Consider the following 84,240-nt stretch of genomic DNA (forward strand, 5'->3'; position numbering starts at 1 on the left):
ATTCCCATCCAAAAAATAATTCTTGGAATATCATCAGTCTTACTTTCATTATTACATTTAATCATATCACTCACCAATGAATCACAGTCTTGTAATGATCCTATCATTTACTGAAACTGAAGTTAATGGAAATCCTGATCCGGAAATACCGCCATCTGTGGGGGATACATAAAATCTATTTATCTAAAATCAGTGTTTGGTACTATTAGTATGTTCCAAACTCCTCATCAGCCAGAGTCTTCTTTAAAAACAAATCAGATTTGTATTTTATTTCAATCCATTGCTCACTACTCAGAACAATGTTATCTGTCGCTAAAAACAATGTGAATAGTATATTTTTCTCATGCGAAATAGATATTTCCATAAAAGGATCGCTGCACCCATAGATGTAGACATTTAAATATGGGTACTCAGTATTAATATCACCCACTTTTTCAAATACAAGACAGTCATTCATTTATTTTTCATGCCCCTAAATCCGATAAAGTTGCCGCTAATACTCCAACTTGCTGCCCGTCCGTCTGGTAAAGTATATGTAACCCATCCTTCTGGATATCGTCCGCCGGCACCACTGGTCATTGTCCCACCTTTTAGTATGCCCTGTATGGACTCTTCTGCAAGTTTATTCAATTGAGCATCTGAACGGTAAGATTTCCGCAGGTCCTCAGTCGACTCAAAACCAAAGTATTCAGGGTGTTTAGTCACAGCACGTCCTGCATTAGTGAGATTTTGCCCCTCCTTGAAGGGTTGGAGCGCAGAGTTTAAAAGATTATTGATTTTTGCTTGACTAGATATATTGTCTAGCACCTGCTGCTCAGCAGCCAAGTACTTGCTAAAGTTTGAAGAAGCCCTTGCCGCCTGACTGTCTGCAATATTCTTATTTATGATATCAGCGTAACTACTGCCTGATACATTGGAATTCAAACCTTTATTAACCCCGCCGCTGCCTATCAGCCCCCCCACAACACTGCCGACCGACTGCAACGCCATTGCGATATCATAGCTATTGGCAACCTGCTCCCAATTCTTCTGATCAGTTGGATGTGCCGCGTTATACGCATTCATAGAAGCCGTGATCGCGCTATCGCGCATGACACTTGCAGGATCCAGACCCTGCAGAATATTCGCCATATTCTGTGCGTCATTTGGGAAAATACTATTGTAAGTTCCCATCCAGTTTGGTCCGCTATTCCAGCCAGTCATGGCATCCCAGGCCGGTTGCAGTAGCGAAGAACATGCCGAACTGTTCTTATTCCCTTGGGAACACGCATCTAAAATGGCCAAATCTCGGGAAATATCTAACTCATTGATATCCGACAGCTGTTGTTCAAGGTCCGCCCTTTCGTCTTCACTCAGTGTGGTACTGGACAGTTGGGTTTGAATCAAATTCCGGCGTGCAACTTCATCATGCGTAAGATAGTTATAAGTTACTGAACTGTAAGAAACGTTCGCCCCATCCGACGCGCCATTGGTTCCTCCGACAACCCCCCCGATGGCTGCACCACTGATTAATGCCGCCCATTGCGTTATTGCTCCCCTCTCTGAGATCGTCAGCGTTGTGTGATTTTTGAGGTAATTATCTACACCCGTAGCAACTGCCTCACTGCTCAATCCTGTCAAGCCGCCAGCTAACGCACTCCCACTCCCCAGACTTGACTGCATTGCACCAATGGCCGCATGGATTGCCATTTTCTCCGGACTACCTTCGGCCCACCCCATAGCATTACCTAAGTCACCAGCGGCCTGATTCGCGACCCGGCCAAACACTGCCTCAAGTTCTTGTTGTCGTGCAAAGGTCTGAGGGTCAAAAATTTTATCAATATGATTATTTACACCATCAGTATTGCGGTTCAGGGTGCTTACATCCTGCGTCTGATGGATGCTGTCCCTAACAGTAATTGTTCCTGTTGCGACAGCTGACTGCGTCGTGCCAGAGTTACTTCCAGAAGTGATAGCCGGTAATGCAACAGGGGGCGTTATACCGTATATCTGCTTAGTCGAACCGTCACTATTCGTAATTTTATTCGTTGCAGCGCTGGCCGTCACACCCACACTGCTGGCCTTGTAATCTGCTTTGTTCTGAATATCCTTCCAGCCCAGCGTGCCAGTATTGAGGCTGTTACTCACTGCATCCGCCGTCGAGGCAATCACCGCGCCGTTCAGCTGCGTATGGTCACCGACGTAGATGTCATACCCCTGATTACCCGCAAACAGCCCGCTCTGATCACCCACGCTGGCATATTCGCTTTGAGTTTTAGACTTACTCATGCTCAGGGAGGCCGAACCATTCATGGTGCCGAAGGTAAAGCTGAAACCTCCGCTGACGCTCTGTTGTTTGCTGGAGTAGTCATCAATATCCTGCAGGCTGCTAATGGTCAGATTTCGCCCGACATCGGCGGTGATTTTGTCGCCCATCACCTGCGCACCACTCACCGTCGTGTCGTTGCCGCTGCTGAGCGTGACCGCATCCTGCCCGTTAATGCGCGTGTTGACATAATCGGTGGTATTCCCCTTCTCAGAGCCTTTCGCCATATAACCGCTGGCCTGCACACCGATGCCGGTTTCCTGACCGAATGAAATATGTGCACCGGCACTCCAGCCACTGGCGCTGTTGCTACCGGTTTGCTTGCTGTTATTGCTGGCAGCCTGGAGCAGTAAATCATTCTGCGCAGCCAGAGTGACCTTATTTCCCGTCACGCCACTGCCGGTGATACTGACATCCCCGGTCTGCCCGTTGGCACCGGTTGCGACAATCGCCACGTTACGTCCGCCGCTGACGGTGCTGCCGCTGACCTGGTTACTCACCTGTTCGGACGTGTTCTTGCTTTTACTGGCCCCGATATTTACCTGGAGAGTCACACTGGCACTGACATCCCCATTTTTTAACGCGGCGAGCTGACTGGCGACCTTATCATCCTGTGCGGCAGCCCACCCGTCTTGTACAGCTGCCATTCCATACAACGCTTTTAACCGGTTATCCCCGGAGTCACCCGACTGGCTGATATCTTTACCAATAGTTAGCAAAGCATCCGTCACCGGACTCGATAACGACAGCGTCACGCCGCTTTGCTTCTGCTCATAGATTTGTTTGCGGGTCAGCATGTCGTTGCCCGGGTCAATCGTGACCGAGCCGCCGACGATGTTGACGTCATTTTTAGCGATAACGTCCGAGCCACCGATGTGCGCCTGTTCACCGGCGATCAGATTCACGTTGCCGCCGGTGCTGCCGACCGCGCTGCTGCTTTGACTTTGCGTCGTGCCGTCCTGATTGATTTGCTGGCGGGACGATTTACTGCCGAACGTCACACCAAAGCCCCCGCCGCTGAACATCCCGCTGGTTTTGCTCTCACTCAGGCGATAACTGGAACTGGTGTCAGTGGCGGCAACGATATCGACATTGTTCCCCGCCTTCAGCGTCACATCCCCGTCACCGACCACCGACGAGCCTTTAACCGTCAGGTCCTGCCCGGCAACAATGGATACCTTGTCTCCACTGAGCTGCGAGGCTTTTTCCGTGGTGGAATAATCCTCTTTAACGGTGTGCGTGGTGGTGCTGGAGAAGAGATGTTTCTTGGTTTTGGTCTTTTCGTCGTAGCTGTATTCACTTTCCTGTGCGGTGGTGATATTGACGTCACGCCCGGCGTTCAGGGCCAGGTTACCGGTGGCCTGGACTTGCGCAGCTTGTGTCGAAATGTCACGTCCGGCGGCAATGGTCGTACTCCCGCCGCTCACCACCGCCGTCCCTTCCTGCCCGACATTTTCACGGATACTCACGCTTTTATTGCCGTGGGTTTCGCTGTAAGTGCTGGTCTGCTGGGCGTTCAGGTTGACGTCGCGACCCGCGCTGAGTGAGGCGTTGAGGTCGGCGGTCAGTTGCGCCGCCTGCGAGTTGAGGTCACGGCCTGCGCTGAGCGTCAGGTCACCGCCGCTGCTCACGATCGTGCGGGTGGCGTTGTTATCGTCTGCTTTATTTTTACCGCTGGTCTGATGGCTGCTTTTGTCCATCGCGTCCAGATTGATGTCGTTTACCGCCGCCAGCGTGGTGTCGCCTTTGGCTGTCACGGCACTGCCTGCAACCGTCAGGTTGTTACCCGCGCTGGCCTGCAAACTGCCGCCCGCGCTGACCTCACTGGCCTGGCTGCCGGTGGTCTGCGCGCTCGTTTTCGCCGTCGATTTACTGGTGCTCAGCGCATTGCCGGTGATGTTGATATCGTTGAGTGCGATCAGCTGCAAATCACTCCCAGCGCTGAGTCTGGCGCCGGTGTTATTGATGCTGTTACCGGCCGTCAGCGCAAGCCCGCCGGTGGCCGAAATACCGGCGACATCGCCGGTATGGGTATCACTGAACGTCAGCTGAGCCGTTTTGTTTTTGCTGGCGGTCGGCGCAGCGTTCCACTGCTGTGCCTGCGTGACGTTATTGATGTCACCGCTGACCGAAGCCAGTGCGACAGTTTGTCCGGCAATCGAGGAACCGATGTTATTGATATCCCCCAGCGCGCTCAGTTGCAGGCTGCCGTTGGATGCAATCAGCCCCGCGTTCAGGTTATCCAGTGAGCTGTTGCTTTTCGCCGCCAGTTGGGTTTGTGCCTGAAGCGTACTGCCGGCGTTGACGATATGACCCGCGTCGAGATTGACGGTATTCCCGGAAATCACGCTGCCGGTGACGGCATTCGTGTCATTTGCTGAGAGATACAGTTTTGGCGCAAGAACAGTCTGGCCATTGACGGTGGTTTTTTCCCACCAGACGATACTTTTGGTCAGCGCCGCGACCTGTTCAGGTGACAAACTGACGCCCAGTTGCAGGCCAAGACCGGCCTGTTGGTCGGCCGCGTTGTCGATCAGATACTGCATCTGCGCCAGGTCAGAACCGGTGCCGCCGACGTAGCGCTGGCCGGTCTGGCTCAGCACCGCGTTATCAACGTAGCGGGTATCAAATGCCGCATCGCCGAGGAATTTGTAGTCGTAGTCCGGCGTCAGGTTCAGCCGGTTCATAAAGTAGGCCGAGCCGATGAATTTGCTTTCATCGGTATAGGCCGGCGCGGTTTCAATGCGCGGACTGGAGGGCGTGCCCGGCTGAACGACGCGAGTCACCACCGTGCCCTGCGCAGGGACGGAACCTGCGGCAGTGACAAATGTGGCCCCGGTCGCTGACGTCGGCGCGAACGCCAGCGTTGATGAAGAGGACAAGGCTGGCAGTGAACCTGGTGAGCCCGCAGAAACAAAATTCAACCCACCGCCGCTTTGAACGCTCTGCTGATTAACCACTGAAACCGGGGATGTCGGGCGTGACAGATAGTCATTCAGGGCGTTAAACAGCGAGGGATCTGTTTTGCCAATGCTGCCAAGCTGCGGATTTGTGGTGATCAGATACGGGCTGGACGGATCCTGACTCGCCACAAACAGGCCGTTATTGCCGGTCGGCAGCGGGTAATCGGTCAGCGCCGCGCCCCGGTTGCCGATTTGCTGCAAAGCATTGCTGACGGAATCAGTCCACTGCACAGATCCGACAGTCAGGTTTTTACCGCCCGCCAGTTGCTGACTTTGCACACCGCCGACCTGTTGCAGGCCTGATGTGCCGCTTATTCCCGGCGTGCTGATGGTGTGTGATAAACCACCCGCGTTCGCCGTGGTCGTAGTGTTACTGATATTGTTGCTGAAACTGGCGTTGACCGCGCCGCCGGCCTGTATGACTGAGCGGAGGCCTTCTCCGGTAGTAATCGTTTCGTAAGTTGGGCCGTCTGTCAGTTTGTAGGTAAACTGATCCCCAAGATCCGTTTCATAATTGACCCCTCTTCTTTTCCCTTTCCTGATATCAGGAATAAGTGTCGCATCTTTTTGCAAAGTCCCCGTCGTTCCCGTGTATTGATAGGTCAGGTATTCACTCTCAATACTGTTTTCATAGGACTGATTGTTAAGATTATTTCCGGAAAGACTGATATTTGAGCCGGCAAGTATATTACTGGCGATGTTATCCAAAGTTCCGCCCGAAACATTCAGATCACGGTTCGCGGCTATACGTCCGGCACCACCATTAGCACTGGCAGTCACTGTCGAGCTTCCAACAAGGAATTTTCTGTCTGATGCTGCTTTCGTCGGGGCTAAACCAACGTAGGTATATTCTTCTTCAGCACCATTTCCCTTGCCATTGCTTCCTCCGGTATGCCGCATACCGGTTCCTGTATACACACCTATTTCGTCATCATCTAACAGGCCGAGTTTGATTTTCATTGTGGCCTGTCCCAGCGATGCCGGGCTATTTGCCGCCGCCTGATACGAACTCGACGTACTCAGCCCGTCACGCTGATTCAGCAGATGGCCGGTATTAATAGTGATATCACCGTTGGAGGTCTCGATATCCCCCGAGGTGTTGACCACTTCACTGTTGGCGTTACCCGCAGCGTCGCGCTGCATCCACAGGCTGTTGCCCGCCAGAATATCGCCATAGTTGTTATGGATGCTGTCGGCCAGCAACTGCATGTTGTTACCGGCATACAGCAGCGCACTGTTGGCCAGCTGACCCGCTGCGGACATCACGACGTTGCCTGCGCCACCGACAAAACCGCTGTTGTTCAGCACGCCGCGGCTGGCGAGGCGGATATCACCGCCGGACTGCACACTGCCGCTGCCATTGAGCGTGATGTTGTTCGCATCCACGCCCAACGTACCGCTGCCTCCGCGCAGCTGGCCGTTGTTGACGAAGTTACCCGCAGAGCTGAGCTGAATACCGTTGCCCTGCAAGGTGCCGAGTACGCTCAGATCGCCCTGCGTGCTCAGATTCAGGTTTTGCCCCGCCGCCAGCGTTCCGGTCTGGGTGAATCCCGACCCGAGTTGCAGCGTCATATCACCCAGAGCCAGCAGGCTGCCGGACTGGTTAAGTGACGGTGTCACCAGCGTCAGATTGCCGGCGCTGTAAAGTTTACCGCCCGCGTGATTGTCAGCGTTCTGTACGTTTAGCCCCAGCGTCTGGCTGCCCAGAACGGTGCCGGTGTTGTGCAGCACATCTCCGGTCAGTTGCAAACGGTCACCTTGAAGTTGCCCCTGATTGGTCACCTGCGACACGTTTACCGTACTGTCGCCCTGCCCGGTCAGCGTGCCGCTATTGTTCAGCGTTCCGCCGGACATCGTGAGCCCCTGCGCCTGCAAAAGACCCGTATTCGTCAGCGTGGGGGCAGACACCGTCAGGCGACCGCCGGTCAGCAAGGTGCCCTGATTATTCAGGTTATCGGAAAGCGTGAGATGGCTGGCGCCATCGCCCTGCAACTGCCCCTGATTGAGCAGCGACTGCGCGCCTAAATCCAACGTCCCTTGGCTGCGCAGCGTACCGCCGCTCAGGTTGGTAATGCCGTTTTGTACCGTGCCCTGCAGGCTTTGCTGGCCCTGTAGCTGTCCGCCGTTCGAGATGCTGCCGGTCGTCAGCGCCAGATTCCCGGCCTGAATATTACCGCTGTTAGTGATGTTCCCTGCGTTCAGCGTACTGGTGCCGCCGCTGAGTAATGTTCCGCCCTGCTGAATCTGTAGCTGACCGCTGAGCGTGGTCGCCAGTGCGCTGACGCCGCTGATCCCGCCGTTGCTGGTGAGCGATCCGCCTGTCAGGCTGAGATTATCCGCCGACCAGTTCCCCTGATTATTGAGGCTGGCGGCCTGCAAGACAGCGAGCCCGGTGGAGACAATTTTCCCCTGCGCCTGCGTATTCAGCGCGCCGGTCAGAATGAGACTGGCTTTTGTTGCGGTCTGGATGGCACCGTTGAGATCTAACTGGCTGGCGTGTAAATCCGCGCTGCCGGCCTGCCAGCTGCCGTTATTGGTGACGTGTCCGGCCGTGACAGTGAGCGCGCCCTGCGTCAGCATTTTGCCGGACGTGGCATTGGTGAGATCTTGCTGAAGTTGTGCCGTCAGGCTTTTCAGGCCAATCAGGTTGCCGCTGTTGTCGGCCGAACCGGCGGTCACGGCGAGCGTATCGCCCTGAATTTGTCCCTGATTGGTGGTATGAGAAGCGGTAACTATCGCGTTTTTATCGCTGAGCAGCTGACCGCTGTTTTCCAGCGTCGCGGCGTTCACCGTGGCATCGCCGGAGGAAAGCAGGCTACCTGTATTCGTCAGATCGCCCTGCATCTGCGCTTTCAGGCCATTTGTGCCCAGCGCTGTCCCGCCGTTGTTCAGAGTGTTACCGATCAGGTTCAGCTGGCTGCCCTGCAACCGGCCCTGATTTTGTGTCCCGGCAGCATTCACGGAGAGCGTGCCGCCTGAAATCACCTGCCCCTGCGCGCCGTTATTCAGCGTGCTGGCCGTCAGCGTGGTATCCCCGTTTCCCTGCACCAGACCGGTGTTGCTGATACCGCTGGCATTCACGCCAACGGTTTTCGCCGCCAGCGTGCCGTTGTTAATGAATGTCGGTGCATCTACGGTCAGGCCATTGCCCGCTGAGATCACCCCGTTGCTCTGGTTGGTCAGGCTGGTTTTGGCATGAATACCCAGATCGCCCGCGGAAATACTGCCCTGATTATCCAGCGTGTTGCCCTCCAGGTTCATCAGGTTCTGCGCGCTCAGGCTGCCCTGCTGATGCAGGGTTCCGGCATTAAGATGCAGGCCGTCGTCCGCCGTGATCGCGCCGCTGTTCGTCAGCGTGGTCGCGCTGACATCGACATGATCAGCGCCGAGCGTGGCGGTGCTGGTCAGGGTTCCCGCGCTGATCGTCAGCGCCCCCGGCGTCACCAGTTTGCCGCCCAGCTCTGCGCCTTCAGACGCACTGATCCCCAGCGCGTTTTTACCCTGTGTTTGCGAACCGTTGCCCGTGGTCAATTGTTGCGTGTTCAGCGCCATGCTGCCGTCGGCAGAAAGGAAACCGTTCAGGCTGGCGTTGCCTGCACTGAGATTCACGTCGCCCTGACTGGTTTGCACCGAACCCGTATGGCTGGTCAGTGTATCCGCCGTGAGATCTGCGCCCTGCGTGCCCGTGAGCGTTCCACCCAGATCCGCCTGCGCCGTTTTCAGCGTCAGTTTGCCGTCGGCCAGCAATGTGCCGGAGTCCCCGTTCACGACACCGTCACGGACATTCAGCGTCAGATCGCCATTTGTCCCGGTCAGCCCCTGATTATTGAGCTGATTCAGGGTAAAGGTCTGGTCACCGCCGGACTGCGCCGTGCCGTTGTTGTTGAAGGTGTCGCCGTTAAGCTGCTGCGTGCCCAGTGACTGTAAAAGGCCGTTGTTGGTCAGCGTGCCGAAGCTGAACTGCCCGTTACGGTTGGCGGCGAGCGTGCCTGCGTTGCTGAAATCCCCCGAAGTGAAGTTCAGGTCACGGCCGGCAATCAGGCTGCCCGACCACTGACCGCCATGTGCAATATTCGAAATGATGTCGTTCTGCGCAGACGTTTTGCCGCCCTGCGCGGCGTTGAGCTGGTCAGCGGTTATTGAGAGATTGCTGCCCGCACTGGTGACGCCGTCGAGCTGTTGCTGCTGCGCGGATAACTGCATATCACTGACCGACACCAGCGAACCGCTGCCGGTAACCTGCAATGCGCCGCCGCTGGCCTCCAGCGTGTTCCCGTCCAGCGCACCGGCGATCGTGGAAGCGTGGCCTGCCGTCAGGGATACATCTTTGTCGCTGTGGATACTGCCCGATGCGCCAACGGAAAGATCCGTGGCGTTAAGATCTATATTGCCTGCCGTTGAAATCTGGCCGTTAAGCGACTGCTTCCCGGCGGTGAGCTGAATATCACCCAGGCTGGTGATCAGCGCATTTTGTCTGGCGTTCAGGGAATCTGCACCGACTGAAAGACCGCTTTTACCGGTCAGCGCGCCGTTCACGGTCATCTGACCGCCGCTAAGGGTGAGCTGGTCACCGGCAAATAATGAACCCTGTTCACCGACCGTCAGCTGGTCTGCAACCTGCAATGCCAGTGCCTTCTGAGAACCGATAAGCCCCTGACTGTCGAGCGAGTTCGCGGTGATATTTTGTGTACCGCCGGACTGAATTTTACCCGTATTGCTCAGTTCGGTGGCGTGAAGAGTCTGGCTGCCCTGTGCCTGCATCAGGCCGTTATTAGTGAGTTTTTGCGTGGTGAAGTCCGTGTTGCCTGACGCCGCCAACGTCCCGTTATTGGTCAGTCCGCCGGCATTCAGCGCCAGATCGCCCCCCGCCGTCAGGCCACCGTTCCATACCCCGTTATTGCCGGCGCTGGCCTGTAAATTTCCTGCGGCATAAACCTGCGCGCCGCTGGCAGAGTTTAGCGAACCGCTGCCCAGTTGCAGGTTTTGTCCGGCACGCAGATTACCGCCCAGCATGGCGCTTTCGCTGGCCTGAATATCCGCGTCAGAACCGGACTGAATTTGCGAACCGGCGGCGGTGGTCAGCTGACCAAAATGTCCGGTGAGCTGGTTATCCCCTGAAAGGACGCCGCCGAGCTGCGCGCTGCCCGCATTCAGGGACAGACTGCCTTGGCTTGAGAGCGTGGAATTGGCTGTAGTCGTCAGTGAGCCAAAGTCCAGCTGACTGTCCTCATGGCCGGTAACATGACCCGCCATCTGCGCCTGAGCAGCGTTAATCGCCAGTGCGCCGGTAGCATCGATTGTACCGTCAGCCCCCTGACTCAGGATCTGTTTAGCCTGCAGTTGTAACGTCTTACCCGCACTGATAGCGCCGTTATTGCTCAGCTGGTCCGCCGTAATGTGATGCGTGCCTTTCGCCTGAATCGTTCCGTTGTTATCAAGCGAAACGCTTTGCAAGGTCTGATCGCCCTGCGCCTGCAATGTCCCGGTGTTGCTCAGATCCTGCGTGGTCACCGCCGTATTGCCGCCCGCATCAATAAGTCCGGCATTTTCAACGCTATTGCTGGTTAAACCGATATTGCCCTGGCTGGTGATCACCGCCGCGCTGCCTGTTTTTAAGGCACCCGTCGTCAAGGTCAGCCCGTCAGTACCGGTCAGAATGCCATCAGCGGTGAGCTGTCCGCTGTCAATATTCAGCTGGTCACCTGCCAGCAAACTACCCGTTTTACCCACGGTCATCGGACCGGCAATCTGAAAATTCAGCCCATGCTGTGAGCCGATCATCCCCTGGTTATTAAGGGTGCTGGCGTCGATTTGCTGTGTTCCGCCGGACTGCAATTTACCGGTATTGGTGAGTGCGGTCGCAATCAGGGTTTGTTTACCCTGCGCCTGAATCAGCCCGCCGTTGGTCAGTTTTTGGCTGGTGAACGCCGTGTCAGCCCCCGCCGCCAGTGTACCGCTATTGGTCATGTCGGCAGCATTCATACCAAGATTACCGCCCGCCGTCAGGCTGCCGCCCCACACGCCGTTGTTGCCAGCAGTAGCCTGAACATTGCCCACGGCATAAACCTGCGCTCCGCTGACGGAGTTCAGGCTGCTGCTGCCCAGCAGCAGATCCCGTCCGGCACGCAGATTACCGCCCAGCGTGGTCACGCCGCTGGCCTGAACATCCGCATCCGTGCCCGACTGGATTTGCGAACCGGCCAGCGTGGCTAACTGTCCGAAGCGTCCGGTGAGCTGGTTGTCACTCGAAACCAGCCCGCCGATCGTGGCACTCCCGGCATCCAGCGATAAATTGCCAGCGCTGGAGATTGTCGAACCGCCAGTCGTACTCAGGGAACTGGCGTGAATCTGCTGTCCCCCTTTCGCCTGTATCACACCGCCGTTGTCCAGCGTCGTCGCCTGAACCGACTGCGTCTGTGCCTGTAGTGTGCCGCTGTTGATCAGGTGCTGTGTTGTCAGATTCGCGTTACCGCTGGCGGCAATCAGCCCGTTATTAGTCAGGTCACCGGCGCTGAGACTGAGATCTTTACCCGCCGTCAGACTGCCCTGCCACTGGCCGCCGTTACCTGCTGCCACACTGACGTTCCCGGCGGCGGAGACCTTCGCCGCGCTGCCTGAGGTCAGTTGCCCTGCGGCCAGCGTCATATTCCCGCCGCTGGTCACCTGACTGCCCTGCGCCGCCAGCTGTCCCTGGCTGTTGAGGGCCATATCGCCGCCAGACTGCTGTGCGCCGTTCAGCGCAATCTCCTGCGCATTCGCCGTCAGTTTGCCGGTGGCTGTCGCATTGTTCAGCGTCAGTTTCCCGCTGGTATCAATTTGCATGTCGCCGGTGGACGCGTTCAGGTTACCCAGATTGACCCCGACGCCTTTGTCGCTGGAGACCAGATGGATACGGTTGGCATACATGCCGCCCAGCGCACCGGTGTCGATGGCCACCGACGGCACGCCTGCGCCAGAGAGCGACGCAGCGTTACCCTGCGCATCCACACGATTTGCCCCCAAAGTGACGTTCAGGTCTTTGGCATACAAACCGGCATTAATCTGTGCGGCGCGGGAAATCAGCGAAAATGAGTCGCTCTGGCGGGCGTCCAGCCCCTGACCTTCGACCGTGATCGCGCCCTGCGTGACATCGAGGGATTGCAGCGAACCGTCTGCCCCCAGCACCGGTTTGCCCGTGGTTAAGGTGGCGTTGGGGGTATTGAGAAATCCGCAGCCGTTACAGGTGATCCCGTACGGGTTAGCCACCATGACGTTCGCGGCTTTACCGGCGACTTCCATGTAGCCATTAAGCTGCGAAGGGTTCGATGACACCACTTCGTTAATGATGCCCTTTGCTTCCTGACCTGCGGTAAGATTGGGGTTGTTTTGGATCAGACCGCCGAGCTGAGTTTGCGTGAGTTTACCGGTGGCATTGTTGAGGATGAGGCCCTGCTGGCCGACGTTAAATTCGGTGTATTTATTGTGCGAAATCCCGGCCTGATTCGGGGTGGCAATGTTCACCACCGGCACGCCGTTCCCGGCCTGATCGGTGCGGGTGTTACCTTCCGCCACCGTGATACCCGCCGCGAATGCCGGGACCACCGGCTGCCAGACCAGCCAGCCCATCAGTCCGTACGCCAGCGCCTTACGCCATAAAGCAACAGGTTGTTCTTTCACCGCTTTCATCCCCGAATTCCTTCTCATCTTTACAGTGCAAAGCCCATACGGTAGTAGACCGTGACGCGGTCCGGCGACAATGAATCCGGATAGCTCAGCGGCCAGCCAACGGTAAACTGGCTGGAGAAATGTGCATTAGTGCTGGCAAGTCCGACCGCTGCGCCCCATAAGGTGCCGGCAGCGTCCGAATCGTGATTGCTGTGTTGCAGATATCCGCCGTCGAGCGCCGTGATACTGCTGATTTGCCCCAGCCCCGGTAACGTGAACAGCTGAGCGTCGAGTTCATTTCGCCAGTAGCCGCCGTTATCGCCGGAGAGATACTGTTCTTTGAAACCGCGAACCGAGCTTTCGCCGCCAATCGTCAGACGTTCGCTGCCATAGAGACGGTCGTCGCCCCACTGCCCGTAGGCGCTGGTCAGCCAGGTGATACGTTGCGTCACCGGGCGGTAGTAACTGGAAGAGAGCGTCCATTTTGAAAATTCAGCACGCGGCGTATCAGAAGATTTTCCCTCGTCACTTTCTCCCCCAAACCACGGCACACCGTGGCTGAAGGCAGGGTTCAGCGTGGCGTATCCGCCCCAGAGTTTCTGGCTGTGGTTGATGCCGGCGGTCCAGCTGGTCAGGCTGCGCGTGCTACTTTCAAGCGGCGCATCGTTGAGGTAATTACGGTTCAGGCGGTGGGTAAGTCCGAAGCTGGCGGCGGTTTTCATGTTGCCATTTCGGAACAGGGCACGTGAGAGCGTAAACCGGTGTGACTGGCTGTCGCCGCTGGATCGCCAGAGATAACCCTGTGATTCAATCGTGCTGAGATAATCGCTGTAGCTGTAGTTGTAATCGAATAACCAGTATCCGTAAGGCAGATTCACTCCGGCCTGCACGCTTTTGGCGTCATGATCACTCGCCCCGTCCGAGCTGCGGGCGGTGCTGACAAACCACTGGTCAGCCAGACCGAGCAGATTATTGCCGGTCACCGAGCCGTTAAGCTGCCCGGTACCGGTACTTTTTTGCCCCGAGTTATCAAAACCGATGCTGGCCTGAAGCGGAAACTCCGACGTGGACGTCAGGTTGACGATGGAATAACCCGGCTGACTGCCCGGCTGGATTTCAATCTGCACCGGCGTTTTGCGCAGCCGGTTTATCTGCTCCATCCCCTGCTCGATATCGCGCAGGTTAAGAATTTTTCCGGTAAGACCCGGAAACGCCATCGCCAGCATCGCACCGCGCTGATTCTCCATTTTGATGGCTTCGAGTTTCCCCTCCATCACCGTCAGGCTGAGTGTGCCTGACGACAAATCTTGTTCGGTAAGAAACGCACGGCTGGTAATAAAACCTTGCCCGATGTACCAGTCAGAAACCTGTTTCACCAGCGCATTAATCTGGCCGATACCGAGGCATTTTTGCAGATAAGGTTGAATCAGTTTTTGCTGCGCCCGGGCGGGCAGATGGTCTGCGCCGGGAAGCGTGATGGAATGGATTTCAAAACAGGGGCCGCCGGGCTGCGGTGATACTGGCGGCGCGGGCGTGACTGGCGTGCTGCGCTCCAGTTCCTGACGCTGCTGCTGGTTCTGCTGAAGAAGTTGCCGTTGCTGCTGTTCTATACTGTCGCGGTCGGCGGGGCTGAGCGATGCCGCGTTTGTCGCAAAAGGAATCAGTAACGCCAGCGCCGTTAAAAGGCTGACATTCCGGCGTCCGAAACGTCGTAAAAGAGTAACAAGACTTATGATTTCCATATCCGGGCAAGTTTCCTGAACATCACAGCTTCCCTTCCCGCCTCAAAAACCCGGCGTCAGAAAAGACTGTGGCTTTGAATTATGATTGAAGATTCAGCTCCTATCGGCATAGGGGGTGTTCTCCTTTAGCGGTTTTTGGAATACAAGTGTTTCTAAATGTATATTTAGGAATGACGGGGAAATATTAATAAATATGGTGAGTAAGGTTATTTGAAAGGAATACTAAACAGGCTAAATCAGAACGCAGCCTCAGGGTCTGCACTGAGGCTGCGTTCTTGTCATTAACTCTTCGCAGCCGCCACCGGTAACACCGATCCTTTAAACTTCTCTTTAATAAACTCTGCGACCTGCGGCGATTCGAGATCTTTCGCCAGTTGCTTAATCCGCGGGTCATTTTTAAGTTTTTCGGTCGTCACCAGAATATTCGCGTAAGGATTTCCCTTCGCTTTCTCCAGCCCCAGCGCGTCTTTTGCCGGGCTCAGCCCCGCTTCCAGCGCGAAGTTGCCATTAATGACCGCCAGATCGACATCCGGTAAGGAACGCGGAATTTGCGGGGATTCGACTTCCAGAATTTTCAGGTTTTTCGGGTTGGTGGCGATATCACGCGGTGTGGCCTGATTTTTCGCCGGATCGGTGAAGCCCGGTTTCAGCGTAATCAGCCCCTGACTTTGCAGTAAATACAGCGCACGGCTGAGATTGGTTTCGTTATTTGGTACGGCAACGGTGCCATTTTGCGGCACTTCCGCATAGCTTTTGTGACGGCTGGAATATACGCCGAGCGGCTCGATATGCACCGTCGCGGCGACTTCAAATTTCTCTTTCAGCGCCTTTTCCTGCGACAGCAAATACGGTACATGCTGGAAATAGTTAGCATCCACATCGCCGTGTGCCAGCAATTCATTCGGATTCACCCCGCTCGGGATTTCGATCACTTTGAGATTCAGACTCGGGTCGATTTTCTGCACGTACGCCAGAATTTCCGCATGAGGCACCGGATCCGCCTGCACGCGCAACGGCTCTGCCGCCCAGGCGGACAAGGAGGAAAGCAATGCTGCAACAGCCGTCAGACGACCGGCAATAGAAAGCGATTTAGAAACCGGCAAAGCAATATTTTTCAGCATAGACATTCCCTAAAATTAACTTTTTTAATTGAGGTGATGGTTTTAATTGAGGTGATAGTGCCCTGCGGATTAACCCGGACAAATCTATGCTGACATATTTACAGGCCGTTACTTATACGCATTTCTCCCATGGATATCTGGAAAATTGAGATATTCAAAAAGCAGACAAATAATAAAGACAGCGACACTTCACAAACATTATCGCTGCCTTTCCGGCATTACATCACCGCACGCTTCGCCCGTACACCAGCGATTCGGCGCTGATTTCTGAAATAGATTTCGCGCCGGTCAGCGTCATGGCGACGCGCATTTCTTTTTCGATCAGAGTCAGCAGGTTGATGACGCCCGCCTCCCCTGCCGCAGCCAGTGCGTAGACGAAGGCGCGGCCGAGCAACACGCTGTCGGCGCCGAGGGCTATCATGCGGACGACGTCCAGTCCGGTGCGGATGCCGGAATCGGCGAGAATAGTGATGTCGCCTTTTACGGCGTCGGCGATTGCGGGCAGCGCGTGCGCGGTGGAAAGCACGCCGTCGAGCTGGCGGCCGCCGTGGTTCGATACCACGATGCCATCTGCGCCAAACCGCACGGCGTCTTTGGCGTCTTCCGGGTCAAGAATGCCTTTGATGATCATCGGGCCTTTCCAGAATTCACGGATCCACTCCAGATCTTTCCACGATATCGACGGGTCAAAGTTGGTGCCCAGCCAGCCGATGTAATCTTCCAGCCCGGTCGGTTTGCCGAGATAGGCAGAAACGTTGCCGAGGTCATGCGGTTTGCCGTTTACGCCGACGTCCCACGCCCATTGCGGATGCAAAACGGCCTGCAACATGCGGCGCGCGGCGGCATTCGGGCCGCTCATGCCGGAATGGGCGTCACGATATCGTGCACCGGGCACCGGCATATCGACGGTAAAGACCAGCGTTTTCACGCCTGCCGCCTGGGCGCGTTCCAGCGCATTGCGCATAAATCCGCGATCTTTTAAGACGTAAAGCTGGAACCACATCGGGCGGTCGATGGCCGGTGCGACTTCTTCAATCGGGCAAACGGAAACGGTGGAAAGTGTGAACGGAATGCCTTTTTTGGCGGCCGCGCGCGCCGCCTGAACTTCACCGCGACGGGCGTACATACCGGTCAGGCCGACGGGTGCCAGCACTACCGGCATCGCCAGTTTTTCGCCAAACAGTTGCGTCTCAAGGCTGAGCTCGGACATGTTTTTTAGGATGCGCTGGCGGAGGGCAATATTGGCCAGATCAGAAGTGTTGCGGCGCAGGGTATGTTCGTTGTATGCGCCGCCGTCGATGTAGTGAAAGAGAAATGGCGGCAATTTGCTTTTTGCCGCCGCTCGGTAGTCCGTTGATGCAGAAATAATCATCTGGTTTTCTCGTTATCGTTGTCTTGCGCTCTCTGGCGCGTAGGGGTGCAAAAAGTGTAGTTCAAAACAGACAAGTCGATAGAAAACAATGACAACGAAAAATGAAAAACTATTTCACAATGCACATCGGCATACCGGAAACCGGTTCGGGGTGGATTTGCGCGTCAATATCAAAGACCTGTGCCAGCAGCGCAGGCGTCATTACGGCTTCCGGGGTGCCTTGTGCAACGATTTTTCCGGCCGCCATCATGACCAGATAATCGCAATAACGGCTGGCCTGATTGAGGTCATGCAGCACAGCGACCACCGTTTTGCCCTGCTGATTCTGGCGGCGAAGCAGCGCCATCAGCTCCACCTGATGGCTGATATCGAGATAGGTGGTCGGTTCGTCGAGCAGAACCAGCGGCGTATCCTGCGCCAGCACCATCGCCAGAAACACGCGCTGACGCTGTCCGCCGGAAAGCTCGCTGACTAATTTTTCGGCCAGATCACCAATATTCGTTTCCTGCATCGCGCGCGCGACACTCGCGTGATCCTGCTCCCCCAGCCTGCCCCATAAATTCAGCCACGGGCTCCGGCCATAGCCGACCAGTTCCCGCACGCGGATCCCTTCCGGCGCGATGTGCTGTTGCGGCAACAGCGCCAGTTTGCGGGCAAGCGCGCGGCCATGAAGTCGGGAAATATCGTCTCCTGCCAGCCGCAACGTGCCGGACTCCGGCGTCAGCAGGCGCGAAAAACATTTCAGCAGCGTCGATTTTCCGCAGCCGTTCGGGCCGATCAGCGCGGTGATTTTTCCGGCCGGAAGGGTCACCGACAATCCGTTCAGGATGGATTTATTGCCGTATCCGGCGTACAGATTTTCTGCACTCAGTTGCATAGTCAGCGGGTTCTCATCAGAAGCCAGAAGAAATACGGTGCGCCAATCACCGCCGTTAAAACGCCCGCAGGCAGCTCCAGCGGCGGATGCAGGGTGCGCGCCAGCACGTCGGCCAGCAGTAAAATCAGCGCCCCGACAAGCATTGACGCGGGGATCAAAATGCGGTGTCTTCCGCCGACCAGTTTGCGGGTCAGATGCGGTGCGACCAGCCCGATAAACCCGACCGGCCCGCAGGCGGCAACGCTGATGGCGGCCAGCGCGACGGCCAGCAATAACACCAGACGCTGTACGCGGGAAACGCGGATCCCCAGCGTCGAGGCACTTTCATCGCCAAGCGCCAGAACGTCCAGATCGCGGCAAAACCACAAGCTCAGCGGCAGCAATATCAGTAACCACGGCGCGACGATTTCGACGAAATTCCAGCCGCGTCCCCACAGACTTCCGGTCAGCCACAGCAATGCGCTGTTGATTTCCATAGGGCGCGAAAGCATCAGATAATCCGTCAGGCTGGCGTAAAACGCAGTTAGCGCGACGCCCGTCAGCGCCAGCTTCATAGGCGCGGAACGGCCGGACATCAGGCGCAGCAACATAAACGCGGCGGTTCCACCCAAAAAGGCCAGCGGCGGCAGCCACAGCACGGAAAGTGCGGGGAACAGCATCAGTGCGCCGACCGACATCAGCCCGGCGGCGTGATTAACGCCCAGTATGTCCGGCGACGCCAGTGGATTGCGGATAATGCCTTGCACCAGTACGCCGGAAATAGCCAGCGCCGCGCCGACCAGCACCGCCAGCATCGCGCGCGGCAGGCGATATTCGATCAGCGGAAAATGGTTGTCATCGGAGGGTGAGAAGGCCAGACGCATTTGTTCAAACGTCAGCGTATGCGTGCCGTAACGCAGCGAAATCACGAAGGTCAGCAGCAACAGGCTGGTCAGAACGGTGAATACCGTGAACTGCCGGGTCATGTGCGCGTCCTCACCAGCCAGACAAAGAACGGCGCGCCAATCAGCGCCAGCACCACGCCCGCCGGTAATTCACCTGGCCACGCCAGAAAACGCGCCAGCAAATCCGCCAGCAGCATCAGCGTTGCGCCAAAAATCATGCTCACCGGCAACATGCGGCGTAAATCATAACCAATCCAGTATCGTGAAATGTGCGGGACCAGCAGCCCGATAAACGCCAGAGGCCCGGCGACGCTGACGCAGGCACCCACCAGCAATAACACCATAAGATTGATAATCAGCCGCAGGCGCGGCAGGTTTACGCCGAGCGTCTGCGCGCTTTCATCACTCACCCGTAACAGGTTCAGGCGGCTGGCAAGCAGCAAAACCCAGGGCGCGATAATGAGGGTGAAAGGGAACAGATGCCAGAACTCCGGCCAGCGGGCGTGCGCGACGCCTCCGGCCAGCCAGTTGAGAATGCCGTATGCGTGATCTTCTGAGAGGATCAGCGTCGCTTTCGCCAACGCAGCGCACAACGCCGACACGGCCACACCGGCGAGGATCAACCGGCTGCGGTCACCCGCATGTAGCCATCCGCCGCCGGTCAGCATCACCATGCTCCAGCTGATGCCGCCGCCAGCGGCTGCCACCAGCGCAATGCTGAACCCGGCAAACAACTGTGGGCTAAGCGCGCTGACCACCACCATCGCCAGCGATGCTCCGGCGTTAATGCCAAACAGCGAGGGAGACGCCAGCGGGTTGCGGGTCAGGGTTTGCAGCAGGCACCCCGCCAGCGCAAGGCTGGCACCGAGCAACATCGCCACCAGACTGCGCGGTAACCGCAGGTTGAGCACCAGTGCCTGCGCCAGTGATGCGGGTGGGCCGGGAAGCAGCGCGCGCAGAGATTCCACCGCGCCGATCGGCACCGCTGAACGGCAAAAAAGGGTCAGCCAGAAGGTGACGCCCAATACGAGCAAAGGCAGCGTCCAGCGCCACCCCGTCGCGATCGTTTTCACCGCTATCATGGTGCGGTAGCAGATGCCTGATGATGCAGAATCTGCACCACGTCATGACCGATATGCTCAGCGGCAAACACCCCGCGCATTCTCGCCCAGACGTTAGGTTCAACTGCCGCGATCTGATTTTTCTGCGCGGCTTTCATCATTTGCCAGAGCGGATCTTTCTGCCACGCACGCACGATACTTTCCTGACGGTAGTGCGCGACAATCAGCCAGTCCGGGTTAATAGCCAGCAACTGCTCGAAACTGATGTTGGCCAGCGCCTGCTGATTCACCGGTTCCGGCACAATCAGCCCGAGCGATGTCAGCACGCTGCCGGTGTAGGAATCGCGCGTATGCAGGTTAAATTGCTGTTCGCGAGAGGTGCCAAACACCACCTGCGTGCCTTTTGGCAACTGGCGGGCAAACGCCTGCATCCGCTGATGATGTTCCGCCAGACGCTGCTGCATCAGCGCGTCTTTCCCTAACACTTTGCCGATGGTCGCCGCTGATTCCAGATTCTCACTGTAGGTTTCGTTGCGGGATTTCAGCATCAGCGTCGGTGCAATCCCTTTCAGCGCGGCGTAAATGCCGCCATGACGGCTGCTGTCGGCAATAATCAGATCCGGTTTCAGCGCGGCAATCGCCTCGAGGCTCGGCTGCGATCGCGTGCCGACAGATTTCCACGCGCTGATGCGCTGGCGCACTTCCGGCAAAATACGTTCCGCGTCGTTATCATCGGCCACACCCACCGGGCTGACATCTACCACGGCCAGCGCATCCACAAAAGACAGCTCCAAAACGACGACGCGTTCTGGCGCCGTATCGAGCGTAAAAGAGCCCTGCTGGTCAGTCACCGTCACGGCCTGCGCGGTGCCCAGCGAAAAACATAAACCGACAAAAAGCGCAAAGCGGGAGAATAAAGACATAAGACCTCTGTGCGAGTGAAAAGGGAAAAACCGGGCGTCGTCACGCTAAGCCCGGCGTTTTTAAACCATCAGAATTTCAGGGAGCCTTGCATATACAACGTGCGTGGCTGCCCGGCATAAATCCCTTTATTGTTATCGTCATAGGCACGAGTAAAGTATTCGTGGTCAAAGATATTCTTCACGCCGAAGGCCAGATTCAGGTTCGCCATGTCCGGGCCAAACTGGTAACCGGCGCGTGCGCCCCACAGCATGAAACCGGGAATGCGGCCGGTGCTGCCGTCGGCACTTTCTTCGACGGTGTTGGCGTTATCCGCAAACTGGCCGGACTGGTATTCGCTGTTGACGTTGAAGAACCAGTTGCCCGGCGTGTAATCCAGCCCCAACGTACCTTTGTTTTTCGGAGAAAACGGCACCTGATTGCCCTGCGTATCGCCGGATTCACGAATGACGGCGTTCACATACGCATAGCTGGCGTAAGCGGAGAAGTTTTCAAGTTTTGGCGACAAATCAGCGAGGTCATAACGAATCTGGCTTTCCAGACCGGTGTGACGGGTTTTCCCGCGCGCGGTGACGCTGTCCGTGGTCTGGTTGGAGTCGTACTGATTGTTGAAGTTGATCAGGAACAGCCCGACTTCCGCTTTCACAACGCTGTTATCAAAGCGAGTTCCCAGCTCCCAGGTACGGGCTTTTTCCGGTTCGATATTGCCGCTGTCCACCGCTTTGCCGATCTGGCTGTACTGCACCGTCCCGAAAGAACCTTCAGTATTGGCATAAATATTCCATGCCTCGTTCATGTGGTAAACGACGTTCAGCGCAGGCAGCGGCGCGTTGTAGCTGATTTCCTGCTTAGTGCCTTTGATGTAGTTGTTCTGATATGACTGAATGTGCTCGTAGCGCATGCCTGGCGTAATGGTCCAGTCGCCAACATCAATGCGGTCATCAACATAAAACGCATTCGCCTGCGTACCAGATTGCGTATCGCGGTCATACGGGCTGTCGCCGGTCGGCAGAACGCCGGACCTGGCCGGGCTGTAATAGCGTAATTCGTGGGTGGATTCGCTGACATAACGGTAACCGACGCCCACTTCATGCGCGGTCTGACCGAGGTTGAAGCTCTGGCTGTAGCGCGGTTCAACGCCGCGAACCCAATACTGGCGCGGGGAAAGCGTCAGGTTTTTACCCTGATCGAGATAACCGCTGCGCAGCGTGTAGGTGTAGAACGTCTGCACGTTGAATTTATGCTGCTGGTCGGGCTGATACTGATAGCCAAAACTCGCCAGCTGGCGGCGGCCCCAGAATTCGTCATAAAGGCGTGTGGACTGAAAACGGTCGGCGTTATACGCGGCGCGGGATAAACCACCCGGCATCTCCGCGCGGCCTTCGTAATATTGCAGCAGGCTGTTGAACGTGTGGACGTCGTTCGGCGCGTAACGGGTTTTGAGCATCACATCGTCAATTTTGGTGGCGCTGTGTTCGCGCCAGTCGCTGCCGCGCGTGCCGGAGTATAGCAGCGCGCCGCCGAGACCGTTATCCGCCGTGCCGCCCACCATAAGATTGCCGGTGCCTTTCGGGTCATTCTGGCTGGACGTCGGGCTGAGCAGCCCTTCCATGCCGGCTTCGATACCGAAATCTTTCGGGATGGCGCGGGTGACAAAGTTCACCACGCCGCCGACGCTTTGCGGCCCGTAACGCACCGCACCGCCGCCACGCACCACGTCCACCGCATCCATGTTGCCAAGTGAAACCGGCGCGAGGGAAAGTTGCGGCTGGCCGTAAGGCGCAAACGGTACAGGAATGCCGTCCATCAGTACGGTTGAACGGCTGGCGAGACGCGGGTTCAGGCCACGGATGCCGAAGTTCATCGCCATATCATGGCTGCCAGTGCCGTTGTTTTCCGGCGCATTGACGCCCGGAATGCGGTTCATCACTTCGCGGACAGTCGTCGCGCCGGTTTTCACAAAATCTTCACGACGGATCACATCACGCGCCCCTCCGTGCTCAAAAACGTCGTTTTCACGTGCGTCAGCCAGCCAGTCGCCGACCACCGTCAGGGATTCTGACGCCTGCACCGGCGCAGGAATAACCGCTAGCGTAAACGCATTATTGCCCAGCGGTCTGGCTTCCAGCCCGCTGCTGGTCAGCAACGTCGCCAGACCATCGGTGACAGTGTAACTCCCCTGCAAGCCGCTGCTGTGTTTCCCACGCGTCAGCGAGGCATCCACAGAAAGCGTAACCCCGGCTTTGGCCGCGAACTGATTCAGCGCGGCATCCAGATCCCCGGCCGCAATCTGATAAGACGCAGACTGCACCGCGGCGGTTACCGGCAGCGAAGCCAGCAGTGCGGCAGGAATAATGGCGCAATGAATGGCAATCGCCAGTGGTGTTGTTTTGCGAAAAGAACGAATAACGCGTGAGCGTGAAATGGACATACCGTCTCCGATTTTATGTTTTTTGCTGTGTGATTTTTCAGGCAGTTTTTTGGGTGCTACTCAGGAGTCGGATGAGAATGGAAAAGGGACAATCGCGAATGCGATTATTTATCATTTTTATTTGCGGGAAGAAGTTTACCGGGACATTACGCAGGCACCACTTTCACCCAGTAGCGTGTAGCCGTCTGAATTTTCACGGGAAGTGTCCGTGAAAGAATCTCCAGCACGCTGTCGGTATCTTTCAGCGGGAACGTGCCGCTGATGCGCAACTCAGCCACTGACGGGTCGCAACTCAGATGACCGTGGCGGTAACGGGCCAGCTCGGCAATCACATCCGCCAGACGCCAGTCGCTGACGCTCAGCACACCGTGGGTCCAGCTCCCTGCACCGCCAGTTATCGCGGCGACATCCCCGAAAGCACTGCCGGTAAAGCGCACGGCGTGGCCTTCGCTGATTTGCAAAACGCCCGCAGGCCGGTCGCGCAACGTAATTTCCACCGCGTGTTTCAGCACCGTCAGCAGCGTGGCGTCATCCTGCTGGCGTACGATAAATTCCGTGCCCAGCGCGCGTAACATGCCCTGTTGCGTTTCGACCAGAAATGGGCGCGGAACCGGCTGATTATCGCGCGCGGTGGTCATGCTGATTTCGCCCTGATGCAGGCGGATAAGACGCTGTGTATCGGTAAAACGGATATCGGCGGCGCTGGCGGTATTGAGCGAAAGTTGTGAGTTATCCGGCAGACGCAGGGTTTTGATTTCTCCGGTAGACGTGCGCGCATCGGCCAGCAAGCCCTGCCCGACGGGAGACTGCCAGGCTTTCCATGTGCCGCCCAGTCCCAGTAACACCAGCAGGCTTTTCAGTACACGACGGCGGGTGACGTCCGACTGCTGGCGCGCATGGTTCAGCGTCTGATAACTGAATTTGCCGGGCATATTGTGCAGTTGCCCCTGCAACGATTCCACGCGCTGCCACGCCCAGCGATGATCTTCATCCTGCGCCAGCCACTGCTGCCATTTCTGGTTTTGCTGCGGCGTGACGTCGCCCGCACACAGGGTGGCGAACCACTGGGCGGCCATTTTCAGCGACAGGCGCTGGTTATCTGTCAGAGACGTATTCATCGGAATCAGCCGTGTTCCAGGCTGAACAGCAGGCAGTGCTCGGTGGCTTTCGCCATGTATTTTTTGACTGAGCTGACCGACACGTTCAGACGTTCGGCGATCACCGGGTACGTCAACCCTTCAAGCTGCGAGAGTAAAAATGCCTGACGCACTTTCTCGCCCAGCCCGTCGAGCATCGTATCGATTTGTTGCAGGGTTTCGAGCAGGCATTGCCGCTGTTCGGGCGACGGCATCTGCTCTTCCGGCATCAGCGCCAGCATATCGAGATACGCACGTTCCAGCGCGTTGCGGCGGAAAAAATCCACCATCACGCGGCGGGCAACGGTACATAAAAAGGATTTGGGTTCGCGAATTTCCTGTGCGGTATTGCCGGTGAGAACGCGCATAAAGGTGTCCTGCGCCAGATCGTCTGCGTCACTGGCGGACCCCAGTTTGAACTGGAGCCAGTTTTTCAGCCAGCGGTGATGCGAGCTGTAAAGTGCTTCAAAAGCACGAACCGGGGAAACGGCAACGTTTGCGGACATAAGAAGTTACATAACCAGACCAGAAATTCACAATTTGATGATAATTGATAATAGTTATCATTACAATCGAGAATCATTCGCTTTCCCATCTGCCAAAAAAGCTAAGTCATTTAAGTGCGTCGATCGCAGCTCTGCCGGATGTTAGCCTGAATAAAAACCACAAGGAAAACATCATGAGTTCACTCCCTGTCGCCGTTGTTACCGGCGGAACCAGCGGTATCGGGCTGGCCATTGTTCATAATCTCGCACGCGATCATCAGGTTTATGCGCTCGGGCGTAATAAAGACAGCCTGATTGCGCTGCGACTGGTCGAAAACGTGGAAGCGATTGAAATCGATCTGCTGGATTTCAGCGCCGTTGAGCAGTTTATTCGTGAGTTACCGGTGATTGATGTGCTGGTGCATTCGGCGGCCATTTCCAAACCACTGCGCCTTGAACAGGCGACGCCGGAGGAGTGGCAAAAGCAGTTTTCCATCAACGTTTTCGCACCGGCGGAGTTCACCCGTCTGGCGTTACCGGCGCTGAGAAAGCAGGAAGGTCAGATCGTGTTTATCGGCTCGGGATCGGGGACGAAAGCGGAAGGCGGAAATACAGTCTATTGCGCCTCCAAGTTCGCGCTGAGCGCCCTCACCCATGCCTTACGGCAGGAAGAAACGGAGCATGGCGTACGTGTTTCCACCGTCGCGCCGGGGCCAACGGACACACCGATGAACCGCAAAACCCGTGAAAGTCAGGGTAATTTTGACGCGATTGATCCGCGCGAATACAGCACGCCGGAATCGGTAGCCGCGGCGGTGCGTCTGGTGATCAGCGCCAGCGACGATACACAAATTACGGATATCGCGGTGAGGCCGCGCCGGGATAAAGCGAAGCGGTAGACTGATTTTCTTAGCAAAATCCTCACAAATTTTAACTTGATACAGATCATTTAAAGCGCGGTTTGGGTTTGATCGAATGATAATCATTATCGTTTAATGGAGAGTAATGACTGTTTCTTCAGGAGAAGAAGACCCTTATGAGCTTAGACCTCGCGCGCTTTTATGCAGCCGATCAGGGCCTGCCGTTCCCGGATCGCTGGGCGGTAATGCCCTGGCGGCCACAGCACCCCGTTCCTCCGCAGGAGGTTCCCGCACAATGGCAGGCGCTATGTCAGAAAAGGCTGCCTGCCAATAAACGTCTGGTCTATTTGCATATCCCTTTTTGCGCGACGCACTGCAAATTTTGCGGGTTTTACCAGAACAAGCTCGAAGCAGAAGCCACCGAACAATACTGCGATTACCTGATCCGTGAAATTGAGCAGGAAGCCAGCTCACCGCTGCATCAATCCGCGCCAATCCACGCCGTCTATTTTGGTGGCGGTACGCCGACCGCGCTCAGCGCCCGCCAGTTACACCGGATTATTGTGACCCTGCGCCGCAGTTTGCCGCTGGCACCGGATTGCGAAATCACGGTGGAAGGCCGCATCCTGAATTTCGATGACGAACGCATTGATGCCTGTCTGGACGCGGGCGCTAACCGTTTTTCCGTCGGTATTCAGACATTCGACACGCGTATCCGTCAGCGAATGGGCCGCCGCGCCAGCCGCGACGAAGCCATTAATTTTCTGCGCAAGCTGGGCGAACGCGATCGCGCGGCGGTGGTGTGTGACCTGATGTTTGGCCTGCCGGAACAGACCCGCGCGTCGTGGCTGGAAGATTTACAGATTGTCCGCGACCTGCCGCTGGACGGTGTCGATCTCTACGCGCTGAATCTGTTGCCAACCACACCGCTGGGCAAAGCCGTTGAGAACAACCGGGTGACCCTGCCCGATGTCAGCATGCGCCGCGATTTCTATCTGGAAGGCGAAGCATTTCTGGGGCGTGATGGCTGGCATCAGATCAGCAACAGCCACTGGGCGCGCACCACCCGCGAACGCAACCTCTATAACCTGCTGATCAAAAGAGGCGCGGACTGTCTGGCCTTTGGCAGCGGTGCGGGCGGCAATCTTGGCGGCCAGTCATACATGACGATGCGCAATCTGGACGCTTATTATCAGTTGCTCGATGCCGGGCAAAAACCGATCATGATGATGACCGCCGCAATCACCGGTGAACACCGCTGGCGGCTGGATTTACAGGGCGGCATCGAAGCCGGACGTTATGATCTGAGCCGCATCGTCGAAGATCCGTTCCCGATTGAACCGTTGCTGCAACAGTGGCAACAGTGCGGCCTGATGCACAGTGATGGCCCGCGTTTTAACCTCACGCCCGCCGGACGTTTCTGGGCCAGCAATATGCTGCAAGCCCTGCAAATTCTGGTTCCTCAACTGACCTTACGGAATGACAGCCATGCACACGGATAACCTGCAAAAACTGACCGACTTTCTCTCCACTCAGCCTGACGGCACTGTTGAAGATATTGCCCGCGAATATGGCGTGACGCCGCTGACGGTAATCCGGCATTTACCTGAAAGCCACCTGTTTTCCGGCAGCCAGTTCGACGCGGTGTGGGACAACATCACGGAATGGGGCGAGGTCACGACGCTGGTGAATAATGAAGATCTGATCCTCGAATTTCACGGCGCGTTGCCCACCGGCACGCATCGCCATGGGTATTTCAACCTGCGCGGCAAACAGGGATTAAGCGGGCATATCCGCGCAACAAATTGCCAGCAGATCGCCCTGGTCGAACGGCCATTTATGGGAATGAGCACAGCAAGCGTCTGGTTTTTAAACGCTTCCGGTTATGCGATGCTCAAGGTTTTCGTCGGGCGTGACAGCCATCGCCAGCTTCTGAGTGATCAGCTGAATGCATTTCGCGCCCTTCCTGCCCTTCTGGCCGAGAGAGAGAACCATCCTTGAATACTTTGCTGATTTTTGGCGCTGGCAGCGGCGTCGGGGCTGAACTGGTCGCCCTTGCCGCGCAGGAGCGTCCGGTTGTGGCGCTTATCCGTAACCCTGAACAGGCAGAAACGTTGCGCACGGCGGGCGTCACCGTGATTTCCGGCGACGCGCTGATCCCGGAAGATGTGTTGCAGGCCTGCCAGATGGCGGGAGCGGACGCACAGATCGTGTCCACGCTGGGCGGAAAACTCTCCGATTACACCGCTAACCGGCTGATTGTGGATACCGCTGAAAAAACCGGGATCCGCCAGATGTTGCTGGTGACGTCGATTGGCTGCGGCAACAGCTGGCCGACCTTATCCGACCGCGCAAAACAGGCGTTCGGGCAGGCGGTGCGTGAGAAATCACTGGCTGAAAGCTGGCTTCAAACCAGCACGCTGGCGTGGTGTATTTTGCGTCCGGGTGGTCTGGTCAACGGCGAAGCCACCGGAAAAGCACATCTTATTCAAACTGAAGCGCATGGCCGCGTCCGCCGCGCCGACGTTGCCCTGCATATCTGCCAGCTACTGGCCACCGGCGCAGGCTGGGGCGAAGTGTACGCGCTGTGCGATGCTTCGCTGGATGGCGCAAGGTTTTAAAAAAAGGCCCCGGAAACGGGGCATGTGTTATTTATTGCGTCAGCATCTGACGCAGTAACGCCGCATCCGCGTTATCCGCATTCATCAGCAAAAATTGCAACCTGTCCCAGCGGTTAAGCCGGGCAGCCAACGAGAAATACAGTCGCTGATGTTTTACAGAGGGCGCAACCGCCTGATTCTGCTGAATATCGCTCAACCGGATATACAGTTTCAGTTTTACAAAGTTGCGGAAGGCAAATATCGCCACCGGATATGCCGGATGCGCCATCGCCTCAAGCAACACTTCGCGGGCATTTTCCTGCAAACGGTGAACCGTGATCTGCAACGCCGTTTTACAGAGCGCCTTATTGCTGCTTTTAAGGCAATCCGCCGCCAGCACCAGGACATGTTCGTATTTCTGCTCGTCCAGCCCTAAAAGGGCTATACGCCGCCGGGATAATTTCTGGTTTTCATCGCCGAATATTGAAAGATAGTGCGCAATAACCGGTTGCCCGCGTGCAATCAGTAATTTCGCAGCACGTTTTCGTACCACTTCATTTCTGTCGCACAGTAACTCAAGCAACAACGAAACCGGCACGTTTCCGGCCTCATCAGTAACGTGAGTCAGCGCCGCCTGTTTGACCGGCGCGTAGCGATCCTTTAACAGCGTAAGCAGCCTTTCCTGCGTGATCAGTTCAGGCTGTGCCAGTAATGCACGTGCAGCGGCCAGCCTGACGGCGGCATTTTTATGCCTGCACGTACTTTCAAAAATAACATCCACTGCCAGCAGATGATGTTCCAGTAAAAGCGCCAGCGCATGCCGTGCCACGTCTTGTTTCGGTGAGGCTAATCCGTTCATCAACGCCGCGCAATGTTCCGGGCGGGCGAGAAAACTGACAATCTCATCAACCAGTAAAGCGTGGTTATCGCGCCGGGTATTGAGCAAAGCGAAGAAATCCGGCAAACAGGCCACAAGCCATCCGGCACTTTCGGGAGTCATAAATTGCCGGATGCTTTGCCGTGCGGCATCTCGCACCTGACTGACCCAGTCATTCACCCGCTTAATGATTGAAGGCAGCGCTTCGCCCTCTTTCATCATCCCCAGACACAAAACCGCACGCTGGCGGATATGCCCGTTGTAATGATGCGTCAGGCACTCCAGCCTTTTTCGCGGATCCGTTTCCTTTGAGTAGCTGTAATCCCAGTTATCAGGATCAGCCATCATCACTTCGAGCTGCCTGAGCAGATAATATTCCGTCGCCATGAATGACCTCCCTTGGGGAACTGCGGTTCACGACTCATTTTTATATGTCCGTGATTTTTACAAAAGTATGCCAGAACACGGCGTGGGAAAGCGGCAAATGGCGGATGAGATGAAAGAGAATCCTCCGAAAAGGAAGAATCTGATACCGCTCAAAATCATTCAAATATTTTGACCATTATCAGCAAATCACTCCGCTATTCATCCGAACCCGGCGGCGCTATTCTTCTTCTCATCGAAGGCAGCCGCCTTCACCCAACAAACACTTAGAAGGAATGACATCATGAAAACCATCAAAACTTTCGTTATCGCAGCAGCACTCGCCACTGTTTCTTTTGGCAGCTTCGCTGCTCAGATCGGCACTGTGACCGCCTCAGATAACACACTGGACAGCCTGGAATCCACCTTCGCAGCCAAAGCTGCGGCTGCCGGTGCAACTTCATATAAAATTATCGAAGCCGGTGGACAGAACCGCATTCACGGCACCGCTGTATTGTACAAATGATTTGCTGAAGTCTTCGATTTAAGAACAAAAGCCGCTCCTGTTACAGAGCGGCTTTGTTGTTTTTGGCGTTTTACCCCGTCACTCTTTCGTTGCCACCTTCAGCAGAATGACACCTGCGAAAATCAGCAAAACAGCGATCACACGCAGAGGATTAAGGCTTTCGCCGAACATCGTAACGCCCAGAATGAATGCGCCGATAGCGCCGATACCGACCCAGATGGTGTACGACGTGCCGAGCGGCAGGGTTTTCATGGCGATCGCCAGTAATACGACGCTGAGCAGCATGAAAAATGCCGTGATCAGGCTGGGAATGAGGCGGGTAAATCCGTGGGATTCTTTCATTGCGGTCGACCAGACAACTTCGAAAATTCCGGCTAAAAGCAGATAAAGCCAGGCCATAAAACATCCTCAGGAATAACAGTCAGGGTCGTCCCCGAAAAATCAGGCTGAGTCTCTGGTCGTCCAGTCAGCATATGAAGGCTGATTATAGTTCACCTCACCGGCTCATGACAAAAATCACTCTCCCGGCAAAAACGAGTCTTTTTCAGTATGCAGCGTGATGATTGCCGGGCGGAAAAGCTTCCCTTTTTGTTCGATTTTATACGCACGGAAATGCTTGCTCTCGCCGACTTCCGATTCCGGCATCAGCGCGGCACCCGCAAGGCCGTCGCGGAACATTTCGATCACCAGTCGCGGCTCGGACACTTTCATAATCACGTTCACATCTTTCACTTCTTCATACAACCGGTTGAGCAGCACTTCATAGGTGCCCTCGCCGCCCATGCGGTGCAGCATAATCAGCGGGAAGCCGGATAAATCAGCGAAAGTCAGCGTGCGGTCGGGCAGATTTTCGGCCAGTTCGGTTGAGACAACCGCGACCAGTTTGATCGGCTCAAATTCACGGACATAGAAAGAACGGATATCAGCGGGCGTCTGAATCATCGCCATATCCAGCGCTTTGTTCATCACCAGTTCTTCCAGATAGGTGGATTCAGATACCAGAAGGTTCGGATCCCAGTCCGGGTTTTTGCGGTACAGCTCCAGAAATACCGTATTGAAATAGCGCAGATAAAGATAGGAAACGCCGATACGCACGGTGCGTTTTTTTTGCGACGCGATATCCACCGCCTGCCGCGTGACGCTGTTGACCTGGCTGAGGATTTCACTGGATTTGCGGTAAAGAAAACGTCCGGCTTCGGTGAGAACCATCTGTTTGGTGGTGCGGATAAACAGAGGCGAACCGATTTCTTCTTCGAGTTCGTGCAGGCGTTTTCCGAGCGGAGGTTGTGCGATATTCAGCACCTTCGCGGCTTTACTGATGGAGCCCTGTTCAGCGATGGTGCAGAAGTAACGCATTCTTTTCAGATCCATCATTCCCTTCTTTTCATTACGGCGGTGGCACGCTCAGTATACAAAAAGCCACTTTGCAATGAAGTGGCTTTGGCTGATATTCCTCAGTGGACAAAGAGGCTCCAGTAATGCGAGATGGGCATCACCAGAATTAACGCCGGTAATAAATTTCCTACTGCGATGGATTTGATTCCGCTGATGCGGAAACCGGCGGCGAGCATAATAAAGCCCCCAGCTGCCGTGAAATCCCCCATCATTTGCGCGTTGGTGAGCGGAAGAACAAACACTGCCGCCGAGGCGATAAGAAATTGCACAATCCACTGCGGAATGAAAATCAGCGCCACCGCATAACCCAACACCGTGGCGAAAATAGCCGCCGTGAACAGATCCATAATCGCTTTAACGAACAGTATATTCGGATCATGCGTCATGCCTTCGGTCATCGCGCCAATAATACCGGTGCCGCTGGCGCAAAACAGGACGATGATCGCGACGAATTTTTCGGTAAAGATGCTCTGATCCATGCCGGTATCCGGGGCAAAACGCGAGGCGATCCCGCGCGCCATATTGCCCAGACGTGCAATGTAACGTTCCAGGTAAAACAGTTCCCCGATGGCCGCGCCGAGGATCACCGACAGGATTACCACCGGCATACTGTGCATTTTCACCAGCAGCACGACGCCGAGCGCCATCGAGCATAAACCAAAGGTCTGGGGCAGCGAGGTTCTTAACCGCTCTGGCATTTTTACGCCAAGAAAGCCCCCTAACAGGCCGCCGAGGATAATGGCGCCACTGTTAACAATAGGTCCAATTAACATTTCTACTCCACAAATTTAGAGGCTGTTTTTTATCGTGTTCACAAAGAATTCATCACTCAGTTTTCGCCCCAGCGTTTTATATTCGCGACGCCCAGATCAAATAAATCCAGGGCGCGGGCCACGCTGTGGTGAATAATGTCATCCACGCTTTCAGGTTTGTGATAAAGAGCCGGAACCGGCGGAAAGATAATTCCGCCCATTTCAGTCACCGACTGCATATTCTTCAGATGCGAAAGATTCAGCGGTGTTTCCCTGACCATCAGTACCAACCTGCGCCGCTCTTTTAACACGACATCCGCCGCGCGGGTGAGTAAATTAGGGGTTAAACCGTGAGCGATAGATCCCAGAGTATTCATTGAGCACGGCGCAATAATCATTCCGATGGTTTTATAGGAACCACTGGAAACAGAAGCCCCCAGATTATTAATGGAGTGAACTTCGTTGGCCAGACAGGCGACGTCCTCCCTTTCAATATCCGTTTCCATGCTCCGCGTCATTTCGGCACCTTTACTGATAATAAGATGCACATCGATATCCATATCCCGCAATATTTCCAGCGCTTTCATTCCATATTGAAATCCTGAAGCACCGCTTATCCCCACAATTATGCGCCGTTTACTCATGTCAGATCCTTAATTAATGCTTAACGTTCGTATTATTTAAAGTCAGGTAAGAATTTCTTCACATCGACTTCTTTAAATTTAGAACGTTCGAAATGCGCTTTCAGATGGAAAGGAACTGTGCAGTCGAAGATTGTTTTGCATGACATCCCTTCCTGCAAAATGCTCGGGCTGTATGCCGGGTTCTGCGACGGATCAAGCGGATGGCAGCGGACACCGGGAATGGTTGCAATATCCACGTCGCCCTGGAAACGGGTTTGCATCGCCCACAGGACGTCGTCGGTGTCGAAAATATCCACATCTTCATCGACCAGAATGACGTGTTTCAGCTCAGAGAAAGCGGCGAACGCCAGCAGCGCGGCTTGTCTCTGACGGCCTTCGTCAACCGGAGAAGCTTTCTTAAATTGCAGAACCGCCAGCAGTTTACCGCCGCCGGAGGTGTGCGCATTCACATTCAGTACGCGGCCCGGCATGGCGCGGTCAATCATGTCCAGAATACTGGCTTCGGTCGGAATACCGGCCATGCTGACGTGTTCGCCGCTTGGGCCCAGGGTGGTTTGCAGGATTGGGTTTTTACGGTGAGTGACCGCTTTCACCTTGATTACAGGCAGTGCGGCCTTTGCTTCGCCGGTGTAACCCGGAAATTCCGGCATCGCCTTGCCGGTATTGGTGTTCTGATCTTCACGGACGCGCACGTTGGGCAGCAGTTCGCCTTCGATCACGATTTCAGCGTGAGCAATCGCTTTTTCGTCGATGGAGACGCAGTGTGTCAGTTCAATCGCTTTACCGCGCAGTGCACCGGCAATGCTCAGTTCGTTGAAACCGAGTGGCGTGGTCGGTGGTTCAAAGCAGGCCGCAATTTCAATCGCCGGATCCACGCCGATGCTGATAGAAATCGGCAGCGGTTTGCCCGCACGCTCTGCTTTTTCGCGGAACGCGTCGATGTGACGGCCCGGTGTCAGCCACATCGACAGTTCGTCACGGCTCTGGATGCACAGACGGTGAATGGTGACATCGGACTCTCTGGTTTCCGGGTCAGACGCGTAGCACATGCCCATGGTGAAATACGGACCGGCATCTTCTTCGGTGTTGGTCGGCGCGGGCAGCAAGGTGCGCAGGTCAAAGTTCGGGTCATCCGCCAGGTATGTGACTTCCTGACATTGCGCGGTGCCGCGGTCGATAACGACGGGTGCGATGGCATTTTTCACGGAGTCTTTCAGCAGAAAACCGAGTTTTTCCGGCGCGCAGTCCAGTAGATGGCCGACGCGTTCGCGGGTCGACATCAGGCCGGTCACCACACGGACGCCCGGAAAACCTTTGATGTTATTGAACATCATCGCCGGGCCTTTTCGGGTCGGACGTTCGCACGTACCACCGGCACCGACATAACGGTAAATGCCGGACAATTCCGCATGCGGATCGACTTCCACATCGGTGCTGACCATTTCGCCTGGCAGGCTTTCAAGGAATTCAATAGCGGAGCGCAGATCGTGCACTTTATTATTTTGAGGGTGGGTTTCTTTCTTAGACATAATATATTCCACGTAATAATGAGAAAGTATTCATTCGTCGCGGTCAATATATCGGCCTGAATATAAATCAAAAAGTACCGTTTAAATATACAGGCTAAACTTTTTTGGTTTGCGTTATAAAATAAAATTATTATTTAACACTTGGGAATACATAATAATAACTTTATGACAATAAAGTAGTATATTTGCGTTACGCAAGTCACAGCGTAACGCAAATTAAAAAGAAGGGAGTTTAGAGCGGAACGGAGAACTGGAAACACGCGCCCTGCTTTTGTTGCTCAACCAGCCGGATATCCCCGCCGTGCAGCTGCAAAATACGGCGCACAATCATCAGCCCCAACCCGCCCGCGCGTTGTTTGTTAGTACTGAGTATGGACGGGCGCACAAACAGACTGTCTTTCAGCTCCGGCGCAATACCCGGCCCGGTGTCTTTCAGCTGAATCATCACCCGTTCGCCGTTTTTCCACAGTTTAATCTCAATGACTCCGCCTTCCGGCGTGTGGCGGATGGCATTATCCAGCAGGTTCGTCAGTACGCGCTCCATCATGCCCAGATCGGCATTGACCAGCGGAATGCCCGGCGTGATATCTGCCAACAATTTCTGCCCGCGCGTTTCGGTCGCCAGCTCAAATTTCTGGAATACGTCCTGCACCAGTTCGCTCAGGGAAAACGGCTCTTTCTGCGGTTTCACCACACCATATTCCAGGCGCGCCAGTTCAAATAATTCCTGCGCCAACCGCCCGACTTTTTTACTTTGCGTCAGCGCAATATTCAGATACCGCTGCCGGTCTTCGTTGCTCAGATGATCGGACTTCACCGACAGCGTTTCCAGATAGCCGTGCAGTGAGGTCAGCGGTGTGCGCAAATCGTGGGAAATATTGGCGATAAATTCACGACGCTGCTGATCCTGCACCATCAGGCTTTGCCACTGCTGGTCGATGCGTTTTGCCAGCGCGACAAACGCCTGTTGCAGCTGCGACACTTCATCGCGCGGCGCACCGGCAGGCATCGGACTTTTTGCCAGCGCCTGTATGGCATCCATTCCGCCGCTGTCGAGCTGCGCAATCTGCTGCGTCAGTTTACGCACCGGACGCGTCACCCAGCGAAACGCCAGCGCCCCTGCCAGTAAACCGAACAGCGCCACCAGCCCCATGGAACGCAGCGCCAGCGCGATGGAAGACTGGTATTGTGCGTCGCTGGTCAGCGCGGTGTATTCATCGCCGAGCAGCACGATATACACGTAACCTTTGGTCACACCGTTCTCCTTGAGCGGTGCCGCCGAGAAGACCTGACGGGTTTGCGGATCGCGCGGATTGTCACCGTAAACCGGCATTTTCGCGCCCTCTAACAGCGCATTTACCGGCGACAAATCGATTTTTTGCTGTTGAAGTCTGCCTGCCGGTGCCGCATTACCGACAATATTGCCGTCTTTATCCAGCAGATACACTTCCACACTCGGGTTGACCGCCATCAGTTGATTAAACAGCGAATGTACGGCTTTCGGATCCCAGTCGCCCTGACTGAGTAGCGGATTATTGGCCGCAATCTGCGTCGCCAGATTTGCGGACAGCCGCTGGATCACCGACTGGCTGTACTGATTGCTGGAGCGCACCTGCATATAGCCTGAAAGCGCGCAGCAGGCGATCAGCAGCACCGTAAATACCAGAGTCAGTCTTTGCGCCAGCGTGAGATTTTTCATGATTTACCCTTGCGCATCTTCAGCAGAAGACACGAATTTATAGCCTTTTCCCCAGACGGTCAGAATACGTTCCGGCTCGGCCGGATTAGCTTCTATCTTGATGCGCAGCCGGTTGATATGGGTGTTCACCGTATGTTCATACCCTTCGTGCTCATAGCCCCAGACCTGATTTAACAGGCTGAGGCGCGAGAACACTTTGCCGGGGTTTTTGGCAAAGAAGTACAGCAAATCAAACTCCCGCGGCGTCAGTTCTACTGGCTGATGATTGAGCACCACTTCGCGCGCAATCGGGTCGATAACCAGTCCGGCAAAACTCAGCGTTCCGGCATCCATTTTCAGATTACGGCTCATCGCTTCCTGACGGCGGAACAGCGCTTTTACCCGCGCCACCAGTTCCAGCATCGAGAATGGTTTCGCCAGATAATCATCGGCTCCCAGCTCCAGCCCGAGCACGCGATGCACCTCGCTGGAACGGGCGCTGATAATGATGATGGGCGTGTAGCGCGTCATGTTGCGTGCTCGGCGGCAGATCTCCAGCCCGTCCACGCCGGGCAACATCAGATCCAGAATCAAGGCATCCCAGCCGCCTTTTTCCAGATGCGCGACCCCCAGATTGCCGTCCGCCGCATGCGTAATTTCATACCCTTCGTCACGCAGATGCAGGCTCAGCAGTTCCGCAATATCCCCGTCGTCTTCAACGATCAGGATTTTTTTCGTTTTATCCATTTTGTTATCCCACCGCGTGCCTTCCTCATATCGTTTGAGTCTACACAAGCTATGACCCTTGAGTTATCACATTTTATTTAACTTTGCGTGAGGTCTTGGGGAACAAATCCGCTCAATACTCGCTATATCACAGGGCAGATAGCGGAAACGCATCATGACAATTCACACAGAAATCTCTCAGGTCGCGGGGCAAAAACCGGCCACGATCCATCCTTTATGGCTGCGTCTTGCTCACTGGCTGAATGCACTGGCGGTGCTGATTATGGTGACCAGCGGCTGGCAGATTTATAACGCGTCGCCGCTGTTTGATTTTGATTTCCCATCCACCGTGACACTCGGTGGCTGGCTGGGCGGCGCAATCCAGTGGCATTTCGCCGGCATGTGGCTGTTCGGTTTTAACGGTCTGTTCTACCTGCTGATGAACATTCTCACCGGCAGGATGAAACGAAAATTCTGGCCGCTGACCCCGCGCGGTATTTTCAACGATTTGCGTGCGGCCCTGCGCGGCAAGCTGCAACACAACGATTTACGCCACTACAACATGGTGCAGCGCGCGGCGTATGTGTTCGTGATGCTCGACGGCATCGTGCTGGTGCTTTCCGGGCTGGTGGTGTGGAAATCGGTACAGTTTCCGTTACTGCGCGAACTGATGGGCGGTTACGACACCGCGCGCTACGTCCACTTTTTAGCGATGGCGTCGTTAGTCGGGTTTGTCGTGCTGCATTTGATCATGGTGGCGCTGGTGCCAAAAACGCTGATCGCCATGATCCGCGGACGTTAAGGGCTGAATATGAAGAACATTATCAAAAAAAGCATCGTTCAGATTTTCAGCACGTCGGACAGTGAAGCGATTGTGCAGGAAGCTAAAAAACAGATTATCCGCGAACTGGACGCGCCCTCACGCCGCCTGTTTTTGCAACGCGGGCTGACGCTCGGCGGCATTGCCATGCTGACCGGCTGCGACATCAGCGATAACGCCAGCGTGGAAACCGCGCTGGGCAAAATTTCCGGCTTCAACGATCGCGCTCAGAGCTGGCTGTTTGGCTCAACGCGTCTCGCGCCGGTCTATGCAGAATCCATGATCACCCGTCCGTTTCCGTTTAATGCGTTTTACGCCGAAGACGATGCACCTGAAGTTGACGGGCTGGCCTATCGCCTGAAAATCGCCGGTCTGGCGTTGGATAAACGCGAATGGTCGTTGCCAACCCTCTACAAAATGGCACAGGTCAGCCAGGTGACGCGGCATATCTGCGTGGAAGGCTGGAGCGCAATTGGCAAATGGGGCGGCGTACCGTTTGGTGATTTTTTACGGCTGATTGGCGCGGATCTTAGCGCGGAATACGTCAGTTTCAAATGTGCCGACGAGTATTACACCAGTATTGATATGGCGACAGCGCTGCATCCGCAGACGTTGCTGGCGCTGACCTATGACGGACAGATTTTACCGCGCAAATACGGTTTCCCGATGAAACTCAGGATGCCAACCAAGCTCGGTTACAAGAACCCCAAACACATCGAAGTGATTGAAATTACCAATAAATTCACCGGTGGCTACTGGGAAGATCAGGGCTACAACTGGTTTGGTGGAAGTTAGAACACACGACGACGATCTCAATAAAACCCAACAGAGAAAAGGAATACCCCATGAAAAAGTTAACCGTAATGATGATGTCTGCCTGTCTGATGATGGGCGCAGTGAGCACCACCTACGCCGCAGACGCGATGATGAAGAAAGACAGCATGAGCCATATGTCCAAAGACTGCATGAAAAAGGGCAGCATGAGTAAAGACTCGATGGCGAAAGACAGCATGGGCAAAGACTGTATGTCGAAAGACAAAATGTCTAAAGACCACATGTCAAAGGACGCGATGAAGAAAGACACCATATCGAAAGATGGCATGAAAAAAGATGCCATGAGCCAGTAAGACACCGGTCGGTTTGCATTAAATACCGTGCAACATTGAAAAAGCCGCCCGACGGCGGCTTTCATTTTGAATATAAGGGATTAGCGATAAGGAGAGTTCAAAGGAACTTCAGCATCGGGTTCATGTGTTATGCGATTTCGCAAATCACGTCGGATCATTTCAATTGCCCAGAACCAGAAGATATGCCCGACTAATTCAGAAAGATACTCATCAAACGGAATATTCGTCAGCGATGGTGAAAGCCCCAGCAGAGGGAAGCTAATCCAGTGCACAGCGACAGTAGCAATAATACCTGCCAGCGCGCCCTGCCATAATTTCACTTTCGGGAACACTTCGGCAACGAGGCAATAACCCACCGCGAAAACTAAAGAAAATATAATATGCGTAACATGTACTGGATTAATTATATGTTCTGAGAATTGGTAGACTGTATGAGTCGGGTCAATTCCCAAATAATCCCTTAGAAAAAGATAGGGAGGATTGAATTCATCACGCCCCCCCGAAAAAGTACGCGGCGGTAAAGGAACTTCAGCACCCCATTTGACGAATGCTGACATGATGCCAGCAATAATCCCAACAAAAAGAGCCACACCGTATCTGCGACGTTTAGGTTCAGTTAATGCGAAAAAATCTTTCATTCAGTAGTCCTTCATTTCCTATGAGATTCCTTGAAAGACTAATGACTTACGATACAAAAAAGATGATCTGGATCACCTTTTCACTTGATTTGTAAACAACGGTAAACAATAACCCATTCTGACTTCTGAATCACACACAACCCTTACAATATTAACACCAAAAAAGGACATTCAACTTCATTCATTCTGCAGATATCATGGACCATGAAGTCATAAAAGGAATTAAAAAAGATGAATATTATTTATTTAGACCAGTCTGCTTTTCATCAGCAGGGGTTAGCATCACTGATAGATGAATTAAACATTCATTGTTGCAGTAATATGCGGGACATTGAAAATATTTTCATCGAACCTGAAATGACCTTGCAACCTCCGTCATTTGTTATTTTCGACTTACCTGAACACTTTCTTAACGCACTCACCTGCGCTGAACGCCTGGCGGAGCTGAAGAGAAAGTACGGCGTAAAATTAATCCTCTTTTCTGACAAAAGCAAAAAACCCTTTAACTTCAATAACAATTGTATTCATATCGACTTTTTTATAGATAAGAAGCTGTCTTCCGCAATCATCCTGAGCTTAATAAACAGAATCATTAAAAATGAAACAAAGACTCCTAAGCCTTTTGCCATTCACCCCCATAATGAGTTAAATGAAAATGAGATAATCTTCTTACGTTGTTTATTCACAAAAGGTTCGATAGAGGGCGTAGCAAGAGTGACACGTAAAAAACCTAAATCGCTATACAGCTATCAGGCTAATTTAGTGAAGAAGCTCAATTTAAAAAACACACTTCATTTGTATAAATCTTTTATTCTCAACTGATAAGCCACACATTTTACTGAATGGCTCATATTATCTGAAATATATTATTGCGTCGTCGGAGTATAAATAATTCTGAGCGTTCCACTATAGCGGCCCGCTGTTTTCGACGATAAGGTGAAAGACGGGGTGATTAATTCCATGGGCGCGGGAACACATAACACGGAATTTCTCTGGCCCGGTAAGACGACGCGTCGCAATATCCCTTTATTCGTCCCGCTCCAGACGATCTCACTGCCGTTCTGTACCACCTGGCGCCCTTTGGTTATCGGGTTAACCACTTCAACGGAATAATCCAGACGATCTTGCGCCAGATTCTTATTACCGCCCCGACGATATACCGAGAACAAACCGGTGGCGCGGGAGGGTGCGGCTGAGCCTTCGTCCTGAAAAATTAAACTCACCCGGTTGCTGTCCGAATTATTGCCATCATACAAACACATATCCAGAGAGCGACTGCCTGCTACATTGGTTGTGCCGCGCCCGCCGGGGAATATTTTCAGCCCCAGATCCACATTGGCGGCCGCATTACCAAACTCGGGCAAGTAGATCTGCTGGTTGCCGTAATCCGTGACTTTAAACGCCAGGGCAGCAATCCAGTCGCCTAATTTAGTCGCATTCGTACAGCCCACGCTGACATTCTGCGAGTTACCGGTACAGGTTACAGGCCACTGCATCAGCGACATTTTCAGGGTCGCACTCCATGTTCCGGCCGAGGGGAATTTACTCAATTCGGACGACGGCAGATAAGCAGAATAGTCCGTCCCGTCACCCCTTGGGGTAACTTCGCCACCGAATGCATTCAGCGGCACCAGGTTTGAGGCCACCACCACGTTATTCAACGATCTCCGCTTGGTGAGATAAACATTCAGGACCAGCGTTTGTTTCGTGGTGCTTTCCGTGAAAGTTATCGGCACGGGATAGGGAGCAGGAGTGGCTTCCAGCCAGACGGGGAACGTTGGGCAGGCACCATACTGATTGCTGGTGCGTGACTGACAAACCAGCGTATTTCGCCCCCATTTCGGTACGTTATTCGTGTCATAACCCCCGTTTTCGTTTGACCAGATCGGCAACTGTGCAGGCACGGACATCCGGTCGAAAGTAACCGCCACGCTGGTATTACGACCCGACGGCGTAAGCGTTGCCGCCTGCACCTGAACGCCTGTCATCCATCCGGCCAGCGCCAGCCCCGCGATAAATCTAAGTTGCATACAAAATCCTTATTGTTGTTCTTGCCGGAAAGCCTGCTCACGTGCCAGAGGGACTTCGTCAGCACGCCGCGTGGCGATGAGCATTTTTGCCTGCTGCTGAACGTTCTGCGGTACTGATGCAAGGCTGATCGTTTCGCAATCGGTATCTCCGACGTAGCGCACGACATCATGCGTGCTTTTTACCCTCATCTCGCAGCGATACATCTGCATCCCGCGCGCCATGTACAAATCTTTCATGCGGTGATCGGTTTCGGCGGTAAAACCTCCCTGCCCTAATCCTGACCAGCTGACCACATTGAGCGGAATTGCGCCTTCAAGCGGCGTTTGCTGATTGATCATCAGCCTGCCGAGATAGGTGTAACGTGAAACGATATTTACCTTGCCGGCCAGCATCCGGCCCGGTGAGATAAACAGCGACCGGCGTCCGGCACCCTGAGTAATTTCACTGCGCATACCGGCCGTAGATTCAATGGAGTCGTTGATGCTGATATGACTTTGCGTATAAGCCGGAATACTGAACAACGTGCGGCCGGTGCCGTGAAGGCTGGCGCTGCCCGCACCGTCTACCGAGACATCCACACGGGTATCACGGCTGTCATCCGTGCTCTCGACGTTCAGACCCACCGCAGCACCCGGTAAACCGTTGCCCCATTTTCCCCAGTAGAGGCCTGACCGTGCAACGGCCATTGAAGAGTTGTAACTGCCACTGCTGCTGAAACGCTGGCCGGACGAACCGGAAGACGCCGAACTTACCGCCAGACTGCCGTTGCCGAACTCGCCGCCGGTTTTACCGTAGACGGACGCATTAAGGGTGTTCTCCTGATTACCGTTGAGATTCACACCGATTTCCTGCTGATTCTGCGCATCGAAATACCAGTTCTGCGCCACGTTGTAGCCGAGCTGATTTTTATTACTGCGATCTGACTGATACGTCATGCCCACCGAGCTGTAGTTCGAGCGCGCGTCAATCGTCGGCGTGCTGACGCGCGAGAGAGAAACGGACAAGAATCCCCCGTTATCACGCTTCATACCGGTACTGTTAGTTCGCGTAAAAAGGTTGCCGCTGGTATTGATGTTGATGCCGTTGAAACTGAATCCACGCCCGAGCCCGACCTGCCATGTGGTGGTTTTTGTTTTGCTGTAAATATTGCGGCGGGTCCACACCGGCACGACATCGTTTTCATCGCGAAACGCCGGGATCACATTGCGGCCTTCATTCTCACTGGCACTGTAACCGGCGTTCACATACCAGCTTTTGACCGGCACGCTGAACATCAGACTGCTGCTCTGGTAGCAACCGCTGAAACCATATTGCCCGCCGTTGTTGCTGTAGCAATCCTGCGCGAACAGCGCACTGCGATAAAAACTGAGAGAGAAACCGTCGTTATACGAAACCTGCTGAATATTGCCGCGCGAGCCTTCACTGCCCTTCAGGTAGCTGAAGCGGGTCGCGAGAATGCCGTCGAGCAGTGCGTTGTCGAATCCGTGGCTCCAGTCGAGGGCACTTTCGACAAAATGGTTGCGGTTGGTCATCGCCACACCGCCGGTCAGCGCGGTCTCCAGGTTCAGCGGAACTTTGATCCCCGCCTGAACAACACGGCGGTCAGCACCATTTTGCGATTCCGCGCCGTTACTTTGACCATCCCGTCCGGGAATAGCGCCACCCTGCACAAACCACTCAACGTTTTGGCTGGTGGAACTGCCAGTCCGGCTGAAAGGCACCTGCTCAGTACGCGACAACTGATTGTCTTCATACACGCGCAGCGTCACGGTGTAACTGCCATTGGGGAAGGCGGTGGTGTCGAGGTTTTGTGTGCCCGCATTCAGGTAAAAAGTGCCCAACAGTTGCTGATCACGATAGGCATCAATGCGCGACGGGCGGGTAATGAATACTGTCACCGGCGTGCCCTGTGCGGCCTGAGTACTGTTAACCCAGGCCAGCGTGGAACCTACACGCGCGCCTTCGATGGTGCTGAGGGGTAACTGGCTTAATGTGATGTTTCCGCCAGCGTTGCTGAAAATGTCTCGCGAATCCATTCTTCCGGCCTGAACGTAGTAGCGTTTGCCCAGGTCACGACGCAGAAAGGCGTTATTGAAGCGAACTTCCTGATGATTTTGCTGACGATATTTTTGCGCGAGGTAATCCCAGTCGACACCGGCATAGCTGTTTTGCGTCAAACCCAGTGCGCCCGCACCTTGCAGGGATAACGTCTGATCGCCGCTGTTAGTCACGAAATTGATATTTTGCTGATGAATAAATGCCGCTTCGGTTTCGGCAGTCTGTTCGTAATAAGGTGAGGCATTGCCTGCAGAAAGCGGAATAAATTCCGGGCCGAGGAACAGTGCAACTTTGGCATTATTTTCGTCATAGATAACCGCGACAGAATCTGTATCCAGATAGTCACATCCGGCCACCCCGCCGTTACTGCTGCAAGCCAGATTACCGTTGCGCGCCAGAGGCTGACGGACCAGGTCGTCTAAACGTTTTTCCTGCTGGGGGTTTTTCTGATAATGCTGCATGACCGCGTGGGCGACATCTTCCGGTTTCAGGAACGTCACGGTATCCAGTGAAACGTTCGCTTCAAAAAGCCCGAGCGATTGTCCGTAAACAGAAAGATTGACCCACAGAGTCTGCCCGGTCACCAGCGATTCAAAACCCGGCGGAACCTGTGTCGCTGCACGGACAGATAGAGACGGGATCAGGGTAATGAAAGAGGCTATTAATACAACGCGAATATTGACCTTCATTACAGCGTCCTGCTGAAAAGAATAATAAGGGGGCAGACCGCCCCCCGAAATAATCGATCCGTCAACTCAGGCAAATCAGCTTGATGTCGCCTGGGTGATCAGCAGGCTGACAACGCCGGAATAGGTGCCGGTCGCCAGAGGTGCAACGGTTGCCGGAGAGATTTTCAGAGGCAATACTGAAGAACCGTTCGTCGTACCCGCCGGGAATAATGAGGCATACGTCAGGGTTGTTGATGTGGTCGTGATCGGTTTGAGATCTGCACCCAGCGTGACTTTCAGCGGTACTGCGGTGCCGCTGACGGCCTCGTTTAACTGCGCTGCACTGACCAGCGCAACGTTAATGCCTGCGGTAGAAGAGTTAGACCAGATCTTGGTGTCCAGTGAATAGGTAGACAAACCACGGCCCGGAATATATTGCATATTAATTGTGCCCGGTAATGCCGTGCCGTCTGCCTGTGTCATATCCACTGTCGCATCGACGTTGGCATTAACGGTAATATCTTTCTGCACAGCCTGTGCATTAAATGCAGCCGTTAATACTGCAGCGATGAAAAGTGGTTTAATTAATTTTTGCATTTTTAGCTCCATGAAAATCCATGTAATGGTCTTGAATGACCGTATCGTCGGTAATGAACCGTCTCATAACAAACAGGTTGTTATTCCCTTAGAACATGCTGACCGTATTTTCGATAGCGTACTCACTCAGGCCATTCGAATTCGGATCAACATATTTAATTCTTATTTCATGTGCTGAATTTAATTGCGCAGGCGCCCACGATTTAAATGTCAGAGTTTCATCCGGATATACCGTGGCATGTTCTTTTTTCCACTGGCAACCGCCGCTCACACTTCCTTCCGGGCAGATCCCCACCTCACGGATAACAACGCGCACTGTGCCATTATTTTTTACTTCGCTGCCCGTTAACTGACGCAGAGATAATACCGGTTTTTGTGGCGGAATATGTACAAGCACGCCCCAGACTAAATTGATGCCGACCTGATTGGATATTTTATTATCCTGCCCCGGTTTATCTTTCAGCTCATCAGGCACACCAACAGCCTCGAAATACACACGCCAGGCGGTTTCCTTTTCCGGCGGATTTAACGAGATCAGCCGGATAATACGTTGTGAACCCGAAGCCAGTGCAAATTTGTCCGGGGTGGCAATCAGCGAAGGCGAAACCGCGTCATTAACGGCTATTTCCTTTTCAAAAGGTGTAGCGGGCCGTTCGATTTTCTTAATGCTGACTTTAATAAACTGTGCCTCCCCGCTTTGGGATAAGGTCTGGATCTGCGCCGCCCCCTGGTTATTCAACGTCACTTCCATAGGATAGACACTCATATTTGCACAAGCAGAACGCACTGCTATAAAAATAAGTAATATCACTATAAGAAAAATTTTTATGGCGAGTTCTCTTCTGCCAAAGAGGCGAAAGAATAAGTCGTGGCGCGGGGAATGATGAAGTAACTCTTCCATGAAAATCCTTATAGAATCCATTAAAAACATACAGATAACTCACATTCCTGAGAGCTACCCTTGTTAATCCACATATCTCAATACAGGGGAATAACCTGGCGATAAGAAAATTCTCACATGGCGTTTGTTAAGTCACTGTCCATTTTTGTGGTTAATTTTTTCAGAGGGAATCACCCAAAAAAACTCCCGTAAGAAAATCAACATAACCTGATGAAACCATTAATTAAAATCTGGAAAACAATAAACACGACATTACTTAAAAAGGTAATATCACCGAACAAAATAAGATCAACTCTTAGGAGAATTCGTTAATGCAGTGTTAGGATTATGCTTAGGATGGCAAATCAGACCTTTCTTTACTTTAACGAAATCACATAACGCCCCTACCGCCATATAGCATTCTGAACTGTTTTTAAACACGCCTTAAATTAACGCTAAATAATAATTGCGATATTTTTTTATTTGTAATATGACACCAAACTAAGTAAGCGACGAAATGAAGAGCAAACAAGAACTCAGGGATTTAATTTCTCATCGCGCAGAAGAGATTAAATCGCATAAGGATATAGAGTTAGTCATGCAGAAACATTACAAACTTATGTTTAAACTTTATCTGACTAAACCCCTCTATTTTAAGGTTATTTTCAAAGCCAATCGTTTTATTATTGGAACAGCGGTCATGACTTATTTTTTTACGACAGAGAACCCCACTCTTCGCCATGTGAAAGACTTCTGTAAGACAACGGGGTTAATCAGTGAAAATACCGTTGACTCTTTCCTGCTCTTTATTCGTGTGGGCGGGCGAATGGAAGTTAAAAAGGATCCGCTGGATAAACGAAAACTGAACTATACGGTGACATCAAAAGCGCAGGACGAAACCCGCGCGCTCATTAATACCATGATGATCCCCTACGGCATGTTGTACCCGAATTTCGATGTTTCGAGCTGCCTGAAAATGGAAAATTTCAACGCAGAATATTTTCGCAATTACTCGGAAATCATACTCAATCAGATCTATTTATTCGATATGGTGCCAGATTGTAAGGAGTTCATTTTCAGGGACGCCGGGCACATGATGCTGATGGATTTGTACATCGAAAGCATCCGCCAGCAGAATGCGGTGATCGAGTATAACTATCTGAAAGCTTCGCTAAAATGCGGGGTTTCCCGCTCGCATATCAAGCGATGCCTGAAAGCCGCAGAGGCCGGTGGCCTGCTGAGACTCGACTCCGACAATAACACGATCGTCTTGCATCTGACCTTCATGCAAATGGCGCTCAACTACTTTTCCGTTTACATGGCGATGGTCGAGTATGGGCTTCGCGGACAGCAAGATGTGACCCAAAGCCCCCGCTGATTACGTTGCTTTGTGCGGACTATCCGGGCCTCTCTGCGGGATAAAACCGGAGGCTTGATAACTCACTTCCCTAAAATTGTGGTTCAGATCACACTTCAATTATGTTAACGTTAACACTTGTGATTAACATCATAAACTCGCCTTACAACATCTGTGAAAAACTAAAAGTTAACGTTAACAATGTGGTCTACACATTCTAATAATGAACGGACACACACATGAAGAACAGCAACCGAAGTCCTTACACATTGCTTAGCGGATTACTTTTTTGTTTTTTCTACACCTGGTCATCGGCCTTTTCGCTTATCTCACTCTGGTTAAGTCAGAAGATTGGCCTGCGGGGTGCTGACACCGGATTATTGTTTTCTGCCATCGCCCTGACGGCGCTGTGCGCTCAACCATTGTACGGTTTTATTCAGGATAAGCTGGGGTTACGCAAAAACCTGCTCTGGGCGATTGGTTTTTTGTTGCTGCTCAGTGGCCCCTTTTTCATCTTTATTTTTGCCCCGCTGTTACAGTCCAATATTTTAGCGGGTGCGGTGGCAGGCGGACTTTATGTCGGCGCCACTTTTTTTGCCGGAATTGGGGCGCTGGAGTCGTACACCGAACGCGTCAGCCGCATTTTAGGTTTCGAATTTGGCAAAGCCAGAATGTGGGGATCGCTGGGCTGGGCGGCTGCAACGTTCTTTTCCGGAATGCTCTTTAACATCAATCCAAACCTAAATTTCTGGATGGGCTCCTGCTCCGCGCTGATTTTCCTGCTGTTATTGTGGGGATTACGCGAAGTCAAAACCGATGCCCTGAACCAGCTCGAATACGGCAAACCCGGTAATCTGCATCTGTCCGACGCCATCGATCTGTTCCGCCTGCCCCGCTTTTGGGCGCTGATCGTGTTTGTCACCGGCGTTAGCGTTTATAACGTGTATGACCAGCAGTTTCCGGTGTACTTCTCGTCACTTTTCCCGGACGTCAGAAACGGCAACGAGATGTACGGTTTCCTGAATTCCTTCCAGGTATTTCTGGAAGCAGGCGGGATGTTCCTCGCCCCGTTTGTGGTCAATAAGATTGGCGCTAAAAACGGCCTGCTGCTGAGCGGTCTGATTATGGCTCTGCGCGTCTTTGGTTCAGGACTGGCCGCCGATGCCGTCACGATTTCCTGCATGAAACTGCTGCACGCCGTGGAATTACCGATTCTGCTGATCGCCATGTTTAAGTACATCACCACCCGCTTTGACCCGCGCCTTTCTGCCACGCTCTATCTTGTGGGTTTTCAGTTCATTACGCAGGTCTGCGCCAGCGTATTTTCTCCGCTGGCGGGCAAAGGCTATGACGTGATCGGATTTGCCGACACCTACATGATTATGGGCGCGCTGGTACTTTCCCTCACTCTGATTTCCGCTTTCCTTCTCACCGGTGATAAGAACCGGACTCCCTGTTCAATGGACTTTAAAAAGGGCGAAAACGTATGAAACAGCGACTTGAACGTGCTGACCACGCTTTGCAGGATGCGGCAAAAAAACGCGGCGATGCATTCTACCCCCTCTTCCACCTTGCCCCACCGGCAGGATGGATGAACGACCCGAACGGACTGATTTACCATCAGGGCGTATATCACGCTTTCTATCAGCACCATCCGTTCAGCGAAAACTGGGGGCCAATGCACTGGGGGCACGCCGTCAGCAAGGACATGGTGAACTGGGAACATCTTCCGGTTGCGCTGGCGCCGGGCAACGATGATGACCGCGATGGTTGTTTCTCCGGCAGCGCCGTGGATGACAACGGCATACTTAGCCTGATTTATACCGGCCATGTCTGGCTTAACGGCGAAGGCAATGACAGCGCCATCCGCGAAGTGCAATGTCTGGCCACCAGCGAGGACGGCATTCATTTCACCAAACAGGGGGTGGTGCTCACCCCGCCGGACAACATCATGCATTTTCGTGACCCGAAAGTCTGGCGTGAAAACGGCTGCTGGTGGATGGTGATCGGCGCGCGCGATGACAGCGACTGCGGGCAGGTGCTGCTCTATAAAGGCAAGAGCCTGCAACAGTGGGAACTGGATCGGGTACTGGCTAAAGCGGATAGCCATAGCGGCTATATGTGGGAATGCCCGGATTTCTTCCCGCTTGGCGATGAACATATTCTGATGTGTTCTCCGCAAGGGATCAAAATGCAAGGCTATGATTATCAGAACTTATTCCAGAGCGGCTGCCTGCGCGGATCGTGGAAACCGGGCCAGGACTTCACGATTACGGAAGGCTTTACCGAGCTGGATCACGGCCATGATTTCTACGCGCCGCAGTCATTTACGGCGGACGACGGACGACGGATCGTTATTGCGTGGATGGACATGTGGGAATCGGTGATGCCGTCAAAAGCAGAAGGTTGGGCGGGCTGTATGACATTGCCCCGTGAACTGACGCTGCGTGATGGCAAAGTGCGCATGATGCCGGTGGAAGAAGTGCGGACGCTGCGCCGTGAACATTATCCGGTCACTCCGTGCGTGCTCAGAAACGACATGCGGCCTCTGACGGACGACGCGCAGGCCGCGGAGATTATCACGCAATGGGATCTGGCGGCGTCAGATGCGGAAAGCTTTGGGATAAAACTCGGCGGCGGCATATCCCTTTTTGTGGATACACAGGCGCAAAGACTCTGTCTGGAAAGGGACTTCCCGATGCACGGGATTAAAGACGCCCGCAGCATCGCACTGCCACCGGGAAAACGTCTGGATTTACGCATTTTCATCGACCGTTCGTCGGTGGAAGTTTTCGTCAATCAGGGAGACGCGACGTTCAGCAGCAGAATTTATCCGCAACCCGGCCAGCGCGCCCTCTCCGTTTTTGCCACAAACGGTAAAGCAACCTTAGTTCAGGGTGATTTCTGGACGCTGAGCTCAGGCTGATTGTGCGGGAAGTGTATAAAGAAAAGACGTTATAAAGACTCGCGCTCCAGTACAGGGGAATCGATTTTTATCAATCCCTGATTGGGGCGCTGTTCGATCAGATGCAACACCGCCTCGCGGCCAATTTCGCGGTGAGGCAGCTGAACCGTGGTCAGCGGCGGGATGAATAAATCGCCGATACCGACCATGTTGTCGTACCCCAGCACCGCAACCTGCTGCGGGATTTGAATCCCCTTCGCCAGCAAGACCTGATAAGCCAGAAAAGCAATGCGATCATTGCCGCAGATCAGCACGTCAAAGTCAGGTTTGCCGTCGGGCGCAAATCTTTCCAGGATCTGCACTATGTCACGGTAATGCTCATCACCGAATTCCATATGAAACTGGCGAAGTTGTTCCGCAGGCATTCCGGCTTCGCGCCAGGCCTGTTCTGCGCCAGTGCGACGGCGGATCCCGGCGGGAATCGATTCCGGTAAATAAAAGCACAAAGGATGTCGGTATCCCTTTTGCAAAAGCAATTTCATGGCCTGGTATTGCCCGCCAAAATCGTCAGGAATGTAACCCGGAAGTTCATGATCAGGGCTGATGCAGTTGGCCAGTACAAGATTTTTACCGACAAGGCGCGGCGGAATTTTCACTTCACGCAGCCCCATGGTGGTGTAAATGATGCCGTCCGGGCGCTGAGAAAGGAGCTGACTCACCGCCCGCTCGCTGTCGGCCAGTGAGGTAATGCTGACAAGAAAACTGCTCCAGCCAAATTCACGTGCGGTGAGTTCAACAGACAGAAGCAGTTCGACGGAGAATGGCGTGGTTGCCGTGTCCAGCGCCAGCACGCCAAGTGTGGATACTTTGCTGCTTTTCCCGCGCATTTTTCGCGCTGAGAAATCGGGCACATAATTAAGTGCATCGATAGCTTCCCGCACCCGTGCCAGCGTCTCCGGCTTGAGTTGTTGCGGCTCGTTAATGGCGCGTGACACCGTCATCAGCGAAACGGAGGCCCGTTGGGCCACTTCTTTCAGCGAAGCCATAATTCTCCAGCTCATAATATTTCTATGTGCTGATCCTACACAAAAACAGGGCCGCTGCGCACTTAAAAAACCCTTCTATTGAGAGGTAAGAACATATTTAACTGAAAGCATGTCCGGATATTGTTCGACTATCCGCCAGAACCATTGAACCACTGAATATCTGAATGGATTGTGATATATTACTGAATTATAAGTGGAGGGGGTTAACCTAATGGAATATTATCTTTTAGTCCTGGCAAAATTCGTCCTTGGTTTTTTGATCGTCATTTCACACCTGAATTTCTCAGGGAAAACACAGCTCTCTCAGATGACACCCGTCGATTTTATCGGCAACTTTGTTCTGGGTGGAATTATCGGCGGCGTCATTTACAACGATGTTATCCCGCTGTACCAGTATATTATCGTGCTTATTATCGGCGTTATGTTGATATCTTTGCTAAATGCCGTCAGCAAGAGATTTTTTATCTTTCGTTCATTTGCGATTGGTAATCCCATTCCTATTATCAAGGATGGGAAGTTTATTATGGAAAACATACTAAAACGAAAAAACAAGATTGATATCCTGAATGTCGCGTCCCAGTTGCATGCGCAGGGCATCCACTCTTTTCAGAACCTGAAATATGCCCAAATCGAACCGGGCGGACAGATCACCGCCGTCTGCGAAGGTGCAGACATGCCGTCGGTGATACTGATTAAAGACGGCAGGATCCGGTACTCAGAGCTGGACGCGATTCAGAAAGATGAGGAATGGTTGCATGAAAAAATTACCTCACTGGGTGTGACTCAGATCAGCGAGATCTTCCTCGCTGAGTTCTGGCAAGGAGAAATGACGCTGGTGATGTCCGACGGAAAAGTGTGCAGGTAGTGGCTGATCAGGATAATTTTAAGCGATGCTGCTTAGGTCGGCATTTTTTAAGATGGCAGATGAGATTTAAGGTCCGCTTGGTGTCAGGAGCGGACATTGGGTTAGCTCTCGGGAACACTTTCCTGTTATTTTGTAGCCATAGGCCTAAATAACAATTAAATCAAGTCCGCCTCGATTAACATGAGAGGTTCATCAGTGCGGCGGAAAAACATCAGTGATTATCAGGTTTTTATTGCTGTTGCCGCGAGAAAGGTTTCACTAAGACAGCCGGCCAAATGGGCATTTCTCAATCTGCGCTGAGTTATACAGTTAGAACTTTCGATGCTCAATTGGATCTGTATATGCTCACGCGAACGACGCGAAGTGCATGGATTAGGAATTTGGGGGAGTGTCACAGCTAACTGTGCAAGGCTGAGAGAAAACATGTAATATTACAATTCATTCATTACATTAAACCGTGAATCTTTGATTTTTATGACTAATTATTCTTTTAAGGGCGTACAGGCGTTGAGAGGGTTTGCAGCGCTTAGCGTCGTGTTGTTTCACTTCCGATGGAATATCAATGCAGTTAATCCTGGTTTGGGCGATAAACTTTTTGGCTGGGGGGCAACAGGTGTAGATCTGTTTTTTCTTATAAGTGGCTTTGTTATAACTCTGAGTGCATCCAGGTCCCCCCAGGGTATAAGAGGAATGTTAAGTTTTTTAAAAAAAAGAGCATTGCGCATTTTACCTGCCTACTACATTATTTTGGTTTTTACTTTCTTTCTAACTGGTGCAATGAGTACATTTCACTATCAGGAAAAAACGGCTAATTTAATAAGCGCATTTACTTTTATGCCGATTATATCTGACCACGCCCCTTTCTATGTAGATGACAGCGGGGTGTATGGCATAAGATGGACATTGAATTATGAGGTTATGTTTTATATTTTCATTTCGGCAGCCTTGCTTTTTACAAAGCGTTGGATATGGAGCGGAGTTTTTTTTACGATAAGTTTAATTATAATCCCTGTGTTGTTGGGGCACACATTAAGTTTAGAACCAGAAGGTTATAAAACATCATATCCGTTACTCGGCCTCATAACGAATCCAATTATCTGGTTATTCATTACAGGTATGATGTTTGGCTTGTTGCTACCTTACCTGAAGTGGGTCTCGCCTAATATCATGGCATTTGCTACCTTTGTTACAATAATTTCAGCAGCATATTTTTTTAGCCATGGTTTATTTTTGGGACATGGAATACTTAGTTCAGGATGGATTTATGCATTGATACTAATCAGTGTAGTGTTGTCAGAGGATGCAATTGGAAAATATGTTCCGGGTGTTTTAGCATGGTTGGGGAATATATCATTCTCACTCTATCTTATACATACCTTAATGAATAATGGAATGGGCAAGTACTTTTCAACTATTGGGTTAGAAGACGGCTACGGGAGATTTTCACTTTCATTGGCTCTCTCAATTGTATTGGCTTGGCTATCGTGGTTTTATATTGAGCGCCCACTTTCACAAGTAAAGAAAAAGACCCTCCCCCTTTAAAGATACATGATCTTAAACAATTATCTCCGAGCACTTAAAAAGCGTAAAGGAGATAATTATTAATGCTAAATTAATAGGTAATGCCCTCATGATTTTTTATGATGGGTATTATACTTGTCAATGACAGGTTCATTAAATCCTTAATTGGCAGCGTTGTTTCGCTACCTATGTCTTTTTCCTTTCTTCCAATCCTCCTACGGTATCGCATCTTGCCGGTACCTTTGACCGCGCCGCTGAATGGCAAACGAACTGCCCCGGCATGTGGGCATGCTCTCCCCCCTTGACTATTATTCTCGAAAAAGCCCGTATAGTTCTGACCTCGGGATACATGATCGGTAAAGAAGGTGAGGGATTTAAGCCTTTAAACCTCGGGGGTCCCAGAGACCTGGCAGTTTGGACTTGAGCTGTTGGAAAGTTTTTTTCCTTAAACATGAGCAGTCTAATGTCCGCTTCACGCTCATAGCGGACGTTCATAACATTGTTCCGTGTAAATCTATGAGGAGCATCTCAGAGATACTGGAGATGTCAGAGAGTTTTGTATTGCCAGGCGGAGGGTGGGAAACTCCCCAAGTGCGGTAAAAATGAAGCCGCAACGCTACGCGTTACGGCCTCCGTCAAAAGCTTATCTGGCAAGCTTTAGGAGATAATCCGGGCTTCTTTTAACAACAAATATCAACAATCAATCTTTTCCACCGCTGGCCGATAACGCAAAGGTGCCCACCGGCATAACTGGCAGATATTTTTGGTAGTAATCGTGATAGTTTTTCACCGGATCAATATCCTTAAATAAATCTGGATAAAGAGATTTAGCGATAAACTGTACCATTGTGAAATCGACCAGCGTACGTGATGCGCCCTGATAAACGCCGTAGAGTTTGCCATTCTGAATCGCCGGTAATGAACCCCAGCCGTCACGATGGGCGAACCCGTTGAGTTTAGCTCTTGCTATGGCTTCATTGACGCCGATGCCCATTTCCAGTGCTGTATCCACTTTATTGTTTTCCCTGCCGGAAATAAAAATGACATCCGGTCTGGCAACCAGCAACTGCTCAGGATTAATTTCGCCCCACTGTTTAACAAAAGGCGCAGCTATATTTTCGCCACCTGCAAGACGCAGCATCACGCCCCACATATTTTCGCCATAGGTGAAGGAATACTCCGCCGGACCTTTATTACCAAACTCAATGTAGACTTTTGGCTTAGGCAGATTTGCCTGTCTGATCCGGTCTTCAATCAGTGTGATGTTATTTTTATAAAGCAGGGCCAGCTCATTGGCGCGGTCAGTCTGGCCGGTTAATACTCCGATTATTTCCGTGGATTTCACATGGTTTTCTACCGTCTGATCATTGTAATCGAGCACGACAACCGGAATATGCAAACTCTGAAGTTGCGTGACTTCATACTTCAACGCCGCGTACTGCCAGCTGGCTAAAATGACCACATCCGGCTTCAGGCTGATTAACTTTTCCAGCGACACATTGTGCAGGTCGATTTCGCCAATATCCGGAATATCAGCAATAGAAGGACGGTGTTTGATATACATATCCCAGTTCGCTGGCACTTTGCCATGCCAGGCTTCACGCGAAATGCCGACAATATGGTCAAACGCCTGTTCCCCCCCTACCGCCATATAATCTTCAAAATAGAAACCCAATACCGCCCTTTTCACCGGCGTATCTAAGGTTATTTTATTTCCCAACACATCAGTCAGCGTGGTGGTGGCGCCACTGGCCTGACCGGTTATCGCAACGGACAGTATAAAAAGCAAACCTTGAAGTAACTTCATTTAATTCCCTTAGGTATTGTGTGATTATTATCTGAGGCCAAAATTTATTTTTATAAAAACAGATTTACCAGATTTTAATTTAACTTAAGTTACAGCAAAAGATAGAAAATCCCGCCCTGTCACTACCACCGTATTATTCCCATAACATTTCCTGAAATTCAATAAATTGAAAAGTGTAAAAAGAGAAGGTGTTATAATCCAGGCATTCACTTGCCCTCACAGACGATAACGATGATGAATAAAATACTGGTAAGTGCTTGCCTGATGGGGTTCAAAGTGCGCTATGACGGAAGCGAGAAAGCACAACTGACAGATCAGTTGCAGCGCTGGCAGAAAGAGCAGCGTCTTGTGATCCATTGTCCTGAACTGGCTGCCGGATTGCCAATTCCACGTCCACCTGCTGAGATTGTTTCCACTGGTGGTAAAAACGTAATGCAGGCTCAGATCAGAATACTTGAAATTACGGGGCAGGATGTCACTGAGCATTATCAGCTTGCCGCCTGGCTGGCACTGCGTACAGCTCAGGAATCAGGTTGTACCGCTGCGCTGTTAACCGACGGCAGTCCGACATGCGGTAGCCAGTTCATCTATGACGGTTCATTTAGCGGCCAGCGTAAGTCAGGGATGGGAGTCGCAGCTTCGCTACTCACGGAACACGGGATAGCCGTGTTTTCTGAGAAAAGGCTCGCCGATCTCGTTGCCTGGATTGATGAGAAAGAACGCTGAATCTATTTTTCATTGAGGTATGAAAAGAAATCAGTTTTTGGTTTATTAATGGCGTCACACCTTCTCACGCCAATTTGTGCCACAACACAATAAAGGATCGTAAGGTGTTTCCGACAAAGGAATGACCCTTGAGCAGGTCAAAGATGCCTGCTGGTTGTTCGCTTTCGTTCGATTTTGCTAATCTGCTCTGAGGATACTGACATGACCACCTTTCATCAACTTACGGCCACCAGTCTGGGTGGGCAGCTCATTTCTATGGACGACTATGCTGGCAAGGTGGTTCTGGTGGTTAATACCGCCAGCCATTGCGGCTTCACGCCACAATACGCAGGGCTTGAAACGCTCTACAAGAAGTTCGCCGCCTCAGGTCTGGTGGTGCTTGGCTTCCCCTGCAACCAGTTCGGTAATCAGGAACCCGGCGGTGCCGACGAAATCGCGCAGACCTGCCACATCCACTATGGTGTGAGCTTCCCGATATTTGAGAAAGTGGAGGTCAACGGTGCCGCTACACACCCGGTATTTCGTTACCTGAAGGACGAATTACCCGGCGTGCTGGGTGGACGGATCAAGTGGAACTTTACTAAGTTCCTGATTGGTCGCGACGGCAAACCGCTCAAACGTTTTGCACCGTTCACCCCTCCTGAGAAAATGGAAACCCTCATTCTCGCTGCACTTGAAACCTAAGTGTTCCTGTAATTCAAACCGTCCATATTTAGAGATATTCCGACAAACTGATGTCTGCTTAAAAAAGGCTTAACCTTAGATATTTTCCCTTTTGCAAGCAGCCCCGTCTTTTACTCGCTAATGACTCCTGGATTTAATCATCAAAAACAGGCTTGGTCAGTTATGCGTTTTCCCACCAATACCACTTTGAAGCTTTGGGGGTCGACATTGAGCACCGCATAGCGTATTTGCGGACAAATCAGTTCTAAGCTCCTTTTGCTACAATCAAGCTGTATTAAAGTGCGTGGGCCGGATTGGGTTTGCACCCTGTTAGTCTCAGGATAGTCGCTGCAATCAAATCCTTCTTTACTTAACTTTTCTTTCGCCGCATCCAGGCTCATTCCGATAAGATTCAGGCTCTCGACTTCTCTGGCATGTGATTTTTCAGAAACCCGAGTCAGTACGCACCCGCTCAGTAATTGAGCAAAGAGCAAGCAGAATATCAGGATTAATTTCTTTTTATTGTTTGTTCTCTGCATCACGCGACCCTTTAGGTTTATACCTTTGAGCGATAATGTCAGATATTGCAATAAACAGACTGAGGAGTAAAACTCAAAATTCTCCGCTCAAACCCATATACACTACGTTGCTGTATTGAGCGTTTCTTTTTTCATGTCTGTTATGATTTGTTTAACTAAATGAGTGCATTATGTCGGAAAATGAATCAGGGATACGACAGTTTGTCTCTGACAGGAGAAGGTTTCACAGGGAACTCACATTCCTGTGCGCAGGAAAGCGAATAACATCGTTCCCTCCGGAACAAATGCGTAACTCCCCTTTTTACATGACGTAAAAACCGACGTTCATCTGCTTTAAATTTCTCCCTCGTCAGAAAAATCCCCTACGATTATTGTATGTTTGCGGGTTAAAACATCGCTGCCCGGAATGAAACGGGAGCACTCCCGTTCAAAGACCTGACGGCGGAAAACCCGTCTGCCGTTATTGATAAGAAAGAGAAAAATATGAAGCAATATTCACGCAGAGGCGTGTTGAAGGTCATTGGCCTGGTGGGCCTGACCTCCGTGGCGGGGAAACTGATCCCCCTCCCGCGCGCTAACGCCGCCATGATTGAGCCAAACGCCGCCTTACTCGCCAACTTTATCCAGGTTTCCCGCCAGCTGACCCTGCATGAAACGCTGGATAACACGGTGTCTGAGGCGCTATGTCATGCGCTGAACTTGACGCAGGAACGTTTTTTTGAGGAGCTGACCCAACTTAAAACATTGCTGGATGCCAATCCGGACTGGCTGGAACAGCCGGTGCTGCGCTTTCCCGAGGCGCATGTGGATGCCGAAACCTTAGCTAAAAATATTCTGGGCGGTTGGTACAACGGGGTCGTCGGCAAGGGCTATAAAGCCATCTACGTCACCTATATCAATACGCTGGCCAACAAGGCCGTTAGCGACAAACTGGTACCGCCAAGTTTTTCTTATGGCCCCTGCGGCAGTTGGGCTAAGCAACCCTAAATTCTTTAAGAGCAATGTCATATATGAATAATAAACTTTCTGCCGATGTGGTCGTCATTGGCGCGGGCGTCAGCGGCTCCCTTCTTGCTACCCGACTGGCAAAAGCGGGCAAATCCGTGCTGTTGCTGGAATCGGGGCCGAAAGTCAGCCGCGATGCGCTGGTTGAACGCTTTCGTGCCTCCGCGTTCAAATCCGACTTTATGTCCCCTTATCCCTATTCCGAAATGGCTCCTCAGCCACGTTACACGCCTGAACCTAACGGGTATTTACAGCAGACAGGCCCGCATGCGTTCAATGCCCAGTACATCCGTATGTTCGGCGGAACCAGCTGGCACTGGGCTGCGCAGTTGTGGCGCTACGTCCCTAACGATTTTCGCCAGCACAGCCAGTACGGTATCGGCAAAGACTGGCCGATAGCTTACGACGACCTGGAAGATTACTACTATCAGGCAGAAGTTATTGCCGGTGTCGGTGGCGCGCCGGATAACGGTTCACCGCGCGCCAAACCCTTTCCGATGGACGCGGTACCGGCCTCATGGTTGCAACAACGGGTGACCGATCGTCTGGCACCTGATTTCACGGTGCTCGATGACTGCACGGGTCGCAACAGCCGCAGTTTCGACGGGCGCCCTGCCTGCTGCGGTAACAATAACTGCATGCCGGTTTGTCCGATAGATGCGCAATACCACGGCGGTCTGGCGGCAGCGCAGGCCGAAGCCTCCGGTGTCAGCATTATTACCGAAGCCGTGGCGTATAAGCTTGAACACGACACTCAGGGAAACATCGTCGCCGTCTGGTATTTCGACTGGAACAAAGTCAGCCACCGGGTTACCGGTAAAACTTTCGTGCTGGCAGCAAACGCGATTGAAACCCCTAAACTCCTGCTGATGTCCGTCAGCGATAAATTCCCGCAGGGGATTGCCAATGCCCGCGACAACGTGGGCCGCAATCTCTGCGATCACCCTGCTATCGGCGTTACCTTTGATGTGGATGAACCGATCTGGCCGGGACGCGGCCCCGTCAGCCCCTGCTCCATAGGGCAGTTCCGCGACGGTGAGTTCAGAAAAGAGCATGCGCCTTTCCGTATCGATATCTCCAACGCTTCGCAGGTTGCCAGCGTCACCAAAGAGCTGCTGCAACAAGGGTATTTCGGCAAAAAGCTGGAAGAACAAATCCAGTTCCGCGCTGCCCGCCGTCTGAGCATCAAAAATGCAATGGAACAGTTACCTGATCCGAATAACCGGGTAACGCTCAGCAGTAAGAAAGACCCGCTGGGTTTACCGACGCCTGAACTTTACTGGTCCGTAGGCGAATATGAGCAGCGAGGCGCCAGGGTCACACGAGAGAATTATGACGCCATCGCCGCGAAGCTCGGTGCGACCAACATCAAACACAGTAAGGAAGGAGAGTTTTCTAACCGTCAGCACATCACCGGCACATTGTCGATGGGGTTGGATCCTGCCAGCAGCGTGACCGATGCCTGGGGTCGTGCGCACGATCATGAAAATCTCTTTATGGTGGGCACCGGCGTGATGCCGACCGTAGGCACCTGCAACGTGACACTCACGGCCATGGCGCTGGCGTTGCGCACCGCGGATAAAATTCTCGAGGAAACTCAGCATGCGTAATTCTTTATTAAAAATGCTGCCGCTGGTGCTTCTCTTTTGCGTGTCAGCTTATGCCGCGTCAGCGCCGCAGGATGAGCAGATCAAACGCGGTGAATATCTCGCGATTGCCGGTGACTGTGGTGCCTGTCATACCGACAGCGGTAAACCGGACTTCAGCGGCGGGCATGCCATCGTCAGCCCGATCGGTACGATTTACAGCACCAATATCACCCCGTCGAAAACCGACGGCATAGGCCGTTACACGCTGGAACAGTTCTCCGACGCGCTGCGCAAAGGCAAGCGTGCGGACGGCAGCCCGCTTTATCCGGCAATGCCGTACACGGCCTATGCCAAACTGAACGATGAAGATGTCAGCGCGCTGTATACCTACTTCATGCACGGCGTCGCGCCGGTGGACCAGCGTCCACAGGCAACCGATCTGCCTTTCCCGTTCAATCTTCGCTTTAGCATGGCGGCCTGGAACCTGTTATTCCTCGACAAAGAGACCTTCAAACCGCAGGACGACCGTTCTGAAGAGTGGAATCGTGGTGCGTATCTGGTGCAGGGTTTAGGCCATTGCAGCACCTGCCATACCCCGCGCAATTTCCTGATGGCAGAACAGCAGGATAAGTTACTGGGCGGCGCATCACTGGGCACCTGGTTTGCTCCTGATATCACGGCCCGGCAGCTGACCGACACGCACTGGACCCGTGAAATGCTCACCGCGTATCTGGCCACCGGCCATGCAGATAACGGTGCAACGGCGGGCGGCCCGATGCTGGAGGCAATCGATAAGAGCTTTTCGCGTCTGACACCGGAAGACCGGCAGGCTATCACGGTGTATCTGTTACCTGAGGATGCCAAATCTGTGGTTAAGCCGGTGACTTCGGGGCTTACGCCCGTGACCGGTAATGATACGCCCGCTGCGCTGGACGCCATGAGCGAGGGACAAAAACTGTATCTTGGCAACTGCGCCGCCTGTCACAATCAGGAAGGACAAGGGCTGAACGGGCTGCCTGCGCTGAAGAACCATCCGATACTGCAAAAGCCCACGGCGGACAATGTCGCGATGGCAATTCTGGACGGTGTCTGGCCCGAAAAGGGACAGGGAATGCCGGGGTTTGCTCATGAACTTAGCGATGCACAAATTGCCCATCTCACCAATTATCTGATGAAAGACGTGGGCGGCAGTCACATCAGCCTGACCAGCGAACGCGTCAAAGAGCTGCGTAATGGCGGCGCGGCGTCACCGTTATTAATGCTGGCACGTGTCGGGATGGTCGCCGGTGCGCTAATCGTCATCCTGTTCATCGGCATCTGGCTGTACCGTCGTCGTCGCAAAACGGCTTAAGTTTTTCGCTGATTTCTGAGCTTTACCTCCTCAGACCGGGCAGGCTGATTATTCACCGGCCCGGTCTTATCTTATGTGTCATATATTCAATGCGTGGATAAGGTTATTACTGCATTACTTCATATTTCTCGACCTTCTTCTTGAAGTGGTCAACAAAAACACCCTGACACACCACCCGCATTTCATTTCGCACCAAATTGCGCACTGAGCCAGTTCGAGAACGCCTTCATAGCAGGACTTTCGGCGCGCGTTTGTAATCGTGTCAGCCAGTAACCCCCGAGGTTAATTTCAGCGGCAAAGGGGCGAATGAGTTTCTCCGTTTGCAGCAGGTGATTGAAAATCTTACTGGGAGCGAGCGCAATGCCTGTCCCCATCAGCGCGGCTTCGATCATGGTCAGTGAAGAATCGAATATCATCACAGGTTGGGCGGGAGAAGGTGGATGTTCATTAATGCTTTGCAACCAGTGGCTCCATTCATCACGGCGAAAAGAGCGTAGCAGGGTAAATTTATGCACGTCGGCAGGATGCTCCAACTGTCGGGCGATCGTGGGAATACACAGCGGCGACAGGGGGGCATCGCAAATAAACTGTGCCTCTGTGCCGTGCCAGGCACCGCTACCGAAGCGAATGGTGTAATCGTGACCTTCCGCAGCAGGATCAACGCGATTATTGTGTGTGGAAAGTTGCAGTTCAATGTGCGGGTGATGGTGGTTGAAATCATCAACACGGGGCAACAACAAGCCGATGGCAAAGCTTCCTACCACACCCACTTTAAGTTTTTCCCGCACCTGCCCTGCCCAGAAACGATCCAACGTATCAGCAATACGATCGAAAGAATCATTCAACACAGGCAACAGACTTTCGCCTTCCGGGGTCAGCATCAGTCCGCGTGAAACACGTACAAACAACGGGCAGCCAAGCTGTTGTTCCAGTGATTTCACCTGCTGGCTGACCGCCGCATGAGTGACATGCAGTTCTGAGGCCGCATTAGTAAAGCTTAGGTGGCGGGCGGCAGCTTCGAATGATCTCAGGGCATTTAAAGGGATGTAAGGACGAACCACGATTCCACCTGTAAGTTTTTCTTTTATCAGACCCTAAAATTAACAGTTTGTTGCAATCTGTCAAACTGGGCAAAATTCAGGTGGGACAACAAACCATAAGGTTAAAACAGTGAAGTTAATTTCTAAAACGTTAATAGCGACGGTATTGGCCTCTGTGTGCTCTATGAGTAACGCAGCCGCCCCGGATGTGGAAACTACCGTGAGTCAGGCAATAAAACCGCTGATGCAGCAGCAAGGTATCCCCGGAATGGCGGTCGCGGTGGTGGTCAGAGGAAAGCCCTACTACTTTACCTGGGGCATGGCTGATGAAGCACAAAGGCGTCCGGTAACAGAAGACACCCTCTTTGAACTGGGCTCAGTGAGTAAAACCTTCACGGGTGTATTGGGTGGCGTCGCCGTGACGAAAGGCGAGATTGCGCTTAAAGATCCGGCCAGCAAATACTGGCACGCACTTAACACGCCGCAGTGGCACGACATTACGCTGCTTCAGCTGGCGACTTACACCGCAGGTGGCCTGCCGTTGCAGGTTCCGGATGCAGTCACTGATGAGAAGGCGTTGGTTCACTTCTATCAGGAGTGGCAACCTCAATGGTCACCCGGAACCGCGCGTCAGTATGCGAACAGCAGTATCGGTCTTTTTGGGTTTTTAGCGGTAAAACCCACCGGACTTTCCTTTGAGCAAGCCATGCAACAACGCGTGTTTACGCCGCTTAAGCTCAGTCACACCTTTATTACTGTGCCGGAATCTGCCAAAAGCGCTTACGCCTGGGGTTACCGTGAGGGTAAGCCCGTTCGTGTATCACCGGGTATGTTGGATGCGGAAGCCTATGGGGTGAAATCTTCGATAAAAGATATGTCGCGCTGGATGCAGGCGAATATGGATCCGCAGGACGTGGCAGATAAGACGTTACGGCAAGCTTTGGATCTGGCACAAACGCGTTTTTATCGCACCGATGCACTCTATCAGGGGCTGGGCTGGGAAATGCTTGACTGGCCAGCTCAGGCTGAGCTGGCAGTAAACGGCGCAGATAACCAGATCGCGTTGGGCCCGCAACAGGTACGGAGTGCGCAGTCGCATCCGCGCGTGAATGCATCATGGGTTCACAAAACCGGAGCAACCGGCGGATTTGGTGCCTATGTGGCTTTTATTCCTGAAAAACAGGTAGGCATCGTTATGCTGGCGAATAAAAATTATCCCAACACTGAGCGGGTAAAAGCTGCGATGCAAATTTTAAAGGCATTGGAGTAATCAGCTATAAGACGATGCGGCACTCCCGTATGAAACCCCGTAACAAACGAGCATCTGTCTGATATAAAAAAAACCTCCGGCGCTTAACGGAGGTTTTTTATTTCTACATATTCAGGCTTTTACGCTGCATAAAACTCTCGTAGCGAAAATACATATCGCAGGACAAGTGAAACTCTTTAAGCCAGTACGCGTAAACATGCAGGAAGTGATACATCAGACAGGGCAGATAGCACAGCAGGAAATACATCACGAACGGCATGCTGATAGTAAGGCCGCCTGCAATGAAACTCAGAATGAATATCCACCCCGCCTGCGCCACCGCTAACAGTATTATCCGGACTAAAAAGGGCTTGCTGATAAACCGCCCGAAGGGCACCGGCGAGGCCGAATAGATGGTGATCTCTTTCAGGAAGATACGCCCCAGAAACAGGTAGCGTTTAGAGAGCCGCGAAAACGCCAGATTTATCGCCAGCACGACGCCGCAGAGGATCAGCATGGCAATCATCAGTCTGGCGGAAAAATAGCCCTCGCTGAAGGAAAACGCCGGGTTCGCCTGCAACGGGCTAACCGAAAGCACATTGAGCACGGTATTCAGTGCAAGGTAATAAACGGTGTACTGATAAATACTCCTGAAACTCACCGTGCTGCTCATGCCGTTCAGCAGCTGGCGGATATAAACCCGCCGCACCGTTCTGAGAACCAGAGTCATGAAAACCGGTGATATCAGGTACAGATAAATAAGGCTGAACCGGCTGGCGGGAAACCGTAAACACGCCTGCGCCATCAGCCAGAAAAAGAGAACAGAACAAACGCTGACGACCGCAGGTCTGGCGAAAAACGCCGTGATTGTTGAGCAGCTTCTGCCTTTCAGGGCATCCAGGTTAATGCGGTTAATCACATAGCTGTAGGCCCAATACGCTTTCAGTTCGTACAGCAGCGTATAGAGCGTGATCGCCAGAATCACGCTGATCACACCCGCATCATGGGAATTAAAGGAATAGGCGTTATTTTTCCAGTAGAAACCCAGCACAACGAACAGGATAACGTAGATAAACGGGATGAGCCTTTTATCCTGAAAACGGACAAATTTTGCATAATCGGGGATCATTTCACGCCACTCACTGTGCCATCAGTTTTGCAATGTACCGCCATCTCCGGCGTGAATTTTGCGAAATCATTGAGTAAATGAATCAGATAGGCTTTATTGCTGATCTCGGCAAATTGCACCGACGCCGGCTTATCCAGAAAGTGATCCATTGACGCAGTCCATTGCACAGAGTGCGTCAGATGCAAGGACAGATTCTCCCTGATGATTTCAGGATTTGTTTCGGGCAAACCGGTAACGTTCATCAGCACGTCAAACTGTGGCGGCCTGATATCTACGCCCGCCAGAAAATCGCGCATAGGCTGCACGCCGCTGTTCATCAGACGTGTATGCCACGCCCCGCTCACGCCGGGTTTGGTGCTCTCAAGCCCGACGCCGGCAACCACCTGACCGGCGTCGCGCAGCGCGGTCAGCGTACCGCCGATCACCTGTTGCTTACGGCTGTTATCGCAGCTTATTTCTGCCTCAATCTCTTTTTGCGCGAGCAGTTCAGCCAGACTCGCCCGGTCGCTGCCCTTCACCACCAGCATGCTCCCTTTATTGGCGAGGCTCAGATCGTGCATCAGCGTGGAACGGAAATGAATGACCCTGAATAAATCCTCCAGCGTGAGGGCTCCGGCGGCGTAAAGCGCGGAATATTCCCCCACGCTGTGCCCGCAGGCGCCGGAGAAGGCCGCATCGCCGTGACTTTCGCGATAAAGGATAAAAAGCATGGTGTTAATGGCCGTTACGGCAATTTGTTGCACGGGGGTCTGAACCAGCCGCGTCATCGGCCCTTTAGCACACAGGCGGCGGATATCCAGCCCGGAAATATCACTGGCGCAATCCCAGATACGACGGGTTTCGGCACTGATATCCCATAAGTCAGATCCCATTCCGATGACCGGATTCCCCTGCCCGGCAAATAATAAGACAACCGGTTTTGATGCGTTTATGTCCATCTCTCTGTCCCTGTGAATCACCTAGAGGTGATACTTAAAACCCAGATAAGTGCCGAGAGTTTCGCCGAATAAAGCAAACTCCGAATCACTCTTTCCAAATGCCGTGTACAGCCCGCCATAAAGCTCAAGCTGCGGGTTCAGCGGTTTGTTGATATTCAGGCCGACCGTCGCACTCTTGTCCTGTAAATTCATCACCGCAAAAGGCTGAACTGATGACTGGTCATCCATCAGGTAGCTGCCGTAAGCGTTGAGATAATGCTTTCCCAGCAGGTTTCCCTGGCTGGAAGCGTTGTAGATTTCAGACGCCATCAGATACTTGTAAGCGTCAAATGCCCGGTCCAGTGGCGCGTAATTCTTCCGCTGGTTGAGGAATTTGATGAGGTCCGTTTGTTTGTCCCACTGCGCGGAAGAATATCCTTCACTTTGAAAGTAATATTCGAGGCCAAACTGACTGAAGCGATCAGTGGTGTATTGCATTCCGAGCGCCAGCTCGACGCCATCGTCATCTTTTGCGCTGTAGAGGGAATCCGGAAACCGGTAGTTCTGCACTTCTTGCGCGCTTTTCTCGTCAAGATGCCGCCACTGTTGCTGAAAATGGTAGGCCAGTTCGGTGCTCAGAATGAACTGCGGCGTCACGTTCAGCGTTTGTGCCACGGCGACCGATTTTTTATCGCCCGTCATCAGGCTCACTGAGGGCGTGCTGTCACCAAACCGGTAATCCGTGTACGTCAGCAGATAGCGGTCGCTGGCATTGGAACGGGCCAGCGCATTCCAGTTTCCCGAAGATTCATAGCGCGGGCCGGGCTGCGTGAGCCTTGGCGCCGCGGTTAACGACAGCGAGTAAGCAAGCGTATCCTGCGCCAGCACCGCGCCCCAAAACGCATCGGTATAAAGCGGTTTCATCTCAGGTGAATTAATGCGCGTGGCCTTGAACCCGGCGTTGTAATTGCTGAGCAGGCTGGCCGGTGATTTCAGGTAGAAAGCGCCGCCTTTTGACCGGAGTTTACCGACGTCCAGCCGCAGGCTTTCTGTCGGCGTATAGGACAAACGAAGCTTATCGACCAGCGCACGCAGGCGATGATCGTCTTTCTCAAAAGCTCCGGGGCTTTTGTACGGATAATAGGCCAGGCCGAGCAGCGAGAAATCCACGTCCAGCTTGTCTTCAACCAGCGTGCAATCGTTACGGTAATTCATCGCTACATCATTAAACGTATTGTTTGCGGCGTACGGATTTTTCCCGTCAATCTGCCAGACCGGCGGCTGTCTGCTGACGTAAGACGCTTGCGCGTAAATCACCGTGTCGGAATTCGTCAGGCAGGCGGCGTAAAGCGGCAACGACGGCCACACGCCGCTGGCCAGTATCAGCAAGGCAGAACGTTTCAATTGCCGCCCCGCTGAATACTCTCTTTCGTGAAGCGGGAAAGCGGCAGTGATTCAAACCGGACATCGCTGTATTCCATGACCGAATAACCGCTGCCACGGCGCGGATCCGTGACTTTAATTTTGGAGGGTCTTTCCTTGCCCAGCAGCGGTGTGTAACCGAGGTACCACACTTCCTTGAGCAGCTTGTCATCAAGAGAGAAATATGCGGCTTTATAAGGGCGGTAGCTGCCTTTCTCTACCAGATAATTCACTTTCGGATAGGTGACTTCCGCTGAGCGGCGGGTGAGCATCAGCGAATAGCAGGCATTCGCGCCGCAAGGGACTTCTCCCTGCAACGTGGCGTCATAGGCAAACTCAAAATTGGTCACAATCACATCGCCATTAGAAATCTGTCCGATCAACCTTTGCTGACGTGAGATCGGCACAGGGCGGCGCAGTTCCGGCGTGTAAAACCATAAATCGTAGCCGTCGGACAACATGACTTTGCCGCGATCCCGTGGCGGAGAAACAAAGCGGGCCAGCGAACGTGCGTCGGCCTGTTCACCGTCTTTCGGTTTCAGAAAACGCATGGAGATATCCAGAACCTGCTGATTCACCGGTCCATTTTCTCCGCTCTTAAATTCATTCACGGTGACCGTGTAACGAAAGGGCTGATCGGGTGACCGGATATCGTCTGCCTGCCGGATAATGTTCAGAGCCGTGCTGGTGTCCGCCGCATGCGTGAATACCGGGAACCACGTGAGACAACTGGCGATAAGAAGAAGGCCTGATTTCATGGAAATGTCCTTATACCGCTTTAAAAGCGTCTGAAATATTCAACCGCGATGCCCGCAGTGCAGGTAAAACTGAGGCCAGCGACGATGTGAGCACCGGCAAAATCAGGGTGATCCAGATGAGTTCTGCACTGTCCGTTTTGATAAAGGCGTTGTAGCCGAGGGTCTGCCCCGGAGACGGCGGCATCGCGATACCTTTCAGGTTGATCAGGTACGCAATCATCATCCCCAGAATCAGGCTACCCGCGGCCCCAAGCGCACCGATATAAATTCCCTCAAGTAAAAACAGCCGGGTCACGTGTCCGGGGCGCAGGCCGATCGCCCGCAGCGTAGTGATTTCGCGGGTTCTTTCGACGATATTCATGGTCATCGAGTTGCTGATCATGAAGATCACAATCAGTGCGACAATCGCTTTAATGAAGAAGTAAATGCCGGTCAGCAAACCTTCAACCTGCTGATAAAAGATCGAGAGTTCTTGCCAGTTTTTCACCATCAGCGGCAAATGCCGGTCGGCAATAAACTGCGTCAGTCTGGCGCTGAATACCGGTAAATCCGCATCGTTCTTCAGCAGAATGACGAACTTACTGACGCCATTGGTATTCATGATGTGCTGCGCGGTTTGCAGGGGAATTTTCATCGCCACGTCGTCATAATCTTTAATGCCGGAGGTGAAAATACCGCGGACTTTCAGCGACAAGGCACCCTGCCCGCCCTGAGCGTTTGCCACCAGAACGTCGAGCCAGTCGGCATATTGCGCGTTCAGGGTTTTGGCCAGCCCGCTTCCCAGGATCACCTCATCCGTTTTAATGCGCGACAGATCGCTGCCGGACACCAGTTTGTCGAAAGAGCCAAGTTTCAGCGCCGGTAAAGGCTCGATCCCCAGGCCGGCAAAATAGCTCGAGGTTTCACTCTCGTAGTGCGAAATCACACCGGTGAATTCCAGCTGGCCTGAAATCGTAGAAATATAATCTTTAAGTCCGCGGTCATTCAGGATTTCATTTTTTAGCTCGTCATAATTGCCAATAATACTTTTGCTTTTATTCGAGGTTTCAAAATAGTTTTTGTCATAAATCTGAATATGACCGACGTTGGTTCTGACAGTTTGTTCTTTCAATATCCAGAAAGAATACTGAATAAAACCGCCATAGAGGAAAATGGCTAATCCACCCAAAATAATGGCGATCAGGGTAGAGAAGGAACGCCTCTTATGTCTGAATAAATTCAGGAATGCAAATTTCACATCCTGCGGTCGCCGGATCAGGCAATACAGCACAAAACCGACGATCACCAGCAGGGCGAGGTTGGTTATAATCATTCCAGTTAACATTTATTCACCTTTCATCAAAGGCACAACAATCTGAGTTATTTCACCGATGTCCCACGCGGGGCTGGCATCTGACTTCAGGGATAATAATTTTACCGCCACCGGCCCGCGATTTTTGAGTTGTGTTAAAAGCGTATTCGCGCCAACAGTATCTCCGCAACTGAGCAATGCCCTGTAACGCATGAAAAGAATATTAATCAGGATATCATTACCGAAATTAGCCCGGTTTTTTAACAGATAGTCGGTATCCGCCAGCGCTATTACGCAGCGGCCTTGTTTTGCCGGTAAATAAGCATCAATCCGGGCGCGTAAATAACGCACCTGCGGCGTATTTTCATGCGAATCAGCCGCTTCATCCAGATAAAAAAAACCTGTTTTCCCATATTCCGAAGCCAGCACATAATCATTCACTGCGGCATAATGATCGGCCATCCGCAGCGTGCCATAAGAGTAGAAAATCAGCGACGCGATATCTTTTTGCTGTTCATATTCAAGCAGCAAAGCCTGCGTAGTGGCCGATAAAGCCTCCGGCTGAACAGGAAAACCCTGTTGCAGCACGGACTCCAGAGCCGGTGTCCCGGAACGGGCGGCGGCTCCGTGAGCGGCTAAGGATAAGCAGATCGCGAGAATAACGGCGCTACTTCGAAACATCATGAACAATTTCTCCATCCTTGATTTCAATCACCCGCCGCGCACGGTCCCTGAGCTGCGCAGAATGGGTCGAGACAATAAATGTGGTGCGGGTTTCCTGATTAATTTTCATCATTAACTCGAGAATCGCCTCGCCGGTCGCCTGATCAAGATTGCCGGTGGGTTCATCCGCAACCACGACCTGCGGGTCATGAGCCAGCGCCCGGGCAATCGCCACACGTTGCTGCTGACCACCAGAAAGTTGCCCCGGCGTGCGGTTGCCCAATGCGCCAATGCCGACGCTATCAAGAGTATGCTGCGCCCGTTCCCGCGCCTCTTTGCGGCCATAACGGCCATTGAGGATCAGCGGGTAACACACGTTATCAAACGCCGAAAGCACCGGGATCAGGTTGAAAAACTGGAAGATAAATCCCAAATGACGGCCACGAAGAGTTGAGAGCTGGCCTTCATCAAGCTCGTTCAGCGATTTATCCAGAAACAGCGTCGAGCCCGACGTGGGCTTATCAATGCCGGACAAAATATTCAGCAGCGTACTCTTCCCGCTGCCGGAAGGTCCGCACAGCGCCAGAAATTCGCCGCGCGCGATTTCCAGATTGATATTTTTCAGCGCATCAACTTTGCCGTCGCCCGCGCCAAAGCTTTTACACACATCCATCAGCAATATTGCCGGCCGTTCCCTGATCGTCATCGTTTCGTCCGCTTAATTTCCCTGATACCAGGTGTCAAAATAGTGATATCCGCCAAAGTTATCCGGCACGACGCTGCGCATTTTCTCGCCCGGAGCCGCATGCTGCTGAAAATAAATCCAGCTCAGCGCAGGCGTCAGGCATCCGCTGCTACCGTAGAGTCCGGGCAGGCTGACTTTTTGCATGTCACGCTTATTTTCGAGGAACACCTCACGCCAGAGATTATTTCTTCTCAGACCTGAAAAACACATCAGATCAATATCGTTATCTGCGCCGGACAGAATATCCTTCGACGGCAAATCTTTATTCTGCGCAACATATTTTCCGGTATTAATTTCCAGAGCGCTTTCCCGCCGACTGAAAATAAAACACCCGACGCGCTCAACCGACAGGTTTATTTTTATGTCCTGTTCCTGAGCTTTCTCTTTCTTATTCACGGGCAGATCTTCTTCGGAGAACACCAGCACCGGCACCGCACGGTATGCGGCGCAGATCACCACAAAATCGAAGATATCCCAGTCCAGATAATCCTGTGCCAGACGCATCGCCTGAACCAGCGACTGTTTTTCGCCACGAATTTTGCAGCTAAAGTCTTTGACGGAAAATTTCTTGATCAGGTTTTTCGGTAATGTGTCGATCATCGCCTGATGCAGCACGCTGCTGATATTTTCAAACGACGAACTTTCGCCCCAACTGTCGGCATAAATAAACGCCGTTCGCGATTTCATCAATAACATCCGCTCTTTCGCGCTGAGATTATGTAATGCCGCTTCCGAGACTTCTTCCATCGCAACAATATAATTCGTGTAATGGGGTGTTCTGATCATCTCACTGGCGTAAATATCACTGCTCGTTCCAAAGCGTTTAAATCCCCAGCCGTTAGAACGGGTGGATTTCAGCGCGCGGTTATACATGTGAGATTCCCACACATTCAGCCAGCAAGGCGCATACATATACACCCGCCCTTCCGGCTCGGTCATGGAGAAGGAAGATAAATACATAATACTTTCCCTGTAAAATTATGAGGCGGCAGCGTTCTCAGACATCACAACACCAATGACCGAGCCATCAACGCCCAGCCCGACTTTTAAAAGATGGCGTTTGTTGTGTGTTATCTGTCCCTGATTCAGCAACACATACGGCGCGACATTTTCCCGGATCGGGCCGGTTCCCACCGGAGAGAGCAGCGTCTTCTGGCACAAAGCCTGGTGACCGATGATCAAATCCACGATCCCTGAACCGGTTGAGGTGTAGCCAATCTGCCCTTTATAGGCCAGAACCGGCACCGTGCTTTCGCCGGGGAAAGAGGCCAGCGCCAGTGCCTCGGCTTTATCGCTGGCTTCAGAACCGTTTCCGTGCGGAATAATCGCGGCCAGATCCGCACAGAGAATGTCTGCTCTCTCCAGTGCTTTGTTCATTACTTTCAACAGGTTTGCACTGAGTTGCGCCCCGTCGTTGCTCCGCCCCGCGCTGGTTTGCGTATAGACAGACGTGAGCCGGACGCCATCCGCCATCTGCCGGGCATGACGATGCCGGGCGCTTTCCAGCAGCATCGCGCAGCCACCTTCGGCAAATAACACGCCCTGACCGTTCGCACCAAAAGGCTGAACGGTGTCGCCGCCGAGCATTCCCTGGCTGGTCAGAAAACTGATGTCCTGCGTGGTAATCAGAGAGCAGTTCACGACCATCACCACGTCAACATTGCCGCTTTCGATGGCCTGAATCCCCAGATGCACCGCGGCCAGCGAGGAATTGCTGGTGCAATGCAGATTTGGCGGCAGGTGTTTCAGGTCAAACGCCGTCGCCACGTGATGCGCCAGTGTGTCCTGAGACATATTGGTGACATGTAAATTCTGCACCGAACGGGTGAGCGTGACGTCTTCAACATCGTTGTGATCATAAAAGGCCAGATAATCCGCTACATCCACCCGCGGACCTAAACCGGTCAGGTAAACCCGGACGTTTTCTCCCGTCAGGTGGTGTTTATCCAGCCCGCCGTGGGCGAGAGCCTCGACCATAAGCTCACTCACCCACGCGCCGGTGTCCTTTACCGGCGCCGGTAAACGGGCAACGCAACCGTTATTACTCAGCCCGTATTGTCTGGCCTCCTCGTCAGAAGAAAACCATCGCGCTTTACTGACACAACGGCCTTCTTTAAGCCCGTCGGCTAACCCGTCGCTGCTCTGCGCGAAGGCCAGACGTGCGCTGTAACCCGAGATGATTGCCGCGTTATTCACGCGGTTATCCTCTGATAACGAAGGCATTGAAGTTTCCACCTTCGTTCGCCCCGACCAGCAGGACATGCCTGATGGCCATTTTCAGCGGAGCTTTAACAAAGTTGATGCGATCGTCGCAGAACACCTGAGTATGCGGAATGGCGGGCACTGCCTGTTTTCTGATGCAATCCGTCAGCACCGCCAGATTGAGCAGCCCGGCGCAAGACTCCACAAATCCAAAGCTGGCGTTGTAGTTCACCACCGGCACCTGCGGATTTTGCTCGCCGAAGGCCAGACAGATCGCGCCAATTTCAATCCCGGAACTCTCTTTTGTGCCGTTACTGCTGCCGCACACCAGATCGATATCCCGCGCAGTGAGCCCCGCATCGGCTAAAGCCCGGTGGATTGCCAGCGCCATGGCGGCCGATTTTTCATCCGCGCAATCCGCATCAAAATAGCTGATGCTGTTGGATTTGCCGTAACCGGCGATTTCCGCGCAAATCTCCACGCCGCGAGCCTGAGCGGCGTCCAAATCTTCCAGCAACAACATGCAGGCACCTTCACCCGGCACAAAACCTTTCGCCTCCTTGCCGTACACCTGGTATTCGCGAGGGTCAGAGGTCATCTGGATTTTTTCGGTGACGGCATCCATATACAACGACATGGAAGGGAAACACTCGTCAGCGCCACCGACCAGTACCTGCGGTTGCAACTGCTGGCGGATGATTTCATAGCCATAGGTCAGCGCGCCCAGCGACGCGTTTTGCCCGGTCGCCAGCGTGGTGGTGTAGCCTTTGATCCCTTCGGAAATACCGCAGAACGTGGCAATGGAATTCATCAGCGAGCCGGGGAATTCGGACGTACGCACTTTGCGCGGATCGGGTTTCAGGCTTTGCAGGTATTTATAGGTCGTCTCCTGCGGCCCGCGCGACATCCCCATCACCAGACCCAGTTCGTGGCCGTCGCGTTTGATTTTATGTTTGGCGTTGTTCAGCGCTTCCGCCAGGGCAATCAGGGCAAAGGTTCCGCCACGCGTGGCTTTGCGTGAGTCAAAACGCCGCAGATGCTTACGCGGTTCCAGCGCCGTAACCTGAAAGGTTTTGAAATGGACGTTATTTTCCGGCAGAACCGCTCGCTGTAAACGGCGTGTCGCCCCCGGCAAATCATCAAACTGGTGCGTTCTGGTCAGCACATCAAGAAGCTCAACGGCTTCTGTGAGGGTATCTCCATTGAATTTTACGCCCGTCAGTTCAACGGATTTCTCAGCAGACCAGATATGCTCAAGAATTTCGTTCAGGGTATGACCGATGGCCGAGACGGCACCCATACCGCTTATCGCCACGCGCTTCGCCTCATAGGCGGTCACCGGAACCGTGCCCGGGCGCGTGCTCACAATCATGCAGCAGTTATTTCCTCCAAAAGCATAATTATTTTTCATGAAGATATTGATGTCCTTCTCCCTGAATTCATTCGGCACATAATCCAGATCGCAATTCGGACGCGGCACCGTGAAGTTCAGCGTAGGGAGAAGTTTCTTTTCCGGCAGCGTCACCAGACAGGCAATGAGTTCGACAATTCCCGCCGCGCCGATGTTGTGACCAAAGAAGGATTTGGTCGAACTGACCGGAAGATCGACCGCATCGGGAAACACTTTCTTCATCGCCATCGTTTCGATCCGGTCATTCGCTTCGGTGCCCGTGCCATGCACGTTCACGTAATCAATCTGGTCGGGCGTGACACCGGCATTTTCCATCGCCTTGAGCATGACCTGCACCGCACCGTTGGCACGCGGATCCGGGCCGGTTTCATGGTAGGCATCGCACGACGTCGCGTAAGAGAGAAGTTCGCCATAGATCGTGGCGCCGCGGGCAACGGCGTGCTCGTACTCTTCCAGCACGATGGCGCCCGCACCTTCTCCGATGGACATCCCCGACGTGCCGGAGAACGGCGTACAGGATTCGGCATGCATCACGTTGAGCGCATAGAAACCGGCGAAGGTCGGCAGATAGATCGGCTCGGTTCCGACGGCAAGCATGGTTTTACTTTTGCCATTCTGGATATAGTCAAAAGCCATGCCGATGGCGTTCGGGCTGGCGGTACATGCCGTCGCCACCAGTTCCGTTCCCCCTTTCAGCCCCAGCAATGTCGATACGCTGGAGCAGCAGGACGCAAACCCGCCGGAGTAAATGGCTTTTCTCAGCGAGAAATCCTGAATCCGCTGTTCGAACAGCGGCAGAAACGCTTCGGTTCCCGCCGAGGAAACGCCGACGATCATCCCGGTTTCTTCAAGATCCCCCGTTAATCCGGCGGCATTCAGCGCATCTTTGCTGACTTTGTAGGCCCACAGCGCGGCGTTATCCATTGCGCTGACGGTTTCAGCGTCCAGCGGAGAGTAATCGATATCTTGTAAGATCTCCGCGGCGCGCGCGTTTTCAAACCAGTGAGAAAAACGTGCGCTGTCTTGTACACCGCATTCTTTATTGAGCAGAGCCTGTCTGAAACCGGCAATATTATCCGCCAGTGAAGACAAAATCCCCATCCCTGTAATGACTACTCTTTTCCTGCTCGTTTTCATAAATAAGTCCCTCAGGTCTGATCAAGCCCGGGTGATCAGACAACGTCTCCGGTGCGGTGTGTTTAAACGAAATTACAGGGCGCTTTTCGGCTTTGAGGCATCGATATAGCTGTGTTCAGTCGGGTTAACCAGCATGCTGAAGTTATAGAAGAAGGGAACGTTACGGGTCATGGCCGCCACGGCTCCACCCTGCGTCGCAATCTCAAACCCCGGAATGTCGGAATACGCGTATTCACTGTCAATCAGTGCCAGCGCGATCAAAGACTGACATGCCGGTGAGTAGACACTTTTGACGATGACACCGACGTCGCGGCCTTCGGCGCGCACTTTGTCATCGGCGGCAATCCCTTCGCACGCGGCGAGCGGAAAAATACCGACCAGCTTGCGTTCTGCGCCCGCAGAGGAAAGGGATTCCGCGGCGAGTTTCCCGACAAAATCGTCTTTGTCATACTGAATCGCCCACTGCATTTGCAGCTCAACCGGGTTGAGCGAATAACCGCTGAACAACGCGGGCTCCCAGCACGGGTTTTCAACGCGGAGCGTATTTTGATAATTCATGCCGCCGGTCTTCAGGTCGAATGGTTCACCGCTTTCCAGCAGTTGTTCCCAGATCTGGCACAGCGCCGCTTGCCCGCCAATCAGCTGGTAAGCAAATTCACCGTGTTTGCCGCAGCGCAACACCATCAGGCCATCGTCAGTGCTCATAAATTCGTGATACGGCAGGCCGATAATGTCGAAGCCGTAAATACCGGCGAGCACTTCCCAGGCGTAAGGTCCTTCCAGCTGGATTGCGCCCCAGCCGTGCGGTTCCATATCCTGAATCACCGGTGTCTCTTCAATATCGAGATCGGCGGCATTCTCCAGAATCTGCTTCAGACGGTCGATCAGCTCAAAAGCGGACAGGTTTTCTGACAGCAGGTAATACCCTTCATCGGTACACAGCACCGAAATATCCCCGGCAATGGTGCCGTCCTGATTGAGCACCAGCGAATACATCGCCTGCTCATCACGGATTATCGAGACATCCGCTGAGGCTAAATAGTTGACCAGCGCCCACGCGTCATCGCCCATGACGCTGACGACGGACATGCTGGAATAATCCACCATCAGGATATTTTCCCTCACCGCTTTATATTCCACTTCCGGTGAGTGATAAAAAGCAGGCACGATTCGGCCGTTGAATGTGCCCATCGTGGCGTTATTTTTTTCATGTAATTCACGAAGCGAAATCATTTGAACCTCATTATTCAAAAAGGAGTTTTACTGTGGCTTTCGGTTTTTAATCACGAAAGACGCCAGATTATTTACCGTTCTCATAAAAGAGGGATCATCGCTTTCGCTGACCTGAATGCCGTATAGTTTATCCAGCAACACCAGAATTTCCGTCGCATCGACAGAATCAAGCTTCAGGCCATTACCAAACAGTGCCGTATCATCGTCAATCTGCGATTCTGTTTTCTGAATATGCAGACGCTGAATCAGCTCGGTTTTAATCTGATGTAATACGATTTTGCGCGCTTCGATATTTTCTTGAATTAAGCTCATGGGTATTGCTCCATATTATAATTGTTTCACTTCTCTGAAATTGATTATCACGCCCTGGCTGATCATCTTTTTACCGACCTGCGCCGAAACACTGTAATGCCTGAATCCGCTGGCGTCGGAGAACGTCAGCTTGCTGGTCACTTCTATCGTGTCGCCGGGACAGGCGACATCTTTGAATTTTAAATTTTGAGAAGCCAGAACGCCCTGCACCTGCGCGCGACGTGTCCGGATAATATTGCGCATGTTTTCATCATGAATTTTTGAATAAATATCACGAAGTGAATGCAGTGCTTCACCGTAGTTTTCCTGATAGATGTCACTCATATCTGTCAGAAAAGAGAAATACTCACTCGCCTGACCAAATATTTCTGAAATAATCGCACCCGGCATAATAGGATTATCAGGGAAATGCCCGGCCAAATAAGGATCATTATAGGTAATATGCTTAATCACCTTGATGTACCCGTTTTCACCATATTTAAAATCTTCAATCCGGTCGACCATAATAAGAGGCTGACGCCAGCCGCCCATTTCAAGGAAGACTTTGGAAGGAATAGCATATTTAGACATAATTCACCGCATCACCAGACCGCCATCAATAACGATGGTTTGCCCTACAATATAGCTCGCCGCTGCGGAGCTTAAATAAACCACGGTATTCGCCACTTCTTCGCATTTCCCCAGACGACGCAGAGGAATGGATGACGTTATTTCCCGCACGACGGTACGCGACACCTTTTTCACCATTTTGGATTCAATCATGCCCGGCGCAATGGCATTAACCCTCACGCCCCTGGGGGCCAGTTCGGCGGCCAGTGTGCGGGTGAACGCGAGCAACGCGCCTTTTGATGCACTGTAATTACACTGGCCCACGCTTGGGATCAGCGCGGCAATTGAGGCCACGTTGACGATCGCCGGGTTCTCAGCGGCTCTGAGCAACAGCAACAGCTCTTTGGTCAGCCTGAACACGCTCAGTAAATTAGTATCAATGACGGTGCTGAAATCTTCGAAACTCATGGCGGCAAACAAGCTGTCTTTGACGATACCCGCGTTATTGACCAGCACATCGATGTGTTTCGCTTCCTGCGCCAGCCTCTGGCACAAGCCGCTGACTGCATTTTTATCCGAAAGGTCACACTGAATGATGTTCAGTTTACTCCCCTCCGGATGCTGATTTTTCAGCGCCTCCAGAGAACGGGCATTGCTGTTATACAACGCAAATACCTGACATTGCTGGTTCAGATACCCGGCACATACCGCCAGCCCGATATCACCGCTTGCCCCAGTCACCAGGATGTTTTTTTCTGCTAAATCATTAAATTTATACACAATGTTCCCTTAATCCCTCTGGGACGAAATAACCGTTACTGCAATCGCATGTGTACGGCAATGAGAAATGCTTAACGAAATCGCATTGATTTTTTTATCTTCCATGACTTCTTTTAAATGCCCGCTGAGAACAAAATGCGGGCACCCGAACTGGTCATGTTCGATTTCTGCATCGTGAAACCGGATCCCTTCCCGGAATCCTAATCCCACCGATTTAACAACGGACTCTTTGGCGGCCCAAAATCCTGCTGCCCTTTCATAATCGGGATCGTTGCTGTTTATGCTTATCAGTTCGCGCTGAGTGAAAACTCTTTGCAGGAAATTATCGCCGCCCCGCAATATCGCCGTCTTCACGCGCTCTACTTCAACAATATCGGTTCCAACAAACATGATGACTCCTGCAATCAGAGCTGATAAGACACGGTGAAATTTACATTCAGCTTATCGGCATTTAATTCATCCGGATAAAGCAGCGGCGTGGACAAGGCAATATCGTAAGTGAGCGTATTAATATTGCCCTTGAACCCGCTGGTTGCGCCGACGAGTTTCTTCCCGGAATAAGCGCCCTGCGGATAGGTTTCGCCCCATATTTCGCCGTAATCAACGCCGGCATACCATTCGATATTCTTAATGCCGGTAATAAGATTAAATGTATTCTGGGCGTAAAAGCCTTTATCGCCATACAGCCCCTGCGTATTTTCAAAACCACGCACATTCCACCGGTCACCGAGCGTGAACTGATCCTGCAACGTCAGCTTGTCAGGCGAATACTGAACACCTGAACTTAACTCGTAATAGGCAACGAAATTTTTCACGTTGAATAGCTTCGTGTAATTCACATTCAGGTTATAGAGATGACTCTGCGCACTGACATCTCCGGATTTCATATCCGGCGTTTTCTCACCGCCTAAAAACGAAACAAACCGCTGATAAGACAATGTACTGTCGAGTAAGGCCCGGTCAAAATTTTGCTTATAGTTAATACCCAGGCGTGCGTTGGTCATATCGCGTTTTTGTAATGCCAGCTCGATATCTTCTAACTTGTAATCAACCTTTCTTTTTATTAATTCAGCACTGAGCGCAACTTTTTTATTACTGTCACGATAAACCGTTCTGTTGCCTTTCAGGCTGAGATAATCGCTGTCACCGGTGTATTTATAGTTCCAGGTTCCCAGAGCAATATTCTGTTTCGACCGGCTGCTGCTGTAAAACAGCTCATAATCCCAGTATCCCCAGGGCACGGAATAGTAAGCGCTCACGCTTTTGTACCCGCCAGTGCTCCGCTCCGTATTCGTCGTCCCCGAAAGATAAAAGGTATCGTTCATGTGCGCCAGGTTGTAGAGGTAAGCCGCGCCGCCTGCGAGCACTTTCCCGGTGGCTTCATCGCCCCAGTTGTTCATCCAGACCTTACCGTTCCAGTTTTTTGTCCGGCCTGCGTTTATGACGACATTGCTGTACCCGTTCTGGTGTCCGGGCTCGATGTTGATCTTCACTTTCAAGTTAGGAGCTTTTTGCAGGACTTCCAGCCCCTGTTCGATATCCCGAAGATTCAGGATGTCTTCAGCTTTAAAAGGCAATATTCCCGGCCTGATTGCGTCATCGCTGATAATAATATTTTCAATTCTGCCCGGCATGACAACCAGCTTTAACTGGTGCGTCGTTAAATTCTGCCCCGGCACATCGACCCGCGTGGTGACGTAGCCCGAGTTGATATAGTAATCTTGCAGACCGATGGCCAGTTGTTCAATTCCCTGTGCCCCCAGACATTTTCCCGCCACGCTTTTTTTAATTTTCCGTATCGTGGAATTGTTCAGGAAATCATTTTCGACGATCAGCGTATTAATCGTCAGGCAGTTTTTCTCTACCGGAAAATCCAGGAAATCAACCTGCTTTTTCACCTGGCTGGAGTAAACATCCTTTTTGATGATTTTATTTTCCTGCCGGTTACTCCGGTCAATATCCTGCTGTGTTTTAACCAGGCTATTTAAATCCACGGTTTCAGCGTAAGACACGGTCTGACTTAAGAGGCCCAGGGTAATAATGAGTGCAATTCTAATTTTCATAATGCCTGTCCGGAAATGAAAGCAGCCATTACGCTGCTTTCATTTTACCGTTTAATTATAAACCAAAGACTTTACCGCTATAGGTAATAGAATTCACATTCAGATTTAAACCCTGACGTCCGCCTAATACCGTGGAAGATCCCAGGCTGGAGACCGTTTTTGCCGTAATGCTGGCTTTCCCGTCGGTATAAAGTGTTCCGGTGTTATTCACTACACCTGAAGACGATACATTTAACGTATTTCCTGCAACGATATCGTTGTAGTTGTTAATTCCCACAGTACCATGAACAGAAACAGCATTATCAGAGTTGATGGTATTACGGTTGTAAAGAATTCCTTCAGTAGACACATTGACGCTGTCCACACCGTTAATCCAGCCATAGTTGGTGAAACTGTTGAATACATTCAGCACCAGCGCACCATCGGCAGAAATAATCCCTGTAGCATTATTGTCGATCATGTTGCCGCTGCTCGCCAGATTGAGGCTATTAACATCGATGGTCAAATCACCAGCAGAGTAGAGGGTTGAATAGTTGGTGTTGAGGGTCCCGGCCTTAATTTTAGAAGCGCCTGCTCCTGCCACCAGCATACTGCGGTCATTATCAATCGTGTTGGTGACTGTCAGGTTTAACGGGCCGCCTTCAGCAACAATACGGCTGCTGTTATTGTTCAGAGCGCGGGCGGTGATATCCACTCCACTCTTACCAATCATGCCGCCTTCCTGATTTGCCATGCCCAGGTAAAGACCGTAATTTGTCCCAAATCCCTTACTGTTCTGGTTATAAACCGTACCCGCCGCATTCACGGTTAACTTTTTCTTCGCAACCATCAGCGCATAGCTGTTATCGACATCTCCGCTCGAGGTCACATTGACATTTTGCCCCTGAATCACGCCGCCTTTGTTATTGACGCGGGAGGCCGTGATGTTGACATCACCGTCTTCGGAACCGATCACGCCGATATTGTTATCCAGAGCACCGGACGTCAGCTCAATATTAACGCCTGTCTTGGCACTTAAACCTGACTGGCTGTTATTCATTGAAGCTGCCTGAATCGCCACGCTTTTATCTGTGAGGATCATGCCGCCCACATTGCTGACGTTTGCAGAATTCTGGAACTGAATATCACCGTAGGATGCAATCTGCCCGCCGTTGTTGTTCAGCGTGGATGACGCGATCTGGATACCCCCTGCACCGGCAATAATACCCAGAGAGTCGCTGCTGGACGTATCCGCTGAACGGGTTGATGTGTTCGTGACAGTATTTTTAGACGCATCGATTTTGACGTGGCCGTTTGCGGAACGGATCAGGCCGTTGTTGTTATTCACCGCGCCGGTGCTCGCCATATCCACATCGCCGTACGAGTCAATCGTACCCTGGCTGTTGTTCACGCTGGTCGATTGCGTGCCGACGTAATAACCCGTGATCTGCCCGTTGTTATTATTGAGCGTGCCGGTCTTGAGACTGACGACACCGGCGGTAATACCGACAGTCTTGCCTTTGCCGGAGTTAGTCAGTGTCCCGTTATTGGTATCGATGCCCAGAACGCCCGTCGCGGCTAATTTACCGTTGGTATTATTGATAGCTCCGCTACCGATATACACGTCAGCGCTGGACATGATATTACCGGCGCGGCTGTTATCGATCTGGTTCTTGTTGGTATCAATAGAGATGCTTTTATCGCTTAAAATCTTACCTGTGACGTTGGTCAGTGCTCCGTTGGTTTTCATGTTGATCACACCGGAAGACTTGATCTGCGCGTTGCTGTTGATCAGTGCGCCGTTGGTATCAATCTGAATGCCACCCGTGCCTGCGGAAAGAACCCCGAGGTTGCGAACGCCAACACCACTTTCGGTGCTGACCAGATTAATTTTATCAGCGTACATGCCACCCAGTTTGGCAACGTCAATGCCATAGGTGTTTCTTGAACCTGTAGCTTTAACTGTGCCCGTGACCTGATTATTTACATCCACATAGTTATTACCGGCAATCACGGTGACCCCGTTGCCTGCGACGTTCATATCGCCATTAACCGTCACGGAGCGGGCCAGCAGAGCGGTTGGCGAATCGCTGGTTAATCCGTCGGTGGTGATCACACCGCCACTCACGCTGTAACCTTTTAATTCACCGTTTTGCATATCCGGCTTGCCGGTGGTGACGGTCACTTTTTCAGCATTGATAAAACCGCAACCTGAACAGGTAATACCGTTCGGGTTCGCGATAATCAGATGCGCCTTATCACCCGCGACTTCCATCATGCCGTTCAGGGCACTTTTGTTAGTGGACGTGACTTCGTTGAGGATCACTTTTGCCGTGCCTGAAGCCAGATTGTTGTTTCCCGCAATCTGTCCGGCCAGAGTGGTGTTGACTGCATTCTGGCTGTTATTGAAAATCAGCCCTTCTTTGCCGACGTTAAGTTTGTCGTAAATATTATGCGAAATGCCGTTCGCATTCGCTTCATTAATATTGATAACAGGCACACCGTTTGCCGATGTCACTGAACCGCCGGGCATGCTGATATCAGCGGCGTTCACAATAAATGGCATGGAGAGTAGAATTGACGCCGCAATTGGAGTGAATCTCGCTAACCCATTTTTAATCTGTTTGTTTTCCAATTTTCTGTTTTCCTTCATCTTAGAACTTATAGAAACAACAACGCTGCTAGTAGAATTAACAACGCAAAATAATGGCAAAGTAAAATCAATGGTAAAAAACCATTAGTTATAACCCTGTGCCACGATTATAAATAGGAGTTATTTAAAACAGGTTCAGTTTAAGAAAATCAAAAAGTAATGTTTACTCATGAGATTCACCCGATGAGTTCGTGGTATTGGCCGCAATCAGATATTTCGCCTGCGCATAGATAACGATGTTTTTTATAATAGTGGAATTCTATGCTTCAATAACATAGCGGACTGTTATGTGAATATGTCCGTCCTGTTTGAATAAGGTAAATATACTTTTCTAAATTTACAGAATCAAGTCATTTTTCGCACGTATAGACAAAGTGGAATGTCATTTAATATAAATAGATTCTTATTAAATAATTAGAAATATCCTGCGTGGTTGTGTTTATTACGCTGATTCCCCATAAAACAGAAATATGATTATCGGTATATTCTTGATTATTCCATATTCACTGGTAGAAATAAGTATAAAAAAAGGCACCCGCGGGTGCCTGAAGGCTGCCGGAGATATCAGCAGCAAGGGATATTATGCCAGTTGTGGCGCTTTGCGAGGCTCTTCTTCAGCGTCTGCACGGCCAGACCGGAAAGACCGGGTTACAGAGTAATGGTTCTGAATCGTCCGGCATTACTGGCAGTATAAATCACCGTATTCTGAATACTTCTGTGCCCGAGGTAATCCTGTATCAGCCGGGTATCACAGCCAATATCCGCCAGCGCATAGCCACAGGCGTGTCTGAGCATATGCGGATGAACGGCAACTTTAATTCCTGCATTCTGACCATATTTACGAAACAAACGGTACAATTGCTGCCGGGATAACTTCCCCCCGTGACGGGAAAGAAATAACCAATTCGAGTCAGAATCGAGATATTGCGGCCTTATTTCCAGCCATTTTCTGATAAATACCATTTCCCGATTTTGTATCGGATGCTGAACGGAGAACCCATTTTTAAGCCGGGCGATGTAGATCGTCTTTGTCGAAAACTCCACATCCTGAACCCGTAATGCGGCCAGTTCACTCACACGAAGGCCATGAATAAAGCACATCAACAACATGCACTTATCCCGATGTTCATTAACTCCTGTCGAAACAGCGCCGACGAGTCTCTCCATCTCCGTCCGCGTTAAATACTTTCTCTCACTCATTCAGTTTCTTTCCCTAGTTTATGTCAGAATATTGTCAATTCTCACGAGGACACTTGAGTTTTTCGGCGAGGATACGTTAATGAAAAAGTTATTTCTACCAGTTAATTCTTGCTCACAAAAAATCACAGAAGCAGGGTGTAACAGGCGAAGAGTATCAGCATGAATTCAGCACAAAATTCCTCGTGAGATCTAAACATAGAGTATTTGTTTCTTTTACTCAGAAAATTTTGATTTTTTAGAATGAATTTCAAAGACTGTGATCTTGCGCGATATAGATCATTCCTTTTCCCCTTGAAATTATTTGATCTCAATGAATAAAACTCTCAATTGCGACCCATATAACCGCTTTATTTGCACGCGTACTCAGAATAATCCCCGAAAATGCAGGATTTACCTTAAAAGATATCCGCTGAAAAGAGGTA

General features: G+C 52.4%; 68 protein-coding genes. 21 read left to right on the forward strand and 47 right to left on the reverse strand.

What is annotated here, in order from left to right; translation table 11 throughout:
* Positions 1–205 precede the first annotated feature (205 nt).
* From ACLBVC_RS05450 to fecI, 12 genes are all read right to left on the reverse strand, one after another.
* Positions 206–457, reverse strand: a complete 252-nt coding sequence (locus ACLBVC_RS05450) for a hypothetical protein (RefSeq protein ID WP_410148672.1) — start codon at positions 455–457, stop codon at positions 206–208.
* Positions 454–12,933: a hemagglutinin repeat-containing protein gene (locus ACLBVC_RS05455; RefSeq protein ID WP_410148674.1), complete on the reverse strand. Its 12,480-nt coding sequence runs from the start codon at positions 12,931–12,933 to the stop codon at positions 454–456. The genes ACLBVC_RS05450 and ACLBVC_RS05455 overlap by 4 nt, the downstream gene beginning before the upstream one ends.
* Before the next feature lie 20 nt (positions 12,934–12,953).
* Positions 12,954–14,654 (reverse strand): ShlB/FhaC/HecB family hemolysin secretion/activation protein, encoded by a 1,701-nt coding sequence (locus tag ACLBVC_RS05460; protein ID WP_410148676.1) that lies wholly within the window; start codon positions 14,652–14,654, stop codon positions 12,954–12,956.
* Positions 14,655–14,935: 281 nt separating this feature from the next.
* On the reverse strand, positions 14,936–15,775 hold the full coding sequence (locus ACLBVC_RS05465; protein WP_195824166.1) for a MetQ/NlpA family ABC transporter substrate-binding protein: 840 nt from the start codon (positions 15,773–15,775) through the stop codon (positions 14,936–14,938).
* 223 nt (positions 15,776–15,998) lie between these two features.
* On the reverse strand, positions 15,999–17,147 hold the full coding sequence (lldD, locus tag ACLBVC_RS05470; protein ID WP_410148679.1) for an FMN-dependent L-lactate dehydrogenase LldD: 1,149 nt from the start codon (positions 17,145–17,147) through the stop codon (positions 15,999–16,001).
* A 109-nt stretch (positions 17,148–17,256) separates the two neighbouring features.
* Positions 17,257–18,024 carry a Fe(3+) dicitrate ABC transporter ATP-binding protein FecE gene (gene fecE, locus ACLBVC_RS05475; RefSeq protein ID WP_410148681.1) on the reverse strand — a complete coding sequence of 256 codons (768 nt, stop codon included), beginning with the start codon at positions 18,022–18,024 and terminating at the stop codon, positions 17,257–17,259.
* Positions 18,025–18,026: 2 nt separating this feature from the next.
* On the reverse strand, positions 18,027–18,989 hold the full coding sequence (gene fecD, locus ACLBVC_RS05480; protein WP_410148683.1) for a Fe(3+) dicitrate ABC transporter permease subunit FecD: 963 nt from the start codon (positions 18,987–18,989) through the stop codon (positions 18,027–18,029).
* A complete protein-coding gene (fecC, locus tag ACLBVC_RS05485) occupies positions 18,986–19,990 on the reverse strand; it encodes an iron-dicitrate ABC transporter permease FecC (protein ID WP_410148685.1) in 1,005 nt (334 codons plus the stop codon). Before fecC ends, fecD begins: the two co-directional genes overlap by 4 nt.
* A complete protein-coding gene (locus ACLBVC_RS05490; RefSeq protein ID WP_410148687.1) occupies positions 19,987–20,892 on the reverse strand; it encodes a Fe(3+) dicitrate ABC transporter substrate-binding protein FecB in 906 nt (301 codons plus the stop codon). Before ACLBVC_RS05490 ends, fecC begins: the two co-directional genes overlap by 4 nt.
* 68 nt (positions 20,893–20,960) lie before the next feature.
* Positions 20,961–23,321 (reverse strand): TonB-dependent Fe(3+) dicitrate receptor FecA, encoded by a 2,361-nt coding sequence (gene fecA, locus ACLBVC_RS05495; protein WP_410148689.1) that lies wholly within the window; start codon positions 23,319–23,321, stop codon positions 20,961–20,963.
* 146 nt (positions 23,322–23,467) lie between these two features.
* Positions 23,468–24,439 (reverse strand): ferric citrate uptake sigma factor regulator FecR, encoded by a 972-nt coding sequence (gene fecR, locus ACLBVC_RS05500; RefSeq protein WP_410148691.1) that lies wholly within the window; start codon positions 24,437–24,439, stop codon positions 23,468–23,470.
* Positions 24,440–24,444: 5 nt separating this feature from the next.
* Complete coding sequence (gene fecI, locus ACLBVC_RS05505; protein WP_410148693.1) at positions 24,445–24,963, reverse strand: ferric citrate uptake sigma factor FecI; 519 nt, start codon at positions 24,961–24,963, stop codon at positions 24,445–24,447.
* Positions 24,964–25,136: 173 nt separating this feature from the next.
* On the opposite strand from fecI, the gene ACLBVC_RS05510 reads away from it, so the two are divergent.
* The 4 genes from ACLBVC_RS05510 (at position 25,137) to ACLBVC_RS05525 (ending at position 28,423) form a co-directional block, all read left to right on the forward strand.
* Positions 25,137–25,841 carry an SDR family oxidoreductase gene (locus ACLBVC_RS05510; RefSeq protein WP_410148695.1) on the forward strand — a complete coding sequence of 235 codons (705 nt, stop codon included), beginning with the start codon at positions 25,137–25,139 and terminating at the stop codon, positions 25,839–25,841.
* Positions 25,842–25,978: 137 nt separating this feature from the next.
* A complete protein-coding gene (gene hutW, locus ACLBVC_RS05515) occupies positions 25,979–27,304 on the forward strand; it encodes a heme anaerobic degradation radical SAM methyltransferase ChuW/HutW (RefSeq protein WP_410148697.1) in 1,326 nt (441 codons plus the stop codon).
* Positions 27,282–27,803, forward strand: a complete 522-nt coding sequence (gene hutX, locus ACLBVC_RS05520; protein ID WP_410148699.1) for a heme utilization cystosolic carrier protein HutX — start codon at positions 27,282–27,284, stop codon at positions 27,801–27,803. Before hutW ends, hutX begins: the two co-directional genes overlap by 23 nt.
* Positions 27,800–28,423, forward strand: coding sequence for an NAD(P)-binding oxidoreductase (locus ACLBVC_RS05525; protein WP_410148701.1), 624 nt, complete (start codon positions 27,800–27,802; stop codon positions 28,421–28,423). Before hutX ends, ACLBVC_RS05525 begins: the two co-directional genes overlap by 4 nt.
* Before the next feature lie 31 nt (positions 28,424–28,454).
* Here the strand turns inward: ACLBVC_RS05525 and ACLBVC_RS05530 are convergent, their stop codons facing one another.
* Entirely contained in the window at positions 28,455–29,666 is a 1,212-nt protein-coding gene (locus ACLBVC_RS05530; RefSeq protein ID WP_410148703.1) for a HEAT repeat domain-containing protein, read from the reverse strand.
* Between the two features lie 280 nt (positions 29,667–29,946).
* Here ACLBVC_RS05530 and ACLBVC_RS05535 point away from each other — a divergent pair, with 280 nt between their 5' ends.
* Positions 29,947–30,168 carry a YdgH/BhsA/McbA-like domain containing protein gene (locus ACLBVC_RS05535; RefSeq protein WP_410148705.1) on the forward strand — a complete coding sequence of 74 codons (222 nt, stop codon included), beginning with the start codon at positions 29,947–29,949 and terminating at the stop codon, positions 30,166–30,168.
* Between the two features lie 78 nt (positions 30,169–30,246).
* On the opposite strand, the gene ACLBVC_RS05540 is transcribed toward ACLBVC_RS05535, so the two are convergent.
* The 7 genes from ACLBVC_RS05540 to ACLBVC_RS05570 all read right to left on the reverse strand — a co-directional run bounded on the left by ACLBVC_RS05540 (position 30,247) and on the right by ACLBVC_RS05570 (position 36,913).
* Positions 30,247–30,567: a DMT family transporter gene (locus ACLBVC_RS05540; RefSeq protein WP_410148707.1), complete on the reverse strand. Its 321-nt coding sequence runs from the start codon at positions 30,565–30,567 to the stop codon at positions 30,247–30,249.
* Between the two features lie 117 nt (positions 30,568–30,684).
* A complete protein-coding gene (locus ACLBVC_RS05545; protein WP_410148709.1) occupies positions 30,685–31,539 on the reverse strand; it encodes a LysR family transcriptional regulator in 855 nt (284 codons plus the stop codon).
* A gap of 83 nt (positions 31,540–31,622) precedes the next feature.
* Positions 31,623–32,336: a DUF554 domain-containing protein gene (locus ACLBVC_RS05550; protein WP_410148711.1), complete on the reverse strand. Its 714-nt coding sequence runs from the start codon at positions 32,334–32,336 to the stop codon at positions 31,623–31,625.
* Positions 32,337–32,392: 56 nt separating this feature from the next.
* Entirely contained in the window at positions 32,393–32,959 is a 567-nt protein-coding gene (locus tag ACLBVC_RS05555; protein ID WP_410148713.1) for a UbiX family flavin prenyltransferase, read from the reverse strand.
* A gap of 32 nt (positions 32,960–32,991) precedes the next feature.
* Complete coding sequence (locus ACLBVC_RS05560) at positions 32,992–34,488, reverse strand: UbiD family decarboxylase (protein ID WP_410148715.1); 1,497 nt, start codon at positions 34,486–34,488, stop codon at positions 32,992–32,994.
* A 232-nt stretch (positions 34,489–34,720) separates the two neighbouring features.
* Positions 34,721–36,187 (reverse strand): sensor histidine kinase, encoded by a 1,467-nt coding sequence (locus ACLBVC_RS05565; protein WP_410148717.1) that lies wholly within the window; start codon positions 36,185–36,187, stop codon positions 34,721–34,723.
* Positions 36,188–36,190: 3 nt separating this feature from the next.
* Positions 36,191–36,913, reverse strand: coding sequence for a response regulator transcription factor (locus tag ACLBVC_RS05570; RefSeq protein ID WP_410148719.1), 723 nt, complete (start codon positions 36,911–36,913; stop codon positions 36,191–36,193).
* A gap of 154 nt (positions 36,914–37,067) precedes the next feature.
* On the opposite strand from ACLBVC_RS05570, the gene ACLBVC_RS05575 reads away from it, so the two are divergent.
* Genes ACLBVC_RS05575 through ACLBVC_RS05585 form a run of 3 tightly spaced genes read left to right on the forward strand, consistent with a single transcriptional unit; the run spans position 37,068 to position 38,839 of the window.
* Positions 37,068–37,694 (forward strand): cytochrome b/b6 domain-containing protein, encoded by a 627-nt coding sequence (locus ACLBVC_RS05575; RefSeq protein WP_410148721.1) that lies wholly within the window; start codon positions 37,068–37,070, stop codon positions 37,692–37,694.
* Positions 37,695–37,703: 9 nt separating this feature from the next.
* Positions 37,704–38,507, forward strand: coding sequence for a molybdopterin-dependent oxidoreductase (locus ACLBVC_RS05580; protein WP_410148723.1), 804 nt, complete (start codon positions 37,704–37,706; stop codon positions 38,505–38,507).
* Positions 38,508–38,557: 50 nt separating this feature from the next.
* Positions 38,558–38,839 (forward strand): pentapeptide MXKDX repeat protein, encoded by a 282-nt coding sequence (locus ACLBVC_RS05585; RefSeq protein ID WP_410148725.1) that lies wholly within the window; start codon positions 38,558–38,560, stop codon positions 38,837–38,839.
* 80 nt (positions 38,840–38,919) lie between these two features.
* On the opposite strand, the gene ACLBVC_RS05590 is transcribed toward ACLBVC_RS05585, so the two are convergent.
* The gene (locus ACLBVC_RS05590) at positions 38,920–39,477 is read right to left on the reverse strand and encodes a YagU family protein (RefSeq protein ID WP_410148727.1); all 558 of its coding nucleotides are present in this window, start codon (positions 39,475–39,477) and stop codon (positions 38,920–38,922) included.
* 231 nt (positions 39,478–39,708) lie between these two features.
* On the opposite strand from ACLBVC_RS05590, the gene ACLBVC_RS05595 reads away from it, so the two are divergent.
* Positions 39,709–40,299: a LuxR family transcriptional regulator gene (locus ACLBVC_RS05595; protein WP_410148729.1), complete on the forward strand. Its 591-nt coding sequence runs from the start codon at positions 39,709–39,711 to the stop codon at positions 40,297–40,299.
* A gap of 44 nt (positions 40,300–40,343) precedes the next feature.
* Here the strand turns inward: ACLBVC_RS05595 and ACLBVC_RS05600 are convergent, their stop codons facing one another.
* The 4 genes from ACLBVC_RS05600 to ACLBVC_RS05615 all read right to left on the reverse strand — a co-directional run bounded on the left by ACLBVC_RS05600 (position 40,344) and on the right by ACLBVC_RS05615 (position 45,732).
* On the reverse strand, positions 40,344–41,507 hold the full coding sequence (locus ACLBVC_RS05600; RefSeq protein WP_410148731.1) for a CfaE/CblD family pilus tip adhesin: 1,164 nt from the start codon (positions 41,505–41,507) through the stop codon (positions 40,344–40,346).
* 9 nt (positions 41,508–41,516) lie between these two features.
* Positions 41,517–44,255 carry a TcfC E-set like domain-containing protein gene (locus ACLBVC_RS05605; protein ID WP_410148733.1) on the reverse strand — a complete coding sequence of 913 codons (2,739 nt, stop codon included), beginning with the start codon at positions 44,253–44,255 and terminating at the stop codon, positions 41,517–41,519.
* Positions 44,256–44,330: 75 nt separating this feature from the next.
* Positions 44,331–44,831 carry a CS1 type fimbrial major subunit gene (locus ACLBVC_RS05610; protein ID WP_410148735.1) on the reverse strand — a complete coding sequence of 167 codons (501 nt, stop codon included), beginning with the start codon at positions 44,829–44,831 and terminating at the stop codon, positions 44,331–44,333.
* A gap of 88 nt (positions 44,832–44,919) precedes the next feature.
* The gene (locus tag ACLBVC_RS05615) at positions 44,920–45,732 is read right to left on the reverse strand and encodes a fimbrial protein (RefSeq protein ID WP_410148737.1); all 813 of its coding nucleotides are present in this window, start codon (positions 45,730–45,732) and stop codon (positions 44,920–44,922) included.
* A 496-nt stretch (positions 45,733–46,228) separates the two neighbouring features.
* Between ACLBVC_RS05615 and ACLBVC_RS05620 the strand changes: the two genes are divergently transcribed.
* The 3 genes from ACLBVC_RS05620 (at position 46,229) to ACLBVC_RS05630 (ending at position 49,994) form a co-directional block, all read left to right on the forward strand.
* Positions 46,229–47,089 (forward strand): hypothetical protein, encoded by an 861-nt coding sequence (locus ACLBVC_RS05620; protein ID WP_410148739.1) that lies wholly within the window; start codon positions 46,229–46,231, stop codon positions 47,087–47,089.
* Positions 47,090–47,307: 218 nt separating this feature from the next.
* Positions 47,308–48,558, forward strand: coding sequence for an MFS transporter (locus ACLBVC_RS05625; RefSeq protein ID WP_410148741.1), 1,251 nt, complete (start codon positions 47,308–47,310; stop codon positions 48,556–48,558).
* A complete protein-coding gene (locus ACLBVC_RS05630) occupies positions 48,555–49,994 on the forward strand; it encodes a glycoside hydrolase family 32 protein (protein WP_410148743.1) in 1,440 nt (479 codons plus the stop codon). Before ACLBVC_RS05625 ends, ACLBVC_RS05630 begins: the two co-directional genes overlap by 4 nt.
* Before the next feature lie 29 nt (positions 49,995–50,023).
* On the opposite strand, the gene ACLBVC_RS05635 is transcribed toward ACLBVC_RS05630, so the two are convergent.
* Positions 50,024–51,019 (reverse strand): LacI family DNA-binding transcriptional regulator, encoded by a 996-nt coding sequence (locus ACLBVC_RS05635; protein ID WP_410148841.1) that lies wholly within the window; start codon positions 51,017–51,019, stop codon positions 50,024–50,026.
* Between the two features lie 211 nt (positions 51,020–51,230).
* Here ACLBVC_RS05635 and ACLBVC_RS05640 point away from each other — a divergent pair, with 211 nt between their 5' ends.
* The 3 genes from ACLBVC_RS05640 to ACLBVC_RS05650 all read left to right on the forward strand — a co-directional run bounded on the left by ACLBVC_RS05640 (position 51,231) and on the right by ACLBVC_RS05650 (position 53,426).
* On the forward strand, positions 51,231–51,884 hold the full coding sequence (locus ACLBVC_RS05640) for a DUF421 domain-containing protein (RefSeq protein ID WP_410148745.1): 654 nt from the start codon (positions 51,231–51,233) through the stop codon (positions 51,882–51,884).
* A 275-nt stretch (positions 51,885–52,159) separates the two neighbouring features.
* Positions 52,160–52,285, forward strand: coding sequence for a hypothetical protein (locus ACLBVC_RS05645; RefSeq protein ID WP_410148747.1), 126 nt, complete (start codon positions 52,160–52,162; stop codon positions 52,283–52,285).
* Positions 52,286–52,358: 73 nt separating this feature from the next.
* A complete protein-coding gene (locus tag ACLBVC_RS05650; RefSeq protein WP_410148749.1) occupies positions 52,359–53,426 on the forward strand; it encodes an acyltransferase family protein in 1,068 nt (355 codons plus the stop codon).
* A 679-nt stretch (positions 53,427–54,105) separates the two neighbouring features.
* Here the strand turns inward: ACLBVC_RS05650 and ACLBVC_RS05655 are convergent.
* Positions 54,106–55,212 (reverse strand): ABC transporter substrate-binding protein, encoded by a 1,107-nt coding sequence (locus ACLBVC_RS05655; protein WP_410148751.1) that lies wholly within the window; start codon positions 55,210–55,212, stop codon positions 54,106–54,108.
* Positions 55,213–55,443: 231 nt separating this feature from the next.
* On the opposite strand from ACLBVC_RS05655, the gene ACLBVC_RS05660 reads away from it, so the two are divergent.
* Both ACLBVC_RS05660 and ACLBVC_RS05665 read left to right on the forward strand, forming a co-directional pair.
* Positions 55,444–55,938 carry a 2-thiouracil desulfurase family protein gene (locus ACLBVC_RS05660; RefSeq protein WP_410148753.1) on the forward strand — a complete coding sequence of 165 codons (495 nt, stop codon included), beginning with the start codon at positions 55,444–55,446 and terminating at the stop codon, positions 55,936–55,938.
* A gap of 201 nt (positions 55,939–56,139) precedes the next feature.
* On the forward strand, positions 56,140–56,622 hold the full coding sequence (locus ACLBVC_RS05665) for a glutathione peroxidase (RefSeq protein ID WP_410148755.1): 483 nt from the start codon (positions 56,140–56,142) through the stop codon (positions 56,620–56,622).
* Positions 56,623–56,762: 140 nt separating this feature from the next.
* On the opposite strand, the gene ACLBVC_RS05670 is transcribed toward ACLBVC_RS05665, so the two are convergent.
* On the reverse strand, positions 56,763–57,140 hold the full coding sequence (locus tag ACLBVC_RS05670) for a hypothetical protein (RefSeq protein ID WP_410148757.1): 378 nt from the start codon (positions 57,138–57,140) through the stop codon (positions 56,763–56,765).
* 483 nt (positions 57,141–57,623) lie between these two features.
* Between ACLBVC_RS05670 and ACLBVC_RS05675 the strand changes: the two genes are divergently transcribed.
* Genes ACLBVC_RS05675 through ACLBVC_RS05685 form a run of 3 tightly spaced genes read left to right on the forward strand, consistent with a single transcriptional unit; the run spans position 57,624 to position 61,085 of the window.
* Positions 57,624–58,127, forward strand: coding sequence for a sugar dehydrogenase complex small subunit (locus tag ACLBVC_RS05675; RefSeq protein ID WP_410148759.1), 504 nt, complete (start codon positions 57,624–57,626; stop codon positions 58,125–58,127).
* Between the two features lie 23 nt (positions 58,128–58,150).
* Positions 58,151–59,755 (forward strand): GMC family oxidoreductase, encoded by a 1,605-nt coding sequence (locus tag ACLBVC_RS05680; protein ID WP_410148761.1) that lies wholly within the window; start codon positions 58,151–58,153, stop codon positions 59,753–59,755.
* Complete coding sequence (locus ACLBVC_RS05685) at positions 59,748–61,085, forward strand: c-type cytochrome (protein ID WP_410148763.1); 1,338 nt, start codon at positions 59,748–59,750, stop codon at positions 61,083–61,085. Before ACLBVC_RS05680 ends, ACLBVC_RS05685 begins: the two co-directional genes overlap by 8 nt.
* 182 nt (positions 61,086–61,267) lie before the next feature.
* Here ACLBVC_RS05685 and ampR read toward each other — a convergent pair whose 3' ends face one another.
* The gene (gene ampR, locus ACLBVC_RS05690; RefSeq protein ID WP_410148765.1) at positions 61,268–62,146 is read right to left on the reverse strand and encodes a LysR family transcriptional regulator AmpR; all 879 of its coding nucleotides are present in this window, start codon (positions 62,144–62,146) and stop codon (positions 61,268–61,270) included.
* 163 nt (positions 62,147–62,309) lie between these two features.
* On the opposite strand from ampR, the gene ampC reads away from it, so the two are divergent.
* Positions 62,310–63,395 carry a class C beta-lactamase gene (gene ampC, locus ACLBVC_RS05695; protein ID WP_410148767.1) on the forward strand — a complete coding sequence of 362 codons (1,086 nt, stop codon included), beginning with the start codon at positions 62,310–62,312 and terminating at the stop codon, positions 63,393–63,395.
* A gap of 103 nt (positions 63,396–63,498) precedes the next feature.
* Here ampC and ACLBVC_RS05700 read toward each other — a convergent pair whose 3' ends face one another.
* From ACLBVC_RS05700 to ACLBVC_RS05785, 18 genes are all read right to left on the reverse strand, one after another.
* The gene (locus tag ACLBVC_RS05700) at positions 63,499–64,503 is read right to left on the reverse strand and encodes a hypothetical protein (protein WP_410148769.1); all 1,005 of its coding nucleotides are present in this window, start codon (positions 64,501–64,503) and stop codon (positions 63,499–63,501) included.
* Positions 64,500–65,441, reverse strand: coding sequence for an ACP S-malonyltransferase (locus ACLBVC_RS05705; RefSeq protein WP_410148771.1), 942 nt, complete (start codon positions 65,439–65,441; stop codon positions 64,500–64,502). Before ACLBVC_RS05705 ends, ACLBVC_RS05700 begins: the two co-directional genes overlap by 4 nt.
* Before the next feature lie 21 nt (positions 65,442–65,462).
* The gene (locus ACLBVC_RS05710; protein WP_410148773.1) at positions 65,463–66,824 is read right to left on the reverse strand and encodes a hypothetical protein; all 1,362 of its coding nucleotides are present in this window, start codon (positions 66,822–66,824) and stop codon (positions 65,463–65,465) included.
* Positions 66,821–67,600 (reverse strand): outer membrane lipoprotein-sorting protein, encoded by a 780-nt coding sequence (locus ACLBVC_RS05715; protein WP_410148775.1) that lies wholly within the window; start codon positions 67,598–67,600, stop codon positions 66,821–66,823. Before ACLBVC_RS05715 ends, ACLBVC_RS05710 begins: the two co-directional genes overlap by 4 nt.
* 10 nt (positions 67,601–67,610) lie before the next feature.
* A complete protein-coding gene (locus ACLBVC_RS05720) occupies positions 67,611–68,924 on the reverse strand; it encodes an ABC transporter permease (protein ID WP_410148777.1) in 1,314 nt (437 codons plus the stop codon).
* Positions 68,925–69,575, reverse strand: a complete 651-nt coding sequence (locus ACLBVC_RS05725) for a hypothetical protein (protein ID WP_410148779.1) — start codon at positions 69,573–69,575, stop codon at positions 68,925–68,927. It lies immediately after the preceding gene.
* Positions 69,559–70,260 carry an ABC transporter ATP-binding protein gene (locus ACLBVC_RS05730; protein WP_410148781.1) on the reverse strand — a complete coding sequence of 234 codons (702 nt, stop codon included), beginning with the start codon at positions 70,258–70,260 and terminating at the stop codon, positions 69,559–69,561. Before ACLBVC_RS05730 ends, ACLBVC_RS05725 begins: the two co-directional genes overlap by 17 nt.
* Before the next feature lie 12 nt (positions 70,261–70,272).
* Entirely contained in the window at positions 70,273–71,259 is a 987-nt protein-coding gene (locus ACLBVC_RS05735) for an ATP-binding protein (protein ID WP_410148783.1), read from the reverse strand.
* A gap of 18 nt (positions 71,260–71,277) precedes the next feature.
* Positions 71,278–72,495 carry a beta-ketoacyl synthase N-terminal-like domain-containing protein gene (locus ACLBVC_RS05740; protein WP_410148843.1) on the reverse strand — a complete coding sequence of 406 codons (1,218 nt, stop codon included), beginning with the start codon at positions 72,493–72,495 and terminating at the stop codon, positions 71,278–71,280.
* 4 nt (positions 72,496–72,499) lie between these two features.
* Entirely contained in the window at positions 72,500–75,049 is a 2,550-nt protein-coding gene (locus ACLBVC_RS05745; RefSeq protein ID WP_410148785.1) for a beta-ketoacyl synthase N-terminal-like domain-containing protein, read from the reverse strand.
* 72 nt (positions 75,050–75,121) lie between these two features.
* Entirely contained in the window at positions 75,122–76,282 is a 1,161-nt protein-coding gene (locus tag ACLBVC_RS05750) for an aminomethyltransferase family protein (RefSeq protein ID WP_410148787.1), read from the reverse strand.
* Between the two features lie 27 nt (positions 76,283–76,309).
* A complete protein-coding gene (locus tag ACLBVC_RS05755; protein ID WP_410148789.1) occupies positions 76,310–76,594 on the reverse strand; it encodes a phosphopantetheine-binding protein in 285 nt (94 codons plus the stop codon).
* A 15-nt stretch (positions 76,595–76,609) separates the two neighbouring features.
* A complete protein-coding gene (locus ACLBVC_RS05760; RefSeq protein ID WP_410148791.1) occupies positions 76,610–77,164 on the reverse strand; it encodes a hotdog family protein in 555 nt (184 codons plus the stop codon).
* Between the two features lie 3 nt (positions 77,165–77,167).
* Complete coding sequence (locus ACLBVC_RS05765) at positions 77,168–77,923, reverse strand: SDR family oxidoreductase (protein ID WP_410148793.1); 756 nt, start codon at positions 77,921–77,923, stop codon at positions 77,168–77,170.
* A 9-nt stretch (positions 77,924–77,932) separates the two neighbouring features.
* Positions 77,933–78,313 carry a holo-ACP synthase gene (gene acpS, locus ACLBVC_RS05770; protein ID WP_410148795.1) on the reverse strand — a complete coding sequence of 127 codons (381 nt, stop codon included), beginning with the start codon at positions 78,311–78,313 and terminating at the stop codon, positions 77,933–77,935.
* 14 nt (positions 78,314–78,327) lie between these two features.
* Positions 78,328–79,986: a ShlB/FhaC/HecB family hemolysin secretion/activation protein gene (locus ACLBVC_RS05775; RefSeq protein ID WP_410148797.1), complete on the reverse strand. Its 1,659-nt coding sequence runs from the start codon at positions 79,984–79,986 to the stop codon at positions 78,328–78,330.
* A 55-nt stretch (positions 79,987–80,041) separates the two neighbouring features.
* Entirely contained in the window at positions 80,042–82,600 is a 2,559-nt protein-coding gene (locus tag ACLBVC_RS05780; RefSeq protein WP_410148799.1) for a two-partner secretion domain-containing protein, read from the reverse strand.
* Between the two features lie 666 nt (positions 82,601–83,266).
* Positions 83,267–83,818, reverse strand: a complete 552-nt coding sequence (locus ACLBVC_RS05785; protein WP_410148801.1) for a tyrosine-type DNA invertase — start codon at positions 83,816–83,818, stop codon at positions 83,267–83,269.
* Positions 83,819–84,240: the final 422 nt, after the last annotated feature.

This window comes from Rahnella selenatireducens (assembly GCF_046449555.1).
GTDB classification, from domain to species: domain Bacteria; phylum Pseudomonadota; class Gammaproteobacteria; order Enterobacterales; family Enterobacteriaceae; genus Rahnella; species Rahnella selenatireducens.

What these genes read in the sequence shown, in the direction of transcription:
- ACLBVC_RS05450 (WP_410148672.1), bottom strand. Translation starts at nt 457, where the DNA reads ATGAATGACTGTCTTGTATTTGAAAAAGTGGGTGATATTAATACTGAG.
- ACLBVC_RS05455 (WP_410148674.1), bottom strand. Translation starts at nt 12,933, where the DNA reads ATGAAAGCGGTGAAAGAACAACCTGTTGCTTTATGGCGTAAGGCGCTG.
- ACLBVC_RS05460 (WP_410148676.1), bottom strand. Translation starts at nt 14,654, where the DNA reads ATGGAAATCATAAGTCTTGTTACTCTTTTACGACGTTTCGGACGCCGG.
- ACLBVC_RS05465 (WP_195824166.1), bottom strand. Translation starts at nt 15,775, where the DNA reads ATGCTGAAAAATATTGCTTTGCCGGTTTCTAAATCGCTTTCTATTGCC.
- lldD (WP_410148679.1), bottom strand. Translation starts at nt 17,147, where the DNA reads ATGATTATTTCTGCATCAACGGACTACCGAGCGGCGGCAAAAAGCAAA.
- fecE (WP_410148681.1), bottom strand. Translation starts at nt 18,024, where the DNA reads ATGCAACTGAGTGCAGAAAATCTGTACGCCGGATACGGCAATAAATCC.
- fecD (WP_410148683.1), bottom strand. Translation starts at nt 18,989, where the DNA reads ATGACCCGGCAGTTCACGGTATTCACCGTTCTGACCAGCCTGTTGCTG.
- fecC (WP_410148685.1), bottom strand. Translation starts at nt 19,990, where the DNA reads ATGATAGCGGTGAAAACGATCGCGACGGGGTGGCGCTGGACGCTGCCT.
- ACLBVC_RS05490 (WP_410148687.1), bottom strand. Translation starts at nt 20,892, where the DNA reads ATGTCTTTATTCTCCCGCTTTGCGCTTTTTGTCGGTTTATGTTTTTCG.
- fecA (WP_410148689.1), bottom strand. Translation starts at nt 23,321, where the DNA reads ATGTCCATTTCACGCTCACGCGTTATTCGTTCTTTTCGCAAAACAACA.
- fecR (WP_410148691.1), bottom strand. Translation starts at nt 24,439, where the DNA reads ATGAATACGTCTCTGACAGATAACCAGCGCCTGTCGCTGAAAATGGCC.
- fecI (WP_410148693.1), bottom strand. Translation starts at nt 24,963, where the DNA reads ATGTCCGCAAACGTTGCCGTTTCCCCGGTTCGTGCTTTTGAAGCACTT.
- ACLBVC_RS05510 (WP_410148695.1), top strand. Translation starts at nt 25,137, where the DNA reads ATGAGTTCACTCCCTGTCGCCGTTGTTACCGGCGGAACCAGCGGTATC.
- hutW (WP_410148697.1), top strand. Translation starts at nt 25,979, where the DNA reads ATGAGCTTAGACCTCGCGCGCTTTTATGCAGCCGATCAGGGCCTGCCG.
- hutX (WP_410148699.1), top strand. Translation starts at nt 27,282, where the DNA reads ATGACAGCCATGCACACGGATAACCTGCAAAAACTGACCGACTTTCTC.
- ACLBVC_RS05530 (WP_410148703.1), bottom strand. Translation starts at nt 29,666, where the DNA reads ATGGCGACGGAATATTATCTGCTCAGGCAGCTCGAAGTGATGATGGCT.
- ACLBVC_RS05535 (WP_410148705.1), top strand. Translation starts at nt 29,947, where the DNA reads ATGAAAACCATCAAAACTTTCGTTATCGCAGCAGCACTCGCCACTGTT.
- ACLBVC_RS05540 (WP_410148707.1), bottom strand. Translation starts at nt 30,567, where the DNA reads ATGGCCTGGCTTTATCTGCTTTTAGCCGGAATTTTCGAAGTTGTCTGG.
- ACLBVC_RS05545 (WP_410148709.1), bottom strand. Translation starts at nt 31,539, where the DNA reads ATGGATCTGAAAAGAATGCGTTACTTCTGCACCATCGCTGAACAGGGC.
- ACLBVC_RS05550 (WP_410148711.1), bottom strand. Translation starts at nt 32,336, where the DNA reads ATGTTAATTGGACCTATTGTTAACAGTGGCGCCATTATCCTCGGCGGC.
- ACLBVC_RS05555 (WP_410148713.1), bottom strand. Translation starts at nt 32,959, where the DNA reads ATGAGTAAACGGCGCATAATTGTGGGGATAAGCGGTGCTTCAGGATTT.
- ACLBVC_RS05560 (WP_410148715.1), bottom strand. Translation starts at nt 34,488, where the DNA reads ATGTCTAAGAAAGAAACCCACCCTCAAAATAATAAAGTGCACGATCTG.
- ACLBVC_RS05565 (WP_410148717.1), bottom strand. Translation starts at nt 36,187, where the DNA reads ATGAAAAATCTCACGCTGGCGCAAAGACTGACTCTGGTATTTACGGTG.
- ACLBVC_RS05570 (WP_410148719.1), bottom strand. Translation starts at nt 36,913, where the DNA reads ATGGATAAAACGAAAAAAATCCTGATCGTTGAAGACGACGGGGATATT.
- ACLBVC_RS05575 (WP_410148721.1), top strand. Translation starts at nt 37,068, where the DNA reads ATGACAATTCACACAGAAATCTCTCAGGTCGCGGGGCAAAAACCGGCC.
- ACLBVC_RS05580 (WP_410148723.1), top strand. Translation starts at nt 37,704, where the DNA reads ATGAAGAACATTATCAAAAAAAGCATCGTTCAGATTTTCAGCACGTCG.
- ACLBVC_RS05585 (WP_410148725.1), top strand. Translation starts at nt 38,558, where the DNA reads ATGAAAAAGTTAACCGTAATGATGATGTCTGCCTGTCTGATGATGGGC.
- ACLBVC_RS05590 (WP_410148727.1), bottom strand. Translation starts at nt 39,477, where the DNA reads ATGAAAGATTTTTTCGCATTAACTGAACCTAAACGTCGCAGATACGGT.
- ACLBVC_RS05595 (WP_410148729.1), top strand. Translation starts at nt 39,709, where the DNA reads ATGAATATTATTTATTTAGACCAGTCTGCTTTTCATCAGCAGGGGTTA.
- ACLBVC_RS05600 (WP_410148731.1), bottom strand. Translation starts at nt 41,507, where the DNA reads ATGCAACTTAGATTTATCGCGGGGCTGGCGCTGGCCGGATGGATGACA.
- ACLBVC_RS05605 (WP_410148733.1), bottom strand. Translation starts at nt 44,255, where the DNA reads ATGAAGGTCAATATTCGCGTTGTATTAATAGCCTCTTTCATTACCCTG.
- ACLBVC_RS05610 (WP_410148735.1), bottom strand. Translation starts at nt 44,831, where the DNA reads ATGCAAAAATTAATTAAACCACTTTTCATCGCTGCAGTATTAACGGCT.
- ACLBVC_RS05615 (WP_410148737.1), bottom strand. Translation starts at nt 45,732, where the DNA reads ATGGAAGAGTTACTTCATCATTCCCCGCGCCACGACTTATTCTTTCGC.
- ACLBVC_RS05620 (WP_410148739.1), top strand. Translation starts at nt 46,229, where the DNA reads ATGAAGAGCAAACAAGAACTCAGGGATTTAATTTCTCATCGCGCAGAA.
- ACLBVC_RS05625 (WP_410148741.1), top strand. Translation starts at nt 47,308, where the DNA reads ATGAAGAACAGCAACCGAAGTCCTTACACATTGCTTAGCGGATTACTT.
- ACLBVC_RS05630 (WP_410148743.1), top strand. Translation starts at nt 48,555, where the DNA reads ATGAAACAGCGACTTGAACGTGCTGACCACGCTTTGCAGGATGCGGCA.
- ACLBVC_RS05635 (WP_410148841.1), bottom strand. Translation starts at nt 51,019, where the DNA reads ATGGCTTCGCTGAAAGAAGTGGCCCAACGGGCCTCCGTTTCGCTGATG.
- ACLBVC_RS05640 (WP_410148745.1), top strand. Translation starts at nt 51,231, where the DNA reads ATGGAATATTATCTTTTAGTCCTGGCAAAATTCGTCCTTGGTTTTTTG.
- ACLBVC_RS05645 (WP_410148747.1), top strand. Translation starts at nt 52,160, where the DNA reads ATGGGCATTTCTCAATCTGCGCTGAGTTATACAGTTAGAACTTTCGAT.
- ACLBVC_RS05650 (WP_410148749.1), top strand. Translation starts at nt 52,359, where the DNA reads ATGACTAATTATTCTTTTAAGGGCGTACAGGCGTTGAGAGGGTTTGCA.
- ACLBVC_RS05655 (WP_410148751.1), bottom strand. Translation starts at nt 55,212, where the DNA reads ATGAAGTTACTTCAAGGTTTGCTTTTTATACTGTCCGTTGCGATAACC.
- ACLBVC_RS05660 (WP_410148753.1), top strand. Translation starts at nt 55,444, where the DNA reads ATGATGAATAAAATACTGGTAAGTGCTTGCCTGATGGGGTTCAAAGTG.
- ACLBVC_RS05665 (WP_410148755.1), top strand. Translation starts at nt 56,140, where the DNA reads ATGACCACCTTTCATCAACTTACGGCCACCAGTCTGGGTGGGCAGCTC.
- ACLBVC_RS05670 (WP_410148757.1), bottom strand. Translation starts at nt 57,140, where the DNA reads ATGCAGAGAACAAACAATAAAAAGAAATTAATCCTGATATTCTGCTTG.
- ACLBVC_RS05675 (WP_410148759.1), top strand. Translation starts at nt 57,624, where the DNA reads ATGAAGCAATATTCACGCAGAGGCGTGTTGAAGGTCATTGGCCTGGTG.
- ACLBVC_RS05680 (WP_410148761.1), top strand. Translation starts at nt 58,151, where the DNA reads ATGAATAATAAACTTTCTGCCGATGTGGTCGTCATTGGCGCGGGCGTC.
- ACLBVC_RS05685 (WP_410148763.1), top strand. Translation starts at nt 59,748, where the DNA reads ATGCGTAATTCTTTATTAAAAATGCTGCCGCTGGTGCTTCTCTTTTGC.
- ampC (WP_410148767.1), top strand. Translation starts at nt 62,310, where the DNA reads ATGAGTAACGCAGCCGCCCCGGATGTGGAAACTACCGTGAGTCAGGCA.
- ACLBVC_RS05700 (WP_410148769.1), bottom strand. Translation starts at nt 64,503, where the DNA reads ATGATCCCCGATTATGCAAAATTTGTCCGTTTTCAGGATAAAAGGCTC.
- ACLBVC_RS05705 (WP_410148771.1), bottom strand. Translation starts at nt 65,441, where the DNA reads ATGGACATAAACGCATCAAAACCGGTTGTCTTATTATTTGCCGGGCAG.
- ACLBVC_RS05715 (WP_410148775.1), bottom strand. Translation starts at nt 67,600, where the DNA reads ATGAAATCAGGCCTTCTTCTTATCGCCAGTTGTCTCACGTGGTTCCCG.
- ACLBVC_RS05720 (WP_410148777.1), bottom strand. Translation starts at nt 68,924, where the DNA reads ATGTTAACTGGAATGATTATAACCAACCTCGCCCTGCTGGTGATCGTC.
- ACLBVC_RS05725 (WP_410148779.1), bottom strand. Translation starts at nt 69,575, where the DNA reads ATGATGTTTCGAAGTAGCGCCGTTATTCTCGCGATCTGCTTATCCTTA.
- ACLBVC_RS05730 (WP_410148781.1), bottom strand. Translation starts at nt 70,260, where the DNA reads ATGACGATCAGGGAACGGCCGGCAATATTGCTGATGGATGTGTGTAAA.
- ACLBVC_RS05735 (WP_410148783.1), bottom strand. Translation starts at nt 71,259, where the DNA reads ATGTATTTATCTTCCTTCTCCATGACCGAGCCGGAAGGGCGGGTGTAT.
- ACLBVC_RS05745 (WP_410148785.1), bottom strand. Translation starts at nt 75,049, where the DNA reads ATGAAAACGAGCAGGAAAAGAGTAGTCATTACAGGGATGGGGATTTTG.
- ACLBVC_RS05750 (WP_410148787.1), bottom strand. Translation starts at nt 76,282, where the DNA reads ATGATTTCGCTTCGTGAATTACATGAAAAAAATAACGCCACGATGGGC.
- ACLBVC_RS05755 (WP_410148789.1), bottom strand. Translation starts at nt 76,594, where the DNA reads ATGAGCTTAATTCAAGAAAATATCGAAGCGCGCAAAATCGTATTACAT.
- ACLBVC_RS05760 (WP_410148791.1), bottom strand. Translation starts at nt 77,164, where the DNA reads ATGTCTAAATATGCTATTCCTTCCAAAGTCTTCCTTGAAATGGGCGGC.
- acpS (WP_410148795.1), bottom strand. Translation starts at nt 78,313, where the DNA reads ATGTTTGTTGGAACCGATATTGTTGAAGTAGAGCGCGTGAAGACGGCG.
- ACLBVC_RS05775 (WP_410148797.1), bottom strand. Translation starts at nt 79,986, where the DNA reads ATGAAAATTAGAATTGCACTCATTATTACCCTGGGCCTCTTAAGTCAG.
- ACLBVC_RS05785 (WP_410148801.1), bottom strand. Translation starts at nt 83,818, where the DNA reads ATGAGTGAGAGAAAGTATTTAACGCGGACGGAGATGGAGAGACTCGTC.